Origin of the sequence: Rothia sp. P5764 (genome assembly GCF_048512965.1) — a bacterium.
Lineage (GTDB): Bacteria > Actinomycetota > Actinomycetes > Actinomycetales > Micrococcaceae > Rothia.
Window position 1 is genome coordinate 1 of sequence record NZ_JBLXXQ010000007.1, and the last position, 115,343, is coordinate 115,343.

Genomic DNA, 115,343 nt, shown 5'->3' on the forward strand with positions numbered 1-115,343 from the left:
GGGGGGGTGGGGTTTGGTGACCTGCCCCCCCTTTTTTGCTTTAAAGAGTTATATGCTGTGAGCTTATTGAAGGCTTGCCCTACCATGCCGAGTGCCGCTCAGAAGCTCAGGCTGGCAAGAACCACACGCAATGGCCTTCCACAGGCTGTCACCGCCCTGACCTTGGTACAGCTTGTCTCTAAGAAGGACGGCTGTTCTCAGCTGTCCGAACAGCTAGCTAAACCTTCCAGCTCACAACCGGCTGATACTAACCCCAATATTTTCATAGGAAAGTAGCCTAGGGCGGAAGTTAGGGGACTATCGGCTCCAAAGCAAGGTAGGCTTAAAACATCAGAAACCTATACAGAAAGCGAGCATAGCTGTGTCCAAGACAAGCTCTGCAGCAGATGCCCGTGAGAAGGCCCGCCAGCTGGCAGCCCAACAGGCTAAGAAATCTGCTAAGTCATCCACTCGCTGGATCCAGTTCACCGTCCTCGGTGTTATTGCCCTTATCATCGCTATCGTTGCAGTTGTTGTAATCAACGGCAACCGTAACAAAATTCCTGAAGCAGGGCCTGTCCCCACCTCTGCAAACCAGTACGGTGGCATTGTGCTTACCAAAGACGGAATCGTCCAAGGTGCAAGCGCTGAGGAAAGTCGGGACAGTCAGGACCTCGGCAAGTCGGAGGCGACCTACACCAGTATTGATGGTAAAGAGACAGCTATGCCCCTGGGTGTGGCCCTGCCAGATCAAGCAAAAGACAATGGGCAACCCGTCCGACTAACCATTTTCCAGGACTTTGACTGCGTCCACTGTGCAGACTTTGAGAGCACCTACGGTGACGAAATTCAGCAGCTAGTAGATAGCGGCAAGATTACCCTAGAAATCCGTAACCTGACCTTCTTGGACGCCCACAGCCCCACCTACTACTCCTCACGAGCCAACAACGCAGCCTACTCGGTAGCTAACCAGGTTTCGGCCGACAAGTACCTAGACTTCCAACGCGAAATCTTCTCCCACCAGGGCACAGGTGGCCTCTCCAACGAAGAACTGGTTGATATTGCCTCCAAGTACGGGGCAGATGTTAAGGACGATGTCGCCAACAACACCTGGCGCCCTTTCATCAACACTGTCACCCTAGAATCTGCAAGCAACGGTATTAGCGGAACCCCCACGATCTTCGCAGACGGAGACCTCTACAACGCTACCAGCGCTGACTTCTCCCAGTGGATCAACCAGAAAATCACCGATAAGAAGATCAGCGAATAGCTGGCAAACTTAGCCCCATCCTGACGGCATCCTCACCCCAAGTTACTCGCTGAGGCTTAGAAGGCTAGAAGCAAGACCCCAAGCTCCTACCAGATATGCGTATAAGAGTAATATCCGGTATACTAGGATGTCGTTGCCTCCTTAGCTCAGCTGGCCAGAGCACCTGTCTTGTAAACAGGGGGTCACCGGTTCGAATCCGGTAGGGGGCTCTGAAATAGAGATTAAGACTGCGACCGAAGAGTGCACCATCAACCGGTGACCATTCGGTCGCAGTTTTCTTTCCTCGCGAGCTCGGAAACTGCTCCCTGATCTACTAAACTCCTCGGCTAAGTTAGGGTAGCCTAAGAAATACAGAATGAGAACAGGCTGGACTTGTGACCAGCTCAATCTAAAGACAGGCTAAGGAAGGGGCACCGCAATGGGCAGGGGCATTAACGGGGCAATTTTGAAACTCCTACGGGCAGAAGACCTCCCCTGCACCGTCACTAAAACCTGGATGCACAGCCCTACCATGAAAGCCTTACGAATATCCTCCCCAGAGTTCCTCAGAACCTACACCCCGGCTGAAGGGGAATACCTGCGCTGCTGGTTCCCAGACCCAGACCACCCCGCCAAAGAAGTCATGCGTGGCTACACCATGATCGACATCGACCCCAAAGCCGGCGAATTCACCCTCCTCTTTCTTCTACACCAACCCGCCGGCCCAGCCAGCCGGTGGGCAGAAACTGCCGTTGCCGGTGACCGTTTTGAAGCCTCCTACTACGGCTCAAGCCCCTTCTCCCTCCCCCCAAACAAGCCTGAAGGCTTCATCTTTGTGGCAGACGCAGCAGGCATACCCTACGTCAATGCTCTGGCAGACCAGCTGGCAGACAGCTTCCCACTCAAAGTCTGGTTGCTAGACTGGCAACCCAGCCACCACCAAATCCCGCTACGCCACCATCAGAACATCACGATTGAGTGGATCCAACCCAGCGCTGAAACCTTGCTAGAGAAAGCTCAAAGCACAGACTGGAAGGGCTGGTACCCCCACCTAGTCTGCGAAGCAAAAGTCTTGTTACCCACCCGTCGCTACCTACTCAAAGAAGCTAAAATACCCAAAGACTTTATGTACGTGCACGCCTACTGGGTACAGGGTAAGGAAATGGGCAAGAGCAGAGAGCTCTCAGACTCGTAAAATCCTTGGAGCGCCAATGGAGGCAGGGGATAGCAGAAAGCCAGGGGACTGATATCACGGGCAAGAGTTCTTTGCATCTCTGCAAAAAGGAGTAAAGTGGCGGGTGTACTGAGCATTTACATCTGAGAGGCACACCCATGATGTCCGTTCTTGGCCGCGACGAAAGTATCCGCTATGTAGCACTGGGCGACTCTCTGAGCGAAGGCGTAGGCGACGATGCCCCCGAGCGCCCCAACGGTGTACGCGGCTGGACCGACCGGGTGGCTGAACAGTTTATGCTGGCTGACCCCCAGGCTCTCTACGCTAACCTGGCAATCAGGGGCCGCCTGCTCGTGCCTATCATTGAAGAGCAGCTAGAACCCGCCCTTGAGCTTAAACCTAACCTGGTCAGCCTGATTGGGGGCGGCAACGATTCACTCCGCCCAGGCTTCGATGTTGATGCCCTCATCCAACATTATGATGCGGCCTTCAAAACTCTGCGCGACGAAAATATTGAGGTCTTTACCATGACCGGTTTTGACCCCGGACCCAAGGGCTTCTTTAGCGGCAACCGGGCCCGTGTGGCGCTCTTCAACGAGCTCTTGCGTGAAGTCGCAGAGGACCGGGGCGTGGCTATCGTCGATTACTGGCGTATGCGCGAGCTGAGAGATCTGAGGTACTGGGCACCGGACCGTCTCCATATGAACCCTGCTGGCCATACTCTGGTTGCCCGCCGGGCACTGGAAACCCTGAGCGCTGAGAATATCCGTATTGGTGACCCCGTCGTACCCGAATCAATGCCTCAGACCCGCGCCCAGGAGGCGCTGGCGAATGCAAAGTGGGCCCGTGAATTTGTGGTGCCCTGGATCGGCCGCCGTCTGCGCGGAACAAGTTCCGGCGACAACATCGCGCCCAAATACCCCGAATGGACCCGCTTTGATGCGCTCCCCGAAGAGGGGTAGAAGGTAGATTAACAGCTCCTTTAAAGGATTAAAAGAGTTAAGAAGTTAACGTCACACTCAAGATTACACACGTGTAATTTAGCTCCTTGCCCTTGTGAGAGCGCGAGTTTTAAAACGCGCATAAAGAACCTGAGAGTGCCGATTAAAGCCTGAAATGACTTGCGAAAAGTTAAATAAACGGTAGAATTGACGGAAGGTTCAAGCGCAAATTTGGGCCCGAGGATTAAGCTTGCGAAGACCGGAGCAGGTAGCCCAGCACCGGCTGTCGCAAGCTTTTTATTGGGGTCTGAGCTTGCGTGGTTTCCCGTAATTACCTAGACTTTAAGGCTGTTCGTAGTGGTGGCAACACCTCTCGTTCGCCTAAGCTTCACCGTTTTTCCCGCGGCGGGGATTCACTTCGGCCTCTCACCCGAAGATGAGTCTCAAACACTCTAGCCTTGGAGAATAACCCGGTGCTCTACCTATTAGGTGACGGGACGCCCATTGCTGATTATCGGCTTCGGCTGGTAAGCGCCAACTGCGTACCGTCATTTCGTCAACATTTGGAGGAGAAAACTATGGCAGCTGTCTGCCAGGTGACCGGAGCTGTTCCCGGCTTTGGACACAGCATTTCGCACTCGCATCGCCGCAACAAGCGTCGTTTCGATCCGAACGTGCAGAAGAAGAAGTACTACGTACCCTCACTTCGTCGCAACGTAACCCTGAACGTCTCTGCAAAGGGCATCAAGGTGATTGACGCACGTGGTATCGACGCAGTAGTTGCTGACATTCTTGCACGCGGAGAGAAGATCTAAACATGGCATCAAAGGCTAAGGACGTTCGTCCTATCATCAAACTTAAGTCCACTGCGGGCACCGGCTTTACTTACGTTACCCGTAAGAACCGCCGTAACAACCCCGATCGTATGGTTCTCAAGAAGTACGATCCCGTTGTCCGTAAGCACGTTGACTTCCGAGAGGAGCGCTAAACAATGGCTAAGAAGTCCAAGATTGCTCGCAACGAGCAGCGCAAGGTCATCGTTGCACGCTACGCTGAAAAGCGTCTGGAACTGAAGAAGACCTTGGTTGACGAAAACGCAACCCCCGAAGAGCGCGAAGCAGCCCGCCTGGGTCTCCAGAAGCTACCCCGTAACGCTTCACCCGTTCGTCTTCGTAACCGTGACCAGATCGATGGCCGCCCCCGTGGCACCTTCCAGAAGTTCGGCATTTCGCGTGTCCGCTTCCGCGAGATGGCACACCGTGGCGAGCTACCCGGTGTTACCAAGTCAAGCTGGTAATCTGTAGCTGATACGGTTAGCCTTGTGAAAGGGCTAACCCAAGCCACTCACTTTTTGTAAAGTCTCAGGAGGAGCATTCCATGGCTAAGAACCGTAGCGAACTCGTAGCAGAGGTAGCAGAGAAGGCCGGCACCAGCCAGGCTGCAGTGAACGGCGTCCTTGACGCACTGTTCCAGGTCTTTGAAGCATCTGTTGCTAAGGGCGAGAAAATCACCATCCCCGGCTGGATGGCCATTGAGCGCACTGACCGTGCAGCTCGTACCGGTCGCAACCCCCAGACCGGCGAAACCATTCAGATTCCTGCTGGTCACGGCGTCAAGCTGACCGCTGGTTCAAAGTTGAAGGCAGCAGTCTCCTCCAAGAAGTAAATTCTTGAGCAGACTTTGAAAAGGGCCACCCCGAGTACGGGGTGGCCCTTTTGCTTTCTCAAACTATAATCAGGACCAAGCCGAGGGGCCTGAGACCACTAGCCTGTGAGATAATAAGCCTGTAACCCCGGGCGTTCCTAGGATCGCAGATAAATTTTTCTCCGGGGTAGGCCACCGCAGAAGATTGGGACCAAAGCTTTAATCTTCTGACCTACAGCACGAGGGAGGGGAGAAACTATGCGCCAGCGTCAGCTCATACGCGCCTGGTTCGTTGCCTGCGCAGCCACTGGCTTCGGCGCAAGCTCTCACCTGCTTGCCGGCGGGCACCTGCCCAACCCCCTGATTCTTGCTCTGGCTACCTCCCTGGCTGCTCTCCTGACGCTAGGGGCTACACGGGTCAAACTCAGTCAGTTCAGTTTGGCTACTGGTGTACTAGCCGGACAGGGCCTACTTCACGGGCTATACAGCCACAGCCAGTCGGCTACCCTGACGGCCGGCAGTCAAGTACATACGAGCCACATCCACGGCGCGCAACTGCAGGTCAGCGCCCTTCATGCCGAGCCTCAGAGCCTAGCCATGTGGTTTGGGCACCTCTGTGCTGCTCTAGCCACCTACGCTGTGCTGGCCTACGGTGAGCAGATGTACTCCCTGCTCAGGGCTCTGCTCAAAGCGGCACAGAGATTTTTCACCCCTTTCCATCTGCGCGGCTTCTTGCCCGCCAAACACCACATCCCCGGTTTTCAGCGCCCAGGCTCAATAAGGGGCGCTACCCTGGGCACCTGCCGGCTGACGCGCGGCCCGCCCGCCCTTGCTATGCACCCCTAACAACTTATGTATCGATGCGATAGCAAGGAACAATAATGACCAAGGCTCATACAGCCTCAACAACAGCTCGTGCTTTCTTAGCGGTAGCCACTTTGGCAGGCACCAGCCTGCTGGGAATAAGCGCCGCGACGGCCCATGACGAGCTTATCTCCACGAACCCTGCGGACGGCTCTAGCCTGTCCCAAGCTCCCCGCCAGCTAGAACTCACCTTTAGCGGCAACATCATGCAGATGGACGGTGCCAACCAGGTACGTGTGACCAACGCAGCCGGGGAAGACGTTACCCAGGGTGACCCTCAGGTTAAGGGAACAAGCGTAACCCAGGGCCTGACAGCAGGTGATGAGGACGAGACCTACACCGTTGCCTGGCGTGTGGTCTCATCCGACGGTCACCCGATCCAGGGAACCCTCACCTACGATGTGGGTCAGGGCGCAAGCACAGATGCTGGGTCAACCGTCACTGCTACCAATCCCAGTAGCTCAGCGGCATCGAACGTCGCTGCATCTGACCCTGTAGCCTCAGCAACAGAGGGGCTCTCGACCCCCATGAAAATTGTTCTTGCTGTGGTTGCGGCAGCCGCACTTGGTACTGCCCTGACCGTCGTACTCGCTAAAACTAAGCGCAAGTAAACCCACCAACTTTTAAACAAAGAAGATTTCACTATGTCATCACATAAGATTTACCGCCCTGCTGCCCTGGCAGCTGTCGCCCTGCTCGCTCTGACCGCCTGCGGCTCATCAGACCAGACCGCTGCCACCGGTAGCGCCACCGCTACTGCAAGCTCATCTGCCGCCAGTGCCGCTCCCAGCGCCACCAGCCAAACCGGCCTGGTCGCAGAAGAAAGCTGGATCAAAGCCAATACCAGCGATATGACCGGTGCCTTTGCCCGCATCACCAATACCGGCGACCAGCCCATCACTATCACCGGTGCCCGGAGCAGCGCTGCGGGTATGGTGGAGCTTCACACCACCGTCATCGACTCTGCTACCGGAACCAGCACCATGAAGAAAGTAGAGGGTGGCTTCACCATTGAACCCGGCGCAACCCTGGAACTGGCACCCGGTAGCGACCACATCATGCTCATGGGCATGAAGTGCTCACTGGTTGCCGGTGCAAGTGACACCATCACACTGGAAACCTCAGCTGGTGAATACAGCTTTGACGCCGAGGTCCGTGACTACAGTGGAGCTAAGGAAGAATACGCTCCCGGTCAGGCAACAAGCCCTGCTGCTGAAACCATGGGCGACTCCACCGACCACTCCATGCACTCCATGCACTCCATGGACACCTCCGGCACCGCAAGCGCAGAAGCAACCCTGCCACAGTGCGCCTAACCCAACCCTAGCTAGCTCACGCTAGCTACTGACCTGCCCCGGTTCCGCACCGCGTTACCGGGGCAGGTACCACCAAAGGAAAACACCATGAGTAGCTCATTTAATGAGGACTTAGAACGGGCCCTGGGCGGCGCAGATAAGGCACAGGACGACGCCAGCTACAAGACAAGCCAAGACTCACCAGAACCCCGGGGCATAGACCGTCGACTAGCTCTAACCGGGGCCCTGGGCGCGGGAACGGGTGTTGCCGCTACCCTTGCCAGCCAATACGCCGGTGCCCAGCAGACTGAGAACCAGGCCGAAACTACAGCGCCGCTTCAGAGCGCACAGGTTCCCTTTTATGGACCCCGACAGGCTGGCATCGACACGCCAGCCCCCAGCTACGCCTCTTTTATCGCTATTGACCTCAACAGCGGACTAGACCGCGAGGGTGTGCGCCGTTTACTGCGGATTCTTACCGCTGATGCGGCCCGCCTGGCCGGGGGGACCGCACCCCTGACCGATCAGGAACCAGAGCTAGCTCTGGTTCCTGCCAACCTGACGGTCACTTTCGGCTTTGGCGAACGCATCTTTGACATCGTTGCCCCAGAAAAGAAACCGGACTGGCTCAAACCCCTGCCCGTTTTTGAGCAGATTGATCAGCTCCAAGACCGCTGGAAGGACGGTGATTTACTGCTCCAACTGTGCAGTGACGACCGTTTTACCCTAGCCCATGCCCAGCGCGTCCTGCTCAAGAACATTCGTACTTTCGGGTCGGTACGCTGGGTTCAGGAGGGCTTCCGCCGCGCCTACGGCAGCCAAAACCAAGGCCAGACCATGCGCAACCTCTTTGGGCAGGTGGACGGCACCATCAATCCATCCGCCCAGGACGGCTCTATGGACTCCTTTGTCTGGGGTAAGCACGAGGAACTGAGCCCCTGGGAAGAGGGCGGGGCCTCCCTGGTGATTCGACGTATTCACATGAACCTGGATACCTGGGACCAGGCGGATCGTCCTGCCCGCGAGGACGCTATCGGGCGCAACCTCACCAACGGCGCGCCCCTAACCGGCACCCAGGAACGTGACCCCGCTGACCTGTCGGCAACTAACGACATGGGCTTCACCGTCATTGCGCCCTACGCCCACATTCGCAGGGCTGCGCCCCAAAAACGGGTGGAACAGATACTCCGCCGGGGCTACAACTACGACGAGCCAGTCCAGAACGCCTCAGGCTTCTCTGAGCACCACCAGGCAGAGGGCGGGGTCAGCTCATCGGGCCTCATCTTCTGCTCTTACCAGGCTAACCCCCTGACCCAGTTCCTTCCCATTCAGCAACGGCTGGCTGAACTGGATATGCTCAACACCTGGACCGTTCCGATCGGGTCTGCGGTCTTTGCCCTGCCCGCCGGGTGCTCCGAAGGCGGGTTTATCGGCGAGAGCCTTTTCCGCTAAACCACCCCCCAGGCAGACTTAGCTTGAGAGAGAAGGCAGGACACACACCATGACAGCGCAGAAGACAGGCAAGGAATCGCGGGGATCCGACAGCTCACCGACCACAGGCCGGATTCGACCGGCAGGCATAGGGGAGGGGCTTGCCGGAAACTTGATTTGGGCTTTCCCCGTTGTAGCCCTCGTGGCCCTGGTGTTCAGCATGGCGGTGACCGGTATTAACACCGGCACCGACCTGGCCGATGCCGGCCCGGTAGTGCGCTGGGGCCTACCCGTAGCTGAGACAGTTCAAAACTTTGCTATGGCCACGACCATGGGTGCCCTGCTGTTTGCTCTGGGGCTGGTTCCTCGGTTCCTCGACTCTGCGCGGGGGCGGGTCAACGTCAATATGGCCCATGCATCTACTGCCCGCCAGCGTGAAAAGAACCTGCACCGTCCAGAGCACCCGGCCTTCATCGCGATCATGAACCTGGCCTCAGCGGCCTCGGTTACCTGGACCCTGACCGCTATCGCGGTACTGATTTTTAGCTATGCCGATATCTCGGGCCGTGCCCCCTCAGGGAGTGCAGACTACACCTCCGAGCTGATCAGCTTCATGACCACCATCGACTCGGGTAAAGAAAAGGCCACCATGATTGTGGTTGCGGCAGTCGTCGCTACCCTGGTTTTTGCTGTGCGGTCCCTGACCGGCCTACTCCTAACCTTTGGCCTTTCCCTGATAGGAATTGTCACCATGGCCCTGGGCGGTCACTCTTCTGGCGGTGATGACCACATGGGAGCTGTGAACTCTCTGGGACTGCACCTACTCGGCGTGGTGCTCTGGTGCGGCGGGCTCATCACCCTGGCCTACATCTGCCGCACAATTTCAGCAAAGGACGCCGGTAGCGGCACCCTGGTAGAAACCAAACGCGGGCAAGAAACCGCCACCTCACGCAGGGCACCACTGGCCCTTGCTGTTCTACGCCGTTATTCAACTCTTGCGCTCTTTGGCTTTATTCTGGTTTTACTCTCCGGTATGGTGAACGCCCTGGTACGGCTCAACCACCTAGGTGAACTTTTCACTACCACCTACGGTGCCTTGGTACTAGCCAAGCTCACCCTGACCCTGGCATTGGGTGCCTTGGGCGCTATGCACCGCCTGCGCCTAATACCCCAGATGCAGGCAGGAAACCTGGGGGCGGCACGCGGCATCTGGTCAGCCATCCTGTGCGAGCTGGTACTCATGGGCATCACCAGCGGCCTAGCCGTTTCCCTCTCACGTACCCCGCCACCTGCCCCAGAAACCCTGCCCACCGGTGCGGAACCGGTCCGCATCATCACCCTCTATGACATGCCCCCCGAACCCCATGTAGCCGAGTGGTTCACCCAGTGGCGCTTTGACTGGTTCTGGGTCGCTTTCATCTCTTGCGCAGGTTTTTCCTACCTATGGGCACTGCTCAAAGTTCGCCGTGTGGGCGGTAAATGGCCCATCGGGCGTACCCTATCCTGGTTCTTCGGGCTTTTTATCCTGCTCTACATCACCTCTGGTGCCCTGACGGTCTACGCCCGTGTACTTTTCTCAGCACACATGGTTGAGCACATGTTCCTGACCATGGTCTGCCCTATCTTCCTGGTGCTCGGAGCCCCCATTACCCTGCTCCTGCGCGCTCTAGAGCCACGGCAGGACGGCACCCGCGGCCCCCGCGAATGGATCCTGCGACTGGTTCACTCCGGCTGGTCAAAGGTCATCACCCACCCCATCTTCGCGGCGGTGAATTTTGCTGGCTCCATTGTGGTTGTCTACTTTACCCCGCTCTTCGGGGTCATGCTCCGCTACCATGTAGGCCACGAATTTATGCTGATTCACTTCCTGATTACCGGCTACATCTTTAGCCTGGTGCTCATCGGGATCGACCCCATCCCCTACCGCCCAGCCCACCTCATGCGACTTCTGCTGATCATCGCGACCCTGGGTTACCACGCCTTTGTAGGGATCGCCATCATGCAAATGGATACCCTCCTTCAAGCCTCCTGGTTCGGGAACCTAGGGCGGCCCTGGGGTCTATCGGCTATCGAGGACCAACAGCTAGGTGGCTCACTCATGTGGGCAATTGGCGAAATACCAACCATGGTGATTGCCGTATCGGTGGCTGTCCAATGGTCAATGAACGACAAGAAAGTCCAGCGCCGTGTGGATCGTCAAGCCGACCGCGACGGCAACGCGGAGCTCAATGCCTACAACGACATGCTAGCCAAGCTCGCTGATGAGGACTCCCGCCAGCATTAGGCAAAAAAAGTGGGGCAGGTCTTCAACAAGACCTGCCCCACGCCAATATGAGCTGGTGATAGCTCATCAAACCTAGGATGCCTTGCCCCAGGGCTTGGCGCTCTGCTCATCACTTTCAGCGCGGTGAGCAGGAGAAATAACAGAAACAGCCCCATCGAACTGCGGGGTGACCTGCTCCAAGCGGGCAGAAATTCTGGCAATTTTTTGGTATAGGGCAGATGAGGGGCAAGAGTCGGTCTGTTGAGTCATGGGGAGCCTCCAAACAGCAGGGACAGGTGGGAAGAGCTACCGGCGGTAGAGAGTGGGAAGACCAACCGCAGGTCTGCTTTACCATCACTATAGCCAGTAGGTATGCAGGTGACATGGGGGTTCTCTGTCAAAAGCCTGGACGTCCCACCATATATGGGGACAAGGTGCTTCTATCGACCAGGGGTTACTCCCCAGTATCCTCCGTACGCCTGGGTTTTGTCCCCACTATTTGTCCCCAAAAAATCTGGCTATTTTATACCGTTCTCTGGGCCACCCGTATGCACCCGAAAACCAATCAGCGACAGAGTCAGAGCCACAGCCAGCGAAATAAGCACCTCTAGCCTGTGCGCCTCCGTAACCCCCATATAAATTAGCAGGGCCACCAGGGCCGAAATCAGCAGGTAGTTGACCCAGGGCCAGCCGGGGGAGTACAGAGCACTTTGCTCACTCCGGGCAGGGAGCAAACGGCGGCTCCGCAGGTGGGAGACAGCCACAATCAACCACACAAAAATGCCTACCCCACCGGTTGAATTCACCAGCAGCGCAAAGACCTGATCCGGCATGAAATAGTTGAGCAGAACCGAGGCCAACCCAATGAGAGAAGAGAGCACAATAGCGTTCTGCGGGGCCCTGGTGCTCGATACCTGGGAGAAGGTTGCCGGAGCATCGCCCTGTTCCGCCAAAGCAAAGACCATGCGGGACGCCGCATACAGGCTAGCGTTCAAACAAGACAACAAGGCAGTCAACACCACAACATTCATGACCAAACCAGCCCAGGGAATACCCAGCACCTCAAACATGGTCACGAAAGGCGAAACACCACCTGTCACAGCCGTCCACGGAATCACCAGCAGGGTAACCGCCATAGACCCCACATAGAAGAAGAGGACCCGGAACATCACCGAACGCACAGCCTTAGTCACCGCAACCGCTGGGTTACTCGACTCCCCAGCCGCCACCGTGGCAATCTCAGCCCCAAACATCGAAAAAATAACCGCCAGCAGGGCCGCAAACACGGCACCCCCACCGTGAGGGAAGAACCCACCAGAAGCCGAGTAATTACCCCAAGAAGCTGTGGAACTGGGAATAATCCCCAGCAGGGCAAGAACCCCCACCACAATAATGACGGCGATAGCTCCCACCTTAATGGACGAAAACCAGAACTCAGCCTCACCGTAAGAACGCACCGACAGCAGATTCAACCCCATAAAAGCCAGCACAAACACCAGTGCAAGCAACCATTGGGGCAAAGCAGGCAGCCACGCCGTCACAATCTGAGCCGCCGCCGTAGCCTCAATCGCCACCGTCACCGACCAAAACCACCAGTACAGCCAACCCACAGAAAAACCAGCCCACGGGCCAATAAAACGTCGCGCATACACTGAAAACGACCCCGTCTCAGGAGTCCGGGCCGACATCTCACCCAGCATCCGCATGACCAAAACCAGCACACCACCAGCCAAAAGATAGGTCAAAATAACCGCAGGACCAGCAGTCACAATGGCCGTACTCGAAGCCACCAACAAACCAGCCCCAATCGCCCCGCCCAGGGCAATCATCGACAGGTGACGCGGCCGCAAGGACCTCGCCAGCTTCTGAGAAGCCGGGGGTAAAGAACCAGCTTGATGCGGAGAGCTCACATGAACCTTCTTTAGCGTAAAAGCGCACCAACCGGCACGCACCCCAAACATAACCATCGGCATACGGAAAAACTTCCCCCGTGGTCAGGCCCCACCAACGGTAGCAACCGCAGACAATCCTAGCTGTTACGCAACTATTACGCACAGTTGAGTTCTATAACCGGCTCCCACTACACAGAGCGCAACAAATAACCGCCACCCAGCTCCTTGGATAGGCTGGTACAGAACAAACCGAACGCCCACAGGGCACACACGAAAGGTACACCCATGGCAGATCATGCAGCCGCACGCCAGAGCAAAGTCCGTGCCTCAGAACTTGTCGGTAGAGGCTGGCTCAACACCGGTGACCAAGAACTCTCTCTCGAAAAACTCCGGGGCAAAATCGTCATCCTGGACTTCTGGACCTTCTGCTGCATGAACTGCCTGCACGTACTCGATGAACTACGCCCCCTCGAAGAAAAATACTCCGACGTGCTCGTCACCATTGGCGTCCACTCGCCCAAATTCGAACACGAAGCAGACCCTCAGGCGCTCGCCGCCGCCGTAGACCGCTACGACATCACCCACCCCGTCCTCGATGACCCCAACCTCGAGACCTGGGCCGCCTACACCGCCCGGGCCTGGCCCACCCTGGTCGTCATCGACCCCGAAGGCTACATCATCGCCCACCTCTCCGGCGAAGGCCACGTCCAAGGGCTCACCTCCCTGGTCGAAGAACTCGTCCAAACCCACGAAGTGCAGGGCACCCTCCACCGCGGCGACGGACCCTACGTTCCCCGCCCCAAAGCCCAAGGCACCTTCGCCTTCCCCGGCAAAGCCCTGGCCCTGCCCGCCGACCTCGCAGGAGTCGATGGCACCTACCTGGTCACCGACACCGCCCACCACCGGCTCGTCCACCTAGGAACAGACCTCGAAACCCCCCTGGCCACCTTCGGCGGCACCGAAAAAGGCTACGCAGACGGTAACGCCGCCACCGCCCGCTTCAACGAGCCTCAAGGTCTAGCCCTCGTCCCCAAACACCTGCGCCAAGAACTTGCCGCTGACGTACTTATCGCAGACTCCGTCAATCACCGTATCCGCGGCCTCCAGCTAGCTACCGGAGAAGTCACCACCCTGGCCGGAAGCGGAACTCAACGCCTGATCGATGGCCAAAGCGCTCGCCAAGACCCCAACTACATTGCCACCGGCGCCGACCCCCTCACCGTGGCCCTCTCATCCCCCTGGGACCTGGTCTATTCCCGCACCGCCAGAGCCTTCCTCATCGCCATGGCCGGAACCCACCAAATCTTTAGCTACAACCCCGAAACCGGCCAACTCGACGTCTTCGCCGGAACCGGTGCCGAAGGCCTCAAAGACGGTGCCGCCGCAGACTCCTGGTTCGCCCAATCCTCCGGCATCATCGAAAGCGCTGACGGCTCCATCTGGGTTGCCGACTCAGAAACCAGCGCCCTACGCCACATCACTTTCAATGGCGCAGAAGCCACCGTCAGCACCGCAATCGGCATCGGCCTCTTCGACTTCGGCTTCGTCGATGGACCCCACCCCCAAGCCCGCTTGCAACACTGCCTGGGCCTGACCGAACTAGCCGACGGCTCCATCGCCATTGCCGACACCTACAATGGCGCAATCCGCCGCTTTGACCCTGCCAGCGGGGAGCTAGGAACCCTGGCACGCGGCCTGGCAGAACCCTCCGACCTGATCGTAGAACAGACCCATGACGGCGGCTCCCGCCTCATCGCAGTAGAAGCCAACGCCCACCAGCTCGTGCGCATCAGCATCCCTGAAGCCATACAACACGTGGACGAAGGCACCGCTCAGGTCACCCGCAACTCTACCCGTCTCACCGGAGGCACCCTCAACCTCACCGCCCGCTTCAGCGCACCCACCGGGCAGAAACTCGACACCCGCTGGGGCGACCCCACCCAGCTCAAGATTTCGTCCACCCCCGAAAATTTCATCCTGGAGGGAGCTGGTACCGCCCAGGGGCTCACCCGCACCCTGCGCCTCAACCCAGAAATTACCGAAGCGGTCCTACACATTACCGCCCGCGCGGCTGCCTGTGATGGGGAACCTGGGGGTGAGATTCCGGATCACGCGGCCTGCCATCTCTACCAGCAGGACTGGGGGCTACCTGTAGTTGTGACCGGCGACCCGGGAGATGAATCAGACCTGGTGCTTGATCTGCGCGGGGTTAATTAGGGGGCTTATTGCCTCTGCTCATACGGTGTTCGTCAACACCCCTAAACGCCAGCCCCGAGCCAGTTGGCGAACACCGCATGAGCAAGGCACATATCCCACAGTTAAAACCCATAGAAAACTGTCTGCCCTCCTAGGAGGGCAGACAGTGAGATGAGCTCCGTAAAAGCCAATAAGTTACGTAGCCGGTGTAAAGGTAATGGTCTGGTCAGAAGTAGTTAGCCTTCCTGAAAGCTTGAAAGGAACCTGATCCGTGACCTGCTTAGTCTTACCGGTGTAGAGATCAAGCTGTGTAAACGAAATCTCAGCGATTCCCTTACCCGGACCGAGCTTCCACCTATTGCCATCGAGGCTCACTGCTGGCTCCGGGTACTCCTTAATCGTCCAGGTCACGTTCCCGCTGACCCGGCCCGTGAAGTCATACTCAAAAGGGCACCCGGCAGGGTAGAGCGAATTCTGGGTGGCACAGCTATCAAGGTAGGTCCGCACCTGCTGCTGAACTGAGGCTTTAGCCGCATCGGAGGGCTCCAAAGCCACCTTCAGTGTCGGCTCACCCTCGGCTGAGGTGAGTGCCACCCGGTCAGAACTTGCAGAGAACAGAGCTGACTCATAGGTCACGGTGTAAAGCCCTGGAAAGAAAGCACCAAAGTCCTCATCGCCGTCGGCAATAGCTACTTTCACATTATTGAGGGTTGCCGCCTGCACCATGGGAGACTCCACCTTAACCGTGGGTAGCTCTTCCAGATCTATGTTCCAGCTATCGAATACACCCCAGTGGGAGCCCACCTTGTGCAGAGAAAAATCTGTGCTGGCCTCCTGACCGTCCAGAGTATAAGAGGCCCGAACCGTGGCCTTCTGCCCTCCATCGGTAATTTCTAGGGTGGTCAAATCAACATTGTGCAGAGAATCAACTGCCGCCTTAAGCCCCTTGCCGTCGAGCACAGCCGCTCCAGCATCGGGTGCTTCAACCCCCAAGATGCCGAGTGCCTTGGCGCCGTCCCCCTCCCGCAAAGCCGCAAAATAGGCACGAACCTGCCCCTCGGGGCCGTACACCAGCCGGTTAATGAGAGCGAGAGAGCCGAGCGCTAGGAGGATAGCAAGAGCAACCCCCATTACCCAGTAGGCAAGGACACGATCAACAGAAGAACGAAAATGCACCCTTTAAATGTAGCTCACGCCGGGTTGTGCCCGGAGAGGCACGACTATGTCGATAGAGTAGAGCCATGGCAGAACACGTGCACCAAGTACCCGAGAAATACGGCCAAGTAAGGGCTATCTACCACCCTCGTATCCACTCCTACCATCGCAGGCTTATCGCCGGTGTCCCCAGCACCGTCCTTGCCTTAGCCTGCATCTGGTTCATGCTGACTAAACGCCCCACCCCTATCGTGATGGTCATACTGGTGTTTATTGCCCTGGGAGCTATTTGCGCTATCTATTCCGTTTTACGACCCCAGATTATTGTCAAAACCAATAGCCATATTTTGCGGGGCAAACTCGTGGGCTGGGAAACTGTTCCCCTTGCCGACATCGAACATACCGTTCTGGCTGAGCGCCTTACCCCCAAACAAGCATCGGGTAAAGAACTAAAGGGTATCGCTGCTTTACGGTTCAAAGGGGCCCCAGCCCTGTGGGCTCTTAATTCGAAGCAGAAACGGATTTTCCGTCTTGATGGGCGTATCTGGGACGCCAAGACTATGCGCGCCATTGCTACAGCTATCTCACCGCAAACCACTGTATACAAGGTTATTAACGTAACCCAGATGAAAACCCAGCACCCCGGGCTTGTAACCTTCAATGAGCTTCACCCCGGCTGGAAGTCCACGGTACTCGGCGCTATCTCTTTAGCCTTCCTGATTGCCTTGGCGGTGGCGGCTTTCCTACCAGAGGAGACTCTACAGCAGTTCAGTATCCTCTAAATTGGGCAAGGGTCACAGGCTATTTGAGCAGAAGCCGGTCTAGCTCGGTTGATGAGCTAGACCGGCCTTTTCAATCTGATCTACCCCATGAAGGGATGAGGGGACGCGCTTAAGCTTGGCGGGTACCGTCAGGAGTAGAGGAACCGTCTTGGACATGGTTGGGGTAGTCCTGGGTGACTTCCGTAATGATGTCTTCGACAAAGGTGATGACATTGTCACCCCCGGTGACAGGTCCGCCGGCTAGAAGACCGTCCATGCCCAGCGCTAGGGCGCCGGGGGTTCCCTGACCGAACAGTTTGCGGGTCATAAAGCCGGGGTCAATGAGGACCTGGATATGGGGCGCCATGGCAAATGCGCTGACGTCCTTGCCGCTAGCAACTACCGGGTGAAGAGCAATCATTGGGATTTGCTCCTGCCAACCTGCGAGCTTGTTTACCACCTTGTGGCAGTGTCCGCAGCCGGGGGAGACCCAGATGATGATGCGGGCCTGGGCTAGTGCCAGGTCACGGAGGCTGGTTTGCTGGCCGGTGCCGTCTCTAGAAGAGGTGGGATCCTCCGCGGGGTAGTAGAGAGCGGAGTAGGGGATGGGAGTGCGGATATAGTCGTCCTCTGCCTGAGCGGCAGCCGCCGGGGGTGCTTGCTCTGGCTGCTGGCTAGGGGGTGTTTTCAGGCTTTCGGCCCGGTTGATGGACCATAGGGTGAGTGAAGCTAAAAAGGCACCAATGAGCCAGAGCCAACCAGCTGAATTTAGAGCGAGCAGCTGGGTAATAGCAGAGCCACCGGTGTTGAGGGCACCGATGAGCGCACCCGCTGAGGCCAAGAAGAGAGCGGTGTTCCGAATGAGAGTAAAGACTGAGGTGGGGGCGGTTGAGGCGCCGCCGAAGCAGTTACAGCTTGCGGTGTTGCCTTGTACCAGGGCACGGGCGATAACTGCCCAGTAGCTTGCGAAGAGTGCAAGGGAAGCTAGGGCGGCAAGGATTTGGAAGGTGCCGGGGAGCACCAGGAGGGCCACCGCGAGGGCCAGCTCAGCCCAGGGAAGTACCCGGGCAACAAGCTTGACGGGGAGGAATCTGTTCAGCTTGAGGTTTACGATCGCGGTGACTGTGCTGGTTGGTTCTTTGACCTTGGCGTAGCCGCTGACGGCCAGGGTCACAATGATGATGAGGGTGCAGAGCACAAGGGGGTTCATAGCCTGCCTTAAGGGAGGAAATCGTTTACTTTTAGCCTACGCGCAGGAGCGCCCCGGTAAAAGGGTGGGGCTCGCCACCTGAGGGCAGTTTAGTGAGCATCATGTTTACCAAGTGGCTTGGGGCTGGCTTTGAAGGGAGGGTGGGTATGGTGCCTGCCTACTGGCTCGGGGCTGGTTTTGAAGGGAGGGTGGGTATGGTGCCTGCCAACTGGCTCGGGGCTGGCGTTAAGGGAGGTTGGCAGGCACCATGCCTACCCGGTGGCCTGGCGGCCTGGTGGCCTCACGCAACCTTTCGATACCTGTACCTTGTTGGAGAGCTCATTGAGCACCTGTGTGCGGTATTTTGGAAGTGTGCTATTTTCTGATCAGGATATCCGCAAAGAAATTCAGGCGGGGCGTATAGCCCTTGAACCTTACGATGAGTCAATGATTCAACCTGCCTCGGTTGATGTTCGTATTGACCGTTTTTTCAGGCTTTTTGATAACCATAAGTACCCCTATATTGACCCTAGCCAACCTCAAGAAGACTTGACCCGACTGGTAGAGGTTGCCCCCGACGAACCTTTCGTTTTGCACCCCGGCGAGTTTGTGCTGGGCGCAACCTACGAGAAGGTTACCCTGCCCGATGACGTGGCGGCCCGTTTGGAGGGTAAGTCGTCCCTGGGGCGTCTGGGCCTTTTGACTCACTCTACGGCGGGTTTTATTGACCCTGGTTTTTCGGGGCATGTGACCCTTGAACTGTCGAATATGGCTACCCTGCCGATTATGCTCTGGCCTGGTTCTAAGGTGGGCCAGCTGTGTTTCTTTAAGCTGACTAGCCCCACTGAGCATGCTTACGGTTCGGGCGCTTATGGGAACCGGTATCAGGGGCAGCGTGGGCCTACTGCTTCACGGAGTTATATGAACTTTCACCGCACTACTATTCCTCTTGCCCCTGACCAGAGCTAGCGGAGGTTTTATATGCGCGGTTTGCTGATTCGTCCTGCCGGTGTTCCGGTCTTGATTTGCTTTGAGGATCCTAACCCTCAGCTCTGGGACGGTGCGTGTGAGGCCTGGGCTTCTCTGGAGCCTGAGCAGATTGAGGACGGTATCGCCCAGGTCATTGATGGTATCCGTCTGGTGGTCTTGAGCCCTCGATCGGATAGTGAGGTTCAGGCGGATTATGCGAGGGCTCTAGAGGTGAGTGTTATTAATTCGCGCAATCTTGCCTGGGCCGCTGAAACGCTGACTGTGCAGGTCACGATGCACCTGCTCAAAGCTTATGCGGGGCGTAAGCATTTGCTTCATGCTGCTGCCTTGGCTAGCCCTAAGACCGGGCAGACGGTGGCTCTGGTGGCGGCATCAGGGACAGGTAAGACGACCGCCGCACGCTTTTTGGGGCGCCATTTTACCTATTTGAGTGATGAGACAGCGGTTATTGATGTCGGTACTTTGCGGGTTAGCCCTTACCCTAAGCCGCTGTCGGTTATTGAGGAGGTGGGGCAGGCTAAGAAGCAGTATGACCCCGCTGAGCGCGGTTTGACGGTGGCTGAGCCGGACCAGGATTTTAGGCTTGGTTACTTGGTGATTCTGGATCGGGATAAAGCGGGTAAGGCGGCCCTGTCTTGGGAGCGGGTGCCTCTGGCTGAGGCGCTCTTTGCCCTGGTGGAGCAGTCGTCTGGTGTTCAGAGAATGCCGCGGGGGTTGGCGCAGTTTGCGGATCTGGTGAATTCGGTGGGTGGCGCTATTCGGCTAACCTACAGTGAGATTACTGATACTTTGGTTTTCTTTCAGGATCTGCTTGCCGGTGAGCTGGATTTGGCTTCGCATCAGGCTGACTACACCTTTGTAGAAACCGGGCAGGCTGAGGTGAATTCGGTTTCTGGGGTCTGCTACCGGCGTGCACCGGGCACGAGTGGGCTTGAAACGGGGGAGGATTTCTTGGTGGCTTCTCAGGGCAAGCTCACCCGGACATCTCTGATTGGGTGGGATATCTGGGAGGCCTTGGCGCACCCCTTGAGCGCCGATGATTTACACGCTGTGATGGTGACGCTGTATGGCCCGGTGCCTCGCCCTGAGTTTGATAGGGCTCTTGAGCACCTGGTGGGTGCTGGAATTATTGAGCTGGTCGGTTGAATTTTTTTGGGCACTATACCGGGACCGGTATCTCAGGCTGTCTAGGGCCTAAAGTAGCCGGGGCTTGTTCTTCTGGGGGGCTAGCTCCGGCGCTGTTGTGAGCTTACCTTGCCTGGTCCTAGCTGTTAGCTGAGCTGGCTGATTTTCTGACTTTGGGATCTTTGATGGGGATGATCAGAAGCAGGCCTACAAAGAGGACGAGGGTGATACCTAAAATGCCCCAGAGCTGGTTGCCGGTCAGGGTCACGCAGAGCCCGAAGAGACCCGGTGCCAGGAAGCTGGCGGCGCGTCCGGTGGTGGAGTAGAGGCCGTAAATCTCGCCTTCCTTGCCTTCCTCGGTGAGCCTGCCGAGGTAGGAGCGGGCGGCTGACTGGGCGGGTCCTACGAAGGCACAGAGGGTGAGCCCGCAGACCCAGAACATGGTGGTGGAGGGCCAGATGAGCAGGGGAAGGGAGACAGCGATGAGAGCGCTCAGAGAGAAAATGATGACCCGTTTGGGGCCGAGAGCGTCATCGAGGTAGCCCCCTAGCATAGCGCCAGCACCGGCGACAATGTTGCCGAAAATCGCGAAGATAATGACTTGGTTAGTGCTAAATCCGAAGGAGCCTGCTGCCAGGACACCACCGAAGGTAAAGATGCCGTTGAGGCCGTCACGGAAGACCGCTGAGGAGACCAGGAAGTAGAGGGTGGTGGGTGCTTCCTTGCGGAGCTTCTTGACCGTGGCAAAGAGCTCCTTGTAGGAGTCGAGAAGACTTGCCTTTTCCTGGGGTGCGCGTTCGGGTTTGGGCAGTGAACGGGCTTTGAGCATGAGCGGTAGGGAGAAGATAAATGCCCAGGCCGCTGAGAAGAGCGCTACGGCACGAATGTTGTAGGCCTGGTCTGTGGGGATGCCCAGCAGGCCGGGGGTGACGAAACCTAGGAGTACGATGCCCAGGGCAACAATGCCACCGATATAGCCTGCGGCCCATCCTGAGCCACTAATTTTGCCGATGGTTGCTTTAGTAGAAATTGCTGGCAGGATGGCGTTGTAGTTGACCACCGCAAACTCGTTGACCAGGTTACCTAAGGAAAGTAAAGCAACGCCCAGTAAGAGATATTGGGGAGCGGGTGCGACGAAGAAGCAGAGGGCCATAATTGCCGCCAGGAGCATACTGTTGACGCCTAGCCACAGGGCTCGTCGGCCACTGGCGTCGGCTCGCTGGCCCGAAACCGGCGCCAAAAGAGCAATACAGAATCCAGCGATAGTTAGGCCGTAAGAGAGGACAGCGGAGCTGTGTTCCTTATCGCCAAAGCCGGTATTGCTGGTGAGGTAGACCGCGAAGACGAAGGTGGTCATAATCGCGTTGAAACTGGCGTTCCCAACGTCCCAGAGGGTCCAGGCGAAGACGGTGGAGCGGGGGGCTGGGGGCTTGGCTTCTAAGCTACCGGTGTGTGGTGAAGTCATGGGTCTATGATACTTGCCTCACCAGGTGCAACAGTGTTTTCTGTGGATGGTGGCGTAAAAAAGCCGGCCCTGCGGGCGCAGAGCCGGTTTAAGAAGGCGGATAAAAAGTTGAGCTGGTCAGCCTTAGACTTCTGCCTGCCCGCCGTTTTTGAGCTTTGACTTGGTCTCAATCTTGTGCTGGGCACGGGTGATGGACACCTTGATGAGGGTGCCTACCAGGCCGGTGATCAGTGACCAGAGGATGATGTCGCGCCAGCGTTCTTCCTCATTTGGGTTGTTTTCTGGCGGTTCGTTGCCGGTGATGCGAACCCAGCTAGCGGCTAGTACCTTGTTGGCCAGGGCGATACCGCCTAGAGAGGCGGCCGAGCCTGCAATTTTTGTGAGGGGGTTCATGAGGGATCCCTTCTGTTGGTGTGGCGGGCCGGATGGCCCCTTGCCCTAAGACTATCAGTACTTATTGTTAGGGTGTGAGTTGCCCGCTAGGGTTGGGGTATAGGGCAGGCAAAGTGAGCGCGGTCTGCTCCTGATGACTGAAGAGCTTATCAGGGGCTTAGGTAGGTGTTCGGGTAAGGGGGGGGGATCCTCACGGTGCTCCTGGTGGGGCCATGCCCTGTATTTTATGGATGTATGGCCTAGGCTGATAAACAAGATGGAGGTTTTTAGATGAAAGAATTGTTTATCTTTGATGGAAATTGTGGTTTTTGTACGAAAACCGTTGATTATCTTATTAAACTAGACAGAAATATGCTGGTGGATTTTATTCCTTACCAGGTGTTTGAAAAATCTAGCGAGCAAGAATATGCGTGTGATTTTAGTAAATCTATTGTTTACATAGAGAACCATCAGTATTTTACTGGGGCAGGGGGGTTTATGAAGTTTTTAGATAGAATTACCGGCCTGTCGCTGTTCTCAAGAATCTATAATTTTCCCTTGCTGGGTTCCTGCATGGAGGCCGTTTATAGACTTGTCGCTAAGAATAGGAGGTACCTTCCAGGAACTACCCCTTGGTGTGATAGGCAAAATAATTGCTAGCCCTAGAGTATCTAAAGAGTAGTTTTTATAGACACGAGTCTGATTATAAAAATAGAAACTCCCAGTTTCGGTCTTATTTTTTCACAATGCCTGGAATGAATGGATAGTAACCAGTGTTGTGCTGGGGGCCTTTATTCAGCCGCTGTAGTGGAATGTGGAGGGCGCGGCAGTTCACCTTCCTTACCGTCGATGGGATCATGAGCCACCTCATGATTGCTGTAGCTTATGCACAAAGACACTAGGGAAGTCCCGCAGCCTGGATAACTGTTCATTTTCGTGGGTATCCCGGCTTGCTCTATACTGGAAGGGTTCCATGCTTGGGACCCCGCTCTATGACCGGCGGGTAACCATAAACGACAGGGGAGCGCCAGACTGGCGCTGAGAGTGCACATGCAGACCCTCCAACCTGATCCGGTTAGTACCGGCGCTAGGGAGTCGAAGTAAATAGGCGTACCCAGGTGCGCCGGTGCATGCCCCCTTTGCTGTTCTCACCAAAGGAAGGCTTTATGTCCAAGAAATCCGCGCTCACCTGGCGCGTCAACGATATCGTCGTAGCATCGGTGCTGGCCGTAGCTTGCGCCCTGATCTTCTGGCTCTGGTCAAATTTTGGCTACTCCGCCATCACTACCACCCTAGCCCTGGCCCCTGAATACTCCCCCTTAGCCGGGGGTGTCTGGCTACTTGCGGGTCTGCTGGGGGCCCTGGTCATCCGCAAACCCGGTGCAGCCCTTTACACCGAGATTCTGGCGGCAGTCATCGAGGCCCTCTTGGGCACCCACTACAACTTCACTGTAGTAATCTCTGGCCTAGTTCAGGGCCTGGGTGCTGAGCTGATATTCCTGATCTTCTTCTACAAGGTCTGGAACCTCGCCACCGCCATGCTGGCCGGTTTAGCCTCAGGTGCCGCTATGGGGATCTCAGAAATCATCATCTACTATGCCGGTGAGATGGTGGGTCAAAAAGCAGTCATCTATGTTCTGTGCTCTATGATCTCGGGCCTGGTTCTGGCCGGTCTGGTCTCCTGGTTGCTGGTGCGCGGTCTGGTCTCAACCGGCGCGCTAGATTCCCTGGCAGCAGGGCGGGCCGCTCGCAGGCCTTCCCGCCGGGGCGGACCAGCCAGCTCAAAGGGCTAGGGCGTTGACCGCAGAAGATCATCAGCTTGCGTCCCCCGGCCCAGAGTCAAGAGGCCGGGGGGCCCACTTCCGGGCCCGGGAGTTCGGGTGGCACTACCCGGGGCGGCCCAAGCCCACTTTCTCTAACTTGACCTTCGAGATTGAACCCGGTCAGAAGGTGCTCCTGGTGGGCCCCTCCGGTGCTGGTAAAACCACCCTGCTCCAGGCCTTAGGTGGCCTGCTAGAAGACGAAGACGGCCAATCCCAGTTGGGGGAGCTGTCCGTTAACGGCCTGACTCCCGCCCAATCACGCGGGACCTGCGGGCTCATGCAACAGGACCCGGAAAGCTCCGTGGTCCTAGCCAGGGTTGGTGATGACGTCGCTTTTGGCCCCGAGAATCTGTCCGTCCCCCGCACCCAGATCTGGGAGCGGGTCAAAAGCGCCCTCAAGGCCGTGGGTTTAGGCCACCTAGACTACAGCCGGTCAACATCGGCCCTTTCCGGCGGGCAGAAGCAACGGCTGGGGTTAGCCGGCATCCTAGCCATGAACCCAGGCGCCCTGCTGCTCGATGAGCCAACCGCCAACCTGGACCCCGCAGGTGTCATAGAGGTTCGAGACGCTGTGGTGGCAGCCTGCCAAGAGACAGGCTCAACCCTTGTTGTTATCGAACACCGCCTGGATATCTGGGCTCGGCACATGGACCGGATCATAGTGCTCGGCGCCAAGGGCGGTATCAGCCACGATGGTCCACCCGAACGCGTGCTCAGCCAGGCAGGCCAGGAACTCATTGATGCTGGTGTCTGGGTGCCAGGCTACCAGCCGCACCCACCGGCACCCACAAAGGACAGCCCTGCGCTGGGTCCACTTGTGCTAGAAGCCCGTGACTTGACCCTTACTCGCGCCTACCCCAGCCGTCGCCAGCTCAAGCACCGCGCTCGTGCCCTGGCATCGGGTCAAAAACCTACCCTAGACCTACCTGTAGTTGCTGAGGGTATCAACCTTCAGCTCTACGCTGGCAGTCACTTAGCCCTGCTAGGCCCCAACGGTTGTGGCAAATCAACCCTGGCTTTGACCCTGACCGGCCTGCTCTACCCGGTGGCCGGGCAGGTCATTGCCCACCCCCACCTGACCGGTGATCTGGCTGAGCGCTATCGGTCGGACATAGCCAGCTGGCCAGCAGCTGAACTGGCCGATCGAATTGGGTTGGTCTTCCAAGACCCAGAGCAACAGTTCATCGCACCCACTGTTAGAGCTGAACTGGAGTTTGGCCCCCGCCACCTGGCACGGGCCCGCAAGCAAAGCCTCGATGAAGCCTCCCTGGCCCAGGCTACCGACCAGCTCCTAGAACGCTTGAGGCTTACCCACCTGCAAGAGGCCAACCCCTTCACGCTCTCCGGTGGTGAAAAGCGCAGGCTCTCGGTGGCTACCGCGCTAGCGACCCAGCCTAAAATCCTGGTACTGGATGAGCCCACTTTCGGCCAGGACGCTCGAACCTGGAAGGAACTGGTCACCCTCATCCGAGAGCTTATCCAAGTAGGTACGGCAGTCATCTCTATCACTCACGATGCCGACTATGTTGCCGCCCTAGGCGGGGATACCTACAGCCTAGAAGGAGGGGGAAACCGTGGCCTATGATCCCTTCGCCGCTACCGCTGAGCGGCAAGGCGCCCTCGGTAGAATCAACGCCGGAGTCAAACTGGGGGCGACCTTCGCCCTGACCCTGGGGCTACTTTTAACTCAGGACTGGGTTACCTCCTTGACGGTGCTCTGCCTAGAGCTACTGGCCCTGCGATTGCTGGGACTTAGCCCCCTGGCACTCTTGGGTCGCTTTTGGCCCGTGCTCTTTGGCGCCCTGCTCTCGGGCTGGTCCACCTCCCTGCTAGCAGAAAAAACCGGCAGCACCCTGCTGCACTTTGGCCCTCTCTGGGTGAGCACCGGATCAGCGGCGGTAGGCATAGCCCTGATGCTTCGCGGGCTAGCTATGCTACTGCCCGGCATTTTCCTCATAGCAACCACCGACCCGACCGATATTGCAGACTCCCTAGCCCAGAGTCTCAAGCTACCGGCCAGGTTCGTGCTCGGTGCCCTGGCAGCCCTGCGGCTGGTGGGGTTGATGATGGCCGAATGGAATACCCTGGGGCAGGCTAGAAGGGCTAGAGGTTTGGGGTCCCAAGATACGCTCTGGCTTCGCGCTCGCACCCTGGGCGGGCAGACCTTCGCTCTGCTGGTGCAGGCCATCCGGCGCGGGAGCCGGTTAGCGACCACTATGGAGGCGCGTGGCTTTGGCCCGGGACCCCGCACCTGGGCGCGCGTGCCCAGCTACCGGTGGGCAGACCTCTGGTTCGCCCTGGGTACCCTTGGGCTATTGGTCTGCGGCTATCTTTTGGCCGCTTACACCGGGAACCTGACCTGGGTCTGGCAGTAAGCCAGCTATCTCGCTCTTACTGGGGGCCTGGTCAGGAGTAGGCTTAAGACTATGACTCATACAACCGTAGTAATGCTGACCCAGCAGAACCCCGCAGGGGAGCTGGTTGATGCCTCCACACCGCTGATTAATATTGAAGACCAGGGCCTCACCCGCGGCGACGGTGTCTTTGAAACCATGCTGGCTGCCAACCGCAAGGTGCGTAAGTTCGAGGCCCATCTGAGCCGTTTGACCGGATCAGCCCGAATCCTTGATTTGCCTCTGCCGGAGGAAGAGAAACTGCGCTCTGCGGTGCAACTGGCCGTTGATTCTGCTCTTGCCGGCCCCCAGACGGTACTGGGCGAAGAGCACACCGTCAAAATCATTATTTCGCGGGGAACCCCGGAAGAGGGGGCTCATACCTGGGTGACAGTGGCCCCCTCCTCACCTACCATTGTTCGCCAGCGCCAGGAGGGCGTGCGGGCCATGTTGCTACCGCGCGGCCACGACCCCGCCGACGACTCTGCCTACCCCTGGCTTCTAGCTGGGGCTAAGACCCTCTCCTATGCTGTGAACATGTCGGTCTTGCGCTATGTGGGTAAGCACGGTGCAGATGATGCTATCTGGGTGACCGATGACCGCCGTATCTTGGAGGGCGCTACCTCCTCTGTCATTGTTGCCAAGCGAAGCGGTGACCAGCGGGTGCTCTATACCCCTGAGCCTGCCCACGGCATCCTACCCGGTACTACCCAGGGGGCAATTTTTAAGGGGGCCCGTCAAGCTGGCTGGGAGCTGGGTTATGGCCCTCTTTACCCCCAAGACCTGCTCGAAGCGGATGCTGTGTGGCTGGCTTCCTCGGTGCGTCTGCTGGCGCCGGTGACCCACCTGAACGGTACGCCCTTAGCGCTGGATTCTGCCCTGACTGATGAGTTGATGGGTTACTTGGCAGGCTAACCGACAGCGTCCAATACTAGAGAGCGCGGCACTCCGGGGAAGGAGAACCTAGTTCTTAGCTTCCCGGGGTGTTCTCATCAGAGCCAGAACCGCCAACAGCGCGAAGCCGAACATGGTCACAGCCATGGGCAGGTAAGCCTGGCTACCGCCTAGGGCTACGAGCGGAGACGCTAAAGCACCCATGAGGGCCTGAGTTGTTCCCAGTAGAGCGGACCCTGCACCAGCTTCTTGCCGGACTTGGCTGAGCGCTAGAGCCGAAGCGTTACCCAGGACTAAGCCCAGGGAGCTGGTAAAAGTAAAGAGCAGAATCAGGGTCGGTAGCAGTGAGGCTCCCGCTAAAAAGTGCACCGTAAGTAAGGCTGAGGAGGCAAGCAGAGACCAGGCACCCCAGGTCAGCAACCTAACCGGGGCAAAATGGCTCACCAGGCGGGCATTAAGGCTAGAGACCAGAACAATACCCAGAGAGTTAAAACCAAAGACGTAGGTGAAATGAACCGCATCTAGCCCTAGCACCTTTTGTAGCAGGTAGGAGGAGCCAGAAATATAGGCAAAGAGCGCGCCGAAGGCTAGGACCATAGTCAGCATAAAGCCCCGGTAAGAGGGATTTTGGGCTACTTCAATCACGCCCCTGTAGGTGGAGGCTAGGCTGCCGCGACGTCGGCGTTCTAGGGGCAGGGATTCCTTGATAAAGGTAAGAACCAGGATCATGGACAGGGTGATGATCAGAGCCAGGAGCTTAAAAATATCTTGCCAACTACCGTAGCTAAGAACTATTCCCCCGAGGATGGGTGCTAGCACCGGGGCTAGGCCGTTAATCATCATCATAATGCTCATCAGGCGAGCTGTTTCTTTGCCCCTGGTGCTATCGGTGACGATAGCTCGTGAAAGTACCAGGCCGATAGAACCTGCGAACCCCATGAAGAACCTGGCTAAAATCAGGGCCTGAATAGTGGGCGCGAAGGCGCAGGCAAGGGTAGCTAGCGCACAGCAGAAAACACCGATGCGCAGAGGCAGTAATCTGCCTGTTTTGTCTGAGAGCGGGCCCACCAAAAACTGGCCACTACCCATGCCCAGCATGAAAGAAGTTAAGGTGAACTGGGTCAGCGCTGCACTGCTAGAAAATTCTTCTGCAATGGTCGGTAGGGCTGCCAGGTACATGTCGATAGCCAGAGGACCTACGGCGGTTAGGGAAGCAAGAGTGAAGATGGCGATCAGCGGGAGCCCTGCTGAGGGGCTATCTGCCTGTAGGTGGGCTTGTTTGGGGGTCATGCTTCCTCTTTGCTTATCGGGTGGTCTCGGGCCAAGCATATTCTACGGTGTGGGGGCCCTCAGTTGGGCGGTAGGTGACCTGTACCGCATGGTAGATGTGGCGGTAGTGGCTATAGAGGGCTTCTTCCTGCAGGGCCCACCTGTCCCAGTAGGGGCGGTAGGTGTCACCGTCACGGATCAGAGCGCGGTCTTTGCGAGTGAGGGTATCTAGCTCTATGAGGATTCCCAGGTCGTGGGTACCGCAGAGCGCGCCAACCCCTTCGGCCAGGACAATACTGCCGGCCGGTGCCTGGGCTGGGGTAAAAATATGCGGGCCGGTTGCTTGCCCGCTCTGCCAGTCCCAGCCGTACCAGAGGGGAGTGGGCCCTGGGTCAGTGCCGTCCCCGGTCAGGCTGAGCGCTAATTCCTGCCAGGTCTGCACAGCCTGAGCTAGGCCGTCCCACCCCTGGTAGAGGTCCTCGAGGTGGAAGAGCTCAACGGTGGTTCCGGCGGTTGCCAGAATATCTTGTATCTGGCGGGCCAGGGTAGTTTTGCCTGAGCCGCTCCGCCCGTCGATAGCTACCAGGTAGGGGCCTTGAGCCAGTTTGCCCAGCTGGGTGGCCTGCGCGTGGGCCTCCAGCATGAAGCTACCTAAATCATCGGCGCTGGTGAATGTGGGCACAAAGGTTTCCTTTCCTTTTGCTCCAGGCTATCGCACGGTGCCGGTCTGCTGGGCCATAATGGGACTCAGAGCACCTATCCCCGGCCCTTCACGCTCTGGGGCAAGGCATAAATTTTAAGGAGACCCCATGACAGCTGATCTTTTGCGCCAGGCAGAGATACTTCAGGGCTATGCCCAGCGTAGCCGCCAGGCCTTGGACGAGCTGAGCCAGCCAACCGCACCGCGTTTTAGCTTGCCCGAGGGCTATAGCGGGTCCCTTTACCGGTTTGCGCCGCTCTCGCCCCAGAGTATTGCGGGGTTGAGTTCCTGGCTTCACCAGCAGTTTTGGCGTCAGCAGAGCCCCGCGACCCTGGATGATTTGCGTGCTTTAGCCGCTGCCGATGCTGGGCTGGCCCAGATGACCGCAGATATTCAGGCCGCTTCCGGCGGTCTGGTCAGTAAGCTCTTCGGTGGCGGTGAGAAGAAACGGCGCGCTGAGGCCGCTACCGCCGCTCTCTCCGAACGCGTAGTCAGTACCTCATCGGCTGTGAGCAGGCTCCAGCCCCTCTTTGAGCAGCTAGCCCAGCTCGATACCATCAGCCCCGAAGCTGCCCTAGCCGAGAACAAGCTGGGCCTCAGGGACGTAGCTGCCCGTGCTGTTGCCCGTTTTGCGGGTGAGCAGTGGGAAAACCCTGTCTTTGAAGAAGTACCTGTAGAGGCCCATGCTGCCTACCTGGCCATCTGGCAGGCCATTAACACTCCCGAACGTGCTCAGCTGATGACCGGCATGGGAAGGGATATGCAGGCTCTCAAAGCAGAACGTGCCCAGCTGACTCTGGCCGATATGCCCGTAGATAAGCTCCGGGATATTACCAGTGGAACTGTGCGCACCGCGCCACTCACCCAAGCCGGCATCACTACCGTCGCCCAGGTTCTCTCCCAAGGTTCACCTGCCGCCCTCACCCGAATCCCCGGGGTAGGGGAAACCACCGCCGCCCAAATCTACGCGGCCGCCACCCGCCTGCTCGACGAAGCCGCAGGCCAAGAAAAAGAAAACCTGGGCCAAACCCGCACCCCGGCCGCCGAGCGCATCCTCATCGGCCTCGACCGTCTGCGCGTCATTGACTCCACTATCGGCGACAGCGACCTGCTGGATCGCTTGAGCAGCTATGCGCCCCTCCTCACTCAGCCTGTGCCCACCACCGGCCCCCTCTTCATCGCTGTGGGCGATGATCCCACCGACTACCAGCAACTCCTCACCGACCTAGAATGGTGCCGCACCCATGCGCCCCTGAACGTACCTGCGGCCACCTGGCTCACCGCCGACCAAGCCTGGGCAGGCTACCTAGCTGATCCTGCCGCCCACCAGGCCCTCCTTGCCCACTACCTGGGTAACGAAACCATCGGCGACGCCTATCTGCCCGCTGAAATCTTCGAACGCATCCGCAAATTCCCCCTCGACCTTACCGGCCTTAAGGCCACCCTCCGCGGCTACCAAAACTACGGCACTAAATTCATGCTGGCCCAAAAGAAAATTATCCTGGGCGACGAAATGGGCCTCGGTAAAACCATGCAAACTCTTGCCGCCCTCACCCACCTGGCCAATAAGGGCAAAACCCACTTCATCGTGGTCTGCCCCGCCTCTCTCGTCATCAACTGGGAACGCGAAACCCAAAAATTCACCGCCATTAGTACCTACCTGGCCCACGGCGACAGCCGCGAAGAAGCCCTCTCCAACTGGAAAGCTAAAGGCGGCCTGCTGATTACCACCTACGACGGTGCCCGCCTCTACTCCGACGGCACCTGGCGCGCCGACGCCGTGGTAGCCGACGAAGCCCACCTCATCAAAAACAAGGATGCCCAGCGCTCACAGGCAGTATCCGCCCTGGTGCGCAGTGCCGAATACGCCGTCCTCCTCTCCGGTACCCCCATGGAAAACAAGGTCAGTGAGTTCGTCACCCTGGTGGACTACCTGCAACCCCAGCTGGTAGCCGAAGCCGGCATGGACAGCCTCCTAGCCAGCGAATTCCGGGCCCGCATTGCCCCCGCCTACCTACGACGCAACCAAAAAGACGTGCTCTCCGAACTACCGGATATGACCGAGCACCGCGACTGGCTCGAACTCACCCCCGGTGACACCGATGCCTACCGCCAGGCCGTAGCCGATGGAAACTTCTCCCTTATGCGCCGCGCCGCCTGGTCCGCCGATGAATCCGCCAAACTCACGCGCCTGCTCGAAATCGTAGAAGAAGCCACCGCCGCCGACCGCAAGGTCCTGGTCTTCTCCTTCTTCCTGAGCGTGCTCTCCCGTCTCGAAGCCGCCCTTGGTGACAAGGTTGTCGGCCTTATTACCGGCGCTATGCCTCCCACCGACCGCCAAGATACCGTTGACGGCCTAGCCACCGCGCCCTCCGGCTCCGTCCTACTGGCCCAAATTACCGCTGCCGGTGCCGGACTGAACATTCAAAGCGCATCTATTGTGGTGCTGGCTGAACCCCAGTTCAAACCCACTATTGAGGCCCAGGCTATTGCACGAGCTCACCGTATGGGCCAAACCCACACCGTGGATGTCTTCCGCCTGCTCGGCGCAGATACCGTGGACGAACGCATGATTGACTTGCTGGGTATCAAATCCCAGCTCTTTGACGAATACGCCCGCATCTCGGCGGCCAAGGACTCAGCCGCCGAGTCCGTGGATATTTCAGACTCCAAGATGGCCTCGCAAATTATTGCCGAAGAGCGTGCACGCCTGGGTTTGGAATCCAACCGATCACTGGAGGATGACCAGGGAACTCAAGATGATCCGAGGACCCAAGCTGACCTAGGAGGAGAGGATAACCGGCCCCTGGAAGTGTCTGTTGGTGACCAGGCTAGTCAGAGCGATAAGTAATATTGTTCTCCAGCCGGAAGAGAAGATGATAGTTTTACAGGGACGTTCTAGGTCATCTCAGATGCCCTGGTTATAAGAAGAGAGAAGGCAAGCTGTGTCTCAAAATCCCTATAATCCCCAGTCTCCGCAAAACCCGCAGAACCCGCAGAACCACGATCATCCTGAAACTACTCCTGGGCTTGAGCAGACTAATACTCCTCATCCTGAGCAGGGAGCTACCCCTGGCCAGGAGCCCCTGGCTGATGGGCGGGCAGATTCGCCCCAGCACGAGAGTAATCTGCCTCCTGCGCCGGCTCAGCCTGGAGCGGGGGAGCCTGCCCCGAAGAGTAAAAAAGGCTTGATGATTGGTCTTCTGTTAGGCCTGGGCGTGGTCATTGCTGTTGCGAGTAGTTTCTTTCTGCTGTCTGGCCCAAAGACCAAGACCTATGAGGACCTTACTCAGGGCATGACAGAAATAGGTAAAGAGAAAGGGATGGAGTTCTGCGCTGACTATCAGGACACTGTGCTCAATGACGCTAAGCCCCTGGATCAGGTTGAAGATATTCCCGATGACACTCAGGTCTTTTTCTGCTCCTCGGTGGATATGACTAGCTTGGAGACCCTGATGTCTGCTGATATGTCTCAGAATCCTAAAATGATGGTGGGGCTCTTCTCGGCGAGTGAATTTACCAGAGAAGATTTTGGTGACCTAGGGGAATTAGAAGATGGGCAATGGTCTTTGGCTGATGATCACTGGGGTGTGTTCTCTAATGTAGATGATGCTAAGGAGCTGGCTCAAAAAACTCTGGGTGGAAACCTGGTTGAGAGCAAAGAGTAAAAAGCTCCTTTTGGCGGCGCTGTAGGCGCCTGTCGCTGAGAGTTTTCGATGGCTTGTGTATAATACACAGGTACACACACTTGATGGGTGCTCTTGAGAGGTTGTCTAGCTTCCGGTTCATACAGCAGTGAGCTGTTGAGTATCCATACGCCAGTTTCTTGAGTTCTTTCGAGATGACGAAAGCCCCGTAGGCCACACACCTACGGGGCTTTTGCGTTGCCCAGAAAGATACTAGGTAACTACCCGGCACACACTTAGAATCGGACAAGCAAGGTTAGCGCCCAAAGAGCTTGGCGAAGAAGCCACCGCTTGGTACAGCTACCGCTTTCTCTGCTTCAGTATGCTTGCCATTGCACCATTGTCCAGGAGGGACTGAAGCCTTCACGGTATCTATATGCTGACCACAGCCAGCCCAAGTGGTCTTAGAACACAGCTTGCAGGTAACAGGACGGCACATTATTTTCTCCTAAAGCGAGGAATCTTTCACAAATAATTATACCCCCAGGGGTATTAAATCAAGTAACGGGGTGCTGGGGTCGTGAAGCCTGTAGAGGTGAGAAGTGGGTGTTTTGCTTGGGGTGGCCTGACCGTCCGCTGCAGATGAATAAATTTATTGCAAAAAAGTTGAGTCTTTTACACTCAACTCTCTTGACTTCTGTTTCAAATCTGTCAGACTAGAGAGTGAGCCAAACGGATTGAGCCTATTTGACTCAAGATGTTTGCAAGACTTTCAAGTAACCCAACTCAATAGGAGAACACATCATGGCACGTGCAGTAGGCATTGACCTCGGTACCACCAACTCAGTTGTATCAGTCCTCGAAGGCGGCGAGCCCGTCGTTATCGCAAACGCCGAGGGCGCCCGCACCACCCCCTCCGTCGTTGCCTTCAGCAAGGATGGCGAAGTCCTGGTAGGCGACGTCGCCAAGCGTCAGGCAGTTACCAACGTTGACCGCACCATCGCATCCGTCAAGCGTCATATGGGCACCACCTGGACCCAGGAGATCGACGGCAAGCCCTACACCGCTCAGGAAATCTCAGCTCGTACCCTCATGAAGCTCAAGGGTGACGCGGAGGCCTACCTGAACGATAAGGTCACCGACGCAGTTATTACCGTTCCCGCCTACTTCAACGACGCTGAGCGTCAGGCCACCAAGGAAGCCGGTGAAATCGCCGGCCTCAACGTCCTGCGTATCGTCAACGAACCCACTGCCGCAGCACTCGCCTACGGCCTGGACAAGGGCAACGAAGACGAACTGATCCTGGTATTCGACCTCGGTGGCGGTACCTTCGACGTCTCCCTGCTCGAAGTTGGTAAGGACGAAGACGGCTTCTCCACCATCCAGGTTCGCGCAACCTCGGGCGATAACCGCCTGGGTGGCGACGACTGGGACCAGCGCATCGTTGACTGGCTCCTGGAGCAGGTCAAGTCCAAGACCGGCGCCGACCTATCCAAGGACAAGATCGCTCTCCAGCGTCTGCGTGAGGCCGCTGAGCAGGCCAAGAAGGAACTCTCTTCTGCAACCTCCACCAACATCTCCCTGCAGTACCTCTCCGTTACCCCCGAGGGCCCCATCCACCTGGACGAGAAGCTGACCCGCGCCAAGTTCCAGGACATGACCAGCGACCTGATCGAGCGCACCAAGAAGCCCTTCAACGACGTTATCGCTGAGGCAGACGTTAAGGTTTCGGACATCGCTCACATCGTTCTGGTCGGTGGCTCAACCCGTATGCCCGCAGTAACCGAGGTAGTCAAGGAACTCTCCGGTGGCCGCGAACCCAACAAGGGTGTTAACCCCGATGAGGTTGTCGCCATGGGTGCAGCCCTGCAGGCCGGTGTGCTGAAGGGTGAGCGCAAGGACGTTCTGCTGATTGACGTCACCCCCCTCTCCCTGGGTATCGAGACCAAGGGCGGCGTGATGACCAAGCTGATTGAGCGCAACACCGCGATACCCACCAAGCGCTCTGAAACCTTCACCACCGCTGAGGACAACCAGCCCTCCGTATCGATTCAGGTTTTCCAGGGTGAGCGCGAGTTCACTCGCGACAACAAGAACCTGGGCACCTTCGAACTGACCGGTATCGCCCCCGCTCCTCGTGGCGTACCCCAGATTGAGGTCACCTTCGACATCGATGCTAACGGCATCGTTCACGTCTCCGCTAAGGACAAGGGCACCGGCAAGGAGCAGTCCATGACCATCACCGGCGGTACCTCACTCTCCAAGGACGACATCGACCGCATGGTCAAGGACGCTGAGGCTCACGCAGAGCAGGACAAGGCACGCCGCGAGGCCGCCGAGACCCGCAACGCCGCCGAGAACTCCGCTTACTCCATCGAGAAGCTCATCAAGGAAAACGGTGACAAGCTGCCCGAGGATGTCAAGACCGAGGTTCAGGCTGACGTTGACGCCCTGAAGGCCGCCCTTGAAGGTGAAGACGACGAAGCCGTCAAGACCGCCTTCGAGAAGCTGCAGGCTTCACAGACCAAGCTGGGTGAAGCTCTCTACGCCCAGGCTCAGGCTGATGCCGCCGCCGGCGAGGGGGAACAGGCTGAAGACGATGACGTTGTTGATGCCGAAGTAATCGATGAAGACGACGAGAAGAAGAACTAATCATGGCTGAGAACACCCAAGAGCCCACAGAACCCCAGGGCGGTGACCCCTTGGAAGAAGCCTTCCAGGCACCTGCTGCTGAGGGCCACCCTGAGCCCGACGGTGTTTCCGCTCAGGCTGCGGCAGGCGAAGAGTCTGCCGCCGCCGAAGCGGAATCAGAAGCTGAGGTTAGCCCCGATGCGGCCCTAGCGGCTGAGCGTTTGGAAGACCTGCTTCGCCTCAAGGCTGAGTTCACCAACTTCAAGAACCGCACGGCCAAGGAGAAGGAACAGCTCCGCGACTTCGTGGTTGCTGACCTAGTTTCTGCGCTGCTGCCGGTGATTGACGATATTGATGCCGCCCGCAAACACGGCGACCTGGAAGATGGCCCCTTTGCCGCTATTGCCACCAAGCTGGAAGAGACCCTTGCTAAGCAGGGCCTGGAACGCTTTGGCGAGGTAGGGGAGCCTTTCGATCCGCAGGTCCACGAGGCTGTTTTGCAGCAACCGACCAGCGAGGTTGAACCGGATGCAGTCTGCATGGTCCTGCGTAATGGCTACCGGGTCAAGGACCGCCTGGTCCGCACCGCCCAGGTAGCTGTGGCAGTGGCCGAATAAAACAGACAAGGGGCGGGCGCCCGGCCTGATAGATCAGGTTGGGTGCCCGCCTTTTACACCAGGCAGGGAACCAAATACTGGGTTGCCCCTACCTGCACACATGAAGAGGGGTTTGCCGTGAGCAAGACCCCAAGATAATAAGCACAGCATAAAAGACTTAAGATCTACCTCGGAAGGAGAGGCAATGGCGAGCGAAAACTGGCTCCATCAAGATTTTTATAAGGTACTAGGCGTAGCTGAGTCTGCCTCCGAGGCAGACATCAAGAAGGCCTACCGCAAGCTAGCCCGCAAGTACCACCCCGACCAGAACCCAGGGGACACAGCCGCAGAAAAGAAGTTCAAAGAGGTCTCCGAAGCCTACGACGTCCTCTCAGATGCCAAGCAAAAAGAAGAATACGACCAGATCCGCAAGTACGGGGCTGCAGGCTTCGCAGGGGCTGGTGGTGGTTTCCCCGGGGGTTTTCCCGCAGGCGCCGCAGGCGCAGGTGGCTTTCCTGGAAGCGCCGGTGGCTTTCCCGCAGGCGCAGGTGGCTTTCATACCTCCTCCGGCGGCGCCAACATTAATATTGAGGACCTACTTGGGGGCATGTTCGGTGGCGGCGGTTTCGGTGCCAGCAGCGGGGGCGGCTTCCCCGGCGGCTTCTCCGCTCCGGCTCCCAAGGGCGAGGATGCCACCACTAGCGTCCGCATTTCTCTGAAACAGGCCTACCAGGGCGGTGAAGTATCGGTCTTCCGCCCCGGAGGCTCCCAAACCACGGTCCGTCTGCCCCGCGGAGTTAAGGACGGCCAGAAAGTCCGCCTGCGCGGCAAAGGCCACCCCGGTCACGGGGGAGCGGGCGACCTCATCGTTACGGTGAGAGTCGATGCCCACCCCGTTTTTGAACGCCAGGGTGATCATCTGCTGGTCAAGGTTCCTGTCAGCCTGCAAGAAGCCTTGCACGGTGGTGTTATTGAAGCGCCCACCCTCGATGGTTCTACCGTCAAACTCCGCTTGGCTGCCGGCTCACCAGCCGGCCGGAAACTGCGGGCCAAGGGGCGGGGCTTCGTCACCAAGAAGGGTAGCGGCGACCTACTGGTCATTCCCGAGGTTCAGGTACCTACCGACCTGAGTCAGGAGGCCTCTGATGCCTTGGATAACTTCCTGGCGCTGGCACCTCAGGTTAACCTACGGGCTGAGCTTTTTGCGGAAGGCGGCTGAGTAACCATGGAACTTGAATCTGACCGGCCGGTCTTTGTGATTTCTGTGGCCGCAGAGTTGGCGGGTATGCACCCCCAGACTCTGCGCCAGTATGACCGCATGGGGCTGGTTCAGCCCTCACGAGCTCCGGGCCGGGCTCGCCGCTACTCGGAGCGGGATGTGCTCAAGCTCCAAGAGATTCAGGAGCTTTCCCAGTCCGGTGTCTCCCTCGAGGGGATTAAACGCATCATGCAGTTGGAGAACCGGGTAGAGGCCCTCAAGGCCCGTAACGCGGAGCTGTTGCGTGAAAATGAGGTCCTACGCCACCGCCTACAGGAGGGCGCTCGTGTGTTTGCCGCCGGGACGTCTGGCGGTGCGGTGCACCTGGCGCGCGGACAGCGTCCGGCACCCCGCCCCAAGTCCCAGGCCGTGGTGCTCTACCGCCCCCGCTAAGGGATTAATTACGTCCAGGGTTGCCAAACACACAAAGCCTATTGTAGTATGATTTTCAACACCTTTTAGATATAGGTGTCAGGAGATAATAAATATCAGGCGTGGTGATTTATAAATCACTTTCCGCGCTTTATTGATGTATTTTCCTGAGGTTCCTGTGGTAGTCACAGGACTCCTAAGCGGAATATAATCAAAGGAGAGAAATATTCCCCACAAAGATTAGAAAAATGGTTGCAAGTTTTACCTTGGTAGCTGGGGTTGGACTGGGAGCTATGACTGCTGCTAATGCTTCAGCTCAATGGCCTGCTGAAGGTGGCTATTGGGAATATGGTTTTTGGAACGCATACGCCCGCTCCTATTACGATCACGGGTCTCGCTGTCATGGTTCCACAGCTCAGAATGACTGGGGTACCGTTCGTAACATCGACACCGCTGCTGGGAAACGTGCAGTTGCGAAGAAATTCGGTACTATTTTTACTAATAATAAGTATTATTATAGGGTTTGCTAGATTTAGTTGAGGCCTATTTTGGACTAAAGCCTAGGACAAATTTAAATTTTCCCTAGGCTTTAGCTTAGCGCCGAAAATAAATTTATTTTTAAGGGTTGATGTGAGATATATTGTTCGTTTAGTAGCAGTTCTTGTTGCATCAGTTTTTTTGTTAGTCGCTGACACCTATTGTGCTACCGTGGATGAAAATACTCCGCAGGGGGCGAATCTTGTTATTTCAGCAAGCTTCAAGCAGAGCGTAGAAACCAAAAACAAAATTATTGACCGTCTTTCACATATTTCTGATGAAAGAAATATTAAACTGGCAAAAGTGGTCCCGAATCCTGAAAATTTTCTCAAGGATAGGTCTCTGTACTACTTTACCAACAAAGATATTCAGACAGGGCCAATCAACTGGTATCGTCCAGATTACAGCGGTTCTCAAGAGGTCGCAGCTGACCTAGGAAACGCTTCTTTAGAAGGGGTTTATGTCGCCCACATCTCCTCACCTGACGATATTGACATCCTCTCGAAAGAGCTGACAAGTCTAGGAGCAGTTTTTTCCTATAAAAAAGCTGGATGGTTTGAGGTTCTCGTACAGACAGTGTGGGCAAACGGCTATGGCTTGGCTCTGGTGAGCGTATGCCTGCTTCTTGGTATAGCTTCCTTAGCCTATTCTGCATCACGAGCAAGAGTCCATATACTACAGACTCTTGCGGGCTTACCTCACTGGCGGATACTTGCTGCCCAGTTGGGTAATATTTTGCTTTGTTTTTGTGTTCCCGCTCTAGGAACTTTTCTTGTTGCCCTGTTAGCCGTCTTCCTTCTCAGGGGATTCCATGCCTTGGGCTCCTTTATTTGGGTTGCGCTACTTGCCTTTGTCGCTATGGTGCTAATAACAGGCTTGTGTGTATTCTTGACCAGCATTTTGACGGCACCACGGCTAGAGAATGTAGCAGGTCGGGAGGATGGGATTCAGAATTATCGGTTTGCCTCAGAAGGAGCGAAATACCTAGCAATTTTTATTACTGCAGTGAGTCTTCCTGCCTTGGTTGGGCAGGGATTCACTCAGCTGGGAATTGCCCAGCAGGCATCGTATTGGGATGCTCTCTCTCAGGCGCAGAGCTTACGGCTAGGGGGTAATGATGAGCAGTTAACCCAGGCAGAGGGAGATTTATTGAGGGTGGTTACAGATGCAGAAGATGAAAATAAGTTGTACTTCACCTATGGTGTCAATCCAGGTGAATTTCTAGGGGATAATCTTGAGCCTTTTGATGGAGTTATGCTTACTAATGATAGCTATCTGAAAAAACTTGAAGATCGCTACCATCGTAAATATGTGGATATTGATAAAAAAGAAATACCGATTGCTTTGAGAGAGTCTATTTTAGAGCAATTAAAACTGTGGATTCCCTCAAGCCAAGCGCAGGATAGAGTTCGTTTTCTCGTGGCTGCTGAGCAAGGGTCCCTGCCTGCTATTTCTGGTACTGGAAACTCTCAGTTAGAGCTCTATGAAACTCCATTGGTTGTATCTGTTAGCTCACTCTCTGATACCTACTCACCTTCTTTTATCACGTCAGTTATTTCAACAAATAATATATTTTTTGACGATTCCTTTGAGCTTACAAAGAAGGTGCAAGAATCAGAACTGAGTGGGGTCATACTTTCCGTAGATCGGGCAAGCGATGCTGGCCTGCAGTCAAGCCAGATGGCAGAAGCGCGTACTAGGTCGCTACTTCTGTCTCTTGTGCTCAATATGACTTCTCTTGTCCTTAGTACTGTACTGGCAAGCTATATTTATCTTCTTCGTAAGGCGAAGACTCACTATACCCAGCGAGTATCAGGTAATAGCTGGCTAGCTATCCTTAGAAAGCGTCTTTTGGGTGAAGCGATAATAGCTACAGCTCTTGGGGTTCTTGCCTGGATAAGCGTGATTGGTCAAGCCGGCTCCTATAATTTTGCATGTTTTGGAGTTGTTCTTCTGTGTGTAACCCTTAGTTTGATATTGCAACCATCATTTGCTCAATTTATATTTTCCAAAACTGTCCTTAGAAAGGTTTCCTGATGATTAGAGGACGCGATATTAGTGTTCAGATTAAGGGGCGAACTATTATGGCTATTGATGAAATATTCATTGAGCCTGGGAGGGTTACTGGCTTAATAGGTGAGAGTGGAAGCGGTAAGACTACATTACTTAATTGCCTTGGTCTTCTTCAGCCAATAACTACTGGATCTATTGAGATTGATGGTAGAGATTTTAGTAATCCGTCGAATAAAAAAAGATTATCATTTTGGAGAGATGAGGCGGCGTTCGTATTCCAGGATTATGGAATCATTGATGAATGGACAGTGGCGCAGAACCTTGCCGTAGCCCAGCACGTTCCAAGAAGGGAGAAAGATAAGATGGAGAAAGTCTTGAATAGTGTTTCTCTTCATGGCCGACAGGGTGAGAAAGCTAGTAGGTTAAGCGGTGGTGAAAAACAGCGTGTGGGAATTGCCCGGGCTCTTTATCGGGAGGCATCCTACCTTTTTGTTGATGAACCTACTGCCAGTCTGGATGAAGGCAATCGGGATAATGTTCAGAGATTATTAAGAGCCGTTGCAGATCAGGGTTCACATGTTGTGATTGCCACCCATGATGAAAACATGATTCTCGCTTGTGATATGACTTACCATCTTGAAACTCAGCAAAGGTAATATGGGTGATAAAAATGAAAAATAAAAAAACATTGTTTGTACTTATTTCAGCTTTATTTTTTGTTTGTATTTTTGCCGTGGGTGTTTTGGGTTTTTTGGGTAATAAATCTGAGGGGCAAACAGATCGCCCCGCCTGTAGTGGTTTATCGAGCATTGAAGATGTTGATTCGGCTTTGAATTCCCACTCTGCGATTACAAAAAATTTAGAGAATATATCACCATCAGTTTCTGTATCTAAGACAGTTACCTGCGACAATGAAAAAGCACTCATCACTGTGAGCTACAGCGGTGATTTAGATACTTTTGAAGAAATTCAAAATCTTCTCAAAAATACTGGTGGTTATGGAGTAGCACTAGAGGTAGTAAAAAAATAAATCTGTCGCCAGGATTTGTAAGAGAACCTGAAATAGCGGATGAAAAGACTATTACCACTATCTATAATCTGCGTGGAACCGTTTTGACCTTAAATGCTTTCACTGTGCCCTGCCCTTGTTAGATGGGCAGGGCTTTTCTATGATGGTCTCTTTATATACCGAGCTTTAGCGGCGGATATAGGTCAGGTCGTGGGCGCGGCGGCCAGCCTCACCGGCCTTACGCTCAAAGGAAGTCACCACACGGCCCTCCCAGCGGGGAGCCCAACCGCCAACGGGGTCATCCTCACTGGTGTTCTCACCGGCGTGAGCGTTCACAAAATCGGGGTGGGCATCGAGAACTTCACGCATAACCAGGGCGTATTCTTCCCAGTCGGTTGCCAGTCGCCAGGTACCGCCGGGCTTGAGCACGCGGGCTACCTTATCGGCAAAAGCCGGGGAGACCAGGCGACGCTTGTGGTGGCGAGCCTTATGCCAGGGATCGGGGAAGAAAACCCACAGCTCATCGACAGAGTTCTCTTCAAGCAGGTTATCGAGTAGCTCTGGGGCGTTAGCCTGCGCTACACGCACATTCTCTACCCCGGCCTGGCCCATCTTGAGCAGCAGGTCGGCAATGCCGGGGGTGTAAACCTCAACAGCTAGGAAATTGGCTTCGGGGACCTGACTTGCCCGGTGGACAATGGCCTCACCCAGGCCAGAGCCAATTTCAAGGACCAGGGGCGCACCGGCGCGGCCGTAGAGCTCTTCAGGGTTAAAGACGGCACCCTCGGCAACTGAGGTGTCACCAATATTGCGGGGGAGGTCCAGCAGGTGGGTGGGGGCGTAAGCATCCCAGGCTTTCTGGCGGCGGGCGGTCAGGCGGTCACCGCGACGAACAAAAGAGTAGGGCTGACGGTGGAACTTCTCGGGCACCGGAGCGTTTAAATCTTCCCCGGCAGCGGTGCGTGCTGCCTTCTGCTCGAGGTCTTGCTTCTGCTTATTGGTTTCCATAACTCTCCTTGCGAGGTTGAAAGGGTAGCCGGTGCTCGCGGAAACTCTAAGCGCCACCGGTAGCTAAGGCACCCATTATAGACCCCGCCCCCTAATTAGGATTGAGGTGGCTCTGCTGCCCTGGGATCGGTGGGGGAGCCAAAGGTGGGTTTGGCCTGCTGGATAATCGGCAGAGAACCAGTGACCAGGGGGATGCTACCGGTATGCACCTGCTCAACGGACACATCGTAGACCTTGGAATCTTCCTTGGTCATAAGGTCTTCCTCAATCATCTTCTGAGTGATTACTTTGAGGCGGGTGGTGTCGGGGTGCTCTAGGGCGGGTTCGCTTTGGCTGAGGTCTACCTCGTGGTCAATCTGGGCATCCAAGCCGCCGGGTAGGCCGTACATGAAGCCGTCAATGGTATCGACCGTGGCAACAAAGTTGGGGTCGTGGGTCAGGTACTTCTTGGTTTCACGGGCGACCAGGCCTGAGAGCAGGATGAGGCCAATGAGGTTGGGGATAGCCATCAGGCCGTTCATGATATCGGAGAAAGTAAAAACTACGGACAGGGGAGCGACTGCGCCCAGCCCGCACATGAGGGCAAAGACCATGCGGTAGCCAGTAATGGCTCGTTTACCGCCGCCCAGGGACTCAAGGGCGCGCTCACCGTAGTAGGACCAGCCCAGCACGGTTGAATACCCCAAAAGCACCAGGCAGAGGGTTACCACATAGCCGCCCCAGGGCCCAGGAATACCGGAGGAAAATGCTTGGGCGGTGGCAGTAGCTGGTTCGGAGTTAGTCCAGGTGCCCGTGGTCAGCAGAATGAAACCGGTCATGGAAATCACCACAAGGGTATCCACGAAAGTCTGGGTCATGGAGGCCAGGCCCTGGCGCACAGGGTGCGACGTCGTGGCAACTGAAGCGGGGATAGAGGCGGTACCCATTCCTGACTCGTTAGAGAAGAGGGAGCGTTGGGCACCGACCTGTAGGGCAAAAATCATTCCTGCACCGACCGCCCCGCCCAGGGCTCCTTGCCCGGTGAAAGCTCCCCGCAGAATCATGGCAAAGGCCTCCGGGATCATAGCGGCGTTACGTGCCACAATGTAGCCACCGAAGCCTAGATAAAGCAGAATCATCAGGGGAACACAAAAAGCGGCAATCTTCGAGACTGTCTTAATGCCACCCAAAAGAGCCAAGGCAGTTAGGAGGGCAAGGACAAGGGCGGTAGCCCAGGATGGTACCCCTAAGGAGTGCTCCAGGTTAGCGGAGATAGCATTGGATTGGGTCATGTTACCAATGCCAAAGCAGGCGAAAACACAGCAGATAGCAAACATTGTTGCCAGGAACTTGCCAAAGCGGTTAGGGATGCCTCGTTGCAGGTAGGCTTGGGGGCCTCCTGTTAGTTCCCCCATCTTGTCACGGTGACGGAAACGGACACCCAAAAAACATTCTGAGTATTTAGAGGCCATGCCGATAATAGCGGTAACCCACATCCAAAAGAGCGCCCCGGGGCCACCGATACTCAGGGAGAGAGCGACACCCACAATGTTGCCGGTACCCACCGTTGCCCCCAGGGCCGTGCTCATAGCCTGGAAGGATGAAATGTCACCTTTTGCGCCCTCCTGCCTGGCTCGGCGACCAAACTGCAGGCTCATTGCCTTGGTAAAAAGTCTGATTTGAATTAGTCCCAGGCGGACAGTCAGAAAAATGCCGGTGCCCACGAGAAGCGGTAGCAAAAGCCAGGGACCCCAAATGATACGGCTGGTTTCATCGAGTACCTGCTGGAGAGCGTCCACGCGATTTTTCCCATCTAAATTATGTTTTTTGGAGTGAGCGAACTTTCATCAATTTATCATGAATCCTGCCTACTACCCGGTACTGAAAGATATGAGGAGCAAGAGGGCTTAGACTTGACCATAACCACTTAGTCTTATGAGCCTGATCATCCCTCCCAGGGACCCACTGGCCCCGGATGAAGAGGGCAAAAGCAGACAGGACACAACAACATCAGGGGGTGCTTATGGCAACAACCGAGAACACACCGGGCCTAGAAGAAAAGGAAGGCCTGCAACGCGGGCTTTCCAACCGGCATATTCAGCTCATCGCTATCGGTGGAGCGATTGGTACCGGCCTCTTCATGGGCTCCGGCAAAACGATTTCACTGGCTGGCCCATCCTTGCTTCTGGTCTACGCGATTATTGGGGTCGTCATTTTCTTGGTTCTGCGGGCCATGGGAGAGCTACTCCTCTCTAACCTGAGCTATAAAACCTTCAACGATTTCATCACCGATATCCTGGGGCCCAGTGCTGGCTTTCTCATGGGCTGGTCCTACTGGTTTACCTGGGTTGTCATCGGCGTTGCCGATATTATCGCCATTACCGGCTATGTCCACTTTTGGTGGCCTGATTTACCCGCCTGGATTCCCGCTGTCTGCTTGATTGGCTTGCTCCTTGCCTTGAACCTGCCCAGCGTCAAGAACTTTGGCGAAATCGAGTTCTGGTTCGCTTTGATCAAAATTGTTGCCATCGTCCTTCTTATCATCGTGGGAGCGATTATGGTAATTGCCGGCTTTACCTCACCCAGCGGACAGCGGGCATCGGTGGAAAACCTCTGGAATGACGGCGGTTTCTTCCCCATGGGCGCCAGCGGCTTCTTCGCGGCCTTCCAGATCGGTATTTTCGCTTTCCTGGGTGCCGAGCTCATAGGCACTACAGCTGCCGAAACCAAGAACCCCACTGTGACCCTTCCCCGCGCTATCAACGCGGTGCCTCTTCGTATTATCGTCTTCTACGTTTTGACCTTGGCAGTTATTCTGATGGTCACACCCTGGCGCACTATTGACCCTGAGCAGAGCCCCTTCGTTGAAATGTTCACCCTGGCAGGGCTAGCTATTGCCGCACACCTGATTAATTTTGTGGTGCTGACCAGCGCTACCTCATCGGCCAACTCGGGTATTTTCTCTACCTCCCGCCTGATTTTCGGTCTGGCTCAGACCGGTAGCGCCCCGGCTATCTTTGGCCGCCTCTCCAAGAACGGTGTACCGCGCAATGGCCTTTTCCTCACCACGGTGCTACTCTTCTCAGGCATTATCCTGCTCTACTCGGGAGACTCCTTAATTGAGGCCTTTACACTGGTGACCACCGTGGCCTCGGTGCTCACCGTAGTAACCTGGTCTCTGATTATGGTCAGCTACATTAAGTACCGTAAGACCCGCCCCGAACTGCACGAGTCATCTGTCTATAAGCTCCCCGGCGGCATCTACACCTGCTACCTTGTTCTGGCTTTCTTCGTGGGTGTTATTGTCCTGCTCTTTAGCTATGAAGACACCCGCCAGGCCCTGATTGCTATGCCTTTCTGGTACGCCTTGCTTGCCCTTGGCTGGTTCTTCATTCACCGTAACAACCAGGGAACAACTCTGAAAGCCCGTGCCCGCCAGAAGGCGCTGGAGCACCAGGAACATGACTCATCAGCTCAATAGGCCCTAGAGGGTAAGTTGCTGAGGCCCGCTACCGGTACACCCGGTGGCGGGCCTTTGCCCTAGCTGATGGCATACAAGTTCTTATCCCGCAGTGTCTGCCCCTTGAGAGGGGAGATAGAGCGCAGAGAGCAGACAGCAGAAGAAAACCAAGGCGGTACAGCTCAGCGCCAGCCCTTCCCAGCCTGCATGGGGCAGAAGTAGCCCTGCCCCCCAACCGATAAGAGCTGAACCCCCGTAGTAGAAGGAGTTATAGAGCGCAGTCGCCTGCGATTTTGCAGGGCCAGCCAGCGCACCTGCCCAGCCGGAGGCAAGCGCGTGAGCGGCAAAGAAAGCCGCAGTCAGAAGCGCTAGGCCAGCTATGACCAGTGGCAGGGGGCGGGCCAGGGTGAGTAGGATTCCTCCAGCCATGAGCAGACAGGCCGCCAGGAAAACCCGTTTGAGCCCTCCGCGCTGGGCCAGCCTACCGCCAAACCCCGACGAAACTGTACCCAGCAGGTAGATCAGAAAGATAAAAGAGAGCAGGAGCGGTGAGAGGTGGTAAGGAGCGGCCTGGAGCTTGAAGCCGATGTAGTTGTAGATGCTGACGAAGGCACCCATGAGGGCAAACCCTGCGGTGAAGAGGGTTACTTCTTGACGGTTGCGCAGCAGTGCCCCCACTTTTGCCCAGGAGCTGTCAGCGTAGGGGGCAGAGGCTGCAGCTCTTTGGCAGGGACGGTCATGTGAGGCAGGCATGAGCACGATAAAGATTAGCGCGGCCATGAAGCTGGTGAAGGAGACCGAGAACATAGCTACCCGCCAGCTTAACAGTTCGGTCAGAGCCCCGGAGAGTAATCTACCGATGAGCCCGCCCACGCTGGTTCCTGAGATATAAAGCCCGGCGGCCGCAGCCCGGACCGAAATATGGGCTTCTGTCACAATGACGGCTACCGCCAGCCCCGCAACACCGCCCAGAAAGGCCCCTTCGAATGTTCGAAGAACAAGGAGCAGAGGGTAGAGCTGGATCCAGGGGGTTATGAGCCCCAGAAGGGTTGCCCCGCACAGAGCTAGGGTCATGGTGCGCACCCGCCCCCAACGGTCAGCTAATGCCGCCCACAGGAGGGTGCAGAGGGCAAGACCGGCGGTGGAGCAGGAGATGGTGAGAGCGGCGCGGTCCGCTGAGATAGCCAGGTCGCGGGCTATCTGGGGAATCAGTGGTTGGGGGGAATAGAGCTGGGCAAAGGTTGCGACCCCCGCAGCAAAGAGGGCTGTGAGCAGCCGCCGGTATTCACGGCTTCCGCCCCGGTAGCCTTCAAAGGTGTAGGTCAAGGTCTTCCTCCGGGCCTCGGTGACAGGTGGCACATCTAACCTTAACCGGGGAGATCTCTGTGAGTGTCTTTATTGCGCTGGGTGACACACCAGCAAGCCGGTCAAAGCGCTAGCCACGAGCAAAGCTGGAACGGTAGGCGGGCTGATCTGGGCAGGTTGCCAGGACCCCCTGCATGGCTCGTTTTTCCGCTGAGGTGATGGTCAAATGATAGGCAGCCTTGACTGAAACCTGCCGGGCAACGTACTCGCACCGGTAGCCTGTTTGGGGGAGCCAGCTAGCGGCGTCCTTATTGGACTTGGTGGTGTTGCTGAACTGCCCGGCTGCTTGGAGGTTGAGCGGGTCGTTTGCTATAAGGGTGCGCTCTGTGAGACTCCACCGCCAGGCCCCTGAACTCCAAGCGTTAGAGAGCGCTACAACATGGTCAATGGGCACAGCTTCGCTGGTTTTTTCACCGCGCCTGAAGCTAATGATCTCGGTGGTGTAGGGGTCAGTAAGGGTCCCGGAAAGCACCTTACAGTTCTTAGATAGGTCCAGGTCGGTGAGGTCCCTGGCCAGAATATCATTGCGTTGGTCACACCCATTGCCGTCAATATCCTCCCAGGCCTGGCCGAAAGCTGAACGCTTGTAACCGCCCCCGCTATAGGGTTTGGCCACGGTGATGGTTTCAAGGACCTGGGAGGCAGTCGAGTAGGTTTCGACCCCTGAGCCCGCGAAGCCGGTGCTGACCGGTCGTCCACCACCGGTGATGCTCTCAAAACCGGCGCGGAGATCCCAGTTATGGGATCGCAACCAGAGAACACCGGTGACCAGCAGAAGAACCAGAAGAATGATCGCCAGGGTTGGCTTGTATCCCGAGGAGGAAGAAACTCCCCGGCGCTTGCCCGTAAAACCGGAAGCGGGAAGACGCGGTGCCCTGCGGGCCTTCTTGAAGATTGCCATAGGCACACCATTCTAGCGGTGCGCGCAAGAAAGCGCAGGGCTCAGAACCTCAAACGGAGCGGGAGGTGAGCTTTAGCTAAAGTCCTCGACCACAACGTAGCCTTGGCCTGTTACCGGCACCATGGGGATAGACCCGGTGCCAGGGTGGGCAACATCTACGGTGGCGCTACCGGTGGGGTCATCAGACTGGTAGTAGTCAGGCTGGCCGCACCCCATGCCCATGCGCATGGCGCTAATAATTCCATCGGCGGCGTCGGTCACAGAGAGGAAGTTCCGGGTCCAGCGACCTGAGCCCGTGGGTGCGGTCCAGCCCCGGTTGAGCAGGGCTTGAGTGTCGAGCTGAACTAGGACTGTCTCAAACTCGTCGGGTGAGGTGAGTTCACAGAAATAGCCAGCCGGTGAGCGCAGGATATTGACGTAGCTGGTGTAGTCACCGGTTTCTACAACCTCCGGTGAGATGTAGTAAAGGCGTAGGGACAGGTTCCAGGGGAGCTCTTCAAGGCGCTGACGCATGACATCGGTGAGTTCCTGCCAGGCACGGGCTATCTGCTCATCGTCGGTGAGAGACTTGGGCCGGACAACGCCGATTCCCTGCGCCTGGATATCTTTGATTTTGAGGGAGCCTGTGGGCGCGGAAGCCTGCTGATGCCCCCCACCAGCGGGTATGCTGGCGGCCGCGCTGCTCAGGGCATCACTAATCATCTGGCGGCCTACCTGTAGGGCCCGGTTCCAAGAGTCATATTTGGCGCGGACAGCACCCAGGTGAGGCACCCGGCCAGTACGGGCGGGGTCTTCGGCCCAGCTACCGTAGAGCAAGACGGAGGGTTTACGGTCGTAGCGGATGCAGTAGCTGAGGAAATCGCCCAGGGTATTGCGGAAGGTGCGTTCGCTCAGGCTCGTTGCAGCCAGTTTGAGCCCGTGGGAGTCCGCATGCGGCGGGCAGATGCCGACTTTGAGCAGAGCCCTGCTCCAGGAACGGTTGCCCAGGCGGTCTTCGATGAGGGCGCGAGAGGGCGGCCAGGCGAAGTCGTCCCGAGAGATGTAATCAACTTCTGCCGGTAGGTTGACTACAAAATCGTCGTAAGTCTGCTCATCGAGCTCGGTGTAGGGGTGCTCTGCCATGTATTTGAGAGCGGCACCGATGCGGCCCACCACCTCGGCGATTACCTGAGCGGGTACTGAGAAAGATTCCAGCATGCGGGGCAGGTCCTGGACGATGGTGGGGTCAAGGCCCGTCGCGGCGTACTCGTAGTCAGCTTCTAGGTCGTAGGTGATAGCAACCGCGTACCAGAGGGCTGAAGCCATCAGCACATTGGTGTGAATCTGCTCTTTGCGGCCCTCAAAGACCCAGCGGCCCGAGTTGATAGCGCGTTCTAGCAGCTCACGGTCAATGCTGGGGTAAAGAACAACGATCCGGCTAAAGGCCTCAGATGCAGTCCACCCCATACGGGCGAGGCCGGTTAGCAAGGAGCCATAATTTTCGCAGAAGTCGGCGTATTCGAAATCGGTTGCATCTGGCACGTGGTTCTCCAAAGCAAAGGGGACGGGTGAACTGGAGGGGGAAGAAACCTGTAGCTGAGGCTAGGCCATAGATATATGAGATCCTGAGTCCCCTGACACCACTTTAGGTGGCTGGGCACCTGTCTGACCACCATAGGCCCAACTGTTACAGACAAATAAGCTCATTATGACTCTCGAACCTGCCATGGTGCAAGGCGGTGCCTTGGCCGGTCAGCACGGTATAAATAGCCCGCCTAGCGGCATAGGTTCTGGGCACTCTGTCTTAATGAGAAACTAGAAACTATGACAAGAGCAGGTGAGGCAGAACTTTCCCCCATTGAGCAGCGGATTGCCCAGGAGCTGGGCGTCCGGCCAGAGCAGGTGATAGCGGCTCTTGCCCTGCTCGATGACGGCGCTACCGTCCCCTTTATCGCCCGCTACCGCAAGGAAGCGACCGGTGGGTTAGACGATACCCAGCTTCGTACCCTTGCTGAGCGGTTGCGTTACCTGCGCGAGCTGGAAGAGCGCCGGGTAGCCATCGTCAATACCCTGCACGAGCGGGCTGTCCTGACCGAGGAACTAGCCCGGGCCTTGGCGCTGGCACCGACAAAGAACGAGCTAGAAGCCCTCTACGCCCCGCATAAGACCAAGCGCAAGACCCTGGCTTACCTAGCACGCGAAGCCGGCCTGGACTCTCTGGTGGAGGACCTGCTAGAAGTACCCTTTGCCCCCACCGCAGATATTGCCGATGCCTACGTTGAGCCGGAGCTTGCAGACGCTGAACCCGGAACCGTAGAAGCCACCGTCGCCTCCGTTGAGAATGCCCTGGAGGGTGCCCGTGCTCTGCTCATTGAACAGGCCGTGAGCGACCCCACCCTGGCAGAGACCCTGCGCCAGCGTTTTACTCGCAGGGGTGTGATTACCTCCCGGCTCATTGCTGGACAGCAGGAAACCGGCGCTAAGTTCAGTGACTACTTTGAGTTCAACGAAGAAATCCGGCGGATCCCCTCCCACCGGGTGCTGGCCCTGTTCCGTGCGGAGAAAGCCGGGGCCGTCAAAGTCAATATCGATGTAGATGTTCTGCCCCCGCCCAAGAGCCAGCTCAAGGGTGCGGCCCGCGAAGCCGCCGAGATCCTGTCCGAGGAATACGAGCGCGAGCGCGGCTGGTACGAACGCACCGTAGCTGAGGCCCTGGGCATTGGTGCCCAGGTACTCAACACTGTCTCGGATGAGCAGATGGTGCTGGGCTGGCTGGCCAAGACGGTGCGGCTGGCCTGGCGGCAACGGCTGCTCCCGCGTCTTGCCAGCCAGGTGCGTACTCAGCTCTTTGAGCAGGCCGAGAAGGATGCCATTGCCGTCTTTGCCTCTAACCTGCGCGATGTTCTGCTAGCCGCCCCGGCCGGTTCCCGCCCCACCCTGGGACTGGACCCGGGCCTGCGGACCGGGGTTAAAGTGGCCGTGGTGGGCGCTACCGGCCAGGTGCTGGAGACCGCCGTGATCTACCCGCATGCCCCCCGCAACCAGTGGGAGGCCGCCCTGACCACCCTGGAAGAACTGGTGACCCGGCACTCAGTAGAGTTGGTTGCGGTGGGTAACGGCACAGCCAGTCGGGAAACCGATAAGCTGGCCGGCCAGCTCATTCAAGGCCTGACCGCCGCCGGGCACCGGGGTGTTCAAAAGGTCGTGGTCTCCGAAGCCGGGGCGTCAGTCTATTCCGCCTCAGAACTGGCCTCGCGTGAACTGCCCGGGTTAGACGTCTCCTTGCGCGGAGCCGTCTCCATCGCCCGCCGCCTGCAAGACCCCCTGGCCGAGCTGGTCAAAATTGACCCCCAATCCATTGGCGTGGGCCAGTACCAGCACGACGTCACCCCGGCAGCCCTGACGCGCTCGCTGGATGCTGTGGTAGAGGACTGCGTGAACGCGGTAGGTGTGCTGGTCAATTCTGCCTCCCCGGCTCTTTTGGCGCGGGTAGCTGGCCTCAATAAGACGATTGCCGAGAATATTGTGGCCTACCGGACCGAGCACGGCCCTTTCACCTGCCGCCGTGACCTGCTCAATGTACCCCGCCTGGGGCCCAAAGCCTATGAGCAGGCCGCTGGTTTTGTGCGCATTGTGGGTGGGAGCGAAGCGCTGGATGCCTCCGGGGTTCACCCTGAGTCCTACCCGCTGGCCCGCGCCATCGTGCAGGCCGCCGGTGGCTTGGACGGTAGCCGGGTGCCCTCAGAAGCCCTCAGTCAGCTTGACCCCCGTAACTTTGTGACCGAGAGCGTGGGCCTGCCCACCGTTACCGATATCTTTGCTGAACTTAGCGCCCCCGGGCGCGACCCCCGCCCCTGCTTCCGCACCGCCGCCTTTGCTGAGGGCGTGGAAAACATCAAGGACCTGGCCCCGGGCATGATTTTGGAGGGAACCGTCTCGAACGTGGCTGCTTTCGGTGCTTTCGTGGATATTGGGGTTCACCAGGACGGGCTGATTCACGTGTCGCAGATGAGCGAAAACTTTGTCTCAGACCCGCACACCATCGTCCACTCGGGGCAGATTGTGCAGGTGCGGGTGGTGGAGGCTGACCCTCAGCGCCGCCGTATTTCGCTTTCCCTGCTTCTGGAAGATACCCGACCGGCTCATCGTGGGCGGGGCGCCCAGCACAAAGGTAAAAAACGTCCCTGAGCCTAAGATCTGGTTCACCACTACCGAACACTACTAGCCGGGAGCCAGATCACGGGCATACAGTGGGAGGTAGCCAACCCCCCCGCGAAAGGATACCTTCCATGACTTCTGCACCCCGTCTGAGCTTTAACGACGGCAAGACCATTCCCCAGCTAGGCTACGGTGTCTGGCAGGTAGAGAACGACGTGGCCGAAAAGGTGGTGGGCCTGGCCTTGGAAGCCGGTTACCGTCACATCGACACCGCCAAAATCTACGGGAACGAAGAAGGCACCGGCAAGGCTATCGCGGCTTCCGGTCTTGCCCGCGAGGAAGTTTTTGTGACCACCAAGGTCTGGAACGACGAGCAGGGTTACGAGCAGGCTATGACCGCTGTGGAGGCATCCCTGGAACGTCTGGGCACCGACTATGTTGACCTGCTCCTGATTCACTGGGCTAAGCCTTCTCAGGGCCTCTACGTGGAGACCTGGAAGGCCCTGATTGAGCTTCAGAAGCAGGGTAGGGCTAAGTCGATTGGTGTGTCCAACTTCCCCGAGGAACAGCTCCGCGAGATTATCGCCGAGACCGGGGTGACCCCGGCGATTCACCAGATTGAATTGCACCCCTACTTTGCCCAGGAGCGCTTGCGCCAGGTGCACGCAGAGCTGGGGATTATCACCCAGGCCTGGAGCCCGCTGGGTATGGGTAACCGTTCTGGCCTGCTGGAAAACCCTGTCATTGGTCAAATCGCTCAGGCTCACGGCGCAACCCCGGCGCAGGTTATCCTGGCCTGGCATCGTGCTCACGGCATTGTGGCTATCCCTAAATCTGTGACCCCCGAGCGTATTGTCTCTAACTTTGAGTCACTGAAGGTCACTCTTACCGATGATGACATCACCGCCATTGATGCGCTCTCTTCTGCCGAGGGACGCATCGGCCCCGACCCGGCAACCATCGACTTCTAAACCGTGAGCAAGTAGGAGCCAAGAACAATGGGTGCGGCTGAGATATCTCAGGATACAGTGGGAGTAATCTACACTTCCCTATTTTTCGTTATTCTCTGCTTGATGGTAAAGAGAACCTTTGAACCTGGAAGTTTCTTTCACCGTTTCCCTGTAGTTACTGCGGTTTTCTTGCTTCTTAGTTTTGTGGCTTACCTACGCACCCCTACTTTTGTTAATTACCCTGTCCTGAGTGCGGTAATCCTGGTGGTGTGTACTGTACTCGCAGGAAAGGCGCTTGCTCGGCCTCAACCTGCACAATAGGCAGACAGGGCCCTTTCCTTATCCAGTACGGTGAAAAGGAAAGGGCCCTAGTTTTTAAACCTGTGGCATTTGCCGGGTATCAGGGACCGGCTCAGGCACATAGCGCCATAGGGCCGGCACACGCACCGTCGCCAGGGCAATCGTGATAATCACCAGAGCACCACCCATAACCGCCGTCAGTGGGGCACCCATAGCCTCAGCCGCAAACCCCACCCCAGCGGTGCCCAACTGGGGGCCACCGACCACGGTAATAATGAAGAGCCCCTGCATCCGGCCTCGAATATGGTCGGGGGCAGCCGTCTGAATAATGGTAGAACGGTAGACCCCGCCCAGGGCATCGGCCCAGCCCATAAAAGCAAGAGCAAGCCCAGCCAGCGAAAGTCTCAGGAGGCTCTCGCGCACCGAGGCCCCCTGCCCCTGGCCGTCAAAAACCCAGGCAATCAGACCGAAAGCGGTAAAGCCCAGCCCCCAGCCCGCATAGCTCAGAGTCAAAAAGCGGCCCTGGCGCGAGAGGTCTTTGAGGAAACCCGAGAAGGCAATACCTGTGAGAGCCCCGATAGGGCCAGCCGCCAGCAGGAACCCTGCCCCTATCTCACCGCCACCAAAGGACAGGGCCGCAAGCGCCGGAATAATAGGGCGGGCCTGGGCAAAGAACATACCCAAAAGATCCACGAGGAAGGACATACCCACCACCTGGTTACCGCGCACAAAACGCAGGCCCTCAGCAATGGACGACAGGCCGCCGCGCCGTGGTTGCTCGGCGGTGCCCTCAGGCTTCATGGCCGGGAGCCGGTAGAGCGCCCAGATACCCACCGTCATAGCCAGAACATTAATGGAATAAGTCAGCTGATAGCCCAGAGTCGCCACCAGAACACCACCAATAATGGGGCCCAGGCTCATGCCCAGAGTACCCACCGACATCATGAGAGTATTGGCCGCTGGCAGTAGGCGGGGCTTGACCAGCCGGGGAATAATGGCACCGCGAGCTGCCTGGTTAATGGGCTGAAACAGGGATTCGGCGGCAATCAGAGCATAGAGCACCCAGACCGAGTGGATATTGAGCCAGGAATGAGCGGCCATGAGCGCGGTCAGCACCCACATACTCAGCGTCGCAGCCAGGGCCACCTTGCGCCGATCATAGGTATCAGCAATAACCCCGCCGTAGAGGCCACCCAGAACAAGCGGCACCAGCGCCACCAGGCCAACCGCTCCTACTGCCGCCGCCGATGAGGTCAGCGCGTAGATTTCCAGCGAGATAGCAACACCGGTAATGGAGTACCCCACGGTGGAGAAAATACCGCCCAACCAGATTCGCCTCAAGGCAGGGGAGTAGCTCAGAGGGGTCAGATCCATCAGCAGTTTAGCCACCCCTTATTCTCCTTTCGTACCCTTGTCCTGGTGCCAGATACACAGTTTCCTGCTAAACACGCGCGGTACCCCCGCATCTGGAAGGAAAGCCCGCACCGGTTACCTAGCTGGTGGGTTCCGCGTCGGTAAGCAGGTCCCTGATTTGTGCCGCCGTGAGCTGGGAGGAAAAGAAGGCACCCTCATCAACAACAGCATCAAAGAGGGCGGCCTTGGACTCTTTGAGTTCCATGACCTTCTCCTCAATCGTCCCGGCGGAAACCAGGCGGTAGACCATAACGTTCTTAGTCTGCCCGATGCGGTGGACCCGGTCCACAGCCTGCTGTTCGGCGGCGGGGTTCCACCAGGGGTCCATGATGAAGCAGTAATCGGCGGTGGTCAGGTTAAGCCCAAAGCCACCAGCCTTGAGCGAAATGAGGAAGACCGGGGCGGCGCCCTCTTCAAAGGACCGCAGGAGCTCGCCCCGGTTGCGGGTTGAGCCGTCCAAGTAGAGGTAGGGGATGCCCAACTCTGCGAGGCGGTCGGCAATCTTGCGCAGGTAGCCGGTGAACTGGCTAAAAATGAGGGCCCGGTGCCCGTCGTGAATGATCTCGGGCAGGTTCTCTGCCAGGTAGTCAAGCTTGGATGAGTCCACCTGAGCGTACTTTTCGGGGTCAATCAGTGAGGCATCGAGCGCCAAACGGCGCAGGGTGGTGAGGGACTGGAAGATAGTAAAACGGTTCTTGTCCATATCCTGTAGCAGGCCCAGAATCTTCTGTCGCTCCCGTTGCAGGTGGGTGTCGTAGGCCTTGCGGTGAGCCGGGGCCAGTGGGACGTCAATGCGGGTGTCTGTCTTCTCAGGTAGGTCAGCGGCCACAACTTCCTTGGTGCGCCGTTTCATGAGTGGGCGGATCCGGCGGCGCAGGCGGCCCAGAGCTTTAGTTTCCTCGCCCGATTCGATGGGAGTAGCGTAGGAATCTTTAAAAGCGCGGGCAGAGGGGAAGAGCCCCGGCGCGGTAATGGAGAACATGGACCACAGTTCCATGAGGTTGTTTTCCATGGGGGTACCGGTGACCGCAATTTTGACGCGGGCCGGTAAGTCGCGGGCAGCCTGGTGGGCCTTGGTCTTGGCATTCTTAACGAACTGGGCCTCGTCGAGTATCAGTCCGTTCCAGGGCTGGGCGGTACCGAGAGAGTAGTAGCTTTCCTCATCAAGTCTAAAGAGGGCGTAGCTGGTCACCACAACCTGCGCCCCGGCAATGGTCTTTTCCAGGGGGCGTTTGGATTTACGGACAGATTCCTCGACTCCTACCACGGTCAGCGAGGGCGCAAACTTCTTAATCTCCCGTACCCAGTTGGGCACAACGGAGGTGGGAGCAACTACCAGGAAAGGTGCCATCTGCTCCCGGCGCTCGCTGGCTTGCTCGGCGGCGTGCACAAAGAGCGCAATGGTTTGCAGTGTCTTGCCCAGGCCCATATCATCGGCTAGCACGCCACCCAAGGACTGCTCCCACAGGAAAGTAAGCCACTGGTAGCCCTCTACCTGGTAGGGGCGCAGGGTGGTGTGCAGGCAGGCGGGTACTTCCGCCAGACGGTGGTGTTCGAGGTTAAGCAGGGCGCTGACCTGCTCGTCCCAGGCGGTGACGGTGTGGGTTTCGGCGGCGAGTTCTTCGAGTTCTTCCCACAGGCCTACCTGGTGGCGGTTGATTTCCAGGGGTCCTGTCTTATCGGTGAGCTGCTGGGCTTCACGGAGCAAGTCTTGTAATTTCATGAACTCGGGCCGGTCCAGGGCAAAGTACTGGCCGTTGCCCAGGAGCAGGTGGGTCTGGTTTTTAGCCAGAGCGGCCAGGATGTCGGCAAAGCCTACAGTCCATTCACCGACCTTGATGGCGATACCCAGCCCGAACCAGTCTCGGCGGCGGGTGTCATCAACGGTCACAACAATGTCTGGGGCCTGGTCGAGTTCCTTGAACTCTGGCTGTGGCCCCCGGACCTGAACCCTGACCCCGTCAATCTTCTGGTAGGCGGGTAGGTAGGTTTCGAGCAGGGTTCGGGTGTCCCAGTTTTCGGTGATGTGCTTGGTAAAGGGCACACCGGGGCGGATTCGCTTGACGTCTTTGAGTACTCGATATTCGTGGGCTGTGTCGCGGATATCGGCGCGGTCTTCCCCGGGGTAGCCCAGGGCATCGAGCACGATGGTTTCGTCGTCGGTGCCGGTGGGGTTGGCGGGGTACTCCCAGTGCCAGGCGGTGCTGGCTCTAAAGGGCGGGCCGGGTTCACTAAAAGTGATGGTCAGAACCAGGGAGGGGGTGCGTACTGTGGGGAGCTCCAGCTTTTCGGAGGTGGTCGCTACCGGCAGGGTGCGGGTGAGGGCGGGGTAGAAGTCAGAGAAAAAGGCCGGTAGGTCTTTGGAAGGAACGGTGACCGGTTGACTGGACATCAGGGATTCGGCGACGGCATCGAGCGGTTCGTCCAGTGGAATAAGGACTAGCTCGGCTTCTGGGCTGAGCCAGCGAGGGCGGTGCTGGTGGGGCGCGGGTGCCTGGTGGGCCTGTTGAGTTTCTGGCTGGCCGGTGTGAATGGGGGCGCTTTCCTCCACATGGGCTAGTGCCGAGGGCAGGGCGGAGTCCCAGCGGGCGGCGGCGGCAGCTTCTACGTAATTAGCTTGGGCACTCCCACCCAGGGCGATTAAGCCCTGCCGGTTGGTACCCATCTTGTGGGTGTAGCTTGCCGGAATGGTGTAGGAGCCCCAGCGGAGCAGGGGAGTGAGTTGGAGGGCGTCCTGGGAGCTGCCGCGTTCGGGGACGGGCGTGAGTTCCAGTTCTACCTGCGGGGTGTCGGCAATGACCAGCCCGGTTTCTTTGCCGTGGAGCAGAATGGGCAGGTTGATATCGTCGGCGGCCCGGAGCATCTGCCAGAGTAGGGATGAATCTACGGTGGAGAGCGATGCCCAGTCGCGGTGGGAGGTGTATATGGATTGGGAGCCGCGAATGACGGCGTAGAACTCGTTGAACCAGGTGGCGTGCTCAGCTAGCAGTCCGGTTCCGGCGGAGCCCGCGGCGTTTCCCGAGAACTTTTCCCAGCTTAGCCCGCCTTTAATCCAGCGGTCACGGGCACCCATCATCAGGGGGCGAGCTTCAACGGTGATGCGGGGTGAGCCGCTGCTTTTGGTCCAGCCATATTTGCCGGGGACGGTCAGGCGCAGGTCAAGGGCGCCGGATACTCCGTGGTTGCGGTTGTCGTAGCCGGGGCGGGCGGCTAGGGAATGGGCCAGGGTACGCCGCCAGGTGGGTAGGGCGCTCTGGTCCGGGGTGCTGTCGGCGGGAGCAGGTTGCTCAAGGGGCAGGCTGTCCTGGGGGGCAGCCAGAGATGAGGCGGTGGTGATGCCAAATTTTTCGAGTTCCCGCATGGCTTCTGCGCTGGGTCGGGTGCGGCCGCTCTCAGTAGCACGGGCGGTCCAGGTGCTTGATGAGGCCGTGAGCGCCCGCTTGGCTTTGGCTGAACGGTCGATGGCGGTCAGCATGAGCGCCACAGCGTGCTTGCAATTGTGGAGCACGGGGCAGGAACAGGTGGCAGAAAAGGAGTAGGAGCCTGCCGCAACTTGGGCCGGGAAAGTGATTCGGGTGCTGTAGGGCTGGGCTGTTGAGCCTGCTACCTGGCCTTCGAGAACCCGTTCGTTTTCGTCGTAGTGGTAGCGGATAACGCTCCCTTTCCGCATGGCGCCCTGCCCCCGGGTGTAGGTGCCTGAGCCCACCTGCCGAATAATGGCGGGTGCTGTGACTGGGATGTCGGGAAATGGTGCTGAATCTGCCACAAAAAACCTCACGCGTGCGGAGTAAATAGACCTAGTCTTCTAGCGTATCGCACGCTGATGAAAGCTGGCACCAGAAGATGAGAGGGATGTCACGTTTTAAAAAATCTGGGCAAGAGTTTACAGGTGCCTGCGGTGTGAGTTATGGTTATACCAGCTTCAAGAGATTCAACTGTCAAGCTCCGACTTGGTTGAACGCCAACCCCATGTTCACGGGTGGCTCGGATGACGAAGCGGTCTTCATCGCGCATATTGGCGCTGTTTGGTGTAGACAAGAGCAAGTTTCGAAAGGAATGCGCACCTTAAGCGCAACGGCGATATGTCAAACACCCGCCCCCATGTCACTCTTCAAAAGAACAGGTCTGCAGCTGCTACGCCTGCCTGCGGTGGTTTTGTCGCTATCAGTATTCAGGACTATGCGCGTATCTCGAATGAGCGCAGTGAGTTCCTTAACTTCCTTCTGGCTCCTAACCCCAGCGGTATCCCAGCCCCTGAGTACGGTGCGCTGAAAGTTGCATGAGCCACGTCGGTCTGCTCCTTGATTCTGATGTCCTTGCCGAGATTCGCAAGGCTACCCCTCACCAGCAGGTTGTGAACTGCCTGCGCCGGAACTCCTACCGCACCATGTACGTCTCGGTGCTAAGCCTGGGCGAGCTTAAAGGGCTCTACCCCTACCCGCAGACTGAACGGTGGCTGGCTGAGCTGATTGACCGGTTTGGTGACCACCTCCTTGAGGTGGACACGCGGGTGTCTTTGGAGTGGGCTGGTCGTCATGCTGAGAGGCCCTTGCAGGCGGTGGGCTCTGAGTGCCCGGCTCCCCTGGCAAGGGCTGCTTTGGAGGGGCTGATGGCGGCCACAGCGACCGTCCACCGGCTTGAGATTATTTCGGGGAAAGCCGATGTCTACCGCACCTGGGGGGTTAGCGCTGTTAACCCCTGGGAAGACTAAGCAGGGAAGAGCACCCCCAGCCTGTGGATTCTAATAGTTCCGTGTGCGGGAAATCAGCGCCGCCACTGCCCTGCGGGGGATAATCTGCGAGATACCCGCTGCTACCTTATAGGGCAGGGAGGGCACACAGACCGGTTTACCGGCATTGACCGCCGCTATGGCTTCGGTAACTACCTGCTGGGGGCTGAGCCAGAATACGCCCGGCACTTTGGGCTGTTCTTGCCCCATGGCATGATGAAAATCCGAGCGGGTCAGGCCCGGGCAGAGGGCAGTTACATCAATACCTCGGTCCCGGTACTGGATATTTGCTGACTCTGAGGCAACCACCATAAACCGTTTGACTGCTGAGTAGGTGCCACCTGGTGTAAAGGCCGCCACCGATGCGACATTGATAATGCGGCCCCTGCCCCGTGGGAGCATGGCGCGGATTGCGGCGTGCATGAGCTGAAGGGGGACAGCTGCCAGGACCTGCACCTGATCCAGATGCCGCTGGGCGGGGGCCTCCTCAAAAGGCTGGCCCAAACCGAAGCCCGCATTATTGACCAAAATTTCCACCGGGTGCTCAGCCTGAGCTAGCCGGTCAACGAGTTTTTGAACGTCACCGGAAACCAGTAGGTCCGCGGGGATGACCTCAACCTCTACCCTGTAGGTTGAGCTGAGCTGGCCAGCCAGATTTTCAAGGGTCTTCTCCCTACGCGCGGTCAGCACCAGGTTATAGCCCGCTGCGGCGTACTGCCTGGCGAACTCGGCGCCGATGCCGGCAGAAGCGCCGGTGACCAAAACATAGGTGTTCTCGATACTCATAGGGACACTCTACTCCCCGGCAATATCGTCCGTTGTCTGCCGTGGTTGAGGTTATTTTCACCGCACCTAGTATTCTTACGGTTCGTGACCAGGCGTAGAGACAGGAAACATGACATGATGAAAGGCGATGAATACCACCGTGCACCCCAAAAGAACCTTTCCCATGCCCCTGTGGCTTCAGGGCGCCGTTGAACTTGCTCTGGTTGCCCTGGTCTCCTATATCACCGTTGGGCTCATGCTCACAGCGGTCTGGTACACCAACGGTTTTAATACCGATACCGTTGCCGGCGCCCTGTCCGTGGCGGGCCATATCTGGTTGCTGGTCCACGGTGTCCCCCTGAATATGAACATACCCGCGCAGGGTAGCTTTTCGGCGGTGTCTGGGACGATGAGCCTGGTCCCACTGGGCCTCACTCTTATTCCGCTGGCCCTGTGCTACAGGTCGGGTCGCAGGCTGGCCCGTGCTAGCTACGAGGGCCAGTTTTGGGAGCCTCTTGTAGGTGGCATGGTGGCCTACTCGCTGGTTAGCGCCGGCATCAGCCTGATATCTACCGATGACTATTTCACCACCTCACCGGTGCTTGCGGCTATCATTCCCCTGTGGGTGACTGCCCTGGGTATTCTTGCCGGGGGCTTTGCTGAGTCGCGGTCCCTAGCTGCCATGATTGGTGTGGATGCCGCCGACTGGGTCAAGAAGTTTAGCCAGTACTCACGCTGGGCCGGATCCTATATTTGGGCTATGGTTCGGGCTTCCCTGGTGGGGGTTATGGCTTATGTTGCCGGTGGTTCTTTGCTCCTTGTGACCAGTCTTTTTGTGCACTGGGACAAGGTGGTGGGCCTTTACCAGGCTTTGCACTCCGGGGCAGTGGGCGGCTTTGCCCTGACGCTCCTACAGCTAGGTTTGCTCCTGAACCTGGTGATTTACTCTATGGCCTGGAGCTCCGGCGCGGGCTTCTTCCTGGGCGTGGGGACCTCCGTAGGCCCCACCGGCACCAGCGTGGGGGTCATGCCCTCCCTCCCCGTACTGGGCGCTCTTCCGCATACCGCTGAACCCTGGGGCTACATCGGGTTGGCGGTGCCGCTGATTGCAGGTGCTGTGGGTGGCTGGTGGTTCTTCCGCGAGGGAGAAAACCACTTTGATGAGTGGCTTTCTCTTAAGATTCGCTTCCGCTGGATCTCCTGGCCGCTGTCCACCCTGGGCCTTGCTGCGCTTGCCTTTATTCCCTCCTTTATTCTTCTCTTCCTTCTGGGCTGGGCCGCTCACGGTTCCCTGGGGCTTGGTCGCTTTACCGAGGTCGGGCCTTCACCCTTGCTGTTCGGCGCTTGCGGTGCCCTTCTGCTGGTGCTGGGTCTGATAATCGGCCTGGGCTTGGCTCATCTGCTGGTCCGTGATAGCAGCCTTGAACTGGAGCGATTTGCCGACCAGAAGCCCACCCGTGCCCAGAAGAAGCAGGCTAAGGCCGAAGCCAAGGCCAAGCGTGTCGCTGAACGGGCAGAAAAGAAAAAAGCCACGGCAGCGATCAACGATCAGGGTGAGAAGGATGAATACCCGGCGGCTGAGGAAGAGGAAGCTTCAGAAAACAGTCCTGAGACCGAACCAAACCTAGCCCATTCGGACTCCCCGGTGGATGCTCCCCGAGAACAGACCGATAGGGCAGATAAAGACTTAGCCGATGCTGAGCCTGAAACAGAGCCCGAAACGGACGACGAAGAAACAGAAAAAACTGATTCTGAGGCAGAGGCCCCTAAGAGCTTGGCCGATGCTGAAGAAAGGCAGGCGGAACCTACTAAGAAGTCCGCCCCCGTGGTCAAACGCCCTAAGTCCTTGCGCCGCCGTTGGAATCAGCAGCTTCAAGATCAAGCTGAGGAAGAACCCAGATTATAAGCGCATCAGCAGAATCTCTGCTCAAGAAGCCCCAGACCGCACACCGCGGGGCGGGGCTTCTCATACGGTGCCCAGGTGAGGCTAGTTACCCATCATCTGCTTGAAGAGTCCGTCGCTCATTTCTTGAGCACACTCCTGCTGGCGGGTAATCGTCAAAGCCCCTTGCAGACATTCTGAATAGGCAGAAGAGGCATCAGAAAAAATCAGCTGGAGACCGGCCCCAAAACTGAGGAAGAGGGACCAGAGCACAATCATGACCATGAGCATGATGGAGAACCCCGGGAAACGGACCTTAACCATTTTGACCAGGGTCGTGATAGCACAGGCTACGGTCAGTAGCGCTAAGAGCAAGGTGGCAACAGCTAGGGTACCAGCAAAATAGGTGGTACCGACCGTAGCAACTATCAGGAGGAAGGAAGAACGCGACCAGACCTTGACTGATTCAAGGGCTGATTCGGAGTAGGGGGAAACCTGCTGATTCTCTGACATAAGCACCACTGTACAACCTCAGTGGACTTCATAGAATTTCAGAGGAGGATAGAACCCACTCATCCTGGCTGATTATCATGGACATGCCTCCATCGTTAGCCGTGGCGTGCGATACACTGGTGTTCATGCGCATTGTGGTGATGGTGTCCGGCTCGGGCACAAATTTACAGTCCATTCTTGACTCCCTTGCAGATGGTCAGCTAACCGCCGATATTGTGGCGGTAGGAGCCGATAAGCCCTGCCTCGGCATAGAACGAGCACAGGGCGCCGGGATTGAAACTTTCCTCCTAGAACCTGCGGACTTCTCCACCCGCGCTGACTGGAACCGGGCGCTGGAAGAAAAAATAGCGAGCTACGCCCCCGACTACATTGTTTTTGCCGGCTTCATGCGGATCGTCGATGCTCAGCTCGTGGAACGCTTCACCGGGCGCATCATTAATACCCACCCGGCTCTGCTACCGTCCTTCCCAGGAGCCCACGGCGTGCGTGACGCCCTGGCCCACGGGGTCAAGATCAGCGGCGTGACCGTACACCTGGTCGATGCGGGAGTTGATACCGGCCCTATCCTGGCCCAGGCCGCCGTTCCCCTTCTTGACGGTGACACCGAAGAGAGCCTGCACGAACGTATCAAAGTGCAAGAACGCCAACTCCTGGTAGCCACCATAGCCTCCCTGGCGCAAGAGCCCACCGCCTAACCCTAGTTATAGCCCCACTCGGGGCTGGGCCTAGGGTCGGGGCTCCAGATAAAGCGACTCACACTCAGGTAACAACCTGCCGGTCCCCTCGCCGGCATACGAAACGGAGAAGATCTGTGAGTCTCATTAAGCTTGACCGCCTACCCCTCAAACGCGCCCTGATCTCTGTCTATGACAAGACCGGGCTAGAAGACCTGGCTCGTGGCCTACACGAAGCTGGGGTAGCCCTAGTTTCCACCGGTTCAACAGCCGCCACCATCGCCGCCGCCGGAGTGCCCGTCACTGAGGTTTCCGATATCACCGGGTTCCCCGAATGTCTTGAAGGCCGCGTGAAGACCTTGCACCCCCGCATCCACGCCGGTATCCTGGCAGACCGCCGCAAGCAAGAGCACATTGACACCCTGACAGAAATGGATATTGAGCCTTTTGACCTGGTGGTTGTCAACCTCTACCCCTTCGTCGATACCGTGGCCTCAGGCGCTGACCAGGACGCCATCATCGAAAAGATTGATATCGGGGGCCCCTCCATGGTGCGTGCCGCAGCTAAGAACCACGACGCTGTAGCGGTCGTTGTTAACCCGGCCTCTTACGGTGCTGTTCTTGAAGCCGCCCAGAAGGGTGGCTTCAACCTGGCAGAACGCCGCCGCCTGGCCTCAGCCGCTTTCGCCCACACCGCCGCCTACGACACCGCCGTGGCCACCTGGACTGCCGCCCAGTTCGAAAAAGACGGGGAGGCCAACTACTGGCCCCCCTTCGCCGGTCTCTCCTTCGAGCGCAGTGAGTCCCTGCGCTATGGTGAAAACCCCCACCAGGCCGCAGCACTCTACGTTGATCCCACCGCAGCACCCGGTATCGCCCAGGCAGAGCTACTTGGCGGCAAAGCCATGAGCTACAACAACTACGTGGACGGCGATGCCGCCCTACGCGCCGCCTACGACTTCGAGGAACCCGCTGTAGCCATCATCAAGCACAACAACCCCTGCGGTATTGCCGTCGGTGCCGCCAAGGCCGCCGACCCCATTGCTGACGCTCACGCCAAGGCCCATGCCTGCGACCCGCTCTCCGCCTACGGCGGCGTCATTGCCGCCAACCGTGAAGTCACCGCCGCAATGGCCCAAACCGTCAAGGGTATCTTCACCGAGGTCATTATCGCCCCCTCATACTCTACCGAAGCCCTGGAGATTCTACAGAGCAAGAAGAACCTGCGTATCCTCCAGCTCCCTGCAGACTTTGCCCGCGACAGCATCGAGTACCGCCAAATCTCCGGCGGCGCTCTTCTGCAGGATGCCGACCGTCTACAGGCCGAAGGCGATGACCCCGCCAACTGGCAGCTGGTTGCCGGCCAAGCCGCTGATCCTCAGACCCTGGCAGACCTCGCCTTCGCCTGGAAAGCCCTACGCTCCGCCAAATCCAACGCAATCCTGCTCGCCCAGGACGGTGCCGCGGTCGGCATCGGTATGGGACAGGTTAATCGCGTAGACTCCTGCCGCCTCTCCGTAGAACGCGCCAACACCCTAGCCCCAGGCCAAGAACGTGCCCGCGGCTCCGTAGCGGCTTCTGACGCTTTCTTTCCCTTCGCAGACGGCCTTCAGGTCCTTCTTAACGCCGGTATCCGCGCTCTTGTCCAGCCTGGTGGCTCCATCCGCGATGAAGAAGTCATCCAAGCCGCCCAAGAAGCGGGAGTGAGCATGTACTTTACCGGTGCACGCCACTTCTTCCACTAAAAACTTTCCTCGGGAGGCGTGCACCGATTACGGGCAGAATTTTCATCTTCGCTCGCTCAGAATTCTGCCCTCCATCACGCCACTTCTTCCACTAAAAACTTTCCTCGGGAGGCGTGCACCGATTACGGGCAGAATTTTTATCTTCGCTTGCTCAGAATTCTGCCCTCCATCACGCCACTTCTTCCACCAAACCCCCAACCCAACACACACAAAAGTCCCGCCCCACGATGAATCGTAGGGCGGGACTCTGAATCAACGGAATACCGGAACAAAAACTACCCGGCTGATACCTTAATGCTGTTGAGCAGCAGCGGCCTCACTAGCGGCGTCAGAGATGCCGGTTAGAGCTTCAGCGAAAATACGCTGAATATCGGTGGGCGATGATGCGATGTGAGCCTCACCGCCAACACTCCGAGCAATGGTTGTCAGAGCGTTCATATCAGCCTCTTCCGAAATGCCAATCAGAATCACAAACACAGGGTTTTCAGGATCCTGCTCAGCCTGGATAGTGCTAATGAGCTCTTCCTGGCTAATCGAATCTGGATCAACGTTCTTGCCATCGGTCAGCATAATGACTGCGTTAACAGAGCCGGGCTGGTAGTTAGCCTTGGCAGAACGGAAAGTTGCCAGCAAGGTATCGTTCAGAGCGGTCTGGTCATCGGGGTTAATGGTAGCTGCAATACCAGCACCAGCCTCCTGAAGCAACTCACGCTGAGTCTTGCCGTCAACGGTTTCTTCAAGGCCGCGAACAGGGACCAGCTCTTCATAGTCCGAGACCTTACCATCAGCGGTTGTAATGTTGCGGGAGAACTTCCACAGGCCCATAGAGTCACGGGCCGGGAAGAGCTGAGAACCAGCCAGCACTGACTCAACGGTAATATCCATGCGGGTCTTATCAGTACCAGCTACTTTATCGAGCATGGAGCCGGAAGCATCCAACACAACCAGCGCGTTCAGGGGAGCGGACTGCAAGGAGTAGGAAGTCCACATCTGGCCCAGGGTTTCCTTGTTACTAGGAACAAGCGCCTTGTAATCACCGACGTTCTTATCGTTGTTAACAACTGTGCCCTCAGCGGTGCGCAGACCGGCCTGTGCCAGAGCCTGCTTGCCCTCTTCGCTGGACATGAACTTAACGATCTGCTGGGCTGCCTCATCAACGGTGGTGTTGGTGCTAGAGGATGCCTGGTAGAGGGGATAATCCAGGGTAAAAGAGCCGTCACCGGGGACGGTAGCCTTAAGGCCTGAGTCGCTGTGCGATGCGGCGTAGGTTGCGTAATCAGCTTCGCTGACAACCACTGCGTCTTTGCTACCGCTGTCAACAGCCTCAAGGAGCTCAGAAGCGTTCTGCGCGGGTTCGTCAACCCCAATAGACTGCGCGCGCAGGGCGCTACCGCTAGTGAGGTCTTCAAGACTGACAGCGCCGCTAGAAGCTTCGGAGATACCGCCCATGAGCGCAGAGAAAGCGCCTGCTTCTACCTTAGGATCGCCCATACCAACGGCGTCCTGGGCCTTGAGGACATCAAGCCAGTTGGAGTAGGTAGTGTCTTTCTCGGATACAAGAACACCGGGGCTCTTCGCCAGAGATTCAGCAATGGGGGTTAGCTCTGTTTTGGCTTCGGCCATGGCGAGCTGGGCACGGACACTGGAATCGGGAATCCACAGGTTGGTTGAGGCGGACTCACCGGCTACTTCGGTCACGATGTTGCTAGCGGTCTTCGTGGTGGTGATATCGAGGGTTACGCAGGTGTCCTCATCAACCGGCATGGATTTAAGTGCGGTTGCCATGGCATCAGTAGTAGCAACAGTTACAGACTGTGTGGTGGAGCAAGCTGCAGGGACGGCCTGCCCGCTGGGGGTTGAAGGGGTCTTATCGCCGGTCATGTTGACGTAGGCGATAGCACCGCCACTGAGCAGGATAATTGCGGCTGCGCCAGTTGCGATCCACTTGCGGCTGGCCTTCTTCTGTTGTTCAAGGCGCTGTTGGCGACGTGATTTTGGAGTTTCGGTCACGATTGTGAGGCCTCTTCCCTAATGCATGAGTGATGGGTGACGAGATGGGGGTATCCAGGTGTGCGCTACCCGGTAACTCTCCTGTGTAGTAACTGGAACAGGTAACTACGGCTAGTTCGCCCTCTAGTCTAGCAAGAAAGCGGTTTGCGGGGGCCTTCTTCGGGGCAAGCAGCTTGTCTGATTTAAGATGGATGGGTGCCCAAGGTTAGCGAAGAGTAGATTCCTTGCCGGCGATCCAAAAGGTAGCGCAGGAGCAACTTACAGACCTGAGGAAGAGGATTCTTGAGAGCCACCGGGGCTGGGTCGCAACCGAACTTAAGATCACCGAGTCAGGACGTGAGAGCTGGCTTTCACCCCGATAGGGTCGGCTGTGCTGGCTGTTGTAACCGGCTTCCTTGTGCAGGCGGCGACCGCCACAGATTTTGATCCTGATAGCTACTTTGAGTTCGTGCGAACAATCCTCAAACAGGCGTAGAAGCGGGGCTTATGGCATCGGCTCCCCTTGGATGCACCACACACTTATCTTTCTGTGATTTTAGATACACTGTGGGGGTGGGCGTGTAGAGAAAAAATCTTATATGTGAAGAGATATGCCCTGCATCACCTAGAGGTAATTTACACTTTAAAGGTGATGGCTCCCCAAGGTGGGTGAGTCCCCAAGTATCGGGCTTTGAGCGGTACCAAGTCCGCACAAAAGGAAAACCTCGATCCACCCTAGTCAAGGAAGTGGCATGACCAACCTTTCACCCAACGTCACCAACCTACCCCTGGCCGAAGTCGACCCCGAAGTCGCTCAGGCTATTGCCCAGGAGCAGAGCCGCCAGCAGAACACCCTCGAGATGATCGCCTCCGAGAACTTTGCCCCCCGCGCTGTTCTTCAAGCTCAAGGCTCTGTACTGACCAACAAGTATGCTGAAGGCTACCCCGGCCGCCGTTACTACGGCGGCTGTGAATTTGTGGACGTCCTTGAACAGCTCGCTATCGACCGGGCCAAGGCTCTCTTTGGTGCTGAGCACGCGAACGTCCAGCCCCACTCAGGTGCTCAGGCCAATAACGCTGTCATGCATGCCCTGCTGAATCCCGGCGACAAAATTATGGGGCTGTCCCTGGCGCACGGTGGTCACCTAACCCACGGCATGAAACTGAACGTATCGGGCAAGCTTTATCAGGTTGTTGCCTACGGTGTAGATGAAGAAACCGGTCGGGTCAGCATGGACGAAGTTCGTGAGCTGGCGCTGGCTGAGAAGCCTAAGCTCATCATTGCGGGCTGGTCTGCTTATACCCGTCAGCTTGATTTTGCGGCTTTCCGTGCGATCGCCGATGAGATTGGTGCCTATCTCTGGGTGGATATGGCTCACTTCGCTGGCCTGGTCGCCGCTGGCTTACACCCCAACCCGGTACCTCACGCTCACGTTGTGTCCTCAACCGTACATAAGACCCTGGCTGGCCCCCGCTCAGGTTTCATCATGTGCGTTGAAGAGCTCAAGAAAAAGATTGATTCGGCTGTCTTCCCCGGCCAGCAGGGCGGCCCGCTCATGCACGCTATTGCCGGTAAGGCAACAGCTTTCAAGATTGCTGCCTCCGATGATTTCAAGGACCGTCAGGCTCGTACCTTAGAGGGTGCAAAGATTCTGGCTGACCGCCTCAACCAGTCAGATATGGCCGAAGCCGGTGTAAAGGTTATCTCCGGTGGCACCGACGTTCACCTGGTTCTGGTGGACCTGCGCGATGCCCAGATTAACGGTCGTGAAGCTGAAGATCTGCTCCACGAAGCCGGTATTACTGTCAACCGTAACGCTGTGCCCAATGACCCCCGCCCGCCCATGGTGACCTCCGGCCTGCGCATCGGTACTCCCGCGCTGGCAACTCGTGGCTTTAATTCCGAGGCCTTTACTGAAGTCGCCGATATTATTGCTGAGACTCTTAAGCCCGGTGTCGATGTGGCTTCCCAGCGTGCTCGCGTGACCGCTCTGTGCGAGAAGTTCCCGCTCTACTCCGGTATTGAGGAGTGGTAGGAGTGCCTCAGATTCTGGACGGGGTTGCCACAGCGGCCCAGATTAAGAGTGAGCTGGCCCAGCGCGTTGCCAAGCTCAAGGAAGAGGGGATTACCCCGGGGCTTGCCACCGTTTTGGTAGGCGATGACCCGGCCTCCCGTTCCTATGTGGGCGGTAAGCACCGCGACTGTGCCGAGGTGGGTATTGCCTCTATCCGTGTTGAACTCCCCGAGGATATCAGCCAGGATGAGCTAGAGGCCGAGCTGGATAAGCTCAATGCCGACCCGGCTTGTACCGGCTATATTGTGCAGCTACCCCTGCCCCGGCACCTAGATACCAACCGGGTTCTTGAGAAAATTGCTCCCGAGAAGGACGCCGACGGCCTGCACCCCATGAACCTGGGTCGCCTGGTTTTGAATGTGGGTGAGCCTCTGAACTCGCCTTTGCCCTGCACTCCCAACGGCGTGATTGAGTTGGTGGAGCGTCACGGTATCTCCTGGAAGGGCAAGAAGGTTGCTGTGCTGGGGCGCGGTATTACTGTGGGCCGCCCCCTGAGTCTGCTCCTGACACGCAAGGATGTAAACTCCACGGCTACCCTGGTTCACACCGGTACCGAGGATGTGAGTGAGGCCCTGCGCCAGGCTGACATTATTGTGGCGGCCGTGGGTCTTGCTCATGTGGTGACAGCGGAGCAGGTCAAGGAGGGTGCTGTCCTCCTGGACGTTGGTGTTTCTCGCGTAGAAGATACCGAAACCGGTAAGAAGAAGCTGACCGGTGATATCTCTCCCGAGGCCACCGCTAAGTCGAGCTGGTATTCGCCTAATCCCGGTGGTGTTGGTCCTATGACCCGCGCTATGTTGCTGGTGAATGTGGTAGAGACCGCTGAGCGTTTGGCTGAAACCGCTTAGGGGTCACCAAGCAAAACGGGGCCGTTACTTCCTGGAGGGGAGGAGCGGCCCCGGTTCTTTTATCGGGGGATGAGTTAGGATGCCTCAGCGGTGGGTTTGCCTGCGGTGGAGCTGGAACTCGTAGTCGTAGCGGTCACCCCGGTAGAGGGTGTGGGTGCTTTCAACGGCCAGGCCTCGGGCGGTGTAGCCTACCTTGTCTACTCGCAGGGCTGCCGCTCCCTGGGGTACACCTAGGTGGTGGGCTTCTGCCTGGGTGAGGTTGGTGGCGGTGACTTTGACCTGGGCTGTTTCTACTTGGTAGCCGCTGGCCCGCATTTGGGCATCGAGCGAAGTGGAGGCTTCGGGTTGCATTTGGGAAAAGGCTTCGGGCAGGAAGTAGGCTGTTTCGAGGGCGATGGGCGAGCCGTCAGCTTGCCGGAGCCTGCTAATTTCGATGACTTTGCTGTCTGGGTCGAGGGCTAGGTCTCTTTGGACGTGCAGGGGAGCTATGACCAGGTGGCAGGAGAGCGTCAGTGAGTGCGGGGTATGCCCTCTGGTGAGCATGTCTTGGGTGAAGGGGCGTAGCAATGGCGCTCGTGATGGTGATTCTTGGGGGGCGACAAAGGTACCTGATCCCTGAATGTTGTAGACCAGTTGCCGGTCGATGAGCTCTCGGATAGCTCGGCGTACGGTATCGCGGGAGACACCGAGGCGGTCTTGAAGCTCTCTTTCTGTGGGAAGAGGGGAGTGTGGCTGAGTATCGGTGAGGTAGCGGTCGCAGATATGACGGGCCACTGCCTGGTATTTGGTTTCTCTGGCACTTACCATCATGCTCACCACTTTACGCGGTGGGACTAGTCTAAGGTTCACTGCGACCGCATTCCTTTGACATAATGGGAACCATGCAATATAACGGCTTAGAAAAAACAGCTCAAGAACAGAACACCAAGACCGTCTTGATTGGTGCTGCTATCGGTATGGGTATTTTAGTTGTCCTGCTGGTGTGGGCGATTATTCAGTCTGCTCATGAGGCCTCGGCGCTGGGTTGGATTCTGGCCGGTATTATCGCTGCCTGGCTCGGTATTGCTGTTTATCTACTGGTGAATGTTAACCGTACGCTTGCTGCCCAGCGCCGCGCCTATGAGGGGCATGCTGTCCAGCGCGCTGAATATGAGGCTGATGTGCATACCGAGAAACTGGCGCATTCTTTCCAGATTTGTTTGGTGCAGTCCAAGGTGATTGCTGAGCAGTTGGATGTGAACGATGAAAATTCTCGTGACATGATCAATCGTGCCTTGGACACCATTAATTTCACCGCGAAGAACGGTATGGAGCTGGCCCGCGAAGGCTCCTAACCTCTCCCTCATTTTTGTGCCCGCTGTGTGTGGGCCGGTGGGTCACTTCAGCAGAGGCCTGCCCCGCAGATGTATCCCTAGCAAAGGACGAACCCGTGACTACTTCACAGACACCCGACCGTGATCCTAAAGCCGCTATCCCAAATGCTTCAAGGGGGGTGCCTCGCGCTTTTTCGGGGGCGCAGCCTTCGGCTGATTCCATGCACCTGGGTAACTATATTGGTGCGGTGAATAACTGGGTGGGCCTGCAGAAGGATCACGAGTGCCTGTACTTTATTCCGGATATGCACTCCATTACTGTTCCGCAGGATCCTGCTGTCTTGCTGGAGCGTACTCGCAAGACTGCGGCCCAGTACATCGCGGCGGGTATTGATCCGGCCAAGACTCCGCTTTTTGTGCAGTCGCATGTGCCTGAGCATGCTCAGCTGGCCTGGGTTCTGAACTGCATTACCGGTTATGGTGAAGCTGCCCGTATGACCCAGTTCAAGGACAAGGCCGCTAAGCAGGGTACCGATAACGCTTCTGTGGGTCTCTTTACTTACCCGGTGCTGATGGCTGCTGATATTTTGCTCTACCAGGCTGATGTGGTGCCTGTGGGCGAGGACCAGCGTCAGCATCTGGAGCTGACCCGTAATTTGGCTCAGCGTTTTAACTCCCGTTTTGGCGATACTTTTGTGGTGCCTGAGCCTGTGATTCTTAAGGAGACCGCCAAGATTTATGACTTGCAGACTCCTGATTCCAAGATGAGTAAGTCGGCAACTACCGATAAGGGGATTATCTGGTTGCTCGATGACCCCAAGAAGACTGCAAAGAAAATTAAGTCGGCGGTGACCGATGCGGGAAGCGAGATTAGTTATGACCGGGAGAATAAGCCGGGTGTTTCGAATCTGCTTTCTATTTACTCGGCAGTGACAGGTAAGCCGATTGACCAAATCGTAGCTGAGTATGAGGGCAAGATGTACGGCCACCTCAAGGTTGACCTGGCCGAGATTGTGGTTGAGGAGCTATCGCCCATTCGTGAGCGCGCTCTGGAACTCATGGACGACCCGGCGGAGCTAGACCGCCTGCTGGCTATCGGTGCGGGTAAGGCCCGTGAGATTGCCTCTGTGACCGTGAAGAACGTGTATGACGCGGTAGGCTTCCTGCCCGCCCTCTAAGAGTTAGACGACCTAGCCTGGTGGCTTCTTCACCGACCATAGACCCCGACCGCAGGTACCTCAGCATTGTTGCTGAGGTACCTGCGGCGGTGTCTGCGCGCCTGGTCAGCTGGCGGGCGAGCCAGGGCATGGTAGGCCCCGTTGCAGAAAGCTGCCACATTACGATTTTGATTAGCGAGGACGCCGGCGGCGACCCCCGGCGCTCCATTGAGCAGGTGGTGGCCAGCATCGGCCCCGTGCAGGTGGGCCTGGGCCCGGCCGCAACCTTTGAGCCTGTTACCCCCGTAACCTACCTCCCCGTTGTTGCCGGGGCAGATAGGCTCACCCTGATTCATGCAACCTGCCAGAGGGCGGTAGGGGAGTCCGTGTCCCCTTTTCCCTACGAGCCGCACCTCACCCTAGCCAACCATGCACCGGCCCCTGCCCTGGCGGCGTCCTTGCAGGACTTTGCGAGCCTTCCGCCTGAGCTTTCGAATTTCACCATCGACCAGCTGACGGTCTACCGCTATCACTCAGGTAGCTGGCAGCAGCTGGGAACAGTAAATCTATAGCAAAAGGCCCTGCTTCTTCGTGTTGTTGAACTAGCCTCCGACCCCAGTGCTAGCGGGGCGCCTCCAGAGCTTCGTCGTGGTGGTGCAAGTAGAAGAAGCCCTGGGCAAAGCCTACAAAAGTTGCCGACCAATGCCCGGTGGTATGGGCATGACCACAGCATCCTGGCTAATGCTTAGCAGAGATGCAACATCGATAAAATCCTGACCGTCATAGATTGCATCGATTGTGATGGTTTGCCTGTGGGCACGCACATCGCCGCTGAGGCCGGCTGAGGGCGGACATGAAGGCATGCGCCTGTTTGATGCTGGCAAGGTGGACCAGGACGGTTCGTGCATCGGGTACTAGTTCTACCTGTCTGGTGGCAGGGTGTTCAACCAGGTGGGCGCACACGTGCAGTGCAACTTCAAGGTTAGTGCAATCGACCAGCACTGCGAGTGCATCGAAGCATTTGTTCATGGGGGAGGGGCAGGAAAGCAAGTGCTTGCGCCTCCTTTACGGTAGCGACTGTAAAAGAAAGCCAACCCGGGCGAGACCACCTCAGATTGTTCAACAATTGTTGCAGGTGTGGTAGCGAACATACAAATGCATGAACTATCGTCTACCCCAGAACTGTACGAAAGTATATGTGGCAAGCTCTAACGCCTCACTAGAGTTTTTAGTGAAGGCGCAAGAGAAAGAAAAGCGAGGTGCGCAATGAACGGTCTCAAACTCCACGGGATTAGCCGCAGCTTCGGTGACCACAAGGTGCTGCAGGATGTAGATTTCGGCGTCCGTCGCGGTGAAATTGTTGGTTTCATCGGTGGCAACGGCGCAGGTAAAACCACCACCATGCGACTCATTTTAGGAATGCTTAACCCCACCGGCGGGCATATCACCTGGGACGGGAAGCCCATCTCAACCGAGAACCGCAGGTCAATCGGTTACATGCCGGAAGAGCGGGGCCTGTACCCCCAGATGAGTGTCAAAGATCAGATTGTTCACTTTGCTCTACTTGAAGGGAAAACCCTGGGGCAGGCGAAGGAAAAAGCTGACGAACTTATCGCTACACTGGGCCTATCGGGTCGAGAGAAAACCCTCATCCAAGATTTGTCGCTAGGTAACCAGCAGCGAGTTCAGCTAGCTGTTTCCCTGGTTGGTAACCCAGAACTACTGGTACTTGATGAACCTTTCTCGGGGCTTGACCCCCTAGCCGTAGATACAATGGCTGGTCTTATCCAACAACAGGCAGCCCAGGGCGTGGGCATCCTGTTTTCATCGCATCAGTTGGAGCTTGTTGAGCGCCTATGCGACCGTGTCTGCGTACTTGATCGAGGCAGAGTGATGGCAGATGGTGCTGTCTCTGAGCTGCAAGGTACTGATCAGACCCGGTGGGAACTAAAGTTTGATCGCCCGGCCGGAGAATTCGTTGCCGAACTATCGTTGGTCGCTTCCTTCCATATCGAATTCAAGATGAGCAACCAATCATCAGTTTTCATCACAGTTGATGGACGGGGTGCAACCGTTCCCCAGAGCGTACTAGAAACTGCCACACGATTTGGAGGGCTGCGCAGTATTGAGCCTGTGCAACAGTCCTTGGGCGCACTCCTATCGCAGGATTATATTTCGTCGGGCCGCGGTATCACCCCTGCCCGTGAGGCAGAGCTTGAATCGGCAGGTCAGACACGATGAAAGCTAAAGGTATGACCCAGCAGACTACCCAGCATGAAGTAGGTGAAAAATCAGTGAGCACTGCTTACCGTGAAATGTTAATCGTCATTCGACGTGAGGTTCTTACCCGCACCAAGAATAAGACCATCCTGCTAGCCACCGGGGTGCTTGCCCTGACTGTGGGTATTGGAGCAGGTGTTGGCGGTTGGTTCTTGCGGGAGAAAATGGGGGATGCTAGCTTCCAGCTGGATACCCGCCTGCTCTTTGCTACAGCGATGGTGAGTGCTTTGCTCAGCTCTCTTGTGTACTCATCCCAGAGCCTGACCTCTGGTGTTGTTGAAGAGAAGTCATCGAGGGTTGTCGAAATCCTCCTCACCAAAATCGGTGTTGTACCTCTGTTGGCAGGAAAGATGATTGGTATCGGCGCGATAACGCTGGTTCAGCTACTTCTTATTGGCGGCACTGGTCTGCTGGGTTTCACCCTCGTGGACGGGTGGTCACTGCTGGAGCTTGAAGTAGGCGCAGCCCTCTTGTGGTTCCTTGTATGGTTCTTGCTGGGCTACATCATCTTCGCAACCATGAACACGATTCTGGCGTCAACGGTCTCCCGACAGGAGGACCTGAGTGCCGCAGTGATGCCGCTGTCGGTTTTGCAGATGGTGCTGCTGGTGGTCACCCTGTACCTGACACCCACCTATCTTGAAGAGGCTTGGCTTAGGGGGCTGTCATTCGTCCCGCTTTTCTCTTCCTACCTGATGCCTATTCGCTTTGGTCTGGACGGCGTGCAGACCTGGGAAATGGTGACCGCTGCCAGTATCGCTGGGGTAACTATTCCGCTGCTGTTCTGGGTGGCAACCCGTGTATACAGCAACAACGCTTTACGAACCGGCTCTAAGGTTTCGCTGCAACAATTATTTGCCTCAGACAATGGGGCTTAACATCGGGCTTTCTGCCTGATTCATCGTCAAGGGCTACTAGCCCATCATCATTGAAAGGAAAAATAACATGACTGCTTACAAGAACGAGACTACCTACCCCACTACCTCAAAGGGTACCTCAGCGGTTGGCCGTTGGACTCGTAGCCTGGCGCTGGCCTTGGTTGGCGGCGGAGTAGGCTATGCGGTAGTAACCCTCTTTTTCTAAAAGGCTGGGAATATCTCACAAAAGTTCTAGCTACCGAACATTTTGAAAAGCTGAGGCAGTGGATCGAAGCCGTCACAAGGGGGGAAAACCTAGCAGTCTCCCACGGAAATGCCGGCTTTATTAACTGGCTTATTTCTGCTGACCAGGTCACCGGAGTCCTACTAACCGGTGAAGATGTTGGTTACGCCTTGCCAGAATATGACATTGGGTGGGTTCTAGGGGAGTTCGCTGAACTATACGCTTTCTACCCCAACCTACGACTGAAACTAACCGATCTTCAGCAAGGATTTCTTACTGGGTATGGGGACTTTTCGGAAAATAATTTAAATTCGGCTATCGCCTTCCGTCTCATTCATCACGCTTATGACTGGCACCATTATGCGGGGGCAAATCTTCAAGCCGCCCAGCTTCTCATCGACTTGGCCACTAACTACCTTGATCGATAGGTACGAAAGGAAGGTAACTTCTTATGAGTTTTAGCCGTAAATCCCTGGATAGCCACGGGTGCGAAGAGCTTACAATCGAAGGATTACGCGTTATCGCTATCCACGATCAAAAAGCAGCTAACTTTTCCATCAGTTTGGCAGTACCTGCTGGTATGCGGGATGAGGAACCTGGTCAAGAAGGGTTCTTCCACCTCATTGAACATATGATTTATCAGGATTCTCATGGTTCAACCGCCGTTCAGAGGGCGGCCGCTATTTCAGGTGAGGGAGGTATTCTCGGCGGTAATACGCATATGGACTACACTGAGTTCTACGAGACAGGTAGCCCGTTTTACCTGGAAACCTCGCTACAACGACTCCTGGAACAGGTATTTTTTCCTGCATTCAAGCTCCATCAGCTTGACGACCAGATTCAAGCGGTAGTCACCGAACGTTCTAACAGGTTAGCTAAAGCACCCGGCGGAGTCCTCCCATGGCCGCACCTTACCAGACAGTTCTGGTCCGATTATGCCAACGGGCATGATGGTAGCGGCGACCTGGATCTCCGAGACCGAGCCACCACTACCGTCCTCATCGACATCCATCGGCGTTATTACCAGCTGCATGAATCTGCTCTAGTCATTCTTAGTCCCCTGCCTGCTGAACAAGTATTCAGCTATGTTGAAAGCGCTCTAGGTAACCTAGGGTTGGCTCGCCCAGAAAACAGTGGTTCTTTGGTAAAAATAAGTCAGCGAAAAGGTGCTGGGCAGTCTATTCAACAGAGTGTCACCAACTATTTGGAGCAGCCTGTAGAGTGGGGTTCACGAAGGATTTTAGTGACCCGCACTGTCGATACAGACACAATCAGCTCCCTCTTGCTAGGTACCTTGCTGGTGGCAGAAACCCTGTCGGGTGTGCGAGCCTTGGATGCCAGCGCAGGTATCTTTGGGGTTGCTGATATCCCTTACGATGACCTGTTTGTTCTGGTTGATGATACCAACGTCCCGCTTGACCCTGCCGATCGGTTTAGTTCAGTCAAAACAGCCCCGGATAGTGCTATGAAACTTGCTGTCCAGCGGGCAATACTTCGACTGGAAAGCAACACTTCTAACGATCAGAAGGCCTCGCGCGTGATGGCTCGTGATGCTGTTATTCGACGAGACCCCCACTACATCCCTGCCTTGACAGAGCGCCTCCGTGGCATAGAAGAACAGCTGGACGCTGTACGACAGCTAGCCAACGAGGCTGCCGTTACCCTTGAAAACCAGGCCTTCGCGTCCTTAGTAATTGGCACTAACCTCTAAGAGGAACACCACTATGTTTACCCCAAATAATTACACTCTCGTTGCTACTATCGATCACAGGTCAGAGCATACTTTTATAACTATCGGCTGGCCTGCTGCCGTTAGCAAAAACTATGCAGAAACCGTGACAGCAGTGACAGAGCAGACCAACCAAAGTGTTGCTAACCAGCCGCTACTGACTAAACAGGACAACGATCAGCAGGCGGGGTCAGCGTCCTTTGTGCTCAGCCCAGCAAATGCACAGGCTTGGGTGCAGTACTTTATGCAAGCTCTTGATGAAAAGGCTGAGACTGCCAGTGCTCAAGCTACAGTGGCTATTGTTGCTCCTGAAACTGTGGTCCAGAGCTTTCCCGAGCCTGCTGCACCCTCTGCATTTCAGGCAGTGGAAGTGACCGCTAACCTCCAGCGCTACCAGCAGGGCTCAACAGAGCGCATCATTATCACAGGCCCGGAGCCAGCAACCAAGGCGGGGAGCCTTGAGACCTTTGTGGCCATGTGTTTGCTTATGAACCCAGCGAATCCTCTCGTAGCATCATGGCTACCTGCCGGGATTAACCTTCAGCCGATGCGCGCATTGATTGAAGGCAAACCACACATCATCTGGAGCTTCAGCGGAGACAACGGTGAAAGCAAAGAGACATTAGAAATTCTAGGGAGCGTGGCGCAAGCTATCGTCAATATTCCTGAAACTTATAGCGAGACGGAATTTGAGCAGGTCAAAAAATTTGCGTTCAGTAATCTTAGCCGCTCGCATCTGGCACCCGATGATTTAGCGAGATTCTTAGCGCAGTACAGCGTGATGGGTTGGGGTGTTGACGCTTTGCTAGATATACACCGCATCGACAGCCTTAGCTTGGAAGATCTTGCCCCAGCCTTTGCTGGGCTCGTCTACCCTATCGGGGCTGTGCTAGGAATCGATCTCGGCTAAAAATAGCAAAGCTATGGGGTTTACCAGGTTTTTAGGTTGATTAGATTGTATTCAATAGCTTTAACTAGAATCTGAACCCTATCGCGCACCTGCATTTTTTCCATAATTTTCATAAAACGCGCTTTAATTGTGGATTCAGTAACGAAAAGTTCTGCGGCCATCTCTTTATTATTTAGACCGCGCGCGAGAAGCTCAATGACTTCTATTTCTTTCGCGGTAAGAACTGACATGAGTTCTTCGTCGGGAGAAATTTCGGCAGGAACTGACTGCTCAAGCCCTTGCACCACATAGCGGGTAACCTCGGGGGACAGTACTGATCCTCCGTCATGGACGGTGTGGATTGCGCTGGTGACCTCTTCGGGGCGGGAGTCCTTTACCAAGTACCCCGAGGCACCTGCCCGCAAGAGTTCAACAACATAGCGATCAGTCGCAAAGGTGCTCAGCCCCAATATTCTTATGTCGGGGAAAGAATGATGAATATACTGGGTTGCCTCGACACCGTCCATCAGAGGCATCTGCATATCCATCAAAATTACATCTGGCTGTAGGGCCCTTGCCTGTGAAATTGCCAGCTTGCCATTTGAAGCTTCCCCCACCACTTCCAGGCTTTCATCGGAGGAAAGATAATCCTTCAAAATATTACGAATAAGGGATTCATCATCTACGAGGAGGACTTTAACCATGAATGGTTCCTTCACTGTCTGTACGAGCTAGAGCGGCAGCTTAAAAAGCTTTGGTCACTGTTTCAGGCAGGGGAAGGCTCACCTGAATCTTCCACACACCGTGGTCATTTTGATAAGACGATGTTCCACCCAAATCATGAAACCTAGCCTTCATTGATTCTAACCCGGTCAAAGATGAAGAAACGGGTTTGTTATGAGAGATGACGTTCTCTGAGGATAGCGTGACGTTACGCTGATCCACTGTGAGGTCTATTTTTACAGATCCCTCAGGGGAGCCATGCTTGAGAATGTTGGTCCCTATCTCGCGAGCTGTACGTCTTAGCGCCTGGCGAGATGCCAAAGGAATAAGGCTTACATCCCCATCAACGGTCAGCGTAACCGTAAAGCCTGCATTTTCTAGGGCATCAGATATTTTATGTAAATCGTGAGTCAGGGCTAGAGACGATGTGGTTTCCCCTGAAAGAGAGATGTCGCCCAGCAGCAAATTCTCTTCCGACTGGGGAGCGCTGGGTAGCTCGCCGTTCAGTGAGTCATTTTTCTCGGCTTTAAGGACAGCCACCAGCTTGCGAAGATCCTCGAGCGCCTGGCTCGCAGAGTCCCCAATCCCAGTCAGAATAGCGGCTGTGCTCTTTGGATCCTCTGTAAACTGTGCACGCCGAGCCTGCATAGCGATGATGGTGACTTCATGGGCAACGATATCGTGTAACTCGTAGGCAAGGCGGGTGCGTTCCTCATTCCGTGCCTGGAGCTGGGCTTCCTGAATAGAGATAATCTTTTGCTGGTCTTTTTCCCGCTGAAGCCGGAACCTTCTGAGTACTAGCCCTGTGATGTATGAAAAAACTGCTAATGACGTTGTTATGAACTGAGTAACCGATGTAATTGAAACCCAACCCGGATACACAACAAAAACACACAGGACAATACCGAATGCCACGACCTGACGTTTTTTAGCCAGGTAAGCGCAATACACAGGCACCAGAATTGACGCCGATGAGAACCCAGCCCAGACGAAACTGGAATCGTTATAAAGCACCGTGATGTTGGCAAGAGAAAAATACCAGCCATAAATTCCGGGCATGAGCCCGAATCCCATCATAAAAACGGGCAGATAGGCAATTGCAACAGCCCATACACGATTCTGGGTATGTGTATTTTCGTAGACCCCCGAAGATAAATCGACCGCAATAAAAATAAATACCAGGCAGATAAGCAGCCCCCTCAGGTAGGGGCCAAGGGGAAACCACTTCTTGCTGGAAGCACTATGGGGGCTTGTCGTCATAGATTTATGCTACCAACCCTCGGGCAGTGCTACCTCGGAACGTATGAGTGTTAGTCACATATTCCTGACTTGCAAAGCCAACGAGAGAAAGTAGGAGACATGCTAGATGCTGAGGCGGGGGAAGCTTTAATATCAATATCCTGCGGCAAAGAAGCAGCCCGCGCAGGTGAAAAACTGAGGGTGAGAGCAACGGCGATGAAGATAATTGCCAGTGCTTTGCTGATGTTCTTCACGGCTCGGAGTCCTTAGCGTTGTGAGTTGAGTTAGACTGTTGTCCTGCTATCTATTGTGGAGTATTAGGCTCACGTAAGGGTATATACAAAAGTTCAGAAGTGGATTACCTATTTTTGTACTTAAGTTCAAGGTCTAGAGATTTTGTCTTCTGAACTAGCCTCCGAAAATTGGGCTGAGTTAAATTCTAGACAACCAGGACCCCAAAGGCTTACTCCGATACCTCACCGGAGTCCAGGCCCTTCAGCCGCTCCTGAAAACGATTATTGTTACACCCAAAAAACATACTCATCAACACTCGCAAAACGCCCCCCGTAATACATCTCAGCCTTCAAATGCCCAAAAAGTTCTCCATCACAGCATTGTCATAGCAATTACCCTTGCGTGACATGGACTGAACACCACCGACCGACTTAATCAGTTTCCGCCAGCTAGAATGCTGATACTGGAAACCCGATCAGTACGAACCACCAACCCCATACCAGGTTCATGCCACATCAAAGCCTCCTTCAACGAAGCAGATGTAAACTTTGTCGACGGCGAAGTCGATAACTCGTGCGCCAGAATACTACAATCATACAAATCCATAAGGGGTGCCAATAAACCTTGGTACCGCAGACTTAAAAACTCAGTGGCATCACTGACCCACACAGCATTAGGCTCCTTGGGAGTGAAGTTACGGTTCAAAAGATTTTCAGCGATACAACTAACCTGCCCCTGATAAGAGCTGTACTTTTTACCTGCCCTGACCTTATACTTCAGCCCTATCTGGTCCATGAGATTGTAGACGAGCTTGTGATTGACTTTCCACCCTAGGTGGCATAGTTCGGCAAGGACACGGCGGTAACTATACCGCCGTTTCGTTTTCTTAAAGATAGCTATAATGGCTTTCTTCAGCTGAGTATGTACATCAGGATGATTTAGCCGTAACTGGTGGTAGAAGTATGTTGATCAGGCCAAACCTGCTGCTTGAAGTAAATTACTCAGGTGGTGTTCTGACTTGAGGACGGCGATGATTTTGGCCTTTAGCCTCGCTGTTGGTTCCTCAAGTCCCGCAATTTTTTTTAGGCAGGTGTTTTCTGCTTCTAGTTGCTCAATCCTACGGCGTAGCTTCTCTTCCTCTGTGAGCGTCTTCGGTTTGTTTACTCCCTTGGGGCGTCCTTACGCGATTTTGCGACCCTGCCACCCGCGCTTGCCCGTTTCACCGTGAACCGGCTGACGGTCTACCGATTCAGTGCAGGCAGCTGGCAACAGTGCGCCTTTAAACAATAGAAGCTTATTCATAAAGATCGGTGGAGCAGGCTCACAGCGAAGCTGCTGGCTCGGGGCTGGCGTGAATCGCTTGTGAGCGTCAGCGAACCAGCGAGAGGGTCGGCAGCGAGCGTGAGCCTGCGGAACCGCTTATGAATAAGCTTTATCGATAAAACGCTAGTGGTCAGAGTCCACTTCGGTGGTGGTGACCAGCTCTGCGGCGCGGGAGATACCGTTGATTTCGTTAGGTACCTCGGGCAGATCGATGCTGGCGAAGACCTCTGCGGTACCGTCCGCAATCTTCGCTAGAGATACAACGTGTAGCTTCTTGGTGGCGGGGTCGGTGACGTAGGCGGTTTCGCCGTCAACCCAGATGGCGGGGCGGGGATCCTGCCAGATTTCTGACTCGGTCCAGGAGTCCATGATGTCGACGGAACCCAGCTCGGTGCCGTCCTCAGCCCAGAAGCGGAGCTTGCCGTCGGTCGTCAGTAACAGGTGGGAGCCTTCGGGGCCGCGGGCCAGCGAACGGAAGGTGTAGGAGACGCCTTCGGGCAGGGCGATTTTAGTGCGTTCCTTGGTGATGGTGTTGATCAGGGCGAACTGTTCGGGGCGTTCGAGCTCGGCGGCCTGGTCGGTTTTGTAGTCGGCCAGGACGATGGGGGAGTCGGGGTCGCCTGCCTGGTTGCCTGAGCGCGAGTAGGGGTCTTGGGGGTTGGTGACTTTGGTGAAGGTGCCCTTGGTGTAGATGAGTGCGCCGTCTTGGCAGCCGAGGGTGTAGGTGTCGTTGGCGGCGTGGGCTTCGCCGTGGATGCCGGGGCAGTCCTTGTTTTCTGAGAGTACGTTTCCTTGGGCATCGATAACTGCGGCACCTGTGCGGCTTTCTTCTGTTCCTCGGGAGACTAGGTAGCGGTCGTCGTCTAGGGGAATGGCGAAGCCGTGGTGGGCTGCGGGCAGGGTGACGGTTTGTAGTTCGAGTGAGCTGGCTGTGTTTTGGGATTCGTCGGTGAGCTGGGCGGGGTTGTAGACCTGGAAGGTGCCGGTGCCGTCTGCGAACATGGCGGCTTTGCCGTGGCTGCTGATGACGTGCCCGGTTTTGTCGGCGGGGAAGGTCAGCTGGGTGAGGGAGGGGGTGGTGGTGTAGTAGTGGTTGTGGTCGCCGTGTTCTTGGGTCCAGGCTCCTAGGTCGAGCATGGTGTAGTTGGAGCCGTCCGCGACGACTAGGTGGCGGTTGTCGCCTGCGGGTTGAAGGCGCAGGAATCCTTCTTTGTCTATGGTAGTGAGAACTTCAAAGGTTTTGCCGTCCAGGATCATGATGCCGCCGTCGTAGGTCAGGGCCAGGCGGGAGCTGGGGGAGGAGGCTTCGGAGATGGTGGTGTTTTGGGTGCTTGTGCTACCGGTCTCTGTGGTGGCTGAGGGTGCGGGGGTGGGGGTTGCACCACATCCGCTAATGATGAGGGCGGTTAGGCAGGTCATGGTGGGGATGAAGACTCGTCGTGGTGTAAGCATGCCCCCATGCTAACTTAAATGAGAATCGTTTGCATATGCTGAGTGAAAGTAAGGCCCGCACCCTTAGAGTGCGGGCCATGAGCTATGTAAGAAGTTAGCGCCTAGAGCAGATTGTTCAGCCCCTGCTCCTTGAGTGTAGCTACGGTGTTCTTCACGCTCTGGGCATCGTCGCGGACGGTTACCAGCAGAGCGTCTGCGGTATCGACAATGACGATATCTTCAATGCCAATGACGGAAATCTTACGGTTGGTGTTGTTGACGATAATTCCGGTGCTGTCCTCGCTAATGACGTTGTCCTTGTTGCCGAGAACAAAGAGGTCATCACCGCTCTTTTCAATGTTGAGGCGGGCAACGGCGTCAAAGTCACCGACGTCATCCCAGCTGAAGCGGCCCGGCACCATAGCGACATCGCCGGCAGCGGCGGCCGGCTCAGCTACAGCGTAGTCGATGGCGGTCTTGGGTAGGTTCTCCCAGAGGCGGTTCATGCAGATGTCGCGCTCTGAGGTGTCCCAGGCGCGGGCGATTTCCTTGATGCCTGCGTAGAGCTCGGGTTCCTTAGCTTCAAGGTGCTTGAGCATGAGAGCCGCAGGTGCTACGAACATACCTGCGTTCCAGGTGTAGTCGCCGGAAGTTACATAGGAGCTTGCGGTCGCCTCATCAGGCTTCTCAACAAACTGCTCAACTGCTAGGGCGCTGGGGGCATGGTCCAGACCTAGGTTTTGAGTGGCCTTGATGTAACCGAAAGCCGTGGAAGGTTCCGTTGGCTCAATGCCGATGGTGACGATCTTGCCCGAGGCTGCGGCGTGTACGGCTTCGCGCACGACATCCTGGAAGTCTTCTACGGGGTCGATAATATGGTCGGCAGCGAAGGATCCGATGATGGCCTCAGGGTCGCGTTCGTGCAGGATAGCGCAGGCAAGACCGATTGCAGCCGCTGAGTCACGCGGTGATGGTTCAAGAACCAAATCGGATCCGCGGAGCTCGCTGAGCTGCTGGGTGACGGCCTTGGCGTGGGCCTGCCCGGTAACGACCATAATACCCTTGGGGGCTAGGTCAACCAGTCGATCGTAGGTGGAGCGGAGCAGGGATGAGCCTGTTCCTGTCAGGTCAAGAAGGAATTTAGGTTCTACAGCGCGAGAAAGAGGCCATAGGCGGGACCCTACGCCGCCGGCCGGAATGAGGGGGTAGAACCGTTCAAGTGGAGTTCTCATTATCCCTATAGTGTACCGATATTTTAAAGTCATCGTGTTGAAATTTTTGGGGTTCTTTCTACGACGGCAGTCACTTTCTGAGGGATTCCGACCTTATAATTCCGCGAAATACTGGGATTATAGGGGTTAAGGGCATTAAAATGTTCGCTATTTTTTGGGATTCTCTTGCCCGATACTGGTGACACCCTGTAAGTAAGTTGCCTCAAAACCTGCTAATCTTGCTGTTGAGTAGAACACACACTAGGTTGGTGTGCGGGCGCCATGTGGTACAAAACTGGCGCTTGGCCCGCATCACACAGGAGGTTATTCAGTGCCGAATACATCCAAGGGCACGCTGTATCGCGGCCGCGAAGGTATGTGGTCGTGGGTTGCCCACCGCATCACCGGTATCGCTATCTTTTTCTTCTTGCTGGTTCATGTACTTGACACGGCAGTTGTACGCATCTCACCGGAGGCCTATAACTCCATCATGCATATCTACAAGAATCCTCTGATGGCCATGGGTGAAGCCGCTTTGGTTGCGGCTATCGTCTACCATGCCTTCAACGGTATCCGTATTATTCTGGTTGACTTCTGGAAGAACGGTGCCAAGAACCAGAAGGCCATGCTCTGGGGTGTTCTGATTCTATGGGCCATAGTTATGGTTCCCTTCCTTATCCGTCACCTCATGCTCGCCTTTGGGGGTCACTAAGACATGGCAACACCTCTCAAAACTAAGATTTCAGTTCCTCGTAGCCGCGATAACACCGTCTCGGGAGTTAAATACAACCGCTCTTCCTCCAAGCGCAACAACTTTGAGATGTTCGCCTGGCTCTACATGCGAGTCTCAGGCGTTCTGCTGGTTGTCCTGATTTTTGGCCACCTCTTCGTCAACCTGATGATGGGCGAAGGCGTCCACCGCATTGACTTTGGTTTTGTGGGCGGCAAGCTGGCTAACCCCTTCTGGCAGGTCTGGGATCTGCTTTTGCTCTGGCTGGCTATGATGCACGGTGCCAACGGTATCCGCGTCATCATCGACGATTACGCAGAGAAGGACGGTGTTCGTTCCGTCCTCAAGATTGCGCTTTTCTTGGCAACCGCTTTCGTGATTCTGCTCGGAACCCTGGTGATTTTCACCTTAGATCCCTGCCCCGCCGGTGCTAGCGCAGAGCTTCTGCCCTCCTTCTGCACTGCTCCCTAAAGTTACAGCGCTCTAGATTTTAGAAAGAAGCATTCCCACAATGCAGGTACATAAGTACGACGTCGTTATCATCGGTGCAGGTGGCGCAGGTATGCGAGCCGCCATCGAAGCAGGCCAGCGTGTTCGCACTGCTGTTCTGACCAAGCTTTACCCCACTCGCTCCCATACAGGTGCCGCCCAGGGCGGTATGTGTGCAGCTCTTGCCAATGTCGAAGAGGACAACTGGGAGTGGCATACCTTTGACACCATCAAAGGTGGGGACTACCTGGTAGATCAGGACTCGGCAGAGGTCATGGCTAAGGAAGCCATTGACGCTGTGCTGGATCTGGAAAAGATGGGTCTGCCCTTCAACCGCACCCCCGAGGGCCGTATTGATCAGCGTCGCTTTGGTGGTCACACCCGCGACCACGGTAAGGCTCCTGTGCGCCGCGCCTGCTACGCTGCGGACCGCACCGGCCACATGATTCTCCAGACCCTCTACCAGAACTGCGTTAAGCACAACGTGGAGTTCTACAACGAGTACTACGTGCTCGATTTGGTCATGGTGGAGGACGAAAAGGGCGTCCGCCGCCCCGCCGGTGTTGTCTCCTACGACCTGGCAACCGGTGATGTGCATGTCTTCCAGGCTAAGTCAGTTGTCTTCGCTTCTGGCGGTTGCGGCAAGATCTTCAAGACCACCTCCAATGCCCACACCCTGACCGGTGACGGTATGGCCATTGCCCTACGCAACGGTATTCCCCTGGAGGATATGGAATTCGTGCAGTTCCACCCCACGGGTCTTGCCGGCCTGGGCATCCTGGTTTCTGAGGCCGCCCGTGGTGAGGGCGGTATTCTGCGTAACTCTGAGGGTGAGCGTTTCATGGAGCGCTACGCACCCACCATTAAGGACCTGGCGCCCCGCGACATTGTGGCCCGCTCGATGGCAAACGAAGTGCGCGAAGGCCGAGGCTGTGGTCCCAACAAGGATTACGTCCTGCTGGATCTGACCCACCTGGAGCCCGCCCATATTGACGAGAAGCTCCCCGATATTACCGAGTTCGCTCGTACCTATCTGGGCGTTGAGCCTTACACCGAGCCGGTGCCGGTCTTCCCCACAGCCCACTACGCTATGGGTGGTATCCCCACCAACATTAAGGCTGAGGTCCACTCCAATTCTGAGGACATCATCCCCGGCCTCTACGCCGCCGGTGAGGTTGCCTGTGTATCGGTGCACGGCTCTAACCGCCTGGGTACTAATTCCCTGCTCGATATTAACGTCTTTGGTAAGCGTGCTGGCATGTATGCTGCCGAGTACGCCGCTTCTGCGGACTTCCTGCCCGTCCCCGATGATGCAGCCGATGAAACCCTGGCCTTGCTGAACCAGATTCGCAAGGGCGAGGGCACCGAAAAGGTCGGCCAGCTGCGTAAGGAACTGCAGGATGTCATGGATGCAGACATGCAGGTTTTCCGTACCGCAGAGACCATTCACAATGCGGTCAACAAGATTGTTGAGCTGGAAGAGCGCTACCAGAATATTCAGATTCAGGATAAGGGCAAGCGCTTTAACCTGGACCTGCTTGAAGCCGTTGAGCTGGGCTTCCTGCTCCAGTTGGCTAAGGTCATGTCGGTAGCTGCTCTGCACCGCAAGGAGTCTCGTGGTGGTCACTTCCGTGAGGACTACCCTGACCGCGACGATGCCAACTTCATGAAGCACTCCATGGTCTACCTGGATGAGCAGGCAGAGATGGAAGGCATTAAGGGTCTACGCTTTGATACCAAGCCCGTGACCTTCACCCGCTACGAACCGATGGAGCGTAAGTACTAAAATGGCTGATTTTGAAGCACGCGAACCAGAATCCAAGGTCGTTCTTAAGGCTGAGGCCGGTGAAGCTGGCGCTATCCCTACTTTTGATGTGACCGTCCAGGTCCGCCGTTACGACCCTGAACTGTCGGCAGAGGCCCACTGGGATGAGTTTAAGCTGACCATGTTTGGCACCGACAGGGTGCTCGATGCCTTGCACAAGATTAAGTGGGAGATTGACGGCTCACTGTCTTTCCGTCGCTCGTGCGCTCACGGTATTTGTGGCTCTGATGCCATGCGTATTAACGGCCGTAACCGCCTGGCCTGTAAGACCCTGCTCAAGGATCTTGACCTGTCCAAGCCGATCACCGTTGAGCCAATTAAGGGCCTGCCCTGCGAGAAGGACCTGATTGTTGACATGGAGCCCTTCTTCCAGGCCTACCGGGAGATTATGCCCTTCTTGGTCAATGACACCCACGAGCCTGAGCGTGAGCGCCTGCAGTCCCAGGAGGACCGGGCCCGGTTTGATGACACCACCAAGTGTATTCTTTGTGCGGCTTGCACAAGCTCCTGCCCTGTCTTTTGGACTGATGGGCAGTACTTTGGCCCGGCAGCTATTGTGAACGCCCACCGTTTCATTTTTGATTCGCGTGATGATGCCGGGGATATGCGCCTGGAAATCCTCAACGACAAGGAGGGTGTCTGGCGTTGCCGCACCACCTTTAACTGTACTGAGGCCTGCCCCCGTGGCATTGAAATCACCAAGGCTATTGCCGAGGTCAAGCAGGCTGTGGTGGCTAGGGTTCTTTAGGCACTCTCAGCTGGCTGTGCTCTAGTAGCCCTGAGTCACCGCCGGCTAGCTGCTTGGCCTTGCCAGCACGCTTAGTCCTCCCGGCCTACCCCAATCGCGGGATAGGCCGGGAGGACTTTTTGGTCTGTGTGAGCTTGGCCTAGGGGAGGGGGCAAGCTCTTAGTCTGTCTGGCATGCACCGGCTTTAGCTTTAGAAAGGCTGACAGTTAGACCCCTGTAACTGGTCTGAAGTTTTGAATCAGGGCAGGCTGAGAGCACACTAAAGGGCGAGCTGCTCCTGTCAAAAGGAGTAGCTCGCCCTGAACAGGTTTACCGCCGGTTTTAGCAGGTGCCGGTGGTGATCTTTTGGGTGTTATTAGCGTTGGAGTCCGGCAGGATAGGACCTTGACCATTGAAGTAGAGAATGGTGTCTTTGTCGTAACGGGTTGAGTTGCCTAAATCAGACCACTGGATCTTGGGGTAGCAGGCACCATCAATCCGTAGCGGGGTACGGCTAGTGTCGTTGACAGATGTGCCGTAGCGTTGGGGGATGGTGATCTTGCTGGAGTAGCTAGTATTGTTGCCGCTGGAGGTTACCGACAGGGTGCTCTTGGGGCTAATGTTGGAGGAACCTGCTGAGGCAGAGCCATCCCAGATCATACGAGCCACGCAGTTGACGTTCTGGACGGGGACATCCTGGTTAGCGGTTAGGGTAACTACAAACTGGGTAGCGGACTGACCCTTGGGAACGCTTGTGGTCAGAGTCCAGGAGCCATCCTGGGGGTAATTAAGGCCAGGCACAGTACCCCGGCTCATATCGACTACCCAGGAGACGGTTTGACCGGCATGGATGACACCATCGGCAGATTCAACTGCCAAATATACAGAGGTGGTTTGAGAGTTTCTATTACCACCTCCAAAGTAGAGGGAGCAGATAGTACCCAGAGGGGGGATTTGGGTAGAAGCGGCATAGGCTGGAATTGCTGAGGTGGCGATAACAGCCGGGGCGGCCCAGGCGGCGCCCTTGGCGATGTTACGGCGTGAAATTTGAGGGGTCATGGTGCGTGATTTCTTTCGATCAATGATGTTCAAGTTCAAGAGTAGGTGAGCTTCTAGGGGGTATGCCCAGTTAAGCTATAATCCCTAAGCGTTACCTAGAGGGCAAACCAGGGTGAACCTAATTTAAGCTCTTCTACCGATGCTCACTCTATTCTACTATAAGGGGAGGTCAATCGTCATTAACCAACCAGTGCGCTAAATTTTAAAAATCAGCTATAGCTACATTTTTAACTGTATATGCGGATGTTTGCCCTACGGGCTAGACAATTTGGAGATATAGATTAGTTTAATCACATCTACTGCCTACTGGCCGAGTCTGGCCCTCCAGCTGCCATGTACTAAGTGGGGGGATAGATAAACCCTTTTTTCTGACAATAAATCTGTTTTTGTTAATTTATTGGTCAGTTAGGGCTATTTTTAACTTATCGAAAGAGCCCTTCGACTAGGAGCTGTCTAAACATTCTTCTGTTATACCCCATACTGCCAGTAAGGTAGGCTTATGGATAAATCTTCTACGACTCAAGACGTAGTTTCAGGGTTTCCAGGGCTGAGCTCGACACAGACTGAAGATATGCTCAAAAACTCGGTAGACAACCTGATTCCTGAATTGAAAGCCTTCCGCCGGGAGGTTCACCGCCACCCCGAGCTTTCCTACCTAGAGAAAAAAACCACGGAGCGAATCTTTAGCGCCCTGACCCAGGAAGGCTTAGCGCCCCGGCACCTCAAGGGCACCGGCTGCTATGTGGATGTAGGGCAGGGCCCGCTGGCGGCAGCCCTACGCGCAGACATTGATGCTCTACCCATTCAAGAGCAAACAGAACTGCCCTACGCCTCCAAACACCCCGGGATCATGCACGCCTGCGGGCACGACATCCACCAGACCGTCATGCTAGGCGTTGCCATCCTCCTGCATCGGCTTGACCAGCACAGGCCCCTGGGCGGGCGCATCCGCATCATCTTCCAGCCTGCCGAAGAACAACTGCCTGGCGGGGCTGTTGATGTGATCGCCCAGGGCATCCTAGAAGGGGTGCCGCGCGCTTTTGCCTTACACTGTGAACCCAAGGTAGATGTGGGTAAAATCGGAACCCGTATTGGGGCTATAACCAGCGCTTCCGACACCATCAAAATCAGCCTCAAAGGGCGCGGTGGGCACACCTCTCGGCCCCACCTGACCGAAGACATCATCTACGCCCTCTCCCAGATAGCTATCAACGTCCCAGCAGTGCTCTCACGTAAGACCGATGTGCGCAGTGGTGTGCTGGTGGCCTGGGGGCAGATCGAAGCCGGAGTGGCCCCCAATGCAATCCCCTCCACCGCTTTCCTGGCCGGAACTATGCGCTGTTTAGATGCTGAGGTTTGGAAGCAGGCAGGAGCCATGCTCGATCAGGTGGTGGAGCAGGTCGCGGCCCCCTACCGGGTCGAGATTGAACTAGAGCATTTTCGCGGCGTACCCCCATCCGTTAACACCGAAGAGGAAGTCGCCCTGGTCGAAGCAGCCAGCAGGGCTGAACTGGGGGAGGACTCTGTGGTGCTAGTGGAACAATCTATGGGGGGTGAAGACTTCGCCTGGATACTGCAGGAAGTCCCCGGTGCCCTCATTCGCCTAGGTACTCGTGTGCCAGGTGGAATAACCTACGATTTACACCGGGGAGACTATGCCCCCGATGAGCGGGCTATCGAGTATGGCGTTCGAGTAATGGCTGCCACCGCTTTAAGGGCTATTAGTCTAGAGCGTTCACGGCTTGCCTAAAGAGGTGCCTGCCCACTTTTGAGGAAGAGGTGGCGCTTCTTAGGTCAGCAGAGCACCATTGGAACAAATGGGCACTCTTTACCTAGGGGTGCTGGGTGATCAGGGCCAATAATCCCGGTGTGATTAAATAGCAGAGCCTTGTTGCTGGGGTCACTCCTTTTTGGGTGAATCAGAGATGAACCGGAAGATAAATCACACTATGATGTGTTGTGTTACGCAAAATTTCTTCTGGGATTACACATCACACGCGGGTAGTAGTGCACTGGTGCACCTACCTCCCAGAGTGGCACGAAAAGGACCTTCATGGCTCTCTCACGCAAGCACTTCGCATCAACCGGTTCTATCCTGGGCATCTCCGCCCTGCTTCTGGCAGGCTGCGGCTCAGCCCCCGAAGAGTCCTCCAAGGCCTCCGGCGACAACAAAGACTACCTGGGCTGCATCGTCTCTGACTCCGGTGGCTTCAACGACAAGTCCTTCAACCAGAACTCCTACAAGGGTCTGACCGACGCCGTCTCCCAATACGGCATTCAGGAAAAGAAGGCCCAGTCTAGCGCTGAGACTGACTACGCTCCCAACCTCAACGAAATGGTCCAGGCCGGTTGCAACCTAACCGTCACCGTGGGTTACGGTCTGGCAGACGCGACCAAGGAAGCAGCAGAAGCCAACAGCGACCTGCACTTCACCATCGTGGACGATAACTCCATCGAGCTCGATAACGTGCGCCCCATCGTCTTTGACACCGCCCAGGCCGCTTTCCAGGCTGGCTACCTGGCCGCTTCCCAGACCAAGACCGGTAAGGTCGCAACCTACGGTGGTGCCCAGTTCCCCACCGTAACCATCTTCATGGACGGCTTCGCCCAGGGCGTCAAATACTACAACGAGCAGAAGGGCACCAAGGTTGAGGTCCTCGGTTGGAACACCGAGAACCAGTCCGGCACCTTCACCGGTGACTTCGAAGATGCCACCAAGGGCAAGACCAATACCCAGAACTTCCTGGACCAGGGCGCCGATATCATTCTGCCCGTTGCTGGCCCCGTAGGTGCAGGCACCCTTGAAGCTGTCAAGGAATACAACGCGGCTCACGCCGATGCCCCCGCCTCCGTTGTCTGGGTTGACTCTGATGGCTACGAAACCAACCCCGACTTCCAGGACATCATCCTGACCTCCATCATGAAGAAGATGGACGAAGCTATCACCGAGACCATCAAAGCTGACATGGACGGCAAGTTCACCTCCGAGGCCTACATCGGTACCCTGGAGAACGACGGCGTTGGCCTGGCTCCCTTCCACAACTTCGACAGCAAGGTCTCCGATGAGACCAAGGCGGAGCTGGAGAAGATTAAGGAAGATATCATCTCCGGCACCATCAAGGTTGAGACCGAAGGCTCACCCACTGCTGCATAATAAGCACCCGTTAGCCACTTGCTAACCCCCGCAACGGCTCACACCCTCTACCCGCTAGAGGGGTGAGCCGTTTGTGCGGTGAAGGGGCAGTGTCCAGTAAGTAAGCCCCAACCCGCTAAACTAAAGCACGAAGCAAACCTTTCTGCCGCCCCGCGCGGTGATGTGCCCAGGTTCTCTCACAGAAAGCCACCCCCCATGAAACTCGAACTGCGCAAGGTGACCAAGAGATTTGGTGATTTTACCGCGAACGATAGCATCGACCTGACGGTCACCCCGGGGACAGTCCACTGTCTGCTGGGCGAAAACGGTGCCGGTAAATCCACTCTGATGAACGTCATCTACGGCCTTTATCAGCCCACCGAGGGGCAAATCTATATTGATGATCAGCCGGTCGAGTTTTCCGGCCCCTCCGATGCTATGGCCGCCGGTATCGGTATGGTTCACCAGCACTTTATGCTGGTTCCGGTCTTTACCGTGGCAGAAAATGTGGCTCTGGGTTCAGAGAGCCTTAAGGGGGTAACCCTGGATCTGGAAACTACCCGCCGTAAAATCCGCCAAATCTCTGACCGCTACGGCTTCGCCGTGGACCCCGACGCGGTAGTAGAAGACCTGCCCGTGGGTGTTCAGCAGCGCGTTGAAATTATTAAGGCCCTGGTTCGGGAGGCCGAAATCCTGATTCTCGATGAGCCTACCGCTGTGCTCACCCCCGCAGAAACCGACCAGCTCCTGGGCATCATGGACGAACTGCGCAAAGACGGCAAATCCCTGCTCTTTATCTCCCACAAGCTGCGTGAAGTCCGTGAGATCTCCGATGATATTACCGTCATTCGCCGCGGTAAGGTGGTGGGCCAGGCCAGCCCCGCTATGTCCACTACCGAGCTGGCCTCCCTGATGGTCGGTAAGGCCGTTCAGCTCACCGTCGATAAGGGCGCCCCCCAGCTCACCCAAAAGACTTTCGAGCTTGAAAACCTCACCCTGATTGCCAGTAACGGTGTTCCTCTGCTCAAGGACGTTAGCTTCAGCGTCCGCGGCGGCGAGATTCTGGCCGTAGCCGGCGTTCAGGGCAACGGGCAGACCGAACTGGCAGAAAGCATTATCGGTTTGCACCCCAAGGCAACCGGATCCATGAAGCTCAACGGTAAAGAACTGCTGGGGCTTTCCACCAAGCAGGTCCTACAGTCGGGTGTTGGCTTTGTTCCCGAAGACCGCAGCAAGGACGGCCTGATCGGCTCCTTCTCTATCTCCGAGAACCTGATTCTTGACCTCTTTGACAGCAAAGATTTCTCGTCCATGGGAACCCTCAACCGGTCCAAAATCTCTGAGAACGCGGACCGTGCCGGAGCCGAATTTGATATCCGCATGGGCTCCAAAGAACATACCGCGTCCACTCTTTCCGGTGGTAACCAGCAGAAAATTGTGGTGGCCCGCGAACTCAGCCGCCCCCTCGAACTCTTTGTGGCCTCCCAACCCACTCGTGGCGTGGATGTCGGTTCCATCGAATTCATTCACAAGCGCATAGTTCAGGAACGAGATAAGGGCCTACCGGTCATTATCGTCTCGACTGAACTTGATGAGGTCTACGGTCTTGCTGACCGTATCGCCGTGTTCTTCCACGGGGAGCTCATGGGCATTGTCCCGCCTGAGACACCCCGCTCGGTACTGGGCCAGATGATGGCCGGGGCAACCTACGAGGAGGCCCAGAGAGCCGCCGATGAACATGAAGAAGTTTCAGCCGTAACCACCCCCCAAACCCCCTGGGCAGAAGGAGAATAAGCGTGAGTGACAACAAGCCCGCAGCCGAGCAGGTAGACCCCGCTCAGACTGCCAAGAGTGCGGCTACTAGCCCCGCGCCGGCAACTGAAAGTCAGACCGTCATCCAGCCCAAGCCTTCCACCTTTGCCCGCATTGCCGGCGGTAACATCGGCCTGTCAATCGGTGCCGCCCTGGCCGCCTTTATCGTGGGTGGCTTGCTCATTGCCGCGACGGACCCCGCCACCCAGGCCGCCTCAAAGTACTTCTTTGCCCGCCCCATTGACACCCTCAGTGCAGGCTGGAGCGCAGCTTATGACGCCTACATGGCACTGCTGCAGGGGGCGATTTTCAACCCCAACGGGCGCACCTTTAACCAGCAGCTTCGCCCCATCACCGAAACCCTGACTGTAGCCACTCCGCTGATCTTTGCGGGCCTAGCTGTCGCCCTCTCCTTCCGGGCCGGTCTCTTTAACATCGGTGCCCAGGGCCAGCTTATCCTTGGTGCCCTGGTTTCAGGCTGGGTTGCACTGAACGCTGGCCTGCCCCTAGTTGCTATGGTTCCCCTGATTATTGTTGGCGGTATCGTCGGTGGTGCCCTCTGGGGCGGTATCATCGGTGTCCTCAAAGCTAAGACAGGCGCCCACGAGGTCATCCTGTCCATCATGATGAACTACATTGCCGCCAACCTGCTGGTCTACCTGCTCAAGACCCCGCTCTTTCAGCGTGCGGGAAGCTCCAACCCCATCTCCGAGAAACTGCCCGATACGGCGGTCTTCCCCCAGCTTCTTGGGCCAGCCTTCCGCCTGCACCTGGGCTTTATCGTAGCTATCCTGGCTGTAGCTTTTGTTTGGTGGCTCCTGAACCGCTCCACCGTTGGTTTCCGGCTGCGTGCCGTTGGCGCTAACCCGCACGCCGCTCGCACCGCAGGCATCAAGGTGGCCTCAGGCTACATCATCGTCATGGCGCTCTCCGGTGCCCTCGCCGGTCTGGCCGGTGCCGCCCAGGTGGCAGGTAGCGAAAAGGTACTTACCACAGGTATTGCAGGTTCACTGGGTTTTGACGCTATCACCGTGGCTCTGCTGGGTCGGTCCAAGCCCGTTGGCACTTTCTTCGCGGCACTGCTTTTCGGTGCATTCCGTGCAGGCGGGGTTTCTATGCAGGTATCTACTGGTACCTCTATCGACATCGTGCTGGTTCTGCAGGCGCTGATCGTTCTGTTCATCGCAGCACCCCCGCTGGTTCGCTCCATCTTCCACCTGCCCGACCCCACCGGCAAAACCACCAAGAAAAAGTCAGCTCAAAAGAAGGCTGTGGAGGCATAACCATGAGTGTAGAAGCAACCAAGGCAACCAGCCTTTCTTCCGACACTGAAACTCTGGTCGTCAAAGACTGGAAAAACCCTGTTATCTATGCCGTCCTGGCCCTAGTTGCAACCCTTCTGATAGGTCTTCGCGCCCCCCAGTCAACTATTAGCCTGGGTATCTCAGACGGCGTGAGCTGGTTTAGCGCTGAGCCGCTGCGGATCAACCCCCAGACCTACGGGTGGGTTGCATCGGCCCTGATGCTGGCACTGGCCCTTTACTCTCTGGTGACCGCCAAGGCAGGTAAGACACTGGGTAAGTGGGTAGCCCCTCTCTTTTGGCTACTCTTTGCAACCGGCCTGCTGGTCTGGGCAGTTGGCTCAACAGCTAGCCCCTCGCTGTCACTGGTCTCCCTGCTTAACGGTGCTGTTCTGCTCTCTGTTCCCATGATCTTCGGTTCAATGGGCGGCCTGCTCTGTGAGCGTTCTGGTGTTGTCAATATCGCTATCGAAGGCCAGCTTTTGCTGGGTGCCTTTAGTGCAGTACTCGTCGGATCTCTGACCAAGAGCCCCTGGGCTGGTCTGGTAGCTGCCATGGTGGGTGGCATGCTGGTCTCTGCCCTGCTGGCAGTCTTCGCCATCAAATACCTGGTGGACCAGGTCATCGTGGGTGTTGTGGTCAACGTCCTGGTATCAGGTCTGACCGGCTTCTTCTTCACCCGAGTTCTGGAGCCCAACGCATCAGTGCTGAACTCAGCACCTAAACTCCCTGCTTTCGCTATCCCCGGCCTGTCGGAGATCCCCGTGCTCGGTCCGGTGCTTTTCAACCAGAACGTCCTGGTCTACATCATGTATATCGTCGTTGCTACTATCTGGTTCGCACTGAACAAGACCCGCTGGGGCTTGCGCACCCGCGCCGTAGGTGAGCACCCCAAGGCCGCTGATACCTTGGGTGTGAATGTTAACCGCCTGCGCGCTACCAACGTCCTGCTAGCTGGTGCCGTTGCCGGTATGGGCGGAGCTTTCTTCACCCTGGTATCCGTTTCATCCTTCAACTCCGACATGACCGCCGGCCAGGGCTACATCGCCCTTGCTGCCCTTATCTTCGGACGTTGGACCCCGATCGGTGCCCTGAGCGCCGCCCTGCTCTTTGGCTTCTCACTGAACCTGCAGTTCGTTCTCTCAATCCTGGGCACCAGCGTACCCACCGAACTGTTGGCCATGCTGCCCTACCTGGTGACCATCTTCGCGGTGGCAGGCCTGGTGGGCCGTTCACGAGGCCCCGCAGCCGTAGGCATTCCCTACGTCAAGGAATAAATCTCTGGTGGCTACCGCTTGGTGCGGTAGCCACCCCTGTCTTAAGCAAAGGAACAAAGATGCCCGAGATTAACTGGGAAGAGCTGACCCAGGCCGCCACCGATGCACTGGCCTGTTCTTACTCTCCCTACTCCAACTACCCGGTAGGTGCCGCAGCCCTCACCGAGGACGGCCGCGTTATTACCGGGGCCAACATCGAGAACGCCTCATACGGTATTACTCTCTGTGCCGAATGTTCCTTGATCTCTGAACTTTTCCGCACCGGGGGAGGGCAGCTGGTAGCTTTTGCCTGCGTCGATCAGGACGGAAAAGCGCTCATGCCCTGCGGCAGGTGCCGCCAACTCCTCTTTGAGCACAGCGCACCCGGTATGCTCCTACAGTCTGTGAGCGGGCTGATGACGATTGAACAGATGCTGCCCGATGCCTTTGGCCCCGAACGCTTAGAGACAGCAAGAGGCTAATCTTTCACTGCGGTTGCCTGCCCGGGAGCGGGCGCTCGCCGGTTTGAACTGGCATACTTGAACATAGAGTTAATAGCAAGCAAGAAGAGCGCGGGGAGCAAGGTAGCACTCGCGTAGAAAGGACAGCGTGAGCACCGAAGCTTTTGACGCCGTAGATGTCATCCGCACCAAGCGAGACGGAGGGGTCCTCTCACCCGAGCAAATTGACTGGGTCATTGATGCCTATACTCGCGGTGTGGTTGCCGATGAGCAGATGAGTGCTCTTGCCATGGCTATTTTTCTCAACGGTATGAGCCGCCCCGAGATTGTGCGCTGGACCGATGCCATGATTCGTTCTGGTGAGCGCATGGACTTTTCCTCAATCATTGGTCCCGACAAGAAGCTGGCTACTGCCGATAAGCACTCTACCGGTGGGGTGGGGGACAAGATCACCCTGCCGCTGGCCCCTCTGGTGGCTGTCTACGGGGTCGCTGTTCCCCAGCTGTCAGGCCGGGGTCTGGGCCATACCGGTGGCACCCTGGACAAGCTTGAAGCCATCCCTGGCTGGCAGGCCAATATCAGCAAGGAACGTACCCTGGAGATTTTGGGGAGTGTTGGGGCGGTTATCTCCGCTGCCGGTTCAGGCCTGGCACCTGCCGATAAGAAGCTCTACGCCCTGCGTGATACCACCAGCACTGTTGAGGCGATTCCGCTGATTGCGTCCTCGATTATGAGTAAGAAAATTGCTGAGGGCACCGGTTCACTGGTGCTCGATGTCAAGGTGGGCTCCGGTGCTTTCATGAAAGACCTGGCTCAGGCTCGCGAGCTGGCTGAGGTTATGGTCGATTTGGGCCAGGACGCAGGCGTAACAACCAGTGCCCTGCTGACCAATATGGACACTCCGCTGGGTCTGGCCGTTGGTAACGCCTGTGAGGTCGCTGAGTCCGTTGAGGTGCTCGCGGGCGGGGGGCCTGCAGATCTTGTGGAGCTGACCGTTGAGCTAGCCCGGGTCATGCTGAAAAACTCCGGTGTCGAGGCAGACCCCGCTGAAGCGCTGGCAGATGGCCGTGCTATGGATAAGTGGCGTCAGATGATTGCTGCTCAGGGCGGAGACCCCGATGCACCTCTGCCCACAGCCCGTGAAACTCATACCGTGCTAGCTGATAGCTCAGGGACTCTAACCCGCTTGGATGCTCTCGCCGTTGGGGTAGCCTCCTGGCGTTTGGGCGCAGGCCGTGCACGTAAAGAAGACGACGTTCAGCTTGCCGCAGGTATTATGCTTCACGCCAAGCCCGGTGATACTGTTACAGCAGGTCAGCCCCTGATGACTCTCATGACAGATACCCCCGAACGATTTGCCCGAGCCCTCGAGTCACTTGAGGGTGCGTGGACTATTGGCGGCGAGTACACGCCGTCCACCATTATTTTGGACCGAATCAACGCATAGGGTTACCTCCCTCCAGTAACTGTCCAACCGCGAGAAAAGAGAACAACCGTGGGACTTTTTAGCCGAAAGAAAAACCAGCCAGCTCCTAGCCCAGCATCACCCCGTGATGTCCTTGCAAGTGACGCAGAAACCAGTAAAGAATCAGCGGGTTCCGCCTCCTTGCCACCTGCTGAGACCGCTGTTGCGGCGGGAGTCTCTGCGGAGGCAAACGCAGGTAAAGGCTTCAAAGCCACGGTCGAGAAGATGCGCTCCAAGGCCGATGGACAGGTAACACTGAGCCTGACTCAGGCGGGTAATGAGATGAGCTACACGCTCTACCAGCGGGGCCAGGAAATTGAATCTGGCGTCATTGAGCCCGGTAGCGAGTGGTTCAGCCCGGTAGCTGACCTCTACGTCGAAGAGGAAAAAAGCGAACGCGGTGCATGGACTAGGGCACTGATTGTGGTCAACCCCGCTGTGGGTAACGAAACTGCGGTCCAGGTTTCTTTCATGAATACTGAGGCCAGCCGGACCCACAACCTTAACTATTCTCTGAATTTGGGCCATATCGCGGCACCTGCTGTGGTAGCTGCGGCTGCTCAGACCGAAGAAGCACCTGAAACTACGGAGAATCCGGAGCCTGTTGAAGAGCGACTGCACCGGGTTTCTGCTCGTCTAGCATCTGATGAAGAAGAAACCGCTCAGAGCGGTGCGGGGCTTGATGCTGATCTGGCTGAGGCCGATGCTGAAGAGGTAGGGACCGTCGATTCTGTTACTCGTTCCGATGAGGTATCAACCGCCAGCGCCCTTGGCGAGCCCCTTGATAGCCTCAGCCTGTCTGAGACCGTCGAAGAATCTTCTGAGCTGGCTACTGAGCAAGCTGACTCTGTTTCTGAGACCAGCTACGTAGCCCAGCGGTTTGCTCACACAGACGAGGATGAAAACGCGGCTGGAACCCAAGAACCTGGGGAAGAGAGCCTTTCTGTAGCTGGGACTCTTGACCCCGAGTTGGGCTTCAGTGACGAGGTTGCAGATAACTCAGCGCACATCGCTCCCCAAGCGATTGAAGAGGCCCCCCGTCTAGAAGAGCCCACTGTTGAGTCCAGCCATGAGCCTGTCGAAGCTGAGAACAAGGCTGAAGAAGGAGGCGCTGTTCACTCCGAGTCTGCAAGCCAGTACCCGGCAACCGGCGGACACTTTGATGGCACCGTTGATATCGATGATTCTCAAGCGGCTTCGCAGCCGGCTGAGAAGGCAGAAGCTCCCTCATATCTTCTGGGCCAGGCCACATCACCTGAACCTGTTTCTGATGTTCCGGCGCTACTGGTTACTGAGGATGACAGTGAAAGCATCGTAGCTGACCCTTACGCCAGTGAGGATTTGCCCAGCCATATCGACGACAGCGAATTCGGTACTGACGAAGAGCCCGCACCCTCAACAAGGGCATCTGCTTCTGTTATCCCCGCCGCCCCGAGCAAGGTTGCCGCTGCCACCCTGGATGCCCCTATGACCGGTGCCGGCGTGGACGTAGCTCCCTCTTACTCTGAGCAGAGCCAGGCCAAGCCCTCTGAGACGCAGAAGGCAGATGGCAACCTGATTCTGACTGAGGCTGAGGTCGTGTCCCGACTTGCCCCGGCTTATGATGCCCTGTTCGGCCTCAAGGGTACCGCGCTGGATGTTTCAACAGTTCTGATCCGTGTACGCACCCTGGGCTCCTACTACGATGCCCTGACTCACGTGCGTCGGAACGGTTTCTGGGAGCAGGTCCGCACCTTTGACCTGATTCCCGAAGATGTTCTGGGCATTTTGCAGCTCAAGGCTGATTCTTACAAGGAAGGCTACGGTTCACCGCTGGCTATCAATCTGCGCTTTACCCCCGGCATTCCTGTGGTTGCCTCCTTTGACTACGCCGATGAAGAGGCTTTCGTGCGCTACCCCGAGCATCTGCCCGCACAGCAGTATGTAGAGGAATTGCGTATGTTCCCCCGCACCGGAGCTAATATCCCAGCGCATATGAGTGAAGCTCTGGCCTCCTGGAATTTCTAGCTAGTCACCGCTAGGGTTTTTCACTAATGACCGGCCCCCAGCTACCGCCCCGGCACACCTTCGCGTGTGGCGGGGCGGTTTCCACAAGAAAACCATGAGAGAAGAAAACGAGTGAGCGATACCCCCACTACCTGGTTACAGTCATTGCCCAAGGTCTGTCTGCACGATCACCTTGACGGTGGTCTGCTCCCGGAAACCATGATTGAGCTGGCGCAGGAGATAGGGCACGAGCTGCCTGCTGAGGAGCCTCAGGCTCTAGCGGCATGGTTTAAACAGGCCGCTGATTCTCGTTCTTTAGAACGGTATCTTGAAACTTTTGAGCACACGGTAGCGCTGATGCAGACTGCTGAAAACTTGCGCCGGGTGGCTATGGAGCATGTCTTGACCTTGGCTGCTGACGGTGTGATCTATGGCGAGATCCGTTGGGCCCCCGAACTGCACCTGACCCAGGGGCTGAGTATGGCCCAGGCTGTTGAAGCGGTAGCTGACGGGCTCATGGACGGTATGGAACAGGTAGGGCAGGCTGGCGGGCGTATCCTGGTCAACCAGATTTTGTGCGCCATGCGCCACCAGAATAATTCCCTGGAGGTTGTGAAAACAGCTCTGGCCTACCGCCCCCTGGGTGTGGTGGGTTTTGACCTAGCTGGCCCGGAGGACGGCTTCTCTGCTGCTGACCACGCGGAGGCCCTTGATCTTGCGGCCCGTCATTTTCTGCCGGTCACCCTTCATGCGGGAGAGGCCTACGGGCTTGACTCGATTCGTCAAGCCCTGGTGGCTGGTCGTGCTCTGCGCCTGGGCCACGGTGTACGTATCACAGAGGACATTACCGCTCGGACCCTGGCTGAGATTGACCCGACCGGTGAGCTGCTGCCCGATGCTGACCGGGAGCAGACCGTCCTACAGTTGGGTGAGGTTGCCGAATGGGTTAAGAATCGCCGGACTACCCTGGAAACCTGCCCCTGTTCTAACCTGCAAACCGATGCGGCGGAACACCTTGACCGGGTGGGGCTCGGCCTCGACTTTGAACCTGCCCGTTCCTACGAGGAGCACCCGGTGGCACTGCTCCTGCAGGCTGGCTTTGCGGTAACAATCAACCCCGATAACCGGCTGATGAGCTCCACCAGCATGACCCGTGAGTTTGCTGAGCTGGCCCGATATCACGGCTTTGGTCTGACCGAATTCTTTGAGGTCACTCTCAACGCCATTAACGGTGCTTTCTGTTCCCAGGATGAGAAGCAGGCACTCTTGCGGAGCGTCCAGATGGTCTACAGCCAGCTAGCTCTCCAGGAACAAGAAGGGGAGAGCCGTGTCTCAGGAGCCTAAACCCTCGGAGCCTCAACCCTCAACTCCCAAACCCCATGAAGCTACTAACAGGCAGGGGACTGGGCAACAGATACCGGGCTCTGATAGGACTCCCACAGCGGCTGATTTCTCCCAGCTCCTGGAGATCATGCAGACCCTGCGTCAGCCCGGCGGGTGCGCCTGGACCGGTGCACAAACCCACCAGAGCATCATGCACTATCTCATTGAAGAAACCTACGAGGTTCTTGAAGCTCTTGAAGACCCTCGGGGTCTTAACCTTCCCCTGCTCCGGGAGGAACTGGGCGATGTGCTTCTCAACCTTATTTTTCATGCCCAGATGGCCTCAGAGGTGCCCGCAGAGCTGGGTGGGTTTGGCATGGAAGATGTGGTAGCTGATTTGGCCGCAAAACTGATTCGCCGTAACCCTCACGTCTTTTCTCCCCGTGAGGGTGCTGGGCCCGGCCCGAGCGCCCAGGAAATATGTGAAGCCTGGGACCGGCTCAAGAAGCTTGAGAAGCCTGAACGTAGGGGGCTTCTAGACGGTATTCCACCGCACCTGCCTGCCCTTGCTCTGGCAGATAAGACCTTGGATAAGGCCTCAAAAGCCGGTCTGTGGCCGAGTCAGGGGGAGCATCCTGCCGGTCTGCCTGCCGGTATCGAGACTGAAGATGCCCTGGGCGCTTACCTGTTTGAGCTGGTGGCTGCTGCCCGTGCCGCTGGTTTGGATGCTGAACGGTCCCTGAGGAGCCACACCCGCTCCTATATTCAGCACCACTCTGAATAGTCTCTCCCTCAATGCTCTCTGAGCGGGTGAGTGTAGGGCACCTCTCCTGTAGGGGGACTCGGCAGCTCGGAGGCTCCGGTGTTGTGAGCCGTTGGCTCTGCTCCCACAAATCACAGACGTATTGAAGAAAAAGGTGGGAAATATTGAATTTCTGTGTGCTTATGTGGGTTTTTTGGTAGACTGGAAGCATAAACGCGTCTGGGCCGAGAGGCCTATTGAGCAATCAGCTTGACGCTATACAGCCATTCCACCTTTTTATCCTTCAAGGAGCATTTTCATGGCTTTGATTACCGCAGTACATGCCCGTCAGATTCTCGACTCACGCGGCAACCCCACAGTTGAAGTAGAGGTACTTCTGGAAGACGGCGCTTTTGGCCGCGCAGCAGTTCCCTCAGGCGCATCCACCGGTGAATGGGAGGCAGTTGAGCGTCGCGATGGCGATAAGGCTGTTTACCTGGGCAAGGGCGTTCTTGGCGCTGTATCTGCTGTGATTGATGAAATCGCTGAAGAGGTTATTGGTATTGATGCCACTGACCAGCGTGCTGTTGATGCAGCCATGATTGCCCTTGACGGCACCGATAACAAGGGCAAGCTGGGTGCAAACGCTATCCTTGGTGTCTCCATGGCTGTTGCTAAGGCCGCCGCTGAGTCCGCTGACTTGCCCCTCTTCAAGTACCTGGGCGGCCCCAACGCTCACCTTCTGCCCGTTCCTATGATGAACATCCTCAACGGTGGCTCACATGCTGACTCCAACGTTGATATCCAGGAATTCATGATTGCCCCCATCGGCTTCGACACCTACTCTGCTGCCCTGCAGGCTGGCGTTGAGGTTTACCACTCGCTCAAGGCTGTTCTGCACGATCGTGGCCTATCCACAGGTCTGGGCGACGAGGGTGGCTTTGCTCCCAACCTGGAGTCCAACGCGGCAGCTCTGGACCTGATCATTGAGGCTATCGAGAAGGCTGGCTACAAGCCCGGCGAGCAGATTGCATTGGCTCTGGACGTCGCTTCTTCCGAGTTCTACAATGACGGCGCATACGACTTTGAAGGCCAGAAGAAGACCGCTGCTGAAATGAGCGCCTACTACGCTGACCTGGTTGCCAAGTACCCCCTCGTTTCTATCGAGGATCCCCTGGATGAAAATGACTGGGAGGGCTACAAGACCCTCACCGCCGAAATCGGCGACAAGGTCCAGATTGTTGGCGATGACCTCTTTGTGACCAACCCCGAGCGTCTGGCCCAGGGCATCAACGGCGGTGCTGCTAACGCCCTGCTGGTCAAGGTAAACCAGATTGGTTCACTGACCGAGACCCTTGACGCTATGGCACTGGCTCAGCGCAGCGAGTACCGTTGCATGGTTTCACATCGTTCAGGTGAGACCGAGGACGTCACCATTGCTGACCTGGCTGTTGCAACCAACGCCGGCCAGATCAAGACCGGCGCTCCCGCACGTTCAGAGCGCGTTGCTAAGTACAACCAGCTCCTGCGTATCGAGGAAGAGCTCGGCGACCAGGCTGTTTACGCCGGTAAGAGCGCTTTCCCCCGCTTTGCCAAGTAAGTCTGTTTTATAGACTGACTGCGGTGCCCCGGTAGCTACCTACCGGGGCACTTCTTTATACTCGGTCACTGTTCAGCCTATGAGGGCATAGCTCTTACCTTTTGCCTTGGTGGGGTGGGTGGGGGAGCGGGTAGACTGGTAATCTTGACGGAAGAGAGCATGCGGGCTTCTGAGTGAAGCCCTAGCAAAAGAGCGGCGGACCAACCCGCAGAATCAGGAAATACAGCATGGCACGGCAACAGGGGAACAAAAAGCCTAACCGCATTGCGGCTTTCTTTGGCTTTGGCCTGGGAAAACCGGCCGCCTCATCTGTTAGGGCTCAGCGAGCTAAACAGCCTGTGCCCTCTACCGGCTCTGAGCTCCCCGATAAGCCTGTCGCGGCGCACTCTTTCTCGGGTCACTTCATCACCTTCGCCTTGGTCCTGGTCATTATCGCGCTTTCGGTCTACAGCCCGCTTAGATCCTTTATCAAACAGAACCAGGAGATTAAGGCCGCCAAGGACAATATCACTAGCTTGGAGGCTGAGAAGAAAGATTTACAGAACCAGGTTAACCTCTGGCAGGACGACAACTACGTCAAGCAGCAGGCTCGTAGCCGTCTCTTCTACGTGGAGCCGGGGGAGACCCCCTACTTGGTAGTCGGGCTGGATCCCACCAGCGAACTTGCCGATGACACCAGTGCCGCCGCCAAGACAGCACCCGAGGACTCCTGGACCACTAAATTGTGGGGTTCCTTCCAGCTCGCGGCTGAAGACCCCAATGCCCCTCAGTCTGAGAAGGCAAAGGGCCCTACCTCCACGGGATCTGCTACTCCAACAGAAACCCCTAGGAGTCCGACCGCTCCCTAGAATTTATCCGGGTACCCGGTGACGGGCCACCCAGTAGACTAAACCGACAATGCCCACCGGCCACATCAAAGGACACCATGACCACACACAACCCCCAAGGCTTTGGCGTGACAGCCGAGACTCTTGCCCCCACCGACCTTGATATCCGGGTGCTTTCGGCACAGCTAGGCCGAAGCGTGCGTGATGTTGTGGAAATCCCTGCCCGCTGTGTGTGCGGGAATCCTCTGGTTGCGGCAACCGCACCCCGGCTGGCTAACGGCTCACCTTTCCCCACCGTTTTTTATTTGGCTCACCCCGTGATTACCGCCGCGGTCTCCCGTCTTGAGGCCGAGGGGGTCATGTATGAAATGACCGATGAGGTTACCGATAAGGTCGATAAAGCTGAGGCATACAGGGCGGCCCACGAGAACTACCTGGCTGAACGCGACCGTATCCGCTCCCTTGCCGGCCTCGATCAGGTACCTGAAATTGAGGGTGTTTCTGCCGGGGGTATGCCGACTCGCGTAAAGTGCCTGCACGCTGTTCTTGGGCATACCCTGGCGGTTGGGCGCGGTATCAACCCTTACGGGGACCAGACCCTAGATTTGATTGCTCAGTGGTGGACCCCTGACACCTGTCACTGCGACCCCACCTGGCGCGACTAAACCTCAGCCACCAGTAAGCCAACCCCCACCCCGAGACTATCTGAGGGAGAACCCATGCGCCTTGGAGCTATCGACTGCGGAACCAACTCAATCCGCCTCTTGATCGCTGAAGCCCAGTCCACCGACAATGGTATCCAGCTCAAAGACTTAGAGCGGCAGATGAAAATTGTGCGCTTGGGCAAGGGCGTGGATGCGACCGGCTGGCTGGCTAAGGAATCCCTGGAACGTACCTTCGCGGCAACCCGCGACTATGCGGCGCTCCTGAAAGAGTACGGGGTCAAGCAGGTGCGTTTTGCCGCGACCAGCGCCACCCGCGATGCCGGTAACCGCGATATTTTTACCCGCGGTATCCAGGACATTCTGGGGATTGAGCCCGAGGTAATAACCGGGACCGAAGAAGCTGAGCTGTCCTTTGCGGGTGCCCTGTCATCGGTAGGCAACACCGGTGAAACAACCCTGGTGGTTGACCTGGGCGGTGGCTCCACCGAGTTCGTTTTGGGTAATCAGAAGGGTGTTCTTGCGGCTCGTTCCGTTGATATCGGTTGCGTGCGGCTGACCGAGCGGCACATTAGCTCTGACCCGCCCAATGTCTCGCAGGTGGCTCGGGTTATTGCCGATACCGATAAAGCTCTTGCTACCGCCTTGGGTACTGTTGACCTTTCCGCTACCCAGCGCATTGTCGGTGTGGCCGGTACCGTGACAACGGTTGCGGCTCACGCCTTAGGCCTGGAGAGCTATGACCCTGCCCGTATCGACCGGGCTGATATCTGCATCAAGGAGATCAGCAAGGCGGCTGCTGACATGGTGGCTATGACTAGCGCCCAGCGCTCTAAGCTGGGGTACATGCACGATGGGCGGGTCGATGTGATTCCCGCTGGCTCAGTGATTTGGGCGCGCATTGTAGAGCGAGTCTCGGCCATGACAGGGGGCGCCGTCACCAGTGCCCTGGCCTCTGAAAAGGATATTCTGGATGGCCTTGCCCTGTCAGTAGCATCTCGCGCGGGGCTCTAGAGGAACCAATGGCCCACCAGCGTTTGCGAAAAGGCCTAGCCCTGCTCTGCGCTACTTTTGTAGCCTGTAGCGGTGCCCTGGGCCTAGCCCCCACCGCGCAGGCAGTAACTGCCAGCCCGAGCCTTTCAGCGGACCCTCAGGCTAGCCCCTCAGCATCGACATCTCCCCGGGGCGATTCTATTCGTAGCCGCGAGTACTGGCTGACCCAGTACGGTATCACCGGCTTGTGGAAGCAAACCACAGGCAAAGGAATCACTGTTGCCGTCATTGATACGGGTGTGGATGGAACCCACCAGGACCTCGTGAATAACGTCATTGATGGCTACGATGCCTCGGGCGTGAGCAGTTCTTCTAAGGGGTGGAAAGGCCTGGGCCTTGAGCCTGAGCACGGTACCCTGGTCGCTTCGATGATTGCTGGCCACGGCCACAGCGACGGCTCAACATCGGCTAACCCCGGTCAGCCGGGCAAACCTGCTGGCGTGATAGGGGTCGCGCCCGATGCCACCATTCTGCCGATTTCTCTTGAACTGGGAACCAGCGTTGCCGGTAGCCCTTCCATCAACGAGCAGATACCTGATGCCGTCCGCTACGCGGTGGACAAGGGGGCCGACATTATCAACCTCTCCGTAGGGTCCAACGACACCTCGTGGCCGGCATCTTGGGATTCTGCCTTTGCTTACGCCGAAGAAAAAGGGGTTCTGATTATTGCTTCTGCGGGGAACCGGGGTGCTGGGATCACCCAGGTTGGGGCACCAGCGACCATGCCCGGTGTGCTCACCGTAGGTGGTGTTGATACCAACCGTCAGGATTCCTGGTCTTCTTCCTCCCAGGGTATCTCCATTGCCGTGTCCGCACCGAGTGAGTCAATGGTTGGTGCTATCCCGGGTAACAAGTACGCTACCTGGTCTGGAACCAGCGCCTCGGCACCGCTGGTGACCGGGTTGGCCGCCCTCATCATGGAGAAATACCCGGACCTCACCGCCCATCAGGTCATTGAACGGATTATCTCGTCGGCAGATGATGAGGGGGCACCCGGGAGAGATGTGCTCTACGGTTACGGCATTATCAACCCCGCCAAAGCCTTGGCAGTCGATACCCCGGATGATACCCAGACCAACCCCTTAGGCTCCATGAAGGACTGGATCAGGGTTCACCGAAAGAACGCGGCCAGTTCTACCGCTGATCCCAGCCCCAGCCAAACACCTCTGCACAAGGTGGGCGAGAGCATTAGCCCGCTTGCGGCCCCCGTTCCTTCCCGGCCAGTGGAAGACTCAGGGGTTCTACCCTTTATCGTGCTAGCTGCTTTCGCTTTCTGGCTAGGAATTATTACCCTGGGCAGTATTCATCAACTTACCGGGATCCTACGGCGTAACCGGCGACGCTAGGGGAGCGGAAGCAGAGAACCTAGCCCCGGTCTTATTCCCTGCAAGGCCCTTCAGACCGCTCTGCCCATCACATGCTGGGTAAAAAACTATATTTATGCAGTTAAAAGTGGCAAGATAAGCATGGAGACTTTTTGCCGGAGTACCGGCAACACATCAACAGGAAGTTAAACACGAATGGCATTCAACAAGATTGCACAGGATCGCCCCCGCGTTCTCATTGTCGGCGGCGGCTACGTCGGTTTCACCGTTGCAAAGAAGATTCAGAAGGTTATCAAAGAATCCGGTGGTGTTGTCACCATCGTTGATCCCAACCCTTACATGACCTACCAGCCCTTCCTCCCCGAGGTTGCCGCTGGTTCCATGGAAGGCCGTAATGCGACCGTTCCGCTTCGTCAGCACTTGCGCGATTCAGAAATTATCGGTGGCCGCGTGCTGTCGATTAACCATGCCTCCAAGACCGCAACCATCGAACCCATCAACGCCGGTGAGCCTTTTGAGCTGACCTACGATGAAATCGTCCTGGGTGCCGGTGCTGTAACCCGTGCTTTCCCCATCCCCGGCCTGGCCGAGGTTGCCATTGGTATGAAGACCGTTGAAGAAGCTGTCTCTGTACGTAACTGGGTTCTGGAACGCATCGAAATCGCTTCGCTGACCACCGATGAGGACGAACGCCGTCGTGCACTTACCTTCGTCATCGTCGGCGGTGGCTTTGCCGGTGTGGAAACCATCTCTGAGCTCGAAGACATGGCCCGTGAGGCAGTTAACCGTAACGAGCGCCTGCGGGTTTCTGACCTGCGTTTTGTGATGGTCGAAGCGGCCCCCCGCATCATGCCCGAGGTCCCCGCAGACCGCGCCGAGAAAGTTGTTGCTGAACTGCGTGCCCGCGGCATCGAGGTTCTGCTGAACACCTCATTGTCCGATGCAACCGACGGCCACCTCAAGCTCATCAATATGGGCGATAAGTCACCCGCTGGTGAGCTCGACACCGACACCTTGATTTGGACTGCCGGTGTTGCTGCTTCCCCCATGCTCAAGGAAACTGACTTCCCCGTTGACGAGCGCGGCCGCGTTCGTGTTCAGGCTGACCTGCGTGTTGCTGGCGAGGACGGCGTGATTGAAGATGCTTGGGCCGCTGGCGATAATGCCGCTGTCCCCGATCTCTCCGGTGGCGGGGTTGGTGGCTTCTGCGTGCCTAACGCTCAGCACGCTTCACGCCAGGCTCTCAAGCTGGCAGAGAACCTGCTGGCTAAGCGCCGTGGCGAAGCCCTGACCGACTACTACCACGAGACTATTGGCGTTGTTGCCGGTCTAGGCCTGTGGAAGGGTGTTGCTAATATCAAGGGTAAGACCATCGGCGGTCCTCTGGCCTGGATTATGCACCGTGGCTACCACGGCCTGGCTATCCCCACTACTGAGCGTACCGCTCGTGTCATGACTACCTGGGCGCTCAACCAGGTCTTTGGCCGTGACACCTCATCAATCCGCCACCAGCGCTCACCCCGCCGGGCTTTCCAGCAGGCTACCGGTACCGCCCCCGAGAAGTCTAAGGCCAAGCTCTAAAGACTTTTCTGGTATAAATGTAGAGGCGAAGAATGTGCCAGCCCGGCTTAAGCGCCGAGCTGGCACCGCCCTAGCCCCCATAGCCCAATTGGCAGAGGCAGAGGACTTAAAATCCTTGTGTTCTGGGTTCGAGTCCCAGTGGGGGCACCACCTGGTAGGACGCTCCGTTTGGTTTGAAGCCGAACGGAGCGTTTTTCTTGTCTCCTGCAGCTATTGAGACTGGGGGAATTTTCGCATTAATAATCCCTTCACCCAGAAGCTCTCCTAGAGTGATTCCTAGCACGCCCGAAATGATCAGCAAGTCATTCAGAGAGAACGCAATTTTTCCTCGCAACTTCTCCGAAGTGCTACCTTGTGAGATTTGAAGAGCTTCTGCAAGGTCTACTTGCTTCAATCCGGTGCGTGCCATCCAAGCTCGTATCTCGTTTGCTATGACTTGATTCGGGGTTAGTGTTAGTACGTTCATGCCTCTAAATTTACAGGGGTAGGATGGATATTGCAAGCATAAGCCTATAAAAATATTTGCTGAACCTATAATTTTGTGTTGCAAAACTTCGGTACAACCGATATTGTTCTAGGTATGACCTATGTAGAACAGATTGCCGGGAACGTCCGGGCGGAGATGGGACGCCGGCATATTACACAAAAAGAGCTTGCTCCTCAGATTGGCATCTCCCAAGTTCAGCTCAGCAGCCGCCTTAACTGTCGAGTTGAGTTCAAGCCCAGTGAACTTGAAAAGATCGCGGAGTTATTCGAACTCCCAGTCTCTGTACTTACCGCCCCTACCTCACTTTCCCCGGAGGTTGTCTAATGTCTCTTGAAATGATGGTCTGGGCACTCCGTAAAGACCTCGGCAACTCAGAATTCAAAGCGATGATTTACATCGCCAACGAAGCAGGAAGCGATGGAGTCTGCTACACCGGGCAGAAGAAACTTGCAGCCCTCTCCGGGCTAGGAGAACGCACCCTGCGCCGAAGCATCTCAAAGCTGCGCGAGATGGACCTACTGCACACAGAGCGTCGCCCCGCAGAATTTGCCCGTGGACGCAAAATGGACGCAATCATCCTGCACCCAGAGAATAGCGACCATGAGCTGCCGGTTCACTTGAAAACTGCTGATGAGATTAACGAATACAGGCGTCTGCGCAAAGAGTATGAAACATTTGACGACCTTGTGGATAACTTACCCGAGGATCAACCGGTCAAAATGGCCGGTAGATACAAAGTCACTAGTCAGAGCCAACCGGTCAAAATGGCCGGTAAATCGTTCAACCGGCCAAAACAGGACGTTCAACCGGCCAAAATGAGTTCTTCAACCGGCCAAAATGAGCACCTCGAAACCGTGCCCCTTAAAAGGAACGCGCGCGCGTTTAACCCGTTTAACCCAGTTAACCCCTCTTCCTCCTCACCTGAAGAACTTAACACCAGTAGCCCTGTGGAAAACTCTGGCGCTGAGGAAGATGATGCAAAAATCAATCCCTCTCCAGTAATCCCCGCAGATCCTCCAAAAGTTACTCACGGAGTTCCCCATCAGCTCCTGAGAAAAAAGCTGGAAGCACATCTTGGCACCAATCTGAGCTATATCTCAGAAGAGCTTCTAGCTGACATGGTCCAGTCGGTCTTCAAAAATACCCACGTGGCAGTTAGGCACCCTCTGAACTACACGGTGGCCTGCATCGCTAAAGACTTCCACATGATTTATGCAGTAGCCGTCACTGAAAAAGAAAAACGAGCAACAAAATCACGCAACCGACCTTCCAGCCTTTCCCCCGCTCAGCAACCGCACCTCAAAACCTGCCCCACCCACAACGTTGAATACTACGAAACCACCGAATGCTCCTGCTGCCGGTCAGAAAAAATCGGCAGATAATTCCAACCCACGACTTAGACCAGAGGAAAGTAAAACCATGACCACCAATACAGCCAATACCAACCTAAAGATTCCGTCTGAAGACTTCTTTGCAGATTTGATTCACAAACTTATGACCAACTTTTTGAAGTTTGCAGGTATTAGCGCCATCTTTTCATTCGCTATTTTATTTGGCACTCACTCTTACCTGGCCTCTAAGGGACTCACCTCAGAAACCGGTGTGCCGGCAACACCAGAAGCAGAGCTGGTTATGGGCGCAGCCGGAACCATCATGGAGACCTTCATTTACTGCTTAGCCGCATTCTTCCTGTTCGTATTTATCCTTGAGCTTTACCGGCTCAGGAGAGCAAAACGATCCATGACACAGCCCTTAGGCACTGGGTATCAGGTGCAGGCCACTGACTCGCTGTCATAGCAAGGAAATCGTTTAGACCCTCCTGAGAAGGACTCGCACCATGATAGAACAATCTCCACTGACTGAAGAAGAAATCAGGCTACTCACAGCAGACCTTGAAGGCCGCTACCAAGCTACCTCAATGCTTCCTGTCCTTGCCTACCGGAGCAAAGTGTGGGAAGCGGCGGGATACCAAACCTGGGAAGACTACCTAGAAGGTGAATTTTGGCAACTGAGTGGGTATACGCCGAAGCCTGGGGAAGAAGCTGAAGCCGTCCGCTTCTACGCTTCTTACGGTATGAACGCCAGGGCTATCGCAGCTATCACCTCCCTGCCAGTAGAGCAAGTGATTAATCAAATGAGTCATTCGAGTTCCCACATTGATGAAAGCCAATTCAAACTCGGACCTTCTGCCTCTCGCGTTATCAAAGGAATGAGCTTAGCGACCATGATCCAAACCCATCCACTGAGCGTTAAGGATTCCCTGCAATGAAATTGAAAAAACATAGCTGCATGTCCTTACCAGTAGCTTTCTACTCGGTGTGGTTTATATGGACATTTTGTCTCACGTACATGACTGTATTTTTTGCTAACCGACTCTTTATCCCTGACAGCTATTGGGAATGGGTAATCGCACTATGCGCCTGTCTGTATCTTTTTAGCTTTATTGGCCTGATAACTCTTGGTGTACTCGACAGAGTAGCTCATCCATCCCTTAAGAAACCCTTGTCTTGAATATCAGCAAAACCCCAACCCCATAGATTTTTACGATTGGAGCAATCATGAGCACCGCAATTTTAGAACCCCTAGAACAAGAAACGCTCACCGGCGAACTCGTTGATGTAGCTGATAAAGCCGAAGCACGAGCCCTTACTCAGAGAATCCGCTCAACTCTTATTGACGCTCAGCAACTTGTGATTGAAGCCTTCGAAAAGAAGGTCTGGATAGCATTGGGCTACAAAAGCTGGAATGCCTACGTTACCTACGAATTCACGGGCCTAGAACTGAACCCACCCAAAGAAGAGCGGGTGGCAGCCATCGCCCAGTACACCACAGCGGGCATGTCTACCCGGGCTATTAGCGCGGTCATGGGAGTTCACCATGCTACGGTTGCACGCGGTGTAGCCGAAGCCCAGGAACAAGGGCTTTTGGATGAGGAAACTATCTCTGAGGGGCTAGATGGTCGGATTCGGGTATCTTCTAAGAAGAAAAACCGGTCTGATACTGGTGACGACACTTTTGAATTGGCCGATGATGTCCTTGATACACCTGCAGAAGACTTGGGAATTGGGTTTTTCAAAACGCCGGCAGGAAAAGGTCAGCCGTCTCAGAGGAAAAAAGAAGCTCAGACTGAGAAATCTGAGGTAGTCGATGATGAGAAAACCACTACTAGCGCTGACTTCATCCGAACAGGTTTCGACTCAGTTGAGTACCACTTGAATGAGCTTGTGCAGAACATCCAAGACTTGGTTTTGGGTAACGGTGATGAGAACTTCTCAACAGATCAGTACAGCTCCCAAATGGTTGAAGCAATTACCAGGGGCATGGCTTCAACCGTTCATCTTTTCAAAAGAATGAACATCCAGCCAGATCTCTTCGGAGAGCTCAAGGAGATTGAGAGCCGGCTTGAAGCTATCGTTACAAACTTGGATACAGAGTTGACGCGACTTCAAGAGAAGTAAGAAAAACGGTAGAGGCCCCATATCGAGGGCATGGGGCCTCTACCGTCCTTAGGAAGAAATATTCACCTTGTCTTGAACAGTTCATACCACACGACTGGTAGGAACAATGATGAGTATTTCATGAAGAAGATTACCAGAAAATGGCACTAATGCAGAAAAATAACAGTTCACGTACAAGAATTAATCCCGACTCCCGTAAGATGCTCTGGTTCACCATCGTTCTTGTGGGGTTACTAGGATTCACCTCTTTCGTTGTCTCCTTCAATGGGCTTCACGATGTGGCCGCTTGGGTGGGTCTTCCTTGGTGGTTGCGGTGGGCGGTGCCGGTTTTTATCGATATAGCAATTTTGGCTTATTCGATGGCTGCTGTCATCCACCGGGCCAGGAATGAGCCGGTCGCTTTGACCTGGCTGACTCTGGGGGTATTTACTTCGGTTTCAGTTGTCGCAAATGCTGCTCATGCTCTTGCGGTAGGGGAAGGAAGTACAGTGGTTCAATCATGGATTGGTGCAGCTATAGCGTCAGCGGCTCCTCTGAGTGTGTTTGCGGCTACTGAGGAACTCTCCCGATTAGCGTTCGGTATTGAGTCGGAGGACGGGGAGAAAAATCCTTTGGACATGGAATATCTCGAAGCGGCAACTGTCGCAAATGCGACAGTTGATGAAGCTATCACTCCGGCAGTGCAACGTATGGAGCTGTCTGCGGTAGCTCCGGCTTCTGAAAATGAAGGTGAAGCGCAAAATACGGTTAATGACTCTCAGCTGGATGGTTCAGATACCGTCCCTGATTCTGGAGTTGGCGGGGTGTCCGAGTTACGGGCCGGTGACATGCCAGGCGATGATGCTCTACGAGTTGCAGTTCGTGAGGCTATTGCGAAGGGGGAAAGGCTGACCGGGGCCTGGGCAGGACAAATCATCGGGAAGAGTGCTCGAACTGGCCTGAATCGACTGAATGCCTTGCGTCAGAGGGAACCTGAATTATTCGAAGAAGAAAATAAGTAAGATTCTCATCTTCTGTTATACCCAAGTCGGCTAGATGTATGCACTAGCTACAAAAAATCATAATTATTAAACAGCTCGTATGAGGGGGTCTTCCCCGAGCAGGCAGTCAGGGGAATGAAAACCGCTATGAACGCACCAGAAGAAGATTTCAAGTCACCAGGCCCAATGAACCAGTGGGACAACAAAAAACTTGAGGCATGGAAGTCCACTCGCCGTCTTATCGCTAGGAAAATGACCGGCAAGCACTCAGAATTTGTGGATGACGTTCACCAGGATACTTTCATAGCGGCGACAAAGAACATGCACCTTTTTGATGCTGACCGCGGAAGTTTTGAAGCGTGGATTAGCGGCGTAGCGAAGAACCGGGTAGCTGAATATATGAAGAAGGTGCGTCAGCAATTTCTGCTGGAAGAAAAGGCGATGAGCGATGCGCAAAATGCTACTTCCTATATGAGTCATGAGGAGCCCGACCATAGTGATGACATCATCAATCGTCTTGATACTCTTGCTAGGGTGTCGAGGGTCTTGAAGATCGTGGAATGCTCATGGGAGCAGCGTTTGTATGACAGGT

General features: G+C 56.4%; 102 protein-coding genes, 2 tRNA genes, 2 pseudogenes and 2 riboswitches (1 of these 108 running past the window's edge). Of the genes and pseudogenes, 78 read left to right on the forward strand and 28 right to left on the reverse strand.

The window, feature by feature from the left end:
- Positions 1-361 precede the first annotated feature (361 nt).
- The 13 genes from ACN08Y_RS09400 (at position 362) to ACN08Y_RS09460 (ending at position 10,861) form a co-directional block, all read left to right on the forward strand.
- Positions 362-1,249, forward strand: coding sequence for a DsbA family protein (locus ACN08Y_RS09400; RefSeq protein WP_419099994.1), 888 nt, complete (start codon positions 362-364; stop codon positions 1,247-1,249).
- 135 nt (positions 1,250-1,384) lie between these two features.
- Positions 1,385-1,458: transfer RNA gene (locus ACN08Y_RS09405), tRNA-Thr, on the forward strand.
- A 209-nt stretch (positions 1,459-1,667) separates the two neighbouring features.
- Entirely contained in the window at positions 1,668-2,423 is a 756-nt protein-coding gene (locus tag ACN08Y_RS09410) for a siderophore-interacting protein (protein ID WP_419105453.1), read from the forward strand.
- A 137-nt stretch (positions 2,424-2,560) separates the two neighbouring features.
- Positions 2,561-3,364, forward strand: a complete 804-nt coding sequence (locus ACN08Y_RS09415) for an SGNH/GDSL hydrolase family protein (RefSeq protein WP_419112512.1) — start codon at positions 2,561-2,563, stop codon at positions 3,362-3,364.
- 557 nt (positions 3,365-3,921) lie between these two features.
- Positions 3,922-4,158 carry a 50S ribosomal protein L28 gene (gene rpmB / locus ACN08Y_RS09420; RefSeq protein WP_083090534.1) on the forward strand — a complete coding sequence of 79 codons (237 nt, stop codon included), beginning with the start codon at positions 3,922-3,924 and terminating at the stop codon, positions 4,156-4,158.
- A gap of 2 nt (positions 4,159-4,160) precedes the next feature.
- Entirely contained in the window at positions 4,161-4,331 is a 171-nt protein-coding gene (rpmG, locus tag ACN08Y_RS09425) for a 50S ribosomal protein L33 (RefSeq protein ID WP_185173514.1), read from the forward strand.
- Between the two features lie 3 nt (positions 4,332-4,334).
- The gene (gene rpsN / locus ACN08Y_RS09430; RefSeq protein WP_419099990.1) at positions 4,335-4,640 is read left to right on the forward strand and encodes a 30S ribosomal protein S14; all 306 of its coding nucleotides are present in this window, start codon (positions 4,335-4,337) and stop codon (positions 4,638-4,640) included.
- An 80-nt stretch (positions 4,641-4,720) separates the two neighbouring features.
- A complete protein-coding gene (locus tag ACN08Y_RS09435) occupies positions 4,721-5,008 on the forward strand; it encodes an HU family DNA-binding protein (protein ID WP_419099989.1) in 288 nt (95 codons plus the stop codon).
- A gap of 237 nt (positions 5,009-5,245) precedes the next feature.
- Positions 5,246-5,833, forward strand: a complete 588-nt coding sequence (locus ACN08Y_RS09440) for a hypothetical protein (RefSeq protein WP_419105452.1) — start codon at positions 5,246-5,248, stop codon at positions 5,831-5,833.
- 35 nt (positions 5,834-5,868) lie between these two features.
- Complete coding sequence (locus ACN08Y_RS09445) at positions 5,869-6,462, forward strand: copper resistance CopC family protein (protein ID WP_419112513.1); 594 nt, start codon at positions 5,869-5,871, stop codon at positions 6,460-6,462.
- A 33-nt stretch (positions 6,463-6,495) separates the two neighbouring features.
- Complete coding sequence (locus ACN08Y_RS09450) at positions 6,496-7,167, forward strand: copper chaperone PCu(A)C (protein ID WP_419105451.1); 672 nt, start codon at positions 6,496-6,498, stop codon at positions 7,165-7,167.
- 87 nt (positions 7,168-7,254) lie between these two features.
- Positions 7,255-8,598: a Dyp-type peroxidase gene (locus tag ACN08Y_RS09455; RefSeq protein ID WP_419099985.1), complete on the forward strand. Its 1,344-nt coding sequence runs from the start codon at positions 7,255-7,257 to the stop codon at positions 8,596-8,598.
- A 49-nt stretch (positions 8,599-8,647) separates the two neighbouring features.
- Complete coding sequence (locus ACN08Y_RS09460) at positions 8,648-10,861, forward strand: cytochrome c oxidase assembly protein (RefSeq protein WP_419112514.1); 2,214 nt, start codon at positions 8,648-8,650, stop codon at positions 10,859-10,861.
- A 72-nt stretch (positions 10,862-10,933) separates the two neighbouring features.
- On the opposite strand, the gene ACN08Y_RS09465 is transcribed toward ACN08Y_RS09460, so the two are convergent.
- Together ACN08Y_RS09465 and ACN08Y_RS09470 are read right to left on the reverse strand one after the other, a co-directional pair.
- Positions 10,934-11,110 (reverse strand): hypothetical protein, encoded by a 177-nt coding sequence (locus ACN08Y_RS09465; RefSeq protein ID WP_419099983.1) that lies wholly within the window; start codon positions 11,108-11,110, stop codon positions 10,934-10,936.
- A gap of 248 nt (positions 11,111-11,358) precedes the next feature.
- Positions 11,359-12,750, reverse strand: a complete 1,392-nt coding sequence (locus ACN08Y_RS09470) for an amino acid permease (RefSeq protein ID WP_419112515.1) — start codon at positions 12,748-12,750, stop codon at positions 11,359-11,361.
- Positions 12,751-13,017: 267 nt separating this feature from the next.
- On the opposite strand from ACN08Y_RS09470, the gene ACN08Y_RS09475 reads away from it, so the two are divergent.
- A complete protein-coding gene (locus ACN08Y_RS09475; RefSeq protein WP_419112516.1) occupies positions 13,018-14,949 on the forward strand; it encodes an NHL domain-containing thioredoxin family protein in 1,932 nt (643 codons plus the stop codon).
- A 174-nt stretch (positions 14,950-15,123) separates the two neighbouring features.
- Here ACN08Y_RS09475 and ACN08Y_RS09480 read toward each other — a convergent pair whose 3' ends face one another.
- Positions 15,124-16,104, reverse strand: coding sequence for a hypothetical protein (locus ACN08Y_RS09480; RefSeq protein WP_419099980.1), 981 nt, complete (start codon positions 16,102-16,104; stop codon positions 15,124-15,126).
- Between the two features lie 65 nt (positions 16,105-16,169).
- On the opposite strand from ACN08Y_RS09480, the gene ACN08Y_RS09485 reads away from it, so the two are divergent.
- A complete protein-coding gene (locus tag ACN08Y_RS09485) occupies positions 16,170-16,865 on the forward strand; it encodes a hypothetical protein (protein WP_419099979.1) in 696 nt (231 codons plus the stop codon).
- A gap of 109 nt (positions 16,866-16,974) precedes the next feature.
- On the opposite strand, the gene ACN08Y_RS09490 is transcribed toward ACN08Y_RS09485, so the two are convergent.
- Entirely contained in the window at positions 16,975-18,054 is a 1,080-nt protein-coding gene (locus ACN08Y_RS09490; protein WP_419112517.1) for a MauE/DoxX family redox-associated membrane protein, read from the reverse strand.
- 351 nt (positions 18,055-18,405) lie between these two features.
- On the opposite strand from ACN08Y_RS09490, the gene dcd reads away from it, so the two are divergent.
- On the forward strand, positions 18,406-19,002 hold the full coding sequence (dcd, locus tag ACN08Y_RS09495; protein ID WP_419099977.1) for a dCTP deaminase: 597 nt from the start codon (positions 18,406-18,408) through the stop codon (positions 19,000-19,002).
- A 12-nt stretch (positions 19,003-19,014) separates the two neighbouring features.
- Complete coding sequence (locus ACN08Y_RS09500; protein ID WP_419112518.1) at positions 19,015-20,169, forward strand: hypothetical protein; 1,155 nt, start codon at positions 19,015-19,017, stop codon at positions 20,167-20,169.
- Positions 20,170-20,287: 118 nt separating this feature from the next.
- On the opposite strand, the gene ACN08Y_RS09505 is transcribed toward ACN08Y_RS09500, so the two are convergent.
- Positions 20,288-21,613: an MFS transporter gene (locus ACN08Y_RS09505; RefSeq protein ID WP_419104346.1), complete on the reverse strand. Its 1,326-nt coding sequence runs from the start codon at positions 21,611-21,613 to the stop codon at positions 20,288-20,290.
- A gap of 123 nt (positions 21,614-21,736) precedes the next feature.
- The gene (locus tag ACN08Y_RS09510) at positions 21,737-22,006 is read right to left on the reverse strand and encodes a DUF4235 domain-containing protein (protein ID WP_419099974.1); all 270 of its coding nucleotides are present in this window, start codon (positions 22,004-22,006) and stop codon (positions 21,737-21,739) included.
- A 270-nt stretch (positions 22,007-22,276) separates the two neighbouring features.
- On the opposite strand from ACN08Y_RS09510, the gene ACN08Y_RS09515 reads away from it, so the two are divergent.
- The 5 genes from ACN08Y_RS09515 to ACN08Y_RS09535 all read left to right on the forward strand — a co-directional run bounded on the left by ACN08Y_RS09515 (position 22,277) and on the right by ACN08Y_RS09535 (position 27,116).
- Positions 22,277-22,645, forward strand: coding sequence for a thiol-disulfide oxidoreductase DCC family protein (locus ACN08Y_RS09515; RefSeq protein WP_419112519.1), 369 nt, complete (start codon positions 22,277-22,279; stop codon positions 22,643-22,645).
- A gap of 348 nt (positions 22,646-22,993) precedes the next feature.
- A riboswitch (TPP riboswitch) is annotated at positions 22,994-23,096 on the forward strand.
- 55 nt (positions 23,097-23,151) lie between these two features.
- A complete protein-coding gene (locus ACN08Y_RS09520; protein WP_419104348.1) occupies positions 23,152-23,778 on the forward strand; it encodes an ECF transporter S component in 627 nt (208 codons plus the stop codon).
- A gap of 4 nt (positions 23,779-23,782) precedes the next feature.
- On the forward strand, positions 23,783-25,393 hold the full coding sequence (locus ACN08Y_RS09525; protein WP_419112520.1) for an ABC transporter ATP-binding protein: 1,611 nt from the start codon (positions 23,783-23,785) through the stop codon (positions 25,391-25,393).
- Entirely contained in the window at positions 25,383-26,183 is an 801-nt protein-coding gene (locus tag ACN08Y_RS09530) for an energy-coupling factor transporter transmembrane component T family protein (protein WP_419099970.1), read from the forward strand. The genes ACN08Y_RS09525 and ACN08Y_RS09530 overlap by 11 nt, the downstream gene beginning before the upstream one ends.
- A gap of 51 nt (positions 26,184-26,234) precedes the next feature.
- Positions 26,235-27,116: an aminotransferase class IV gene (locus tag ACN08Y_RS09535; RefSeq protein ID WP_419112521.1), complete on the forward strand. Its 882-nt coding sequence runs from the start codon at positions 26,235-26,237 to the stop codon at positions 27,114-27,116.
- Positions 27,117-27,164: 48 nt separating this feature from the next.
- Here ACN08Y_RS09535 and ACN08Y_RS09540 read toward each other — a convergent pair whose 3' ends face one another.
- Together ACN08Y_RS09540 and ACN08Y_RS09545 are read right to left on the reverse strand one after the other, a co-directional pair.
- Positions 27,165-28,385 carry a multidrug effflux MFS transporter gene (locus ACN08Y_RS09540; RefSeq protein WP_419099968.1) on the reverse strand — a complete coding sequence of 407 codons (1,221 nt, stop codon included), beginning with the start codon at positions 28,383-28,385 and terminating at the stop codon, positions 27,165-27,167.
- Positions 28,386-28,398: 13 nt separating this feature from the next.
- Positions 28,399-29,046 (reverse strand): hypothetical protein, encoded by a 648-nt coding sequence (locus ACN08Y_RS09545; protein WP_419111224.1) that lies wholly within the window; start codon positions 29,044-29,046, stop codon positions 28,399-28,401.
- A 127-nt stretch (positions 29,047-29,173) separates the two neighbouring features.
- Between ACN08Y_RS09545 and ACN08Y_RS09550 the strand changes: the two genes are divergently transcribed.
- The 10 genes from ACN08Y_RS09550 to ACN08Y_RS09595 all read left to right on the forward strand — a co-directional run bounded on the left by ACN08Y_RS09550 (position 29,174) and on the right by ACN08Y_RS09595 (position 41,127).
- Positions 29,174-31,915 carry a DEAD/DEAH box helicase gene (locus tag ACN08Y_RS09550; RefSeq protein ID WP_419112522.1) on the forward strand — a complete coding sequence of 914 codons (2,742 nt, stop codon included), beginning with the start codon at positions 29,174-29,176 and terminating at the stop codon, positions 31,913-31,915.
- A 94-nt stretch (positions 31,916-32,009) separates the two neighbouring features.
- Positions 32,010-32,732, forward strand: a complete 723-nt coding sequence (locus ACN08Y_RS09555) for a hypothetical protein (protein ID WP_419112523.1) — start codon at positions 32,010-32,012, stop codon at positions 32,730-32,732.
- Between the two features lie 762 nt (positions 32,733-33,494).
- On the forward strand, positions 33,495-35,342 hold the full coding sequence (gene dnaK / locus ACN08Y_RS09560; RefSeq protein ID WP_419099964.1) for a molecular chaperone DnaK: 1,848 nt from the start codon (positions 33,495-33,497) through the stop codon (positions 35,340-35,342).
- A gap of 2 nt (positions 35,343-35,344) precedes the next feature.
- Positions 35,345-35,938, forward strand: a complete 594-nt coding sequence (locus ACN08Y_RS09565; RefSeq protein ID WP_419112524.1) for a nucleotide exchange factor GrpE — start codon at positions 35,345-35,347, stop codon at positions 35,936-35,938.
- Between the two features lie 184 nt (positions 35,939-36,122).
- Entirely contained in the window at positions 36,123-37,136 is a 1,014-nt protein-coding gene (locus ACN08Y_RS09570; RefSeq protein WP_419112525.1) for a DnaJ C-terminal domain-containing protein, read from the forward strand.
- Between the two features lie 6 nt (positions 37,137-37,142).
- On the forward strand, positions 37,143-37,568 hold the full coding sequence (locus ACN08Y_RS09575) for a heat shock protein transcriptional repressor HspR (RefSeq protein WP_419099961.1): 426 nt from the start codon (positions 37,143-37,145) through the stop codon (positions 37,566-37,568).
- Positions 37,569-37,795: 227 nt separating this feature from the next.
- Entirely contained in the window at positions 37,796-38,077 is a 282-nt protein-coding gene (locus ACN08Y_RS09580; RefSeq protein WP_419111227.1) for a lactococcin 972 family bacteriocin, read from the forward strand.
- Between the two features lie 100 nt (positions 38,078-38,177).
- Positions 38,178-40,121 (forward strand): hypothetical protein, encoded by a 1,944-nt coding sequence (locus tag ACN08Y_RS09585; RefSeq protein WP_419112526.1) that lies wholly within the window; start codon positions 38,178-38,180, stop codon positions 40,119-40,121.
- A 47-nt stretch (positions 40,122-40,168) separates the two neighbouring features.
- On the forward strand, positions 40,169-40,753 hold the full coding sequence (locus ACN08Y_RS09590; RefSeq protein WP_419111229.1) for an ABC transporter ATP-binding protein: 585 nt from the start codon (positions 40,169-40,171) through the stop codon (positions 40,751-40,753).
- Positions 40,754-40,767: 14 nt separating this feature from the next.
- Positions 40,768-41,127, forward strand: coding sequence for a hypothetical protein (locus ACN08Y_RS09595; protein WP_419112527.1), 360 nt, complete (start codon positions 40,768-40,770; stop codon positions 41,125-41,127).
- A gap of 165 nt (positions 41,128-41,292) precedes the next feature.
- Here ACN08Y_RS09595 and trmB read toward each other — a convergent pair whose 3' ends face one another.
- Positions 41,293-42,114, reverse strand: a complete 822-nt coding sequence (trmB, locus tag ACN08Y_RS09600; RefSeq protein WP_419099960.1) for a tRNA (guanosine(46)-N7)-methyltransferase TrmB — start codon at positions 42,112-42,114, stop codon at positions 41,293-41,295.
- Positions 42,115-42,209: 95 nt separating this feature from the next.
- Entirely contained in the window at positions 42,210-43,892 is a 1,683-nt protein-coding gene (locus ACN08Y_RS09605; RefSeq protein ID WP_419112528.1) for an alanine/glycine:cation symporter family protein, read from the reverse strand.
- A gap of 224 nt (positions 43,893-44,116) precedes the next feature.
- Here ACN08Y_RS09605 and ACN08Y_RS09610 point away from each other — a divergent pair, with 224 nt between their 5' ends.
- Positions 44,117-45,574 carry an amino acid permease gene (locus ACN08Y_RS09610; protein WP_419104361.1) on the forward strand — a complete coding sequence of 486 codons (1,458 nt, stop codon included), beginning with the start codon at positions 44,117-44,119 and terminating at the stop codon, positions 45,572-45,574.
- 81 nt (positions 45,575-45,655) lie between these two features.
- Here the strand turns inward: ACN08Y_RS09610 and ACN08Y_RS09615 are convergent, their stop codons facing one another.
- The 3 genes from ACN08Y_RS09615 to ACN08Y_RS09625 all read right to left on the reverse strand — a co-directional run bounded on the left by ACN08Y_RS09615 (position 45,656) and on the right by ACN08Y_RS09625 (position 49,340).
- Positions 45,656-46,879 (reverse strand): MFS transporter, encoded by a 1,224-nt coding sequence (locus ACN08Y_RS09615; protein WP_419112529.1) that lies wholly within the window; start codon positions 46,877-46,879, stop codon positions 45,656-45,658.
- Between the two features lie 109 nt (positions 46,880-46,988).
- Positions 46,989-47,819: an HNH endonuclease family protein gene (locus ACN08Y_RS09620; RefSeq protein ID WP_419112530.1), complete on the reverse strand. Its 831-nt coding sequence runs from the start codon at positions 47,817-47,819 to the stop codon at positions 46,989-46,991.
- Between the two features lie 72 nt (positions 47,820-47,891).
- Positions 47,892-49,340 carry a TY-Chap domain-containing protein gene (locus tag ACN08Y_RS09625; RefSeq protein WP_419112531.1) on the reverse strand — a complete coding sequence of 483 codons (1,449 nt, stop codon included), beginning with the start codon at positions 49,338-49,340 and terminating at the stop codon, positions 47,892-47,894.
- Between the two features lie 282 nt (positions 49,341-49,622).
- Here ACN08Y_RS09625 and ACN08Y_RS09630 point away from each other — a divergent pair, with 282 nt between their 5' ends.
- Positions 49,623-51,986, forward strand: coding sequence for a Tex family protein (locus tag ACN08Y_RS09630; protein ID WP_419112532.1), 2,364 nt, complete (start codon positions 49,623-49,625; stop codon positions 51,984-51,986).
- A 101-nt stretch (positions 51,987-52,087) separates the two neighbouring features.
- Positions 52,088-52,927 (forward strand): aldo/keto reductase, encoded by an 840-nt coding sequence (locus tag ACN08Y_RS09635; RefSeq protein ID WP_419104366.1) that lies wholly within the window; start codon positions 52,088-52,090, stop codon positions 52,925-52,927.
- A 354-nt stretch (positions 52,928-53,281) separates the two neighbouring features.
- Here ACN08Y_RS09635 and ACN08Y_RS09640 read toward each other — a convergent pair whose 3' ends face one another.
- Both ACN08Y_RS09640 and ACN08Y_RS09645 read right to left on the reverse strand, forming a co-directional pair.
- On the reverse strand, positions 53,282-54,595 hold the full coding sequence (locus tag ACN08Y_RS09640; protein ID WP_419112533.1) for an MFS transporter: 1,314 nt from the start codon (positions 54,593-54,595) through the stop codon (positions 53,282-53,284).
- A gap of 103 nt (positions 54,596-54,698) precedes the next feature.
- Positions 54,699-58,385 (reverse strand): SNF2-related protein, encoded by a 3,687-nt coding sequence (locus tag ACN08Y_RS09645; RefSeq protein WP_419112534.1) that lies wholly within the window; start codon positions 58,383-58,385, stop codon positions 54,699-54,701.
- A gap of 154 nt (positions 58,386-58,539) precedes the next feature.
- Positions 58,540-58,666, forward strand: a riboswitch (SAM riboswitch).
- A gap of 35 nt (positions 58,667-58,701) precedes the next feature.
- Between ACN08Y_RS09645 and ACN08Y_RS09650 the strand changes: the two genes are divergently transcribed.
- Together ACN08Y_RS09650 and ACN08Y_RS09655 are read left to right on the forward strand one after the other, a co-directional pair.
- Entirely contained in the window at positions 58,702-58,902 is a 201-nt protein-coding gene (locus ACN08Y_RS09650; protein WP_419104369.1) for a nuclease PIN, read from the forward strand.
- On the forward strand, positions 58,899-59,330 hold the full coding sequence (locus ACN08Y_RS09655) for a plasmid stabilization protein (RefSeq protein WP_419112535.1): 432 nt from the start codon (positions 58,899-58,901) through the stop codon (positions 59,328-59,330). The genes ACN08Y_RS09650 and ACN08Y_RS09655 overlap by 4 nt, the downstream gene beginning before the upstream one ends.
- 30 nt (positions 59,331-59,360) lie before the next feature.
- Here the strand turns inward: ACN08Y_RS09655 and ACN08Y_RS09660 are convergent, their stop codons facing one another.
- A complete protein-coding gene (locus ACN08Y_RS09660) occupies positions 59,361-60,134 on the reverse strand; it encodes an SDR family NAD(P)-dependent oxidoreductase (protein ID WP_419112536.1) in 774 nt (257 codons plus the stop codon).
- Between the two features lie 163 nt (positions 60,135-60,297).
- Between ACN08Y_RS09660 and ACN08Y_RS09665 the strand changes: the two genes are divergently transcribed.
- Complete coding sequence (locus ACN08Y_RS09665) at positions 60,298-62,019, forward strand: DUF6350 family protein (RefSeq protein ID WP_419112537.1); 1,722 nt, start codon at positions 60,298-60,300, stop codon at positions 62,017-62,019.
- 81 nt (positions 62,020-62,100) lie between these two features.
- Here the strand turns inward: ACN08Y_RS09665 and ACN08Y_RS09670 are convergent, their stop codons facing one another.
- Positions 62,101-62,508: a hypothetical protein gene (locus tag ACN08Y_RS09670; protein ID WP_419099946.1), complete on the reverse strand. Its 408-nt coding sequence runs from the start codon at positions 62,506-62,508 to the stop codon at positions 62,101-62,103.
- A gap of 125 nt (positions 62,509-62,633) precedes the next feature.
- Here ACN08Y_RS09670 and purN point away from each other — a divergent pair, with 125 nt between their 5' ends.
- A complete protein-coding gene (purN, locus tag ACN08Y_RS09675) occupies positions 62,634-63,203 on the forward strand; it encodes a phosphoribosylglycinamide formyltransferase (RefSeq protein WP_419099945.1) in 570 nt (189 codons plus the stop codon).
- Positions 63,204-63,319: 116 nt separating this feature from the next.
- Entirely contained in the window at positions 63,320-64,927 is a 1,608-nt protein-coding gene (gene purH / locus ACN08Y_RS09680) for a bifunctional phosphoribosylaminoimidazolecarboxamide formyltransferase/IMP cyclohydrolase (RefSeq protein WP_419112538.1), read from the forward strand.
- A gap of 291 nt (positions 64,928-65,218) precedes the next feature.
- Here the strand turns inward: purH and ACN08Y_RS09685 are convergent, their stop codons facing one another.
- A complete protein-coding gene (locus ACN08Y_RS09685; RefSeq protein WP_419112539.1) occupies positions 65,219-66,937 on the reverse strand; it encodes a substrate-binding domain-containing protein in 1,719 nt (572 codons plus the stop codon).
- A 731-nt stretch (positions 66,938-67,668) separates the two neighbouring features.
- Between ACN08Y_RS09685 and glyA the strand changes: the two genes are divergently transcribed.
- Positions 67,669-68,952: a serine hydroxymethyltransferase gene (glyA, locus tag ACN08Y_RS09690; protein ID WP_419112540.1), complete on the forward strand. Its 1,284-nt coding sequence runs from the start codon at positions 67,669-67,671 to the stop codon at positions 68,950-68,952.
- 2 nt (positions 68,953-68,954) lie between these two features.
- A complete protein-coding gene (locus ACN08Y_RS09695; RefSeq protein ID WP_419111244.1) occupies positions 68,955-69,839 on the forward strand; it encodes a bifunctional methylenetetrahydrofolate dehydrogenase/methenyltetrahydrofolate cyclohydrolase in 885 nt (294 codons plus the stop codon).
- A gap of 84 nt (positions 69,840-69,923) precedes the next feature.
- Here ACN08Y_RS09695 and ACN08Y_RS09700 read toward each other — a convergent pair whose 3' ends face one another.
- Positions 69,924-70,649 carry a GntR family transcriptional regulator gene (locus tag ACN08Y_RS09700; protein WP_419099940.1) on the reverse strand — a complete coding sequence of 242 codons (726 nt, stop codon included), beginning with the start codon at positions 70,647-70,649 and terminating at the stop codon, positions 69,924-69,926.
- 71 nt (positions 70,650-70,720) lie between these two features.
- Between ACN08Y_RS09700 and ACN08Y_RS09705 the strand changes: the two genes are divergently transcribed.
- From ACN08Y_RS09705 to ACN08Y_RS09715, 3 genes are all read left to right on the forward strand, one after another.
- Complete coding sequence (locus ACN08Y_RS09705) at positions 70,721-71,173, forward strand: hypothetical protein (protein WP_419111246.1); 453 nt, start codon at positions 70,721-70,723, stop codon at positions 71,171-71,173.
- 95 nt (positions 71,174-71,268) lie between these two features.
- Positions 71,269-72,330 carry a tryptophan--tRNA ligase gene (gene trpS / locus ACN08Y_RS09710; protein ID WP_419112541.1) on the forward strand — a complete coding sequence of 354 codons (1,062 nt, stop codon included), beginning with the start codon at positions 71,269-71,271 and terminating at the stop codon, positions 72,328-72,330.
- A 20-nt stretch (positions 72,331-72,350) separates the two neighbouring features.
- A complete protein-coding gene (locus tag ACN08Y_RS09715; protein WP_419104379.1) occupies positions 72,351-72,881 on the forward strand; it encodes a 2'-5' RNA ligase family protein in 531 nt (176 codons plus the stop codon).
- Positions 72,882-72,930: 49 nt separating this feature from the next.
- Here ACN08Y_RS09715 and ACN08Y_RS09720 read toward each other — a convergent pair.
- Both ACN08Y_RS09720 and ACN08Y_RS09725 read right to left on the reverse strand, forming a co-directional pair.
- A pseudogene (locus tag ACN08Y_RS09720) lies at positions 72,931-72,984 on the reverse strand (hypothetical protein); the annotation flags it as partial.
- Positions 72,985-72,992: 8 nt separating this feature from the next.
- Positions 72,993-73,172, reverse strand: a complete 180-nt coding sequence (locus ACN08Y_RS09725) for a hypothetical protein (protein ID WP_419104380.1) — start codon at positions 73,170-73,172, stop codon at positions 72,993-72,995.
- A 403-nt stretch (positions 73,173-73,575) separates the two neighbouring features.
- Here ACN08Y_RS09725 and ACN08Y_RS09730 point away from each other — a divergent pair, with 403 nt between their 5' ends.
- From ACN08Y_RS09730 to ACN08Y_RS09750, 5 genes are all read left to right on the forward strand, one after another.
- Entirely contained in the window at positions 73,576-74,550 is a 975-nt protein-coding gene (locus ACN08Y_RS09730; protein ID WP_419112542.1) for an ABC transporter ATP-binding protein, read from the forward strand.
- Positions 74,551-74,561: 11 nt separating this feature from the next.
- A complete protein-coding gene (locus tag ACN08Y_RS09735; protein WP_419112543.1) occupies positions 74,562-75,467 on the forward strand; it encodes an ABC transporter permease in 906 nt (301 codons plus the stop codon).
- A 67-nt stretch (positions 75,468-75,534) separates the two neighbouring features.
- Positions 75,535-75,672, forward strand: a complete 138-nt coding sequence (locus ACN08Y_RS09740; RefSeq protein WP_419104382.1) for a hypothetical protein — start codon at positions 75,535-75,537, stop codon at positions 75,670-75,672.
- Between the two features lie 469 nt (positions 75,673-76,141).
- Positions 76,142-77,401 (forward strand): M16 family metallopeptidase, encoded by a 1,260-nt coding sequence (locus tag ACN08Y_RS09745; protein ID WP_419112544.1) that lies wholly within the window; start codon positions 76,142-76,144, stop codon positions 77,399-77,401.
- 13 nt (positions 77,402-77,414) lie between these two features.
- The gene (locus ACN08Y_RS09750) at positions 77,415-78,329 is read left to right on the forward strand and encodes a hypothetical protein (RefSeq protein WP_419112545.1); all 915 of its coding nucleotides are present in this window, start codon (positions 77,415-77,417) and stop codon (positions 78,327-78,329) included.
- Between the two features lie 20 nt (positions 78,330-78,349).
- On the opposite strand, the gene ACN08Y_RS09755 is transcribed toward ACN08Y_RS09750, so the two are convergent.
- The 5 genes and pseudogenes from ACN08Y_RS09755 to ACN08Y_RS09775 form a co-directional block, all read right to left on the reverse strand.
- Complete coding sequence (locus ACN08Y_RS09755; RefSeq protein ID WP_419104385.1) at positions 78,350-79,012, reverse strand: response regulator; 663 nt, start codon at positions 79,010-79,012, stop codon at positions 78,350-78,352.
- Positions 79,013-79,052: 40 nt separating this feature from the next.
- The gene (locus tag ACN08Y_RS09760) at positions 79,053-80,291 is read right to left on the reverse strand and encodes a sensor histidine kinase (RefSeq protein ID WP_419112546.1); all 1,239 of its coding nucleotides are present in this window, start codon (positions 80,289-80,291) and stop codon (positions 79,053-79,055) included.
- Positions 80,292-80,702: 411 nt separating this feature from the next.
- Positions 80,703-81,683, reverse strand: a pseudogene (locus ACN08Y_RS09765) (IS3 family transposase); the annotation flags it as partial.
- Positions 81,684-81,950: 267 nt separating this feature from the next.
- Positions 81,951-83,279 carry a hypothetical protein gene (locus ACN08Y_RS09770; protein WP_419112547.1) on the reverse strand — a complete coding sequence of 443 codons (1,329 nt, stop codon included), beginning with the start codon at positions 83,277-83,279 and terminating at the stop codon, positions 81,951-81,953.
- 101 nt (positions 83,280-83,380) lie between these two features.
- Positions 83,381-84,490: a mannose-1-phosphate guanylyltransferase gene (locus tag ACN08Y_RS09775; protein ID WP_419112548.1), complete on the reverse strand. Its 1,110-nt coding sequence runs from the start codon at positions 84,488-84,490 to the stop codon at positions 83,381-83,383.
- Between the two features lie 310 nt (positions 84,491-84,800).
- Between ACN08Y_RS09775 and sdhC the strand changes: the two genes are divergently transcribed.
- The 4 genes from sdhC to ACN08Y_RS09795 are packed head-to-tail and all read left to right on the forward strand — an operon-like array spanning position 84,801 to position 88,261.
- Positions 84,801-85,181: a succinate dehydrogenase, cytochrome b556 subunit gene (gene sdhC, locus ACN08Y_RS09780; RefSeq protein ID WP_419104390.1), complete on the forward strand. Its 381-nt coding sequence runs from the start codon at positions 84,801-84,803 to the stop codon at positions 85,179-85,181.
- Positions 85,182-85,184: 3 nt separating this feature from the next.
- A complete protein-coding gene (locus ACN08Y_RS09785) occupies positions 85,185-85,670 on the forward strand; it encodes a succinate dehydrogenase hydrophobic membrane anchor subunit (protein ID WP_419104391.1) in 486 nt (161 codons plus the stop codon).
- Between the two features lie 40 nt (positions 85,671-85,710).
- The gene (gene sdhA / locus ACN08Y_RS09790) at positions 85,711-87,474 is read left to right on the forward strand and encodes a succinate dehydrogenase flavoprotein subunit (RefSeq protein WP_419099932.1); all 1,764 of its coding nucleotides are present in this window, start codon (positions 85,711-85,713) and stop codon (positions 87,472-87,474) included.
- Position 87,475: 1 nt separating this feature from the next.
- Positions 87,476-88,261, forward strand: a complete 786-nt coding sequence (locus ACN08Y_RS09795; protein WP_419099931.1) for a succinate dehydrogenase iron-sulfur subunit — start codon at positions 87,476-87,478, stop codon at positions 88,259-88,261.
- A gap of 321 nt (positions 88,262-88,582) precedes the next feature.
- Here ACN08Y_RS09795 and ACN08Y_RS09800 read toward each other — a convergent pair whose 3' ends face one another.
- Positions 88,583-89,299, reverse strand: coding sequence for a hypothetical protein (locus ACN08Y_RS09800; protein WP_419112549.1), 717 nt, complete (start codon positions 89,297-89,299; stop codon positions 88,583-88,585).
- 571 nt (positions 89,300-89,870) lie between these two features.
- On the opposite strand from ACN08Y_RS09800, the gene ACN08Y_RS09805 reads away from it, so the two are divergent.
- The 17 genes from ACN08Y_RS09805 (at position 89,871) to ACN08Y_RS09885 (ending at position 109,976) form a co-directional block, all read left to right on the forward strand.
- A complete protein-coding gene (locus tag ACN08Y_RS09805; protein WP_419112566.1) occupies positions 89,871-91,049 on the forward strand; it encodes an amidohydrolase in 1,179 nt (392 codons plus the stop codon).
- A 303-nt stretch (positions 91,050-91,352) separates the two neighbouring features.
- Positions 91,353-92,453: a BMP family lipoprotein gene (locus ACN08Y_RS09810; protein ID WP_419111253.1), complete on the forward strand. Its 1,101-nt coding sequence runs from the start codon at positions 91,353-91,355 to the stop codon at positions 92,451-92,453.
- A 195-nt stretch (positions 92,454-92,648) separates the two neighbouring features.
- Complete coding sequence (locus ACN08Y_RS09815; RefSeq protein WP_419104393.1) at positions 92,649-94,226, forward strand: ABC transporter ATP-binding protein; 1,578 nt, start codon at positions 92,649-92,651, stop codon at positions 94,224-94,226.
- Between the two features lie 2 nt (positions 94,227-94,228).
- Positions 94,229-95,527, forward strand: coding sequence for an ABC transporter permease (locus ACN08Y_RS09820; protein WP_419104394.1), 1,299 nt, complete (start codon positions 94,229-94,231; stop codon positions 95,525-95,527).
- A gap of 2 nt (positions 95,528-95,529) precedes the next feature.
- Complete coding sequence (locus ACN08Y_RS09825; RefSeq protein ID WP_419099925.1) at positions 95,530-96,822, forward strand: ABC transporter permease; 1,293 nt, start codon at positions 95,530-95,532, stop codon at positions 96,820-96,822.
- Between the two features lie 59 nt (positions 96,823-96,881).
- Complete coding sequence (locus ACN08Y_RS09830; protein ID WP_419099924.1) at positions 96,882-97,283, forward strand: cytidine deaminase; 402 nt, start codon at positions 96,882-96,884, stop codon at positions 97,281-97,283.
- A gap of 127 nt (positions 97,284-97,410) precedes the next feature.
- Positions 97,411-98,709, forward strand: a complete 1,299-nt coding sequence (locus tag ACN08Y_RS09835) for a thymidine phosphorylase (protein ID WP_419111257.1) — start codon at positions 97,411-97,413, stop codon at positions 98,707-98,709.
- Positions 98,710-98,757: 48 nt separating this feature from the next.
- Positions 98,758-100,734: a hypothetical protein gene (locus tag ACN08Y_RS09840; RefSeq protein ID WP_419112550.1), complete on the forward strand. Its 1,977-nt coding sequence runs from the start codon at positions 98,758-98,760 to the stop codon at positions 100,732-100,734.
- Between the two features lie 111 nt (positions 100,735-100,845).
- Entirely contained in the window at positions 100,846-102,057 is a 1,212-nt protein-coding gene (locus ACN08Y_RS09845; RefSeq protein ID WP_419112551.1) for an adenosine deaminase, read from the forward strand.
- On the forward strand, positions 102,041-102,820 hold the full coding sequence (locus tag ACN08Y_RS09850) for a MazG nucleotide pyrophosphohydrolase domain-containing protein (RefSeq protein WP_419112552.1): 780 nt from the start codon (positions 102,041-102,043) through the stop codon (positions 102,818-102,820). Before ACN08Y_RS09845 ends, ACN08Y_RS09850 begins: the two co-directional genes overlap by 17 nt.
- 277 nt (positions 102,821-103,097) lie before the next feature.
- On the forward strand, positions 103,098-104,378 hold the full coding sequence (eno, locus tag ACN08Y_RS09855) for a phosphopyruvate hydratase (protein WP_419099919.1): 1,281 nt from the start codon (positions 103,098-103,100) through the stop codon (positions 104,376-104,378).
- Positions 104,379-104,605: 227 nt separating this feature from the next.
- The gene (locus tag ACN08Y_RS09860) at positions 104,606-105,226 is read left to right on the forward strand and encodes an FtsB family cell division protein (RefSeq protein ID WP_419112553.1); all 621 of its coding nucleotides are present in this window, start codon (positions 104,606-104,608) and stop codon (positions 105,224-105,226) included.
- Between the two features lie 77 nt (positions 105,227-105,303).
- A complete protein-coding gene (locus ACN08Y_RS09865) occupies positions 105,304-105,870 on the forward strand; it encodes a DUF501 domain-containing protein (protein WP_419099917.1) in 567 nt (188 codons plus the stop codon).
- A gap of 54 nt (positions 105,871-105,924) precedes the next feature.
- Complete coding sequence (locus ACN08Y_RS09870; RefSeq protein WP_419112554.1) at positions 105,925-106,881, forward strand: exopolyphosphatase; 957 nt, start codon at positions 105,925-105,927, stop codon at positions 106,879-106,881.
- Between the two features lie 8 nt (positions 106,882-106,889).
- Positions 106,890-108,266, forward strand: coding sequence for a S8 family peptidase (locus ACN08Y_RS09875; RefSeq protein ID WP_419112555.1), 1,377 nt, complete (start codon positions 106,890-106,892; stop codon positions 108,264-108,266).
- Positions 108,267-108,440: 174 nt separating this feature from the next.
- Positions 108,441-109,826 carry an NAD(P)/FAD-dependent oxidoreductase gene (locus tag ACN08Y_RS09880; RefSeq protein WP_419099914.1) on the forward strand — a complete coding sequence of 462 codons (1,386 nt, stop codon included), beginning with the start codon at positions 108,441-108,443 and terminating at the stop codon, positions 109,824-109,826.
- Between the two features lie 73 nt (positions 109,827-109,899).
- Positions 109,900-109,976: transfer RNA gene (locus tag ACN08Y_RS09885), tRNA-Leu, on the forward strand.
- Here the strand turns inward: ACN08Y_RS09885 and ACN08Y_RS09890 are convergent.
- A complete protein-coding gene (locus tag ACN08Y_RS09890; protein WP_419112567.1) occupies positions 109,933-110,292 on the reverse strand; it encodes a helix-turn-helix domain-containing protein in 360 nt (119 codons plus the stop codon). The two genes, ACN08Y_RS09885 and ACN08Y_RS09890, sit on opposite strands and share 44 nt — an antisense overlap.
- Positions 110,293-110,367: 75 nt before the next feature.
- On the opposite strand from ACN08Y_RS09890, the gene ACN08Y_RS09895 reads away from it, so the two are divergent.
- The 7 genes from ACN08Y_RS09895 to ACN08Y_RS09925 all read left to right on the forward strand — a co-directional run.
- Entirely contained in the window at positions 110,368-110,637 is a 270-nt protein-coding gene (locus ACN08Y_RS09895; protein ID WP_419112556.1) for a helix-turn-helix domain-containing protein, read from the forward strand.
- A complete protein-coding gene (locus tag ACN08Y_RS09900; RefSeq protein WP_419112557.1) occupies positions 110,637-111,695 on the forward strand; it encodes a hypothetical protein in 1,059 nt (352 codons plus the stop codon). The genes ACN08Y_RS09895 and ACN08Y_RS09900 overlap by 1 nt, the downstream gene beginning before the upstream one ends.
- A 37-nt stretch (positions 111,696-111,732) precedes the next feature.
- A complete protein-coding gene (locus ACN08Y_RS09905) occupies positions 111,733-112,110 on the forward strand; it encodes a hypothetical protein (protein WP_419112558.1) in 378 nt (125 codons plus the stop codon).
- 40 nt (positions 112,111-112,150) lie between these two features.
- Entirely contained in the window at positions 112,151-112,582 is a 432-nt protein-coding gene (locus ACN08Y_RS09910) for a hypothetical protein (RefSeq protein WP_419112559.1), read from the forward strand.
- 289 nt (positions 112,583-112,871) lie between these two features.
- Positions 112,872-113,771 carry a helix-turn-helix domain-containing protein gene (locus ACN08Y_RS09915; RefSeq protein WP_419112560.1) on the forward strand — a complete coding sequence of 300 codons (900 nt, stop codon included), beginning with the start codon at positions 112,872-112,874 and terminating at the stop codon, positions 113,769-113,771.
- Between the two features lie 149 nt (positions 113,772-113,920).
- Positions 113,921-114,772 (forward strand): DUF2637 domain-containing protein, encoded by an 852-nt coding sequence (locus ACN08Y_RS09920; RefSeq protein ID WP_419112561.1) that lies wholly within the window; start codon positions 113,921-113,923, stop codon positions 114,770-114,772.
- Positions 114,773-114,898: 126 nt separating this feature from the next.
- Positions 114,899-115,343 carry the 5' portion of a sigma factor gene (locus tag ACN08Y_RS09925; RefSeq protein WP_419112562.1) on the forward strand. Its footprint extends 443 nt past the window's final position, so only the first 445 of its 888 coding nucleotides appear in the window; its start codon is at positions 114,899-114,901; its stop codon lies beyond the right edge, outside the window.

Excerpts from the sequence above, each read along its gene's own strand:
- ACN08Y_RS09410 (WP_419105453.1), top strand. The coding sequence starts at position 1,668 with ATGGGCAGGGGCATTAACGGGGCAATTTTGAAACTCCTACGGGCAGAA.
- ACN08Y_RS09415 (WP_419112512.1), top strand. The coding sequence starts at position 2,561 with ATGATGTCCGTTCTTGGCCGCGACGAAAGTATCCGCTATGTAGCACTG.
- rpmB (WP_083090534.1), top strand. The coding sequence starts at position 3,922 with ATGGCAGCTGTCTGCCAGGTGACCGGAGCTGTTCCCGGCTTTGGACAC.
- rpmG (WP_185173514.1), top strand. The coding sequence starts at position 4,161 with ATGGCATCAAAGGCTAAGGACGTTCGTCCTATCATCAAACTTAAGTCC.
- rpsN (WP_419099990.1), top strand. The coding sequence starts at position 4,335 with ATGGCTAAGAAGTCCAAGATTGCTCGCAACGAGCAGCGCAAGGTCATC.
- ACN08Y_RS09435 (WP_419099989.1), top strand. The coding sequence starts at position 4,721 with ATGGCTAAGAACCGTAGCGAACTCGTAGCAGAGGTAGCAGAGAAGGCC.
- ACN08Y_RS09440 (WP_419105452.1), top strand. The coding sequence starts at position 5,246 with ATGCGCCAGCGTCAGCTCATACGCGCCTGGTTCGTTGCCTGCGCAGCC.
- ACN08Y_RS09445 (WP_419112513.1), top strand. The coding sequence starts at position 5,869 with ATGACCAAGGCTCATACAGCCTCAACAACAGCTCGTGCTTTCTTAGCG.
- ACN08Y_RS09450 (WP_419105451.1), top strand. The coding sequence starts at position 6,496 with ATGTCATCACATAAGATTTACCGCCCTGCTGCCCTGGCAGCTGTCGCC.
- ACN08Y_RS09455 (WP_419099985.1), top strand. The coding sequence starts at position 7,255 with ATGAGTAGCTCATTTAATGAGGACTTAGAACGGGCCCTGGGCGGCGCA.
- ACN08Y_RS09460 (WP_419112514.1), top strand. The coding sequence starts at position 8,648 with ATGACAGCGCAGAAGACAGGCAAGGAATCGCGGGGATCCGACAGCTCA.
- ACN08Y_RS09465 (WP_419099983.1), bottom strand. The coding sequence starts at position 11,110 with ATGACTCAACAGACCGACTCTTGCCCCTCATCTGCCCTATACCAAAAA.
- ACN08Y_RS09475 (WP_419112516.1), top strand. The coding sequence starts at position 13,018 with ATGGCAGATCATGCAGCCGCACGCCAGAGCAAAGTCCGTGCCTCAGAA.
- ACN08Y_RS09485 (WP_419099979.1), top strand. The coding sequence starts at position 16,170 with ATGGCAGAACACGTGCACCAAGTACCCGAGAAATACGGCCAAGTAAGG.
- ACN08Y_RS09490 (WP_419112517.1), bottom strand. The coding sequence starts at position 18,054 with ATGAACCCCCTTGTGCTCTGCACCCTCATCATCATTGTGACCCTGGCC.
- ACN08Y_RS09500 (WP_419112518.1), top strand. The coding sequence starts at position 19,015 with ATGCGCGGTTTGCTGATTCGTCCTGCCGGTGTTCCGGTCTTGATTTGC.
- ACN08Y_RS09505 (WP_419104346.1), bottom strand. The coding sequence starts at position 21,613 with ATGACTTCACCACACACCGGTAGCTTAGAAGCCAAGCCCCCAGCCCCC.
- ACN08Y_RS09510 (WP_419099974.1), bottom strand. The coding sequence starts at position 22,006 with ATGAACCCCCTCACAAAAATTGCAGGCTCGGCCGCCTCTCTAGGCGGT.
- ACN08Y_RS09515 (WP_419112519.1), top strand. The coding sequence starts at position 22,277 with ATGAAAGAATTGTTTATCTTTGATGGAAATTGTGGTTTTTGTACGAAA.
- ACN08Y_RS09520 (WP_419104348.1), top strand. The coding sequence starts at position 23,152 with ATGTCCAAGAAATCCGCGCTCACCTGGCGCGTCAACGATATCGTCGTA.
- ACN08Y_RS09535 (WP_419112521.1), top strand. The coding sequence starts at position 26,235 with ATGACTCATACAACCGTAGTAATGCTGACCCAGCAGAACCCCGCAGGG.
- ACN08Y_RS09540 (WP_419099968.1), bottom strand. The coding sequence starts at position 28,385 with ATGACCCCCAAACAAGCCCACCTACAGGCAGATAGCCCCTCAGCAGGG.
- ACN08Y_RS09550 (WP_419112522.1), top strand. The coding sequence starts at position 29,174 with ATGACAGCTGATCTTTTGCGCCAGGCAGAGATACTTCAGGGCTATGCC.
- dnaK (WP_419099964.1), top strand. The coding sequence starts at position 33,495 with ATGGCACGTGCAGTAGGCATTGACCTCGGTACCACCAACTCAGTTGTA.
- ACN08Y_RS09565 (WP_419112524.1), top strand. The coding sequence starts at position 35,345 with ATGGCTGAGAACACCCAAGAGCCCACAGAACCCCAGGGCGGTGACCCC.
- ACN08Y_RS09570 (WP_419112525.1), top strand. The coding sequence starts at position 36,123 with ATGGCGAGCGAAAACTGGCTCCATCAAGATTTTTATAAGGTACTAGGC.
- ACN08Y_RS09575 (WP_419099961.1), top strand. The coding sequence starts at position 37,143 with ATGGAACTTGAATCTGACCGGCCGGTCTTTGTGATTTCTGTGGCCGCA.
- ACN08Y_RS09580 (WP_419111227.1), top strand. The coding sequence starts at position 37,796 with ATGGTTGCAAGTTTTACCTTGGTAGCTGGGGTTGGACTGGGAGCTATG.
- ACN08Y_RS09590 (WP_419111229.1), top strand. The coding sequence starts at position 40,169 with ATGGCTATTGATGAAATATTCATTGAGCCTGGGAGGGTTACTGGCTTA.
- ACN08Y_RS09595 (WP_419112527.1), top strand. The coding sequence starts at position 40,768 with ATGAAAAATAAAAAAACATTGTTTGTACTTATTTCAGCTTTATTTTTT.
- trmB (WP_419099960.1), bottom strand. The coding sequence starts at position 42,114 with ATGGAAACCAATAAGCAGAAGCAAGACCTCGAGCAGAAGGCAGCACGC.
- ACN08Y_RS09610 (WP_419104361.1), top strand. The coding sequence starts at position 44,117 with ATGGCAACAACCGAGAACACACCGGGCCTAGAAGAAAAGGAAGGCCTG.
- ACN08Y_RS09620 (WP_419112530.1), bottom strand. The coding sequence starts at position 47,819 with ATGGCAATCTTCAAGAAGGCCCGCAGGGCACCGCGTCTTCCCGCTTCC.
- ACN08Y_RS09630 (WP_419112532.1), top strand. The coding sequence starts at position 49,623 with ATGACAAGAGCAGGTGAGGCAGAACTTTCCCCCATTGAGCAGCGGATT.
- ACN08Y_RS09635 (WP_419104366.1), top strand. The coding sequence starts at position 52,088 with ATGACTTCTGCACCCCGTCTGAGCTTTAACGACGGCAAGACCATTCCC.
- ACN08Y_RS09650 (WP_419104369.1), top strand. The coding sequence starts at position 58,702 with ATGTCAAACACCCGCCCCCATGTCACTCTTCAAAAGAACAGGTCTGCA.
- ACN08Y_RS09655 (WP_419112535.1), top strand. The coding sequence starts at position 58,899 with ATGAGCCACGTCGGTCTGCTCCTTGATTCTGATGTCCTTGCCGAGATT.
- ACN08Y_RS09660 (WP_419112536.1), bottom strand. The coding sequence starts at position 60,134 with ATGAGTATCGAGAACACCTATGTTTTGGTCACCGGCGCTTCTGCCGGC.
- ACN08Y_RS09665 (WP_419112537.1), top strand. The coding sequence starts at position 60,298 with ATGCCCCTGTGGCTTCAGGGCGCCGTTGAACTTGCTCTGGTTGCCCTG.
- ACN08Y_RS09670 (WP_419099946.1), bottom strand. The coding sequence starts at position 62,508 with ATGTCAGAGAATCAGCAGGTTTCCCCCTACTCCGAATCAGCCCTTGAA.
- purN (WP_419099945.1), top strand. The coding sequence starts at position 62,634 with ATGCGCATTGTGGTGATGGTGTCCGGCTCGGGCACAAATTTACAGTCC.
- glyA (WP_419112540.1), top strand. The coding sequence starts at position 67,669 with ATGACCAACCTTTCACCCAACGTCACCAACCTACCCCTGGCCGAAGTC.
- ACN08Y_RS09700 (WP_419099940.1), bottom strand. The coding sequence starts at position 70,649 with ATGATGGTAAGTGCCAGAGAAACCAAATACCAGGCAGTGGCCCGTCAT.
- ACN08Y_RS09705 (WP_419111246.1), top strand. The coding sequence starts at position 70,721 with ATGCAATATAACGGCTTAGAAAAAACAGCTCAAGAACAGAACACCAAG.
- ACN08Y_RS09725 (WP_419104380.1), bottom strand. The coding sequence starts at position 73,172 with ATGCCTTCATGTCCGCCCTCAGCCGGCCTCAGCGGCGATGTGCGTGCC.
- ACN08Y_RS09730 (WP_419112542.1), top strand. The coding sequence starts at position 73,576 with ATGAACGGTCTCAAACTCCACGGGATTAGCCGCAGCTTCGGTGACCAC.
- ACN08Y_RS09735 (WP_419112543.1), top strand. The coding sequence starts at position 74,562 with ATGACCCAGCAGACTACCCAGCATGAAGTAGGTGAAAAATCAGTGAGC.
- ACN08Y_RS09740 (WP_419104382.1), top strand. The coding sequence starts at position 75,535 with ATGACTGCTTACAAGAACGAGACTACCTACCCCACTACCTCAAAGGGT.
- ACN08Y_RS09745 (WP_419112544.1), top strand. The coding sequence starts at position 76,142 with ATGAGTTTTAGCCGTAAATCCCTGGATAGCCACGGGTGCGAAGAGCTT.
- ACN08Y_RS09750 (WP_419112545.1), top strand. The coding sequence starts at position 77,415 with ATGTTTACCCCAAATAATTACACTCTCGTTGCTACTATCGATCACAGG.
- ACN08Y_RS09755 (WP_419104385.1), bottom strand. The coding sequence starts at position 79,012 with ATGGTTAAAGTCCTCCTCGTAGATGATGAATCCCTTATTCGTAATATT.
- ACN08Y_RS09760 (WP_419112546.1), bottom strand. The coding sequence starts at position 80,291 with ATGACGACAAGCCCCCATAGTGCTTCCAGCAAGAAGTGGTTTCCCCTT.
- ACN08Y_RS09770 (WP_419112547.1), bottom strand. The coding sequence starts at position 83,279 with ATGCTTACACCACGACGAGTCTTCATCCCCACCATGACCTGCCTAACC.
- ACN08Y_RS09775 (WP_419112548.1), bottom strand. The coding sequence starts at position 84,490 with ATGAGAACTCCACTTGAACGGTTCTACCCCCTCATTCCGGCCGGCGGC.
- ACN08Y_RS09785 (WP_419104391.1), top strand. The coding sequence starts at position 85,185 with ATGGCAACACCTCTCAAAACTAAGATTTCAGTTCCTCGTAGCCGCGAT.
- sdhA (WP_419099932.1), top strand. The coding sequence starts at position 85,711 with ATGCAGGTACATAAGTACGACGTCGTTATCATCGGTGCAGGTGGCGCA.
- ACN08Y_RS09795 (WP_419099931.1), top strand. The coding sequence starts at position 87,476 with ATGGCTGATTTTGAAGCACGCGAACCAGAATCCAAGGTCGTTCTTAAG.
- ACN08Y_RS09800 (WP_419112549.1), bottom strand. The coding sequence starts at position 89,299 with ATGACCCCTCAAATTTCACGCCGTAACATCGCCAAGGGCGCCGCCTGG.
- ACN08Y_RS09805 (WP_419112566.1), top strand. The coding sequence starts at position 89,871 with ATGCTCAAAAACTCGGTAGACAACCTGATTCCTGAATTGAAAGCCTTC.
- ACN08Y_RS09810 (WP_419111253.1), top strand. The coding sequence starts at position 91,353 with ATGGCTCTCTCACGCAAGCACTTCGCATCAACCGGTTCTATCCTGGGC.
- ACN08Y_RS09815 (WP_419104393.1), top strand. The coding sequence starts at position 92,649 with ATGAAACTCGAACTGCGCAAGGTGACCAAGAGATTTGGTGATTTTACC.
- ACN08Y_RS09825 (WP_419099925.1), top strand. The coding sequence starts at position 95,530 with ATGAGTGTAGAAGCAACCAAGGCAACCAGCCTTTCTTCCGACACTGAA.
- ACN08Y_RS09830 (WP_419099924.1), top strand. The coding sequence starts at position 96,882 with ATGCCCGAGATTAACTGGGAAGAGCTGACCCAGGCCGCCACCGATGCA.
- eno (WP_419099919.1), top strand. The coding sequence starts at position 103,098 with ATGGCTTTGATTACCGCAGTACATGCCCGTCAGATTCTCGACTCACGC.
- ACN08Y_RS09860 (WP_419112553.1), top strand. The coding sequence starts at position 104,606 with ATGGCACGGCAACAGGGGAACAAAAAGCCTAACCGCATTGCGGCTTTC.
- ACN08Y_RS09865 (WP_419099917.1), top strand. The coding sequence starts at position 105,304 with ATGACCACACACAACCCCCAAGGCTTTGGCGTGACAGCCGAGACTCTT.
- ACN08Y_RS09870 (WP_419112554.1), top strand. The coding sequence starts at position 105,925 with ATGCGCCTTGGAGCTATCGACTGCGGAACCAACTCAATCCGCCTCTTG.
- ACN08Y_RS09875 (WP_419112555.1), top strand. The coding sequence starts at position 106,890 with ATGGCCCACCAGCGTTTGCGAAAAGGCCTAGCCCTGCTCTGCGCTACT.
- ACN08Y_RS09880 (WP_419099914.1), top strand. The coding sequence starts at position 108,441 with ATGGCATTCAACAAGATTGCACAGGATCGCCCCCGCGTTCTCATTGTC.
- ACN08Y_RS09890 (WP_419112567.1), bottom strand. The coding sequence starts at position 110,292 with ATGAACGTACTAACACTAACCCCGAATCAAGTCATAGCAAACGAGATA.
- ACN08Y_RS09900 (WP_419112557.1), top strand. The coding sequence starts at position 110,637 with ATGTCTCTTGAAATGATGGTCTGGGCACTCCGTAAAGACCTCGGCAAC.
- ACN08Y_RS09905 (WP_419112558.1), top strand. The coding sequence starts at position 111,733 with ATGACCACCAATACAGCCAATACCAACCTAAAGATTCCGTCTGAAGAC.
- ACN08Y_RS09910 (WP_419112559.1), top strand. The coding sequence starts at position 112,151 with ATGATAGAACAATCTCCACTGACTGAAGAAGAAATCAGGCTACTCACA.
- ACN08Y_RS09915 (WP_419112560.1), top strand. The coding sequence starts at position 112,872 with ATGAGCACCGCAATTTTAGAACCCCTAGAACAAGAAACGCTCACCGGC.
- ACN08Y_RS09920 (WP_419112561.1), top strand. The coding sequence starts at position 113,921 with ATGCAGAAAAATAACAGTTCACGTACAAGAATTAATCCCGACTCCCGT.